General features: G+C 65.8%; 113 protein-coding genes and 2 tRNA genes (2 of these 115 running past the window's edge). 50 read left to right on the top strand and 65 right to left on the bottom strand.

Translation table 11 applies throughout. The features are described 5' to 3' along the window. A protein-coding gene (locus ACOQPH_RS04540; protein ID WP_420623540.1) for a hypothetical protein crosses the window boundary here: on the bottom strand, positions 1 to 20 show its start. The gene continues 160 nt to the left of window position 1, outside the view; 20 of the gene's 180 nt are visible here — the first part of the coding sequence; its start codon is at positions 18 to 20; its stop codon lies beyond the left edge, outside the window. 166 nt (positions 21 to 186) lie between these two features. On the opposite strand from ACOQPH_RS04540, the gene ACOQPH_RS04535 reads away from it, so the two are divergent. Both ACOQPH_RS04535 and ACOQPH_RS04530 read left to right on the top strand, forming a co-directional pair. Beyond that, a complete protein-coding gene (locus ACOQPH_RS04535) occupies positions 187 to 594 on the top strand; it encodes an ester cyclase (RefSeq protein ID WP_420623539.1) in 408 nt (135 codons plus the stop codon). A gap of 70 nt (positions 595 to 664) precedes the next feature. Then, a complete protein-coding gene (locus tag ACOQPH_RS04530) occupies positions 665 to 2674 on the top strand; it encodes a molybdopterin-containing oxidoreductase family protein (RefSeq protein ID WP_420624308.1) in 2010 nt (669 codons plus the stop codon). Here ACOQPH_RS04530 and ACOQPH_RS04525 read toward each other — a convergent pair. Continuing rightward, positions 2663 to 2899, bottom strand: a complete 237-nt coding sequence (locus tag ACOQPH_RS04525) for a hypothetical protein (RefSeq protein ID WP_420623538.1) — start codon at positions 2897 to 2899, stop codon at positions 2663 to 2665. The two genes, ACOQPH_RS04530 and ACOQPH_RS04525, sit on opposite strands and share 12 nt — an antisense overlap. After that, the gene (locus tag ACOQPH_RS04520; RefSeq protein WP_420623537.1) at positions 2896 to 3117 is read right to left on the bottom strand and encodes a type II toxin-antitoxin system HicA family toxin; all 222 of its coding nucleotides are present in this window, start codon (positions 3115 to 3117) and stop codon (positions 2896 to 2898) included. Before ACOQPH_RS04520 ends, ACOQPH_RS04525 begins: the two co-directional genes overlap by 4 nt. 306 nt (positions 3118 to 3423) lie before the next feature. On the opposite strand from ACOQPH_RS04520, the gene ACOQPH_RS04515 reads away from it, so the two are divergent. The 5 genes from ACOQPH_RS04515 to ACOQPH_RS04495 are packed head-to-tail and all read left to right on the top strand — an operon-like array spanning position 3424 to position 7338. Further along, positions 3424 to 4800, top strand: coding sequence for an LLM class flavin-dependent oxidoreductase (locus ACOQPH_RS04515; RefSeq protein ID WP_420623536.1), 1377 nt, complete (start codon positions 3424 to 3426; stop codon positions 4798 to 4800). Continuing rightward, positions 4797 to 5462 (top strand): maleylpyruvate isomerase N-terminal domain-containing protein, encoded by a 666-nt coding sequence (locus tag ACOQPH_RS04510; protein WP_420623535.1) that lies wholly within the window; start codon positions 4797 to 4799, stop codon positions 5460 to 5462. Before ACOQPH_RS04515 ends, ACOQPH_RS04510 begins: the two co-directional genes overlap by 4 nt. Before the next feature lie 44 nt (positions 5463 to 5506). Further along, positions 5507 to 6496, top strand: a complete 990-nt coding sequence (locus tag ACOQPH_RS04505; RefSeq protein WP_420623534.1) for a D-2-hydroxyacid dehydrogenase — start codon at positions 5507 to 5509, stop codon at positions 6494 to 6496. Positions 6497 to 6547: 51 nt separating this feature from the next. Beyond that, entirely contained in the window at positions 6548 to 6796 is a 249-nt protein-coding gene (locus tag ACOQPH_RS04500) for a hypothetical protein (RefSeq protein WP_420623533.1), read from the top strand. A 2-nt stretch (positions 6797 to 6798) separates the two neighbouring features. Next, complete coding sequence (locus ACOQPH_RS04495) at positions 6799 to 7338, top strand: helix-turn-helix transcriptional regulator (RefSeq protein ID WP_420623532.1); 540 nt, start codon at positions 6799 to 6801, stop codon at positions 7336 to 7338. 116 nt (positions 7339 to 7454) lie between these two features. On the opposite strand, the gene udp is transcribed toward ACOQPH_RS04495, so the two are convergent. Continuing rightward, complete coding sequence (gene udp / locus ACOQPH_RS04490) at positions 7455 to 8225, bottom strand: uridine phosphorylase (RefSeq protein WP_420623531.1); 771 nt, start codon at positions 8223 to 8225, stop codon at positions 7455 to 7457. A gap of 345 nt (positions 8226 to 8570) precedes the next feature. Between udp and ACOQPH_RS04485 the strand changes: the two genes are divergently transcribed. The 9 genes from ACOQPH_RS04485 (at position 8571) to ACOQPH_RS04445 (ending at position 17642) form a co-directional block, all read left to right on the top strand. Further along, the gene (locus tag ACOQPH_RS04485) at positions 8571 to 9527 is read left to right on the top strand and encodes a HalD/BesD family halogenase (protein WP_420623530.1); all 957 of its coding nucleotides are present in this window, start codon (positions 8571 to 8573) and stop codon (positions 9525 to 9527) included. Beyond that, on the top strand, positions 9511 to 10680 hold the full coding sequence (locus tag ACOQPH_RS04480) for a mandelate racemase/muconate lactonizing enzyme family protein (RefSeq protein WP_420623529.1): 1170 nt from the start codon (positions 9511 to 9513) through the stop codon (positions 10678 to 10680). Before ACOQPH_RS04485 ends, ACOQPH_RS04480 begins: the two co-directional genes overlap by 17 nt. Positions 10681 to 10746: 66 nt before the next feature. Continuing rightward, complete coding sequence (locus ACOQPH_RS04475; protein ID WP_420623528.1) at positions 10747 to 10908, top strand: hypothetical protein; 162 nt, start codon at positions 10747 to 10749, stop codon at positions 10906 to 10908. A gap of 102 nt (positions 10909 to 11010) precedes the next feature. Next, on the top strand, positions 11011 to 12099 hold the full coding sequence (locus tag ACOQPH_RS04470; RefSeq protein ID WP_420623527.1) for an aromatic ring-hydroxylating oxygenase subunit alpha: 1089 nt from the start codon (positions 11011 to 11013) through the stop codon (positions 12097 to 12099). Then, positions 12096 to 13124 (top strand): hypothetical protein, encoded by a 1029-nt coding sequence (locus ACOQPH_RS04465; protein ID WP_420623526.1) that lies wholly within the window; start codon positions 12096 to 12098, stop codon positions 13122 to 13124. The genes ACOQPH_RS04470 and ACOQPH_RS04465 overlap by 4 nt, the downstream gene beginning before the upstream one ends. Positions 13125 to 13130: 6 nt before the next feature. Continuing rightward, positions 13131 to 13988, top strand: a complete 858-nt coding sequence (locus ACOQPH_RS04460; RefSeq protein WP_420623525.1) for an FAD binding domain-containing protein — start codon at positions 13131 to 13133, stop codon at positions 13986 to 13988. Next, positions 13985 to 14473, top strand: coding sequence for a (2Fe-2S)-binding protein (locus tag ACOQPH_RS04455; protein WP_420623524.1), 489 nt, complete (start codon positions 13985 to 13987; stop codon positions 14471 to 14473). Before ACOQPH_RS04460 ends, ACOQPH_RS04455 begins: the two co-directional genes overlap by 4 nt. Continuing rightward, entirely contained in the window at positions 14470 to 16851 is a 2382-nt protein-coding gene (locus ACOQPH_RS04450) for a xanthine dehydrogenase family protein molybdopterin-binding subunit (protein WP_420623523.1), read from the top strand. The genes ACOQPH_RS04455 and ACOQPH_RS04450 overlap by 4 nt, the downstream gene beginning before the upstream one ends. Then, entirely contained in the window at positions 16848 to 17642 is a 795-nt protein-coding gene (locus ACOQPH_RS04445; protein WP_420623522.1) for an IclR family transcriptional regulator, read from the top strand. Before ACOQPH_RS04450 ends, ACOQPH_RS04445 begins: the two co-directional genes overlap by 4 nt. A gap of 70 nt (positions 17643 to 17712) precedes the next feature. On the opposite strand, the gene ACOQPH_RS04440 is transcribed toward ACOQPH_RS04445, so the two are convergent. After that, positions 17713 to 17796 (bottom strand) — tRNA-Leu (locus ACOQPH_RS04440). 92 nt (positions 17797 to 17888) lie between these two features. Further along, positions 17889 to 18728, bottom strand: a complete 840-nt coding sequence (locus ACOQPH_RS04435; protein WP_420623521.1) for a TIGR03560 family F420-dependent LLM class oxidoreductase — start codon at positions 18726 to 18728, stop codon at positions 17889 to 17891. Between the two features lie 74 nt (positions 18729 to 18802). On the opposite strand from ACOQPH_RS04435, the gene ACOQPH_RS04430 reads away from it, so the two are divergent. After that, positions 18803 to 20269 carry an N-acyl-D-amino-acid deacylase family protein gene (locus tag ACOQPH_RS04430; protein WP_420623520.1) on the top strand — a complete coding sequence of 489 codons (1467 nt, stop codon included), beginning with the start codon at positions 18803 to 18805 and terminating at the stop codon, positions 20267 to 20269. Here ACOQPH_RS04430 and secG read toward each other — a convergent pair. Beyond that, positions 20235 to 20462 (bottom strand): preprotein translocase subunit SecG, encoded by a 228-nt coding sequence (gene secG / locus ACOQPH_RS04425; protein ID WP_420624307.1) that lies wholly within the window; start codon positions 20460 to 20462, stop codon positions 20235 to 20237. The two genes, ACOQPH_RS04430 and secG, sit on opposite strands and share 35 nt — an antisense overlap. Before the next feature lie 237 nt (positions 20463 to 20699). Between secG and ACOQPH_RS04420 the strand changes: the two genes are divergently transcribed. Beyond that, positions 20700 to 21929 carry an ATP-binding protein gene (locus tag ACOQPH_RS04420; protein WP_420623519.1) on the top strand — a complete coding sequence of 410 codons (1230 nt, stop codon included), beginning with the start codon at positions 20700 to 20702 and terminating at the stop codon, positions 21927 to 21929. 55 nt (positions 21930 to 21984) lie between these two features. Here ACOQPH_RS04420 and ACOQPH_RS04415 read toward each other — a convergent pair whose 3' ends face one another. The 6 genes from ACOQPH_RS04415 to uvrC all read right to left on the bottom strand — a co-directional run bounded on the left by ACOQPH_RS04415 (position 21985) and on the right by uvrC (position 29656). Next, positions 21985 to 23583, bottom strand: a complete 1599-nt coding sequence (locus ACOQPH_RS04415; RefSeq protein ID WP_420623518.1) for a thioredoxin family protein — start codon at positions 23581 to 23583, stop codon at positions 21985 to 21987. Positions 23584 to 23670: 87 nt separating this feature from the next. Beyond that, a complete protein-coding gene (gene tpiA, locus ACOQPH_RS04410; RefSeq protein ID WP_420623517.1) occupies positions 23671 to 24438 on the bottom strand; it encodes a triose-phosphate isomerase in 768 nt (255 codons plus the stop codon). 20 nt (positions 24439 to 24458) lie between these two features. Beyond that, complete coding sequence (locus tag ACOQPH_RS04405; protein WP_420624306.1) at positions 24459 to 25616, bottom strand: phosphoglycerate kinase; 1158 nt, start codon at positions 25614 to 25616, stop codon at positions 24459 to 24461. A 14-nt stretch (positions 25617 to 25630) separates the two neighbouring features. After that, a complete protein-coding gene (gap, locus tag ACOQPH_RS04400) occupies positions 25631 to 26635 on the bottom strand; it encodes a type I glyceraldehyde-3-phosphate dehydrogenase (RefSeq protein ID WP_420623516.1) in 1005 nt (334 codons plus the stop codon). A gap of 89 nt (positions 26636 to 26724) precedes the next feature. Continuing rightward, on the bottom strand, positions 26725 to 27639 hold the full coding sequence (gene rapZ / locus ACOQPH_RS04395; RefSeq protein ID WP_420623515.1) for an RNase adapter RapZ: 915 nt from the start codon (positions 27637 to 27639) through the stop codon (positions 26725 to 26727). Positions 27640 to 27781: 142 nt separating this feature from the next. Further along, positions 27782 to 29656 (bottom strand): excinuclease ABC subunit UvrC, encoded by a 1875-nt coding sequence (gene uvrC, locus ACOQPH_RS04390; protein ID WP_420623514.1) that lies wholly within the window; start codon positions 29654 to 29656, stop codon positions 27782 to 27784. Between the two features lie 369 nt (positions 29657 to 30025). Between uvrC and ACOQPH_RS04385 the strand changes: the two genes are divergently transcribed. From ACOQPH_RS04385 to ACOQPH_RS04365, 5 genes are all read left to right on the top strand, one after another. Next, a complete protein-coding gene (locus ACOQPH_RS04385; protein WP_420623513.1) occupies positions 30026 to 30265 on the top strand; it encodes an STAS domain-containing protein in 240 nt (79 codons plus the stop codon). Positions 30266 to 30273: 8 nt separating this feature from the next. After that, a complete protein-coding gene (locus tag ACOQPH_RS04380; RefSeq protein WP_420623512.1) occupies positions 30274 to 31446 on the top strand; it encodes a PP2C family protein-serine/threonine phosphatase in 1173 nt (390 codons plus the stop codon). Positions 31447 to 31531: 85 nt separating this feature from the next. Then, on the top strand, positions 31532 to 31960 hold the full coding sequence (locus ACOQPH_RS04375) for an ATP-binding protein (RefSeq protein ID WP_420623511.1): 429 nt from the start codon (positions 31532 to 31534) through the stop codon (positions 31958 to 31960). After that, positions 31953 to 33269 (top strand): ABC transporter substrate-binding protein, encoded by a 1317-nt coding sequence (locus ACOQPH_RS04370; RefSeq protein ID WP_420623510.1) that lies wholly within the window; start codon positions 31953 to 31955, stop codon positions 33267 to 33269. The genes ACOQPH_RS04375 and ACOQPH_RS04370 overlap by 8 nt, the downstream gene beginning before the upstream one ends. Next, on the top strand, positions 33266 to 35605 hold the full coding sequence (locus ACOQPH_RS04365) for a sensor histidine kinase (protein ID WP_420623509.1): 2340 nt from the start codon (positions 33266 to 33268) through the stop codon (positions 35603 to 35605). Before ACOQPH_RS04370 ends, ACOQPH_RS04365 begins: the two co-directional genes overlap by 4 nt. A 9-nt stretch (positions 35606 to 35614) precedes the next feature. Here the strand turns inward: ACOQPH_RS04365 and ACOQPH_RS04360 are convergent, their stop codons facing one another. Beyond that, the gene (locus tag ACOQPH_RS04360; RefSeq protein ID WP_420623508.1) at positions 35615 to 36193 is read right to left on the bottom strand and encodes a carboxymuconolactone decarboxylase family protein; all 579 of its coding nucleotides are present in this window, start codon (positions 36191 to 36193) and stop codon (positions 35615 to 35617) included. 43 nt (positions 36194 to 36236) lie between these two features. Further along, complete coding sequence (uvrA, locus tag ACOQPH_RS04355) at positions 36237 to 39089, bottom strand: excinuclease ABC subunit UvrA (RefSeq protein WP_420623507.1); 2853 nt, start codon at positions 39087 to 39089, stop codon at positions 36237 to 36239. 224 nt (positions 39090 to 39313) lie between these two features. Between uvrA and ACOQPH_RS04350 the strand changes: the two genes are divergently transcribed. After that, positions 39314 to 40405: an S-(hydroxymethyl)mycothiol dehydrogenase gene (locus ACOQPH_RS04350; protein WP_420623506.1), complete on the top strand. Its 1092-nt coding sequence runs from the start codon at positions 39314 to 39316 to the stop codon at positions 40403 to 40405. Between the two features lie 62 nt (positions 40406 to 40467). Here ACOQPH_RS04350 and ACOQPH_RS04345 read toward each other — a convergent pair whose 3' ends face one another. Then, on the bottom strand, positions 40468 to 41925 hold the full coding sequence (locus ACOQPH_RS04345; RefSeq protein ID WP_420623505.1) for an HNH endonuclease signature motif containing protein: 1458 nt from the start codon (positions 41923 to 41925) through the stop codon (positions 40468 to 40470). A gap of 1149 nt (positions 41926 to 43074) precedes the next feature. Beyond that, entirely contained in the window at positions 43075 to 45189 is a 2115-nt protein-coding gene (gene uvrB / locus ACOQPH_RS04340; RefSeq protein ID WP_420623504.1) for an excinuclease ABC subunit UvrB, read from the bottom strand. A gap of 178 nt (positions 45190 to 45367) precedes the next feature. Here uvrB and ACOQPH_RS04335 point away from each other — a divergent pair, with 178 nt between their 5' ends. Beyond that, entirely contained in the window at positions 45368 to 45877 is a 510-nt protein-coding gene (locus ACOQPH_RS04335; protein WP_420623503.1) for a hypothetical protein, read from the top strand. A gap of 46 nt (positions 45878 to 45923) precedes the next feature. On the opposite strand, the gene coaE is transcribed toward ACOQPH_RS04335, so the two are convergent. The 5 genes from coaE to ACOQPH_RS04310 form a co-directional block, all read right to left on the bottom strand. Then, positions 45924 to 46553 (bottom strand): dephospho-CoA kinase, encoded by a 630-nt coding sequence (gene coaE / locus ACOQPH_RS04330; RefSeq protein ID WP_420623502.1) that lies wholly within the window; start codon positions 46551 to 46553, stop codon positions 45924 to 45926. A gap of 29 nt (positions 46554 to 46582) precedes the next feature. Beyond that, positions 46583 to 47908: a 30S ribosomal protein S1 gene (gene rpsA, locus ACOQPH_RS04325; RefSeq protein ID WP_420624305.1), complete on the bottom strand. Its 1326-nt coding sequence runs from the start codon at positions 47906 to 47908 to the stop codon at positions 46583 to 46585. Positions 47909 to 48142: 234 nt separating this feature from the next. Continuing rightward, the gene (gene polA / locus ACOQPH_RS04320; RefSeq protein ID WP_420623501.1) at positions 48143 to 50863 is read right to left on the bottom strand and encodes a DNA polymerase I; all 2721 of its coding nucleotides are present in this window, start codon (positions 50861 to 50863) and stop codon (positions 48143 to 48145) included. 75 nt (positions 50864 to 50938) lie between these two features. Beyond that, a complete protein-coding gene (locus ACOQPH_RS04315; RefSeq protein ID WP_419552822.1) occupies positions 50939 to 51514 on the bottom strand; it encodes an ANTAR domain-containing response regulator in 576 nt (191 codons plus the stop codon). Positions 51515 to 51769: 255 nt separating this feature from the next. Then, positions 51770 to 51852: transfer RNA gene (locus tag ACOQPH_RS04310), tRNA-Leu, on the bottom strand. Between the two features lie 191 nt (positions 51853 to 52043). On the opposite strand from ACOQPH_RS04310, the gene fabD reads away from it, so the two are divergent. The 5 genes from fabD to ACOQPH_RS04285 all read left to right on the top strand — a co-directional run bounded on the left by fabD (position 52044) and on the right by ACOQPH_RS04285 (position 56497). Continuing rightward, a complete protein-coding gene (gene fabD, locus ACOQPH_RS04305; RefSeq protein WP_420623500.1) occupies positions 52044 to 53183 on the top strand; it encodes an ACP S-malonyltransferase in 1140 nt (379 codons plus the stop codon). 14 nt (positions 53184 to 53197) lie between these two features. Next, positions 53198 to 54163 (top strand): beta-ketoacyl-ACP synthase III, encoded by a 966-nt coding sequence (locus ACOQPH_RS04300; RefSeq protein ID WP_420623499.1) that lies wholly within the window; start codon positions 53198 to 53200, stop codon positions 54161 to 54163. A 52-nt stretch (positions 54164 to 54215) separates the two neighbouring features. Next, entirely contained in the window at positions 54216 to 54950 is a 735-nt protein-coding gene (fabG, locus tag ACOQPH_RS04295; protein WP_420623498.1) for a 3-oxoacyl-ACP reductase FabG, read from the top strand. Positions 54951 to 55057: 107 nt separating this feature from the next. Further along, a complete protein-coding gene (gene acpP, locus ACOQPH_RS04290; protein ID WP_419552816.1) occupies positions 55058 to 55291 on the top strand; it encodes an acyl carrier protein in 234 nt (77 codons plus the stop codon). A gap of 24 nt (positions 55292 to 55315) precedes the next feature. After that, a complete protein-coding gene (locus tag ACOQPH_RS04285; RefSeq protein WP_420623497.1) occupies positions 55316 to 56497 on the top strand; it encodes a beta-ketoacyl-[acyl-carrier-protein] synthase family protein in 1182 nt (393 codons plus the stop codon). Between the two features lie 818 nt (positions 56498 to 57315). Here ACOQPH_RS04285 and ACOQPH_RS04280 read toward each other — a convergent pair. Beyond that, positions 57316 to 58482: a serine hydrolase domain-containing protein gene (locus ACOQPH_RS04280; RefSeq protein WP_420623496.1), complete on the bottom strand. Its 1167-nt coding sequence runs from the start codon at positions 58480 to 58482 to the stop codon at positions 57316 to 57318. Positions 58483 to 58665: 183 nt separating this feature from the next. Here ACOQPH_RS04280 and ACOQPH_RS04275 point away from each other — a divergent pair, with 183 nt between their 5' ends. The 4 genes from ACOQPH_RS04275 to ACOQPH_RS04260 are packed head-to-tail and all read left to right on the top strand — an operon-like array spanning position 58666 to position 61013. Further along, the gene (locus ACOQPH_RS04275) at positions 58666 to 59019 is read left to right on the top strand and encodes a hypothetical protein (protein WP_420623495.1); all 354 of its coding nucleotides are present in this window, start codon (positions 58666 to 58668) and stop codon (positions 59017 to 59019) included. Beyond that, the gene (locus ACOQPH_RS04270; RefSeq protein WP_420623494.1) at positions 58967 to 60262 is read left to right on the top strand and encodes a CapA family protein; all 1296 of its coding nucleotides are present in this window, start codon (positions 58967 to 58969) and stop codon (positions 60260 to 60262) included. The genes ACOQPH_RS04275 and ACOQPH_RS04270 overlap by 53 nt, the downstream gene beginning before the upstream one ends. 34 nt (positions 60263 to 60296) lie before the next feature. After that, entirely contained in the window at positions 60297 to 60599 is a 303-nt protein-coding gene (locus ACOQPH_RS04265) for a type II toxin-antitoxin system Phd/YefM family antitoxin (RefSeq protein ID WP_420623493.1), read from the top strand. A gap of 3 nt (positions 60600 to 60602) precedes the next feature. After that, entirely contained in the window at positions 60603 to 61013 is a 411-nt protein-coding gene (locus ACOQPH_RS04260; protein ID WP_420623492.1) for a type II toxin-antitoxin system VapC family toxin, read from the top strand. Between the two features lie 41 nt (positions 61014 to 61054). Here the strand turns inward: ACOQPH_RS04260 and ACOQPH_RS04255 are convergent, their stop codons facing one another. After that, the gene (locus ACOQPH_RS04255) at positions 61055 to 63550 is read right to left on the bottom strand and encodes a CoA transferase (protein ID WP_420623491.1); all 2496 of its coding nucleotides are present in this window, start codon (positions 63548 to 63550) and stop codon (positions 61055 to 61057) included. A 263-nt stretch (positions 63551 to 63813) separates the two neighbouring features. On the opposite strand from ACOQPH_RS04255, the gene ACOQPH_RS04250 reads away from it, so the two are divergent. Further along, positions 63814 to 64221: a hypothetical protein gene (locus ACOQPH_RS04250; protein ID WP_420623490.1), complete on the top strand. Its 408-nt coding sequence runs from the start codon at positions 63814 to 63816 to the stop codon at positions 64219 to 64221. A gap of 67 nt (positions 64222 to 64288) precedes the next feature. Here ACOQPH_RS04250 and ACOQPH_RS04245 read toward each other — a convergent pair whose 3' ends face one another. The 11 genes from ACOQPH_RS04245 to ACOQPH_RS04195 all read right to left on the bottom strand — a co-directional run bounded on the left by ACOQPH_RS04245 (position 64289) and on the right by ACOQPH_RS04195 (position 72463). Continuing rightward, on the bottom strand, positions 64289 to 64657 hold the full coding sequence (locus ACOQPH_RS04245; protein ID WP_420623489.1) for a PIN domain-containing protein: 369 nt from the start codon (positions 64655 to 64657) through the stop codon (positions 64289 to 64291). Beyond that, the gene (locus ACOQPH_RS04240; RefSeq protein ID WP_420623488.1) at positions 64654 to 64899 is read right to left on the bottom strand and encodes an AbrB/MazE/SpoVT family DNA-binding domain-containing protein; all 246 of its coding nucleotides are present in this window, start codon (positions 64897 to 64899) and stop codon (positions 64654 to 64656) included. Before ACOQPH_RS04240 ends, ACOQPH_RS04245 begins: the two co-directional genes overlap by 4 nt. A gap of 68 nt (positions 64900 to 64967) precedes the next feature. Continuing rightward, complete coding sequence (locus tag ACOQPH_RS04235) at positions 64968 to 65351, bottom strand: MmcQ/YjbR family DNA-binding protein (protein WP_420623487.1); 384 nt, start codon at positions 65349 to 65351, stop codon at positions 64968 to 64970. A 258-nt stretch (positions 65352 to 65609) separates the two neighbouring features. Next, a complete protein-coding gene (locus ACOQPH_RS04230; RefSeq protein ID WP_420623486.1) occupies positions 65610 to 65990 on the bottom strand; it encodes a MaoC family dehydratase in 381 nt (126 codons plus the stop codon). Continuing rightward, positions 65987 to 66436 carry an FAS1-like dehydratase domain-containing protein gene (locus ACOQPH_RS04225; RefSeq protein ID WP_420623485.1) on the bottom strand — a complete coding sequence of 150 codons (450 nt, stop codon included), beginning with the start codon at positions 66434 to 66436 and terminating at the stop codon, positions 65987 to 65989. Before ACOQPH_RS04225 ends, ACOQPH_RS04230 begins: the two co-directional genes overlap by 4 nt. Positions 66437 to 66458: 22 nt before the next feature. Next, entirely contained in the window at positions 66459 to 66749 is a 291-nt protein-coding gene (locus ACOQPH_RS04220) for a hypothetical protein (protein ID WP_420623484.1), read from the bottom strand. 6 nt (positions 66750 to 66755) lie between these two features. After that, entirely contained in the window at positions 66756 to 67493 is a 738-nt protein-coding gene (locus ACOQPH_RS04215; RefSeq protein ID WP_419552800.1) for a Phenylacetic acid catabolic protein, read from the bottom strand. Positions 67494 to 67567: 74 nt separating this feature from the next. Then, positions 67568 to 69454: an ATP-binding cassette domain-containing protein gene (locus ACOQPH_RS04210; RefSeq protein ID WP_420623483.1), complete on the bottom strand. Its 1887-nt coding sequence runs from the start codon at positions 69452 to 69454 to the stop codon at positions 67568 to 67570. Positions 69455 to 69467: 13 nt separating this feature from the next. Continuing rightward, positions 69468 to 70355: a branched-chain amino acid ABC transporter permease gene (locus ACOQPH_RS04205; protein WP_420623482.1), complete on the bottom strand. Its 888-nt coding sequence runs from the start codon at positions 70353 to 70355 to the stop codon at positions 69468 to 69470. Beyond that, positions 70352 to 71125, bottom strand: coding sequence for an ABC transporter ATP-binding protein (locus tag ACOQPH_RS04200; protein ID WP_420623481.1), 774 nt, complete (start codon positions 71123 to 71125; stop codon positions 70352 to 70354). Before ACOQPH_RS04200 ends, ACOQPH_RS04205 begins: the two co-directional genes overlap by 4 nt. A 60-nt stretch (positions 71126 to 71185) precedes the next feature. Continuing rightward, complete coding sequence (locus ACOQPH_RS04195) at positions 71186 to 72463, bottom strand: ABC transporter substrate-binding protein (RefSeq protein ID WP_420623480.1); 1278 nt, start codon at positions 72461 to 72463, stop codon at positions 71186 to 71188. A 124-nt stretch (positions 72464 to 72587) separates the two neighbouring features. Between ACOQPH_RS04195 and ACOQPH_RS04190 the strand changes: the two genes are divergently transcribed. Beyond that, complete coding sequence (locus tag ACOQPH_RS04190; protein ID WP_420623479.1) at positions 72588 to 73871, top strand: glutamine synthetase; 1284 nt, start codon at positions 72588 to 72590, stop codon at positions 73869 to 73871. Positions 73872 to 74041: 170 nt separating this feature from the next. On the opposite strand, the gene ACOQPH_RS04185 is transcribed toward ACOQPH_RS04190, so the two are convergent. Then, positions 74042 to 75379 (bottom strand): glutamine synthetase family protein, encoded by a 1338-nt coding sequence (locus ACOQPH_RS04185; protein ID WP_420623478.1) that lies wholly within the window; start codon positions 75377 to 75379, stop codon positions 74042 to 74044. 52 nt (positions 75380 to 75431) lie between these two features. On the opposite strand from ACOQPH_RS04185, the gene ACOQPH_RS04180 reads away from it, so the two are divergent. From ACOQPH_RS04180 to ACOQPH_RS04170, 3 genes are read left to right on the top strand one after another with little or no spacing between them, the layout of a single operon-like run. Beyond that, positions 75432 to 76715: a cytochrome P450 gene (locus ACOQPH_RS04180; protein ID WP_420623477.1), complete on the top strand. Its 1284-nt coding sequence runs from the start codon at positions 75432 to 75434 to the stop codon at positions 76713 to 76715. Between the two features lie 4 nt (positions 76716 to 76719). Further along, complete coding sequence (locus ACOQPH_RS04175) at positions 76720 to 78012, top strand: cytochrome P450 (RefSeq protein ID WP_420623476.1); 1293 nt, start codon at positions 76720 to 76722, stop codon at positions 78010 to 78012. After that, positions 78009 to 78707, top strand: a complete 699-nt coding sequence (locus ACOQPH_RS04170; RefSeq protein ID WP_420623475.1) for a type 1 glutamine amidotransferase — start codon at positions 78009 to 78011, stop codon at positions 78705 to 78707. Before ACOQPH_RS04175 ends, ACOQPH_RS04170 begins: the two co-directional genes overlap by 4 nt. A 35-nt stretch (positions 78708 to 78742) precedes the next feature. Here the strand turns inward: ACOQPH_RS04170 and ACOQPH_RS04165 are convergent, their stop codons facing one another. Next, positions 78743 to 79627 (bottom strand): alpha/beta hydrolase, encoded by an 885-nt coding sequence (locus ACOQPH_RS04165; protein ID WP_420623474.1) that lies wholly within the window; start codon positions 79625 to 79627, stop codon positions 78743 to 78745. 95 nt (positions 79628 to 79722) lie between these two features. On the opposite strand from ACOQPH_RS04165, the gene ACOQPH_RS04160 reads away from it, so the two are divergent. Continuing rightward, a complete protein-coding gene (locus ACOQPH_RS04160; protein WP_420624304.1) occupies positions 79723 to 80463 on the top strand; it encodes an SDR family NAD(P)-dependent oxidoreductase in 741 nt (246 codons plus the stop codon). Here ACOQPH_RS04160 and fabZ read toward each other — a convergent pair. From fabZ to ACOQPH_RS04110, 10 genes are all read right to left on the bottom strand, one after another. Then, a complete protein-coding gene (fabZ, locus tag ACOQPH_RS04155) occupies positions 80353 to 80805 on the bottom strand; it encodes a 3-hydroxyacyl-ACP dehydratase FabZ (RefSeq protein WP_420623473.1) in 453 nt (150 codons plus the stop codon). The genes ACOQPH_RS04160 and fabZ overlap by 111 nt on opposite strands. 87 nt (positions 80806 to 80892) lie before the next feature. Continuing rightward, complete coding sequence (locus ACOQPH_RS04150; protein ID WP_420623472.1) at positions 80893 to 81288, bottom strand: c-type cytochrome; 396 nt, start codon at positions 81286 to 81288, stop codon at positions 80893 to 80895. Beyond that, positions 81285 to 81698, bottom strand: a complete 414-nt coding sequence (locus ACOQPH_RS04145; protein WP_420623471.1) for a hypothetical protein — start codon at positions 81696 to 81698, stop codon at positions 81285 to 81287. Before ACOQPH_RS04145 ends, ACOQPH_RS04150 begins: the two co-directional genes overlap by 4 nt. A gap of 3 nt (positions 81699 to 81701) precedes the next feature. After that, complete coding sequence (trpA, locus tag ACOQPH_RS04140; protein ID WP_420623470.1) at positions 81702 to 82508, bottom strand: tryptophan synthase subunit alpha; 807 nt, start codon at positions 82506 to 82508, stop codon at positions 81702 to 81704. Then, positions 82505 to 83671 carry a tryptophan synthase subunit beta gene (gene trpB, locus ACOQPH_RS04135; protein ID WP_420624303.1) on the bottom strand — a complete coding sequence of 389 codons (1167 nt, stop codon included), beginning with the start codon at positions 83669 to 83671 and terminating at the stop codon, positions 82505 to 82507. The genes trpA and trpB overlap by 4 nt, the downstream gene beginning before the upstream one ends. A gap of 90 nt (positions 83672 to 83761) precedes the next feature. Beyond that, complete coding sequence (locus ACOQPH_RS04130; protein ID WP_420623469.1) at positions 83762 to 84433, bottom strand: phosphoribosylanthranilate isomerase; 672 nt, start codon at positions 84431 to 84433, stop codon at positions 83762 to 83764. Positions 84434 to 84497: 64 nt separating this feature from the next. Beyond that, entirely contained in the window at positions 84498 to 84812 is a 315-nt protein-coding gene (locus tag ACOQPH_RS04125) for a putative quinol monooxygenase (RefSeq protein WP_419552782.1), read from the bottom strand. Between the two features lie 89 nt (positions 84813 to 84901). Next, positions 84902 to 85783: a YgfZ/GcvT domain-containing protein gene (locus tag ACOQPH_RS04120; RefSeq protein ID WP_420623468.1), complete on the bottom strand. Its 882-nt coding sequence runs from the start codon at positions 85781 to 85783 to the stop codon at positions 84902 to 84904. Beyond that, positions 85780 to 87969, bottom strand: coding sequence for an anthranilate synthase component I (locus ACOQPH_RS04115; protein WP_420623467.1), 2190 nt, complete (start codon positions 87967 to 87969; stop codon positions 85780 to 85782). Before ACOQPH_RS04115 ends, ACOQPH_RS04120 begins: the two co-directional genes overlap by 4 nt. Before the next feature lie 21 nt (positions 87970 to 87990). Further along, on the bottom strand, positions 87991 to 88287 hold the full coding sequence (locus tag ACOQPH_RS04110) for a GroES family chaperonin (RefSeq protein ID WP_420624302.1): 297 nt from the start codon (positions 88285 to 88287) through the stop codon (positions 87991 to 87993). 172 nt (positions 88288 to 88459) lie between these two features. Here ACOQPH_RS04110 and ACOQPH_RS04105 point away from each other — a divergent pair, with 172 nt between their 5' ends. Beyond that, a complete protein-coding gene (locus ACOQPH_RS04105; RefSeq protein ID WP_420623466.1) occupies positions 88460 to 89125 on the top strand; it encodes an alpha/beta hydrolase in 666 nt (221 codons plus the stop codon). A 12-nt stretch (positions 89126 to 89137) separates the two neighbouring features. Here ACOQPH_RS04105 and ACOQPH_RS04100 read toward each other — a convergent pair whose 3' ends face one another. From ACOQPH_RS04100 to hisD, 7 genes are all read right to left on the bottom strand, one after another. After that, positions 89138 to 90694, bottom strand: a complete 1557-nt coding sequence (locus ACOQPH_RS04100) for an acyl-CoA synthetase (RefSeq protein ID WP_420623465.1) — start codon at positions 90692 to 90694, stop codon at positions 89138 to 89140. 78 nt (positions 90695 to 90772) lie between these two features. Next, complete coding sequence (gene hisF, locus ACOQPH_RS04095; RefSeq protein WP_420623464.1) at positions 90773 to 91555, bottom strand: imidazole glycerol phosphate synthase subunit HisF; 783 nt, start codon at positions 91553 to 91555, stop codon at positions 90773 to 90775. A 10-nt stretch (positions 91556 to 91565) separates the two neighbouring features. Next, complete coding sequence (locus ACOQPH_RS04090) at positions 91566 to 92372, bottom strand: HisA/HisF-related TIM barrel protein (RefSeq protein ID WP_420623463.1); 807 nt, start codon at positions 92370 to 92372, stop codon at positions 91566 to 91568. Beyond that, positions 92369 to 93028, bottom strand: coding sequence for an imidazole glycerol phosphate synthase subunit HisH (hisH, locus tag ACOQPH_RS04085; RefSeq protein WP_420623462.1), 660 nt, complete (start codon positions 93026 to 93028; stop codon positions 92369 to 92371). Before hisH ends, ACOQPH_RS04090 begins: the two co-directional genes overlap by 4 nt. A 63-nt stretch (positions 93029 to 93091) precedes the next feature. Further along, complete coding sequence (gene hisB, locus ACOQPH_RS04080; protein ID WP_420623461.1) at positions 93092 to 93700, bottom strand: imidazoleglycerol-phosphate dehydratase HisB; 609 nt, start codon at positions 93698 to 93700, stop codon at positions 93092 to 93094. A 97-nt stretch (positions 93701 to 93797) separates the two neighbouring features. Continuing rightward, positions 93798 to 94871 (bottom strand): histidinol-phosphate transaminase, encoded by a 1074-nt coding sequence (gene hisC / locus ACOQPH_RS04075; protein WP_420623460.1) that lies wholly within the window; start codon positions 94869 to 94871, stop codon positions 93798 to 93800. Next, a complete protein-coding gene (hisD, locus tag ACOQPH_RS04070; RefSeq protein WP_420623459.1) occupies positions 94868 to 96172 on the bottom strand; it encodes a histidinol dehydrogenase in 1305 nt (434 codons plus the stop codon). The genes hisC and hisD overlap by 4 nt, the downstream gene beginning before the upstream one ends. Before the next feature lie 76 nt (positions 96173 to 96248). Between hisD and ACOQPH_RS04065 the strand changes: the two genes are divergently transcribed. Next, positions 96249 to 96437: a hypothetical protein gene (locus ACOQPH_RS04065; RefSeq protein ID WP_420623458.1), complete on the top strand. Its 189-nt coding sequence runs from the start codon at positions 96249 to 96251 to the stop codon at positions 96435 to 96437. A 19-nt stretch (positions 96438 to 96456) separates the two neighbouring features. Here the strand turns inward: ACOQPH_RS04065 and ACOQPH_RS04060 are convergent, their stop codons facing one another. The 4 genes from ACOQPH_RS04060 to mshD are packed head-to-tail and all read right to left on the bottom strand — an operon-like array spanning position 96457 to position 100031. After that, complete coding sequence (locus ACOQPH_RS04060) at positions 96457 to 97374, bottom strand: HpcH/HpaI aldolase/citrate lyase family protein (RefSeq protein WP_420623457.1); 918 nt, start codon at positions 97372 to 97374, stop codon at positions 96457 to 96459. Positions 97375 to 97428: 54 nt separating this feature from the next. Continuing rightward, a complete protein-coding gene (gene nth, locus ACOQPH_RS04055; protein ID WP_420623456.1) occupies positions 97429 to 98070 on the bottom strand; it encodes an endonuclease III in 642 nt (213 codons plus the stop codon). 9 nt (positions 98071 to 98079) lie between these two features. Beyond that, positions 98080 to 99270, bottom strand: coding sequence for a 23S rRNA (adenine(2503)-C(2))-methyltransferase RlmN (rlmN, locus tag ACOQPH_RS04050; RefSeq protein WP_420623455.1), 1191 nt, complete (start codon positions 99268 to 99270; stop codon positions 98080 to 98082). Next, positions 99267 to 100031, bottom strand: a complete 765-nt coding sequence (gene mshD, locus ACOQPH_RS04045) for a mycothiol synthase (RefSeq protein WP_420623454.1) — start codon at positions 100029 to 100031, stop codon at positions 99267 to 99269. Before mshD ends, rlmN begins: the two co-directional genes overlap by 4 nt. Before the next feature lie 105 nt (positions 100032 to 100136). Between mshD and ACOQPH_RS04040 the strand changes: the two genes are divergently transcribed. Continuing rightward, on the top strand, positions 100137 to 100580 hold the full coding sequence (locus tag ACOQPH_RS04040) for a hypothetical protein (protein ID WP_420623453.1): 444 nt from the start codon (positions 100137 to 100139) through the stop codon (positions 100578 to 100580). A gap of 71 nt (positions 100581 to 100651) precedes the next feature. After that, positions 100652 to 101290, top strand: coding sequence for a ubiquinone/menaquinone biosynthesis methyltransferase (locus ACOQPH_RS04035; protein ID WP_420623452.1), 639 nt, complete (start codon positions 100652 to 100654; stop codon positions 101288 to 101290). A gap of 30 nt (positions 101291 to 101320) precedes the next feature. On the opposite strand, the gene ACOQPH_RS04030 is transcribed toward ACOQPH_RS04035, so the two are convergent. From ACOQPH_RS04030 to ACOQPH_RS04015, 4 genes are all read right to left on the bottom strand, one after another. Continuing rightward, complete coding sequence (locus tag ACOQPH_RS04030; protein ID WP_420623451.1) at positions 101321 to 101806, bottom strand: YbaK/EbsC family protein; 486 nt, start codon at positions 101804 to 101806, stop codon at positions 101321 to 101323. A 70-nt stretch (positions 101807 to 101876) separates the two neighbouring features. Continuing rightward, positions 101877 to 102755, bottom strand: coding sequence for a 1,4-dihydroxy-2-naphthoate polyprenyltransferase (locus ACOQPH_RS04025; protein WP_420623450.1), 879 nt, complete (start codon positions 102753 to 102755; stop codon positions 101877 to 101879). Positions 102756 to 102897: 142 nt separating this feature from the next. Then, positions 102898 to 103221: a hypothetical protein gene (locus tag ACOQPH_RS04020; RefSeq protein ID WP_420623449.1), complete on the bottom strand. Its 324-nt coding sequence runs from the start codon at positions 103219 to 103221 to the stop codon at positions 102898 to 102900. Between the two features lie 6 nt (positions 103222 to 103227). After that, positions 103228 to 103494: a hypothetical protein gene (locus tag ACOQPH_RS04015; protein ID WP_420623448.1), complete on the bottom strand. Its 267-nt coding sequence runs from the start codon at positions 103492 to 103494 to the stop codon at positions 103228 to 103230. A gap of 171 nt (positions 103495 to 103665) precedes the next feature. Between ACOQPH_RS04015 and ACOQPH_RS04010 the strand changes: the two genes are divergently transcribed. Then, entirely contained in the window at positions 103666 to 104757 is a 1092-nt protein-coding gene (locus tag ACOQPH_RS04010; RefSeq protein ID WP_420623447.1) for a Zn-dependent alcohol dehydrogenase, read from the top strand. Positions 104758 to 104800: 43 nt separating this feature from the next. Next, positions 104801 to 105925: a DUF418 domain-containing protein gene (locus ACOQPH_RS04005; protein ID WP_420623446.1), complete on the top strand. Its 1125-nt coding sequence runs from the start codon at positions 104801 to 104803 to the stop codon at positions 105923 to 105925. Positions 105926 to 105967: 42 nt separating this feature from the next. On the opposite strand, the gene ACOQPH_RS04000 is transcribed toward ACOQPH_RS04005, so the two are convergent. Continuing rightward, on the bottom strand, positions 105968 to 106879 hold the full coding sequence (locus ACOQPH_RS04000) for an MBL fold metallo-hydrolase (protein ID WP_420623445.1): 912 nt from the start codon (positions 106877 to 106879) through the stop codon (positions 105968 to 105970). On the opposite strand from ACOQPH_RS04000, the gene modA reads away from it, so the two are divergent. From modA to ACOQPH_RS03985, 3 genes are read left to right on the top strand one after another with little or no spacing between them, the layout of a single operon-like run. Continuing rightward, positions 106878 to 107777 carry a molybdate ABC transporter substrate-binding protein gene (gene modA, locus ACOQPH_RS03995; protein ID WP_420623444.1) on the top strand — a complete coding sequence of 300 codons (900 nt, stop codon included), beginning with the start codon at positions 106878 to 106880 and terminating at the stop codon, positions 107775 to 107777. The genes ACOQPH_RS04000 and modA overlap by 2 nt on opposite strands. After that, positions 107774 to 108619, top strand: a complete 846-nt coding sequence (gene modB, locus ACOQPH_RS03990) for a molybdate ABC transporter permease subunit (RefSeq protein WP_419552753.1) — start codon at positions 107774 to 107776, stop codon at positions 108617 to 108619. Before modA ends, modB begins: the two co-directional genes overlap by 4 nt. Beyond that, positions 108616 to 109791 carry an ABC transporter ATP-binding protein gene (locus ACOQPH_RS03985; protein ID WP_420623443.1) on the top strand — a complete coding sequence of 392 codons (1176 nt, stop codon included), beginning with the start codon at positions 108616 to 108618 and terminating at the stop codon, positions 109789 to 109791. The genes modB and ACOQPH_RS03985 overlap by 4 nt, the downstream gene beginning before the upstream one ends. Here ACOQPH_RS03985 and ACOQPH_RS03980 read toward each other — a convergent pair whose 3' ends face one another. Then, positions 109792 to 110946: an epimerase gene (locus ACOQPH_RS03980; RefSeq protein WP_420623442.1), complete on the bottom strand. Its 1155-nt coding sequence runs from the start codon at positions 110944 to 110946 to the stop codon at positions 109792 to 109794. A 220-nt stretch (positions 110947 to 111166) separates the two neighbouring features. Here ACOQPH_RS03980 and ACOQPH_RS03975 point away from each other — a divergent pair, with 220 nt between their 5' ends. Next, on the top strand, positions 111167 to 111853 hold the full coding sequence (locus ACOQPH_RS03975; RefSeq protein WP_420623441.1) for a hypothetical protein: 687 nt from the start codon (positions 111167 to 111169) through the stop codon (positions 111851 to 111853). A 60-nt stretch (positions 111854 to 111913) separates the two neighbouring features. Here the strand turns inward: ACOQPH_RS03975 and ACOQPH_RS03970 are convergent, their stop codons facing one another. Continuing rightward, positions 111914 to 112034, bottom strand: partial view of a N,N-dimethylformamidase beta subunit family domain-containing protein gene (locus tag ACOQPH_RS03970; protein WP_420623440.1) — the end only. It continues 2156 nt past the right edge of the window; only the last 121 of its 2277 coding nucleotides appear in the window; its start codon lies off the right edge, out of view — the gene reads right to left on this strand; it ends in the stop codon at positions 111914 to 111916.

Below are 112034 nucleotides of genomic sequence, written 5' to 3'. Positions count from 1 at the left end.
GTCCACACCCGTCGGGTCATGAGCCCAAGGTACTCGGTGCCTGCGATATCGCCGGGTAGGACGAATCAACCGCTGAGGCGGCTGCGCTCAGCTTGGTCCGTGCTGTCCAGAACAGGGCGACGACGGTCGTAATCTGAGCAAGGAATGAGTCAGCGACTCAACACAGGGAGCCATGCCATGGGACAGATGAACGAAACAGCCGCCGCATTCTTCGACGCGTGCGAGAGCGGACAAGGCTGGGATGGGTGCTCCCAGTACTGCACCGACGATGCGACGTTCTCCGCACAGTCCGAAGCGATCGGCGACCTCACCGACCTCCGCTCCTACACCGAGTGGATGAAGGGCATCCTGACGATTCTCGAAGACGGCTCGTACGACCTGAAGTCGTTCGCGACCGACGAGGAGCGGGGCAGCGTCCTGGCCTATGCGGTGTTCAACGGCACCCACACGGGCGACGGCGGTCCGGTTCCGCCGACCGGGAAGGCAGCCAGCTCGGACTACGTGTACGACATGCGGTTCGAGGGCGACAAGATCGCCCACATGACCAAGATCTGGCACTCCGGCGTCGCCCTGCAACAACTCGGCTGGGCCTAAGCTTCAATTCCAGTCCTACCACCAGATCCGCCGGGGTCGAGGTGTGCCAGGAGACCAGATCGTGACGCCAATGCGGACGAACTGCCCACGTGACTGCTACGACAACTGCGGGATCGTGGTGCGCTCCGGCAAGGGCGGTCGGGTCATCGTCCAAGGCGATCCCGATCATCCAGTCAGCCGAGGAACGCTGTGCGCGAAGTGTGCAACGGCCTACAACGGCGTGTGGCAGGACCCCGAGGCCCGCCTCGCCACTCCGCTCCGCCGGGTCGGCCCGAAGGGCGAAGGCGCATTCGCACCCATCAGCTGGGAAGACGCCCTGGCCGAGACCGCGGAACGCACGCAGCAGGTCGTCGACGAGCGCGGCCCCGCGGCCGTGCTCCACACCCACTACTCGGGAACGATGTCGATGCTGGCGTTCATGTTCCCGCTGCGGTTCTTTCACCGCTTGGGCGCGACCGAAGTAGAGCCGGATTCGATCTGCAATCTGGCCGGACATATCGCGTGGACGTACATGTTCGGCACGTCCGTTGCGGGATTCGACCCGCGCACCGCGGCCGATTCATCGTGCATTCTCGTGTGGGGCGCCAACCCCTCTCACAGCGCCCCGCACATGGACAAGAACTGGCTGGGAGACTTCGACGGGTCCGTCATCGTCGTGGATCCGATACGCACGGCCACCGCGGCTCGGGCCGATCTTCACCTCCAGCCGTACCCCGGCACCGACGCCGCGCTGGCGTTTTCCATAGCGCACGAACTCGGCGCCATGGCGGCCTTCGACACCGAGTTCATCGCTGACCATGTCCAAGGCGTCGCCGAAGTGCTCCCCGCCATCGAGACGTGCACGCCGGAATGGGGTGAGGAACAAACGGGTGTCCCGGCTGGTGACATCAGGCAGGCTGCGCGGCTCTATGCGGCCGGGCCGGCGCTTCTGTGGGCCGGTCAAGGACTCCAACGTCAGCCCACGGGCGCAAATGTCATGCGTGCCGTCGGCTTGCTGCCGGCGCTGACTGGCAACATCGGCAAGCCCGGCGCAGGAATCAGCTACCTCAATGTTGCGGCGGCCATGCTGGGCGCGGACTTCGACGAGCTGTCCGGCACGTCACTGGCCCAAAACGGCGCTCCCAAGGTCAACCACATCGGCCTTGCAGCCAAGCTCGAGAACCCCGAACGATTCGGGGCGTTGTTCAGCTGGAACACGAACCCGGTCGCCTCGGCTGCCGAGCAGGACAGGCTCCGCTCGGCACTGTGCCGTGAGGACCTGTTCACCGTCGTCGCGGACTGCTTTGCGACAGACACGGTCGACTATGCCGACATCGTGCTCCCCGCCGCGAGCTTCCTGGAATTCGACGACCTCACGTTCAGCTATATGTCACCGATCGTGGGAGCGCAGCAAAAAGTCCGAGAGCCAATCGGCGAGGCGCTGTCGAATCAAGAGATCTTCCGCCGGCTCGCTGGGGCGATGGGCCTTGACGAGCCAGAGCTCCACGAGACCGACGACGTGTTGATCCAGCGGCTCCTCGACCAACTCGACCTCGGCCTCTCCTTTGCCGAGCTGGCAGAGCGAGGCCACGTGTACCTGGGCCGTGAGCCAGTCGATTTCTTCGCCGACCGACGATTCCGCACCCCGTCGGGTCGAATCGAGATCGCATCTGACGCTGCAACGGCGGCCGGTTTGGGGCGGGCTCCGGTCCCAACGGCTGACGCCCGTGAAGCCGACGGGATCTTCCGGCTGCTGTCGCCTGCCTCACAGTGGCGGCTCAACGACTCCCACGCCAACGACCGCACCATTGGCCGGCGAGCTGGTCCTGCAACCGTCACGATCCACCCTGCAGACGCGGCCGATCTCGGCATCGCCCACGGCGACCAGGTCCGAATGCGCAACAGCGCAGGCCAACTCGAGGTCGAGGCAAACGTGGAGAACGCTGCACCTCGTGGCGTTCTCATCAGCTACAAGGGACGTTGGCCCAAGCTGGAACCCAGCGGGTGCAACGTCAATGTCCTCCACGAGGCCATATCGTCCGACATCGAGGGCTGCAGCGCAGTGCACGCCACGCGGGTCACGCTCGAACTAGCAAATTGACGCCGTCGGACCGCGCTCGGACGCCTGCCTGACGTCGATATCGATCTCGATGCCGTCGGGCTCGATGTCGAGCAGCTCGGCGACCACCGTTCGCGCAACACGCTCAACATCGCTCCTGCGGCGCGTCTGGCTGACGCCCAGCATGTTGGGAGGCAGACCAGAGGTGATCTCGATCTCCCACCAATCCCCGTTTCGTTCTGCAACGGCTCTATAGGGTGCGCTCACGAGTTCTCTCCCTGCGCCACTCGCTCGAGGTGCGCCTCCAGCTTGCCGAGAATCGTCCGTGCGGTTCCATCTGCAATCACTCGGTGCCTCGGGATCGGGAACCGAAAGCCGGCACACTCCCAGATGTCATGCTTGCCCTGGCGCAGGATGACGGCTGTGCAGCCATGGGCATCGGCGAGCCGCCGGATTCGACGCACCAACTCCGTTCGTTTTGGCACCGTAGTTGTCTACGACACCCCAGACAAGCAACGCAAAGGGATTCGTCAGCAGAACGCCGTGAATCCTCAGAGGCTGAGAACAGCCCGGAGGCCTTCGTCGATGGCGTCCATGAGCGCCCCGGGCAGTTGCCCTGCCGCCTCGGCCAGCCACGAGCGGTCGACAAGCTCCAACCCGAGCGGCACCGCGACAGAGTCCGTCGGCAAATGAGCCATAGGTAGCTACTTTTACTGGTATGAGGTTGGTGGGAATCACGAAGCTGAACAGCCGGCTGGGCGAATACGTCCGGCTCGTGATCGCCTAGACCGATGAGCGGCGGCGAGATGCATCTGAGCGCATTCATCCAGGCATCTCCTAATCATCAGATCAAGGGGATGTGGAAACACCCTGCCGACGAGACGTCGTGGGGGTACCGGACGCTCCGCTGGTGGCAGCAACTCGTGCGCACCCTGGAGAGGGGCTGCTTCGACGGGATCTTCTTCGCAGACGTGTTGGGCACCTACGATGTCTACGGGGCGAGTCGCGAGGCTGGCTTGCGCGGTGCAGTCCAGATTCCCGGCATCGACCCCACCCTGCTGATCCCTGCGCTGGCGGCGTGCACCGAGCACCTCGGTTTCGCAGTGACCATGTCGACCAGCCACCACGCTCCGTACCACACGGCCCGGCTGTTCTCGACTCTCGACCACCTCACGGATGGCCGTGTCGGCTGGAACATCGTGACCTCGTACCTGTCCGATGCCGAACGTCAAGGACTCGGCGAGATCCTGCCCCACGACGCTCGTTACGACCGGGCCGACGAGTACGTCGATGTCTGCCTGAAGCTGTGGGAACGCAGCTGGGAAGACGGCGCGATCGTCCTCGATGCCGAGGCCGACACGTTCACCGACCCGGCCAAGGTGCACGAGATCAACCATTCCGGTGAGTGGTTCACGGTCGAGGGCCCCCACATGGTCGAGCCCTCCCCTCAGCGCACGCCAGTGCTGTATCAGGCGGGAAACTCGGCGCGCGGTGTCGAGTTCGCGGCCAACACGGGAGAGGTCGTGTTCATGTCTGTGCCCGGCAACGACCGGGGTGCCGCTGTTGTGGCATCGCTGCGCGAGCATGCCGTGGCAGCCGGCCGCGATCCCGAGCAGATCAGGGCCCTGCAAGTGGCGCGGGTGGTGGTCGCCGAGACCGATGCGCAAGCCCGGGCGATGCGCGACGAGTGGTCACGTTTGTTCTCCGTCGACGGCTACCTCGCTCTCTACGGTGGCTGGACGGGCATCGACTTGGGCGGTCACCCGCCGGACACGCCGATCGACGACATCGAAGCGAATGCGATCCGCACCCAGGTCGAGCGCTGGAAACTGGAAGATCCCGACAAGACCTGGACCGTCGGCGATGTCGCCCGACGTCTTTCGGAGACTGCCGGCGGGCTGGGGTTTGTGGGTTCACCGGCCACCGTTGCCGATCAGATGGAGGCATTCATGGAGACCACCGGTGTCGACGGGTTCAACGTGACGACGGCTCCTGTCCCGTGGGGGTTCACCCAAGTGGTCGACTCGCTGGTGCCCGAGCTCCAACGGCGTGGTCGATTCCGCACCAGCTACGAGGGCACGACCTTCCGGGAGAACTTCTTCGGCGCCGGCCAACGCCATCTGCACCCCACCTACCCCCGCCTGAAACGAAACGAGATCAGCCCATGACGCCTGCCACCAACCTGTCGATCGACTCAGCCCGCGTCCGTGCCCTCGTCGTCGAAGCCGTCACCAAGTCGGCCGAACTCATCGACACCCCAGCCACAGCCGAGCGATGGGACCAGCCCTCGGCCCTCGAAGGCATGACGGTCGGAGCACTCTGCGCCCACCTGGTACGCGCCGCCGGCGCCACCATCGCCTACCTCGACCGCACCCCACCCGACCGGCGCCCCGACGGCGACCTCCTCACCGCGGTCACCTACTTTCACGCCGCGGTCGACTCCCCCGTCCACGACCAGATCAAGGATGTCTCCGCCGCCGAATCGGCCATCGGTCACCAAGCCACCGTGGACAAGTGCCGCCAACTGGTCGCCGACCTGGACACACGACTGGCTGATGAACCCGCTGGCCGTCTCGTCGCCGCACTGGGGGGCCGCCTGCTCACCCTCGACGACTTCTGCCGCACCCGATTGATCGAGGTGCTCCTCCATCTCGACGACCTCGCCGTCAGCACCGGCCAGACCCGCCCGACCACCGACCCGCTCGGCCCAGCCATCGTCATCGAGATCTGCATCGACATCGCCCGAAACCGCAACGGCGACTGGAACATCCTCTACGCCCTGACCCGAGCAGAACGCTCAAGCGACACCGCCGTCTTCCCCGTCTTCTAATCCCCATCCCACAACGCACCCACCTGCGCAGAGCGACGCCCGATATGAGTTCGACCGCCAAGTTCATGTTGATGGCGCAGCCCTCGGCGCCGGCGATCCCGCACGCCGAGGTGCTCGAGAGGTGGGCGGCCGAGCTCCGCGCCGAGTTCGAGGATCTCGAAGTGGTCATCGCCGTGACCGACGAGGAGATTCTCAAGCAGCTCAGCGATGCCGACGCCGCGTACGGCGTTCTGCCGAAGGGCTGGCACGCGCCGCAGCTTCGCTGGCTTCAGGCCCCGATGGCGAACCCGCCACTCGGCTATTTCACCCCCGAGCTCGCCGCCCATCCCGTGATCGTCACCAATATGCGCGGCGTGTACAACGACCACATCGCCACCCACGTGATGGCGTTCCTGCTCGCCCTCGCCCGAGGGTTGCCGCACTACGCACACGACCAGCGCAACCGGGAGTATCGACGTGGAGTTGCCCCGGTCCTGCACCTCGCACACTCGACCGTGCTGTTTATTGGCGCCGGAGGTGTCGCCCACCAGGCAGCCCGCTACCTGCAGCCATGGGGGCCGAGAATCGTGGCCGTCGACGCCCGCCCCGAGACCACATCGGGCGGGGCGATCGACGCCGTGTTCGGCACCGACAACCTCGAAGCTCAGCTTCCGCTGGCCGACGCAGTCGTGATGACGGTTCCCCATACACCCGACAGCGAGGGGATGCTGGGTCGTCGACAGTTCGCGCTGATGAAGCCCACGGCCGTGTTCATCAACATCGGCCGCGGCATGACCGTCGTGCTCGGCGATCTCGTCGACGCACTGGAAGCCGGCCAGCTCGCGGGCGCGGGCCTCGACGTCTTCGACCAGGAACCGCTGCGGCCGGACCACCGGATCTGGACGCTGCCCAATGTGCTGATCACACCGCACGTGGCGATGGTCGGCCCCGACATCGACCAGCGCCGCTTCGACCTCATCGCCGACAACTGCCGCCGCCTGCTCGCCGGCGAGCCGCTCCAGTACGTAGTCGCCGACAAAATCCTCGGCTTCTGACACGCTGCCAACGCCGTTGACGCGATCCAACATACGTTGTATGGTGTCAACATGCCGAGGGCGCGGCACCCGAAGAAGGCGATCGAAGCCGCATTGGCCGAACTCGAAGCCGCAGGCTGGACCATCGCACCGACAGCATCGGGGCACCGCTGGGGTGTAGCTCGCTGCGCCGATTCCAGCCGATCAGGCTGCCAGGTCTCCATCTGGTCGACACCACGCAGCCCCGACAACCACGCCCGCCAGCTCAGGCGAGCACTGGACCGATGCATCCACATTTCCGAACGAGACAGCGACACCTGACCATGACCACCCACACCTTCACCCTGATCGTCGACGGCCCCGACCTCCAATCAGACGAATTGATCGACGACGTATACGAGGCTGGCTGCGATGACGCCCTGATCGGCCGAGCCGACGGCATCCAGTTCGCCGACTTCGACCGCGAGGCCGACACCTTCCAATACGCCGTGCTGACTGCGGTCGCCGAACTCGAGTGCATCGCGGGCATCACCGTGACTCGACTTGCAGATGCCGGACTGGTGTCCATGGCCGACATCGCAGCCCGCACCGGGCGAACCCGCGAGAGCGTGCGACTCCTCATCACCGGCGAGCGTGGACCCGGCGGATTCCCACCCCCCGTCACCGACCCCCGCGGCCGCTACCGGCTCTGGCGCAGCGACGAAGTCGAGACCTGGCTTCGAGAACACCTCGCCGCGACCCTCGACAACGCAACTGATGATCACATCCGAGCGGCCATCAACGCCTGCCTCGAACTTCGCCATCACCGGGCCCACCTCGACGACACAGAGCGCTCGAAGCTTCGAACCCTCGTCGACATCTGAACAACCCAGTGACCGGCAACTGCCGTCGGCTGTTCGCCGGCGAACCACTCCAGTTCGTCGTCGCCGACTGCGGGGAGTTGGCCGACCACCTCGGCGGCTGAGGGCCCCGCTTTAATTCAGGAGGCGAGCAGGCGCCGGGCCGCCTCGACGACTACCCCGACCGCCTGCTCCTCGGTGGCTGCGATGCGGGCCTCGTCGACAACGGCTTCGGACTCGGTCCGCTGAGCGATTACCCCGGCGACGCACCCGGCCCGCCAGCCGTTGGCCGCGCACATCGTGAACAGCGTTGCCGACTCCATCTCGTAGTTGAGCACGCCGATGCGACGCCACTCGGCCAGGCTCCCCCGCAGCCAACCGACGACATCGCCGGCCACGGTGTCGTAGCGCTCCTGGCCAGGGTAGAACGTGTCGCTCGACGCTGTGATCCCGACCCGGTGGGGAGCGTCGAGGGCGACCGCGGCATCGACCAGGGCCCGGGTGCACTCGAAGGAGGAGGCCGCCGGATACTCCACCGGGGCGAAGTGCCGGCTCGCCCCGTCGAGGCGGACCGCGGCCTGGGTGATGACCAGGTCACCGATGCGCAGATCAGGCTGGATCGACCCGGTGGTGCCGACCCGCAGGAACGTCCGCACGCCGAGCTGGGCCAGTTCCTCGACGGCGACCGAGGTCGACGGCCCGCCGACGCCGGTCGAGCAGACCACCACTGGCTGGCCGTCGATCGACGCTCGATAGCTCGTGAACTCCCGGGTCGAGGCCAAGTGGGTCGGCTCGGCCATCGTCTCGGCGATCCTTGCCACCCGGGCAGGGTCGCCCGGCACGATGGCGAGCGAGGCCCCGCCGAGATCGGCGGCGGTCACACCCAGGTGCATCACGCGCTCATCACTCATCACCCGACCCTATTTCTCAGCCGCCGACTGCCTGGTCGTCGGGGACCTTGCGAGTCCTGAGTAGGTGGCGGCAGTCCGTGCTGAGCTGGCCGGCCACATGGCAACCGCCAAGGTGGCCGACGACAAGCCACCCGCCTTCGTCCCCGGCACCTCGCGCCGAGATGCCCGCCGGTGACGATGGTTTGCGGCAGCTTGACGTCGACACAGAGCGTGACTCTCCCCCAGAACCGGTCAGCTACAACGCGCCCCCTGCGGTCGGCCGTCCCGTACGATCGTACAGACGTTCAGTCTCGGTCAACCACGATCACCCACCTGCGCAACGGCCAATTCTCCTCGGAGGGCGAAATGGATCGGACTACTGCACCTGCACCACTCGGGCAGGGCGAGAATCATGTCCCCGTCGCGTCCCTGAACTCGCTCGTCGACGTCGAGCGATACCCACTCGATCGTCCCGAGTCCGCCAGCTACCGCGAGCTGGTCGCATCGGCTCGAGCACACTTGGACCAGGATGGTCTTGCGGTTGTCCCGGGGTTCGTTCGAGCCGACGTGGTTGCGCAGATGACGGCTGAGATCGACGCCCTGGCCGACCGCCGCGACTACAGCAGGAACCTGCGCAACCCGTACTTCGTCGAGGAAGTCGATCCGACTCTGCCCGAAGATCACCCGCTCAGGTTCTTCCAAGCCCAGTCGAACCACTGGCTGTGCATGGACCGGATCCCCGACGAATCGCTCATGTACCAGCTGTATCGACGCCGCGAAATCCTCGACTTCATCGGCCAGGTCTTACAGCTCGACCCGATCTACTTCTACGAAGATCCGATGGTCGCGATCATCGTGAACATTCAATTGCCCGGCGAGACGCTCCCGTGGCACTTCGACGGCTCGCCGTACGCGACGTCGATCGTCATCAGAGAGCCCGAGCGCGGCGGAGTGTTCGAATACGTGCCCTTCCTGAGGACCGAGACCGATCAACGCTTCGATGCAGTCAAACGAGTGCTGACGACGGGCGAAGGTGTCCTGCGGCTGCCGGGGCGCCCTGGTGACCTGCAGATCTTCGAGGGTTGGTGCTCGATGCACAGAGTGACACCCGTCGAGATCGGCGAGCGCCACTGCCTGATCCTGGCCTATGGGGACGAGCCGGGCCAGACCTCGGATTGGGTCTCGCGCGAGAAGAACTTCGGGCGGCTCCATCCTTACCACCAGATGCTCAAGGACTCGGGAGAACCGGGAGCCCTCGGATCGGCGCTGACATCGAAACCGGCACATCAACGAAGTGAGGAATCACATGCCAGCCGTAGTTGACCTTGAAGCGATAGTGGTGTCAGTTCCTGCTGAAGGAAACGCCTTCACCGAAACCGACACCGAGGACATGCTGCTCGTGCTCGTCACCGACTCCGACGGTCGCATGGGCTTCGGGGAGTGTGCGTGTGCGCCCAGCGTCCTGAAGGAGCTGATTGAGTTCCCGAGCGAGCACTTCTGGGCCAACGGCATCAAAGAGCATGTCATCGGCAAGGACCCGATCGAGGCACTGGCCATCTACGACGTCATCTACCACTCGAGCTTCTACCACGGCCGCAGAGGACTGCTCATCAACGCCCTGTCGGCGGTCGACATCGCCCTCTACGACCTGGCCGGCAAGCAGCTCGACAAGCCCGTTTGGCAGCTGCTGGGAGGTGCCCGCCAGCCGGGAGCGCGTCCGTACGTGACCCTGTATCCGGGCGACACCAGGGGCGAGCCGACCGCCGCGATCCTCGAGAAGATGGAGGTGATCGTCGATCTCGCCCGTCAGTCGGGTTTCACCGCCATGAAGCTGCCCTTCGTCGGGCTCACCGAATTGCCCGACCACCAGGTGGTCGACCTTGTCGGTCAGCTCCGGGCCATGATCGGTGACGACATCGTGCTGGGAACCGACCCCGGGTATCGCTGGACCCATTGGCAGGAGGCACTGTGGGTTCTCAATCGCCTCGATGACCACCGGGTGTACTTCGCCGAGGTGCCGCTGCGTCACGACGACATGGAGGGGTACCGCCAGCTGGCGGCCCGCTGCCCGCTGCTCATCGGCGCGGGCGAATTCTCGACTGGCCGTTGGGAGGCCAAGGAATGGCTCGACAATGCCAAGGTGCCGTTGCTGCACTGCGGCATCAGCCGAGCCGGCGGCTTCACAGAGATCGCCCGGATCTCGGAGATGTGCGAGCTCGCCGGGGCCTTGCTCATGCCCCACAGCTACGCCTCGGCGATCTCCGATTTCTGCAACATCCACATGCAGATCGCGAGCATGCAGATTCCCATGATCGAGTTCCGCACCATCGAACCGGTCGCCTCGATACTGCGCCGCGACCTCGTCCACCCGGCGATGCCCGAGATCGTCGACGGCTGGGTCGCGCCGCCGACCGCACCCGGGCTGGGCCTCGAGCTCAACATGGATCTGGTCAACCAGTTCCGGGTTCAGACTTGACCGAGACCGACCTCACGGCCCGCGATCTGCAGGCCGAGAATCAGTTCCTCGGCAACGCGGCTGGTCATGTCCGCCGTCAACCAACGTCTCGCGCAGATCGCCCTCCTTGCGCGTTACCGCTCATCCACCCCAGAATCGGCCGAATCAGACCTCGGTCCCGATCGCTATCGGCACATGGGGGTCAGTTGTTCCGGCGACGCCATGACGGTCGAGCTGATGCCCTACTAAGTTTCCGATAGCGGCGTGAATTTCGTAATGCGAAACCGTGAGGAATGGAGGGACGTGATGTCAGATTTGTCCGAGGTAGATCCGGCAGGGACCAGGGTCGCGTTGGACCAGGCGACCCATGCGCCGGGCGCGATCTATGCCAGCCCGGAGATCTTCCGTCGCGAGGTGGCCGAATATTTCAAACGCGAGTGGCTCTACGTAGGACGGGTCGAGGAGCTGGCCGATCCGGGTGACTACATGGCGCTGCGCCTGGTTGGCGAGCCCGTACTGCTCTCGCGCGATCGCGACGGTCAGCTACACGCCAGCTACAACATGTGCGTCCACCGAGGTGTCGAGGTTGCGTACGGATCGGGCAATCTCAAGGCATTCAGCTGCCCGTACCACGGTTGGGTATACGGCCTCGACGGCCAGCTGAAGGGGGCCGCCTACATGGCCGAGACCCAGGGATTCGACGTCGCCGATTGCGCCCTGACACCACTGCGGCTCGACGTCTGGCGGGGCAACATCTTCATCAACTTCGATCACGATGCCGGACCGCTGGCTGATGCGATGGCCGGGATCGACGAGGAGTTCTCTTTCCTCGGGTGGGAGAAATGCCGCCTGGGTAACAAGCTCGAAATCGACCTCGCGTGCAACTGGAAGTTCATACACGAGAACTTGATGGACTTCTACCACGTCGGGGTGCTGCACGCGGACAGCTTCGGCGCCAACTTCAAGTTCGAGCCCGACCACGTGAACGTCAAACCCGACGGCGGTCTTTCGATCTTCTACGATGCCGGCCCTCCCACGCCGGGGGCCGAGCCACTGCTCGGCAAGATGCCGTGGCTGGAGGACAGACCGCACAGTTTTGCCTGTACTGCGTTCACTTCGCCCAACCTGACGTTTTTCGGCCGCATCGATTGCATTCGGCCGATGATCGCGTGGCCGATCGACGAGGGCCGCACCCGGGTGGTCATCTACCACCTGTTTCCCGAGGAATTCTTCGACAGGCCGGACTTCGCTGAGACGCTGAAGATCTACCACGACTTTCAGATCCTGGTACTCGAAGAAGACCGAATCATGATCGAGTCGATGCAACAGGCGATGAGTTCACCCGCCTACCGGCCCGGGCGCATGAGCACCCTGGAGAAGGGCGTTCACAACTTCCTCAACGGCTATCTGGACCGCGTGATCGGCGGAGCGACCCCATGACAGCCACTGTTGCCGGCGCAGCGGACGTGCTGATGCGCGACTACATGGCATTGGAGCCGAACGAAACCGTCCTGATCACCGCCGACACCGACAGCGACGAAGTGGTGTGGCAGGCGGTGCTCCAAGCATCTCTGCTCGCCGGTGCCAATGCATCGGTCCTGTTGATCCCGCCGCTTCCGTATCAAGGCCGCCTTGCCGACCCGTACCTCACTCCGGCGGTTTCGGCCGCAGCGTTGGCCGCAGATGTGTGGATCGATCTCACGTTCCCCTACCTCGCCGGCTCGGAGCTTCACGATCAGGCGATGGAGGGCGAGCACATCCGCTATCTGCTAGGTGCCGACCTGAACGCCGGGGGCCTGTTGAGGCTGTTCGGGCGGGTGGATCTCGACCGCTACTTCGCGGTACACCATGCCTTTGACGCGCTGGTGAACGAAGCGGTCGGCAAGACCGTGCGCATCACCGACAACGCCGGCACCGACGTGAGCTTCATTCTCGGGCAGCGTGGATTCGACAAGCCGCGACGAGCCGACAAGCCGGGGACGGTCTTGGTGCCGGGGCAATGCACGTTGTTCCCCGATGTCGAAACGGTGAAGGGGCGCATCGAGGTCGGAGCCATCTTCCACGAGTACTACACACCGCTCGCTGCACCCATGACCCTCGAGATCGATGGCCGCATTCGGGCCATTGCGGGCGGAGGCAATGAGCGATTTGTCGCCGACCGAGCGCTGCGGCGGGCGGGTTCGGACGGCGACTACGGATATGTCATTCACTTCACCCACGGCATCCATCCCACGGCCCGAGTCACCGGCGACTCGTTCATCGAGGACACCCGTGCCCAGGGCAACAACGCCATCGGAATGGGCATGCCGTGGTGGGACCCCGGCGGCGGTGAGAACCACCCCGACGCTGTCTTGTTCTTGCACACGATCGACATCGACGGTCGACGTGTCGTCGAAGACGGTGCCATCGTGGGCCCTGAGCCGTTGGTGGCTCTCGCGGCCGAGCTGCAGCCCGTCATCGGCTGAGTCGCCATGAAACCCGCTCCGTTCTCGTTTGTTGCTCCCGAGTCGCTCAACGCGGTGGTCCGAGCCCTGGCCGAGTACGGCGATGACGCTCGGATTCTCGCAGGCGGCCAGAGCCTGGTTCCGCTCATGAATCTCCGGCTGGCCCGACCCGAGGTGCTCGTGTCGATCAACCGCTGTCAGGAGCTCGACTACATCCGGCTCTCGAACGATCGCCTCGTCGTCGGTGCGCTCGTGCGCCAGATCGACGCCGAGACCGACTCTCTGGTCGAAGCCGAGTGCCCGTTGTTGGCCAAGGCGCTACCCCACGTCGGGCTGCCCGCCACGCGCAACCGTGGCACCGTCTGCGGCAGTCTGGCCCACTGCGACCCGCTCGCCGAGTTGCCGGCCGTTGCGCTCGCGTTGGAGGCCGATCTGGTGCTCACGAGTGCCGCTGGCGAACGTCGGGTTCCGGCCCACGACTTCTTCGTAGCTGACATGACCACCAGCATCGAGCCAGGTGAGGTCGTTTCGGCGGTCACGTTCAAACGCCAGGATCGGGGCGAGCGAAGCGCCCTGGCTGAAGTCTCGAACGGGGGCCACGTATTCCCGGTAGGCGGGGTCGCACTGCGGTGGGCCAGCGTGGACGGCGTCTGCACGATGGCACGCATCGCGGCGTTCGGCGTTGGGTCGGTGGCCCAGCGTTTGATCGACGCCGAGGGCGTGCTGGTCGGCTCCGACCTCGGCCCCGCGGCAATCGCAGCCGCCGTCGCGGCGGCCCGCAGTGCAGTCAATCCGACCGGCGACATCCACGCCGACGCCGAGTACCGACGACACCTTGTCGGCGTCCTTGTTGAACGCGGCCTGCTGGAAGGCGAGGCTCCATGACAGATGAACACCTGGTGAAGCTCACCGTCAACGGGCGAAGCCGAGAATCCCGAGTGGAGGCTCGGCGGTTGCTCGCCGACTACCTGCGACACGATCTCGGCCTGACGGGCACCCACATCGGCTGTGAGCAAGGAGTGTGCGGTGCATGCACGGTGTTGCTCGACGGCCGCACCGCCCGCAGCTGCCTGCACTTCGCCGTGGCGGTTGACGGATCGGACATCCGCACCGTGGAAGACCTCGCAGGCCTCGATGAGCTCCATCCGATCCAAGAGATGTTCCACCAAAAGCATGCCCTCCAGTGCGGTTTCTGCACACCGGGATTCCTCCTCACGGCGGTCGAGCTGCTGGAAAGCAACGCCGACCCCGACGAGGCCACCATCCGGGAGGCACTGATGAACAACGTCTGTCGCTGCACCGGCTACGCCAACATCGTCGATGCGGTAGCTGAGGCCGCGGTGGAGCTGCGACGAGGGAACCGAGCATGAGCAGCGACCGGCAAGGCGCTGTTGGGCACGGCGCTGTTGGCCAAAGCGTCTTGCGTCGAGAGGACGACTACCTCCTTCGAGGCCAGGGCCGCTTCGTCGACGATCTGCCCGCGCCGATCAACACCCTCCACCTTGCCTTCGTGCTGAGCCCCTACGCCCACGCCCGGATCTTGTCGATCGACGTGAGCGAGGCGCGCGCTCTCGACGGCGTGGTCGACGTCCTCACCGGCGAGGATCTGGCAGCCCTGGTGAAGCCGATCGCTGCTCAGATCGAGCTGCCCGGCTACCACCTCAACAGCCGCGACGTGCTGGCTGTCGACGAAGTGCGGTTTGCGGGCGAGGCGGTGGCCGTGGTCGTGGCCGAGAGCCAGTACCTCGCCGAAGACGGCATCGAGCTGGTCCAAGTCGACTACGAGCCGCTTCCTGTGGTCACCAAGATCGAAGAAGCGACCGATCCCGCCGCCCCGCAGGTCAATCCGACAGTGCCGGGCAACGTCTACTACGAGGGTCGATTCACAACCGATGGCGTGGCCGCTGGTTTCGAAGCGGCGGCCCATGTCATCTCCGAAAACTTCCACTCGAACCGTGTGACCGCTGTTCCGATTGAACCCCGAGGGTGTCTTGCTGTGCCCGAGCAGGCGGGCAACCTTGTCTTCTACTCCTCGACCCAGATACACCATCTGCTACGGACTGCCCTGGCCGAGTTCCTCGACGTTTCAGAGTCAACCCTGCGGGTCGTGGTTCCCGACGTCGGCGGCGGATTCGGCATCAAGGCGGCCCTCTACCCCGAAGAGTTCGTCTGCGCCGCGCTCGCCCTGCGTTTGCGCCGGCCCGTGAAGTGGATTCAGGACCGGTACGGAGCCCTGCTCACCGATGTACACGCCCGTGACAACCGCTACCGGGTTGAGGCCGCGGTCGATGATGACGGCATCGTCCTCGCGCTCAAGGCCGAGATTCGAACCAATGGCGGCGCCTACTCAGCGTTGCCCTTCGGCTGCACCCTGGAGACCACTGGTGGCGCCCGCATGATCGTTGGGCCGTACCGGATCACCGAATACTCCTACACGGCCACCGCCGTCGCAACCCACACCGCGCCTGTGTTGGCCTATAGGGGCGTGGCCCAACCGGTTTGCTTCATGGCGATCGAGGGCATCATGGATCGGATTGCCCGCCGGCTCGAGCTCGATCCAGCCGAGGTTCGGCTGAGAAACATGGTGCCCACCTCAGAGCTGCCGTGGACCAACGTCGTCGGGGTCCGCTACGACACCGGCAGTTTCGTCGAGTCGCTCAAGATGGCGATGGAGATGGCGAAGTACGACGAGTTCCGCGCCCGCCAGGCGGCCCAGGGCCGACTCGTCGACGGCAAGTACCGGGGCATCGGCATCTGCAGTTTCACGGAGGTGAGCGGGACGGGAGCCCCAGGCTGGCGTGCCCGCGGGCTGACCCGCCTACCCGGATTCGACAGCGGGACGGTGAAGGTGGAGCCCACCGGCAAGGTGACGGCCTTCGTGAGCCACGCTCATTCGGGACAAGGCCACTTCACGACCTTCGCGCAGGTCGTCGCCGACGAGCTCGGGGCCCGATTGGAGGATGTGACTGTCATCGAGGGCGACACCGCCGCCGGGCCCTACGGCACGAACACCTTCGCCAGCCGCAGCGCGGTCACGGGCGGCGGAGCGCTGGTGCGGGCGTCGGAGAAGGCCAGACTGAAGCTGGCGCGGATCGCCGCGGACATGCTCGAGTCCACGCCCGAAGACATCGTGGTCTCCGACGGCCAGATGCACGTCGCCGGCGTGCCGAGCCGATCGCTCTCATTCCAAGAAGTCGCCGAGACGGCTTACGCGATGAACACATTCGACCTCCCCGAAGGCGAGAGCTTTGGCATCGAGGAGACCGACTTCTACGACCCGCCCCTTGTCACCATGGCCAATGCCACCCACATTGCACAGGTGGCTGTCGATGCCGGAGACGGGACAGTCGACATCGAGGGCTACACCGTCGTACACGACTGCGGTCGCGTCATCAACCCGATGATCGTCGAGGGTCAGGTGATGGGCGGTGTGGCACAAGGCATCGGCGAGGCACTCATGGAAGAGTTTGTGTACGACCCCGACGGCCAGGTCCGCACGGCGACTCTGGTCGACTATCTCCTGCCCAGCTCGGTGGACGTTCCCAGCTTCCAGATCGCTCACATCGAGTCTCCGTCGATCGATGCCGTCGGTGGGTTCAAGGGTGTGGGGGAAGGCGGTGTGATCGGAGCAGTACCCGCGCTCGTCAACGCAGTCGCCGACGCTCTGTTCGATCTCGACGTCAACGTCAACACCAAGCCGCTTCGACCCGCGCTGCTGTCAGGCCTCATTCGAGAGGCCGGAGGGTGACTGCGGCTTCGGCCAGCCAAGGGGTGAAGTCCATCGAGGTTGGTGCCCGGGTGCTGGCCGCCCTCGTCGAGGCTCCCGGTGCCCTCCCCCTCGGCGAGCTTGCGTCGCGGGCTGACATGATGCCGAGCAAGGCGCGCCGATATCTCGTCAGCCTGATCCGCTGCGACCTCGTGCTGCAGGATCCGATCACCGGTCGCTACGATCTCGGCCCCGGCGCGCTGCAGTTGGGCTTGGCCGGTCTGCGGCGGCTTGACGGGGTTCGCTTCGCGACCGACGCGTTGGTCGAGCTCAACCAACGCCTCGATGTAACCACCGCGCTATCGGTGTGGGGCCAGCACGGGCCGGTGATCATTGGCTGGCGCGATGCCAGCGAGGTTGTTCACTGCAACTTGCACATCGGTTCCGTGCTGCCGCTCATCGGAACGGCAACCGGCAGGATCTTCTTGGCCTACCAGCCATGGCGAATGATTGACGAGAGGGTCGCCGAAGAGCTCGAACGGCTGGCGGGTTCTCCTCTTGGTGATCGCTATCGCGATGCTGGCGCGGTGCAGGAGCTGATCGATCAGGTTCGCCGAGACAGGTTGGCCATCTCCCGCGGCGACTATTTGCCCGGGCTCAGCGCCGTCGCCGCACCGGTGTTCGATCATCAAGGTCGACTTGTTGCGTCGACCGCAGTTCTGGGTCGGAGTGGGACGATGGATGGTGTCGGCCCAGATTCCCCCTCAGCGGCTCTTCGCCAGGCGTCGGAGGAGGTCTCCCACAAACTCGGCTATTCCGCCACGTTCGACTGACGGCGCACGGCACCGCTGCGAAGGTCAACCGACCGGCGTGGCTTGCGGTTTGGCGTCGGGAACCTGTTCGTGTCGGAGGGGGGACTTGAACCCCCACACCCTTTCGGGCACTAGATCCTTAATCTAGCGCGTCTGCCAATTCCGCCACTCCGACATGAAAACCCAAAATCGCTGCATCGCAGCCCCCTTGAGGGCCACAGCGGAGCGCATCAGCATAGCGCTGCCGTCTCGGCTGTTCGGCGGCGATCAGGCCTCGTCGATCGCTGTTGCCAAGGCGTCGAGACTCACCGGATCCAGTTCGCCTCGCCACGACCACACGACGATGTCGATTCCGGCGTCGAAGAAGTCCTGCGCCCCTGCCACCGCCTTGTCGATGTCGCCGTCGGCCTCGAAACCGAGATGCACCGACCGGTCGATCTCGGCCTCATCACGGCCCACGCGTTCGCAATGCGCCCGCAGAATCTCGTCCAGCTCCTGCCACGCTGCGACATCGGCCGGGAAGGTCATGTCCCACTGATCGGCGTACTTCGCAGCGGTGCGCAATGTCCGCACCCGGCCCTGCCCGCCGATGACGATCGGGATCCGCTCCTGGATCGGCTTGGGCTCGCACCACGCGTCGGTGAGCTCGAAGAAACGCCCCTTGTGCGTGGTGGTCGTTTCGGTCAGCAGCTTGACGATGACCTCCATGCCCTCTTCGAGCCGATCTGAACGGTCGCGCAGCGGACCGAGATCGATGCCGTAGGCGTCGCTCTCCATGAAGTTCCAGCCGGCGCCCATCCCCAGCTCGAAGCGACCATTCGAGATGTGGTCGAGCGTGGCGGCCATGTTGGCGGTCACTGCCGGATGGCGGTGGTGCATGCCGTTGACCATGGCGCCGAGACGTATTCGCGTCGTCGCCTGTGCAAGCGCCGCCAGCATCGTCCAGCCCTCAAGGTTGGGGCCGTCGTACGGCGGCGCCAAGGGATAGAAGTGGTCCCAGTTCCACGCCGACTCGAAGACCTCGAACTCGTCGGCGGCCTGCCAGATCGCCAGGTACTCCGGCCAGCTGGCGTGGTGCGGAGGGGTCTTGATGGCGTGACGTCCCATGTGGGCTCCTTGTCGCAGACGACCCGAACGATACGTGGTGAACTCGCGACCTTGACTTGGTTGGGAAAGGGCTCATGGCAGAGATCGACAAAGCGGACTTGATCATCCGCGACGCCCGCCTGATCGACGGGACCGGCGCTCCGTCGACCCATGGCGACATCGCCGTCGCCGACGACAGGATCGTCGGGCTGGGCGATCTCGGCCACGCCGAGAGCGCCGTCGAGGTCGATGCGGGCGGCAAGGCGGTGGCACCCGGCTTCATCGACGTGCACACCCATGACGACCGAGCGCTGCTGGTCAACCCGTTGATGGCGCCCAAGGTCAGCCAGGGCGTCACCACGGTCATCACCGGCAACTGCGGGGTCAGCTTGGCGCCGCTGCGGACCACCGGACGGCCGCCGGCACCGCTCGATCTCGTCTGCCCCGACGGCGAAGGCTTCTTCGCGGACTTCGGTGACTACCTCGCGGCTCTTGACAATGACCCGGCGGCTGTCAACGCACTCTGCCTGGTCGGCCACGCCTCTCTGCGGGTCGAGGCCATGGATTCGCTGAACCGTCCGGCGACCGGCGACGAGATCGCGGCCATGCGCAGCCGCCTGGAACGGGCGCTGGAGGCCGGTGCCATCGGTCTCTCGACGGGTCTCTACTACGCCCCGGCCGCAGCCGCGCCGACCGACGAGATCATCGAGCTGGTCACAGCGGTCCGGGCAGCGGGCGGCATCCACACGACGCACATGCGGGACGAAGCCGACCGTGTCAGTGACTCGCTGGAAGAGACCTTCACCATCGGCCGCGAAACGGGCGTGCCGGTGGTGATCTCACATCACAAGTGCTCCGGGCAGGCCAACCACGGCCGCTCAGCCGAGACCCTGGCGCTGATCGAAGCGGCTCGCCAGCGCCAAGAAATCGGCCTCGACGCCTACCCGTACATCGCCAGCTCGACCACATTGGGCTCAACCAAGCTGTCGGACGCCAGCAAAGTGCTGGTGACGTGGTCCAAAGCGCAGCCCGAGGCTGCGGGGCGGGATCTCGCCGAGATCGCAGCCGAGATGGGTCTCGACCCCGAAGCTGCGGTCGAAGCGTTGCTGCCCGCCGGCGGGATCTTCTTCATGATGGACGAGGTGGACGTGCGCCGCATCCTGGCCTACCCGGGCACCATGATCGGCTCCGACGGCCTGCCGCACGACGAATTCCCGCATCCCCGCCTGTGGGGTACCTTCCCACGGGTGCTTGGTCACTATGCGCGCGAGCAAGGCCTCTTCTCTCTGGAAGAAGCAGTGCACAAAATGACGGGACTGCCGGCCCGACGTCTCGGTTTGGCGGATCGGGGCGTGCTGGAGGCCGGTGCGATGGCCGACCTCGTTCTCTTTGACCCAGAAACCGTGATCGACACCGCCACCTTCGAGCAGCCGAAGCAGCCGGCGCGCGGCATCGAGCTCGTCATGGTCAACGGCAGGGCGATCTGGCGGGACGGCGCCAGCACCGGTGCACGGCCGGGCCGGGCAATCAGGCGAGCAACAAGCCCAGAATCAGCGTCGTAAAGCCAAACGAGACGGCAACCACGACCGTGATGCGGCTGAGGTTCTTCTCGGCAACGGTCGAGCCCGCAGCAGCGGTCCCGACGCTGCCGCCGAACATGTCGGACACACCGCCGCCACGGCCGCTGTGCAACAGCACAAGACCAATCAAACCGAAGGCCGACAGCAGGTGAATGCCGCCGACAATCCACGTCATCACGGGCAACGAGGCTACCGGCGCACAGGCGCTGCACCCATGGCGACGAATAGCGGTACCGCACGGGCAATTGCCCTCATGAGACAGCGGGGTCCGTCGTCGGTCAGTTCAACGCTGGATCGGTGGACGAGTTCGGCCCGAGATGCGCCAAACCAGCATCTATGTGTGCGTAATATCGACATCGAGACATGCGCTATTGCGACATTGATTGCTGCGCAATAGCGGTAGGCTTCGCACGTGACTCTCTATCTCGACCGCTTGGTTGATCCTTGGATTGTTGAAATCCTTGGCTCTGCGCCAGCGATCATGATCACGGGAGCCCGCGCCTCAGGCAAGACCACGACTGCGCTACGACATGCAGCCAGCGTCGTGCGCCTCGACTCCGAGCGCGAGGCGGGGCCATTCCGGGCGGACCCCGACGCGGCGTTGCGGGATCGTCCCGAGCCCGTGCTCCTCGACGAGTGGCAGGCCTGCCCCGAGGTGTTGGGTGCTGTCAAGCGTGCCGTCGACACCGAGCGGCGTGCTGGAAGGTTCATCCTGACCGGCTCCACGCGGTCCGATGCCGATCCCGCGCTGTGGCCGGGAACCGGCCGGCTCATCCGGGTTGCCATGCACCCGCTCACGGTACGCGAGCAGCTCTCGCGACCAGGCCGACCGTTCATAGATGCGCTTCTCGCCGGGGACCTGCCCCCGGTGCTCGCCGATCCGCCCGACCTGCGGGGCTATGCGGAGATCGCGCTGCGGGGCGGATTTCCCGAGCCGGCCACCGAACTTGAGGGAAATGTCCGTAGAGGCTGGCTCGACAGCTATATCGAGCAGCTCTTGGTCCACGACCGCGCAGGCTCGGACCAGAGCCCCGACCCAGTGCGTCTTGGCGCGTTCTTCACGGCATACGCCCTGAACTCAGCGGGAATCGTGAACGATGCCACCCTGAACGAAGCGGCTGGGCTGGACCGACGCACGTCCCGCTCCTATACGACGCTGCTGAGCGATCTCGGTATTGTCGCCGAGCTTCCCGCATGGAGCACCAACCGTCTCAAGCGTCTGGCACGCGGGCCGAAGCGGTACATCGCAGACACCGGCCTGTGGGGCGCGGCCGTCGGCGCCGATGTCGCCTTGGTGATGAGCAATGGCGACCTGCTCGGCCGCTTGATCGACACGTTTGTGGCGAACCAGCTCCGCGCTGAAGCAGTTGTGGACCCACATCGACCGACATTGCACCATCTGCGCGGTCGTGACGGACGTCACGAAGTGGACATCCTCGCCGACCTCGGTGCACGCGGTCTCGTAGCGATCGAGATCAAGGCCCACAGCGCTCCGAAGCCTGCCGACGCCCGGCATCTGGCATGGCTGCGCGACGGGCTGGGACCCCAGTTCAGAGCGGGCGTCCTACTGCACACGGGCCCGGCCCGCTATCGCCTCGGCGACCGCATCGAAGCAATTCCGATCTGCACACTGTGGAGCTAGTAGCACTCGACACGAGTGCCGATCCAGGGGCGGGCAGGTCGCTCGGGACGCATCTTCAAGGGCGGATCGGGTGGGTGATCGGAATGCTGCCCTTCGCGCCTGGCACCCAGCCTTCGAGGATGGCGCTGAAGCCGCCCGCTCCCCCGCCGGCACGCACCACCATGGGCGACCACGGGGGCAGCTTGCGCAGGTTCCCGCCCGAGGAGCCTTCGGATGACCCGAACACGAGCCCACCGTCAGCGGACCCGCCCTCATTGCCGGTTCCTGCGATGCCCTTCAGGTGCTGCAGGAACTCGGCGGGAAGGCCTTCTTCGATGCCTCCCGCGTCGCGGGCTGCGAAGTCGAGGTCCATCTGCAGCAGCGGCTCGAGTTCGTCGTAGAAGCGCTGCTTGGTCCAGCCCGAATCGGCGAACGTCGCCATGTGCTCGGGCGTCATCACCAGCATCGCCTCGCCCGGCAGCTTGCGATTTCCGACGCACAAGAGCTGCTGAGCGATCATGCGGATGAGCGAGTCGGGAGTGCGTGAGATCTGGTCGATGCAGCCGATCGGGCCGTGCCCAGCGAACAGCGTCACCGTGTCCTGGCCGGGCTCGAAGCCCCGGGTCACCGACAGCGGCGGCCAGCCGTCGGGCAGGCCCTCCTCGTCCTCGGCGAAGCACCACCCCACTTTCGACGGCGACCCCAGTGCGGAGCGGTCGATGCCGCCGATGCCGGGCTTGCCGCCGCCCACGTTGCGGATCACCAACTGCAGCGCTCGCCCGATGGTGGAGTTGGCGCGATTGCCCTGGCCGAGCGCGTTCTTGTCGGTGTTCATGCCGATGCGGCGCCGGATCGGGCCGTTCACGATCACGATCGGTCCCGAGAACCATAGCGTGCACAGCAGGCCGTGCATATTGAACGTGTCAGTACACGCAGCCTCGACGGCCGCAAGTACCACCGGCAAGTACGCGGGCTTGCAGCCGGCCATGACGGCATTTACGGCCACCTTCTCCACCGTGCACTCGGCCAGCGTCGGCGGCACCACGGCCACGATCTCGTCAGGCGCCCGAGTGGTCCCGGCCAGCATGGCGGCCACCCGTGCCTCGGTCGGCGGCACCACCGGCAGCCCGTCGGACCAGCCGCGGTCATAGGCAGCCTCGACTGGATCCTCAGCAGAGGCCAGCTCCACACGGCGGCTCGTGAACGAGGTCGCCCCAAAGCGCAACGCCAGCTCGTCGGCCCGCAGCGGATCGACCGACATCGAGCCGCAGCCAGGCCGCATCTCGGCCAGCTCCAAGCCGAGGTCGTCGGCGCCACTCAGCGCCTCCCAGCTGCGACGATCCCACCCCACCGTGCGGGCCATCTCACGGCCGTCCATCACCGCCATGAGCGTGGGCACCGTGGAGATCTCGTGATGCCACGACACGGAGAGGTCGGCATCGTGAACAACATCCGCCGACGATCCCGTCAGACCCACTGGAAAGGCGGGGTCGTCCTGGGTGAACACGGTGAGTCGGATTCCGCTGCGTGCCGCATGGTCGACGAGCTCGGCGAGCACCGGCTCGATATCGCGGCACGTCGGGCAGTCGCGTTTCACGAATGCCACGAGGCCGTCCGAAAGGGACGGGCGCCCACCACCGGAGTCAGCGGCTGGAAACTGGCTTTCAGGAGACACGCCGTGACTCTAGGTTCGGCCCCCTGACCGCCGCTGCCGGCGCCACACACGCCTCATTTCGTTTGCGAACCGCGCGCCGTGCAGGCGCTATCTGGCCGCGTTGACGATTCGGGCGAATTGGGTGGCGTCAAGGGAGGCGCCGCCGACGAGGGCGCCGTCGACATCTGGCTGGCCGAGCAACTCTGGGGCGTTGACGGGCTTGACCGATCCGCCGTATTGGACTCGCACCAGCGAGCCGGTGCCGGGGCGCATCTCGTCGATGACACGACGCGCACTGGCGCACATGTCCTGGGCATCCACGGGTGACGCATTGCGGCCCGTACCGATTGCCCACACTGGCTCGTAGGCCACCACCAGCGTTTCGAATTGCGCCCGCGTGAGCTTGGCGAGGCTGCCCCGGAGCTGCGTGGTCACGACGTTGGTGGCGCGGCCGGCTTCGCGTTCTTCGAGCGTCTCGCCGACGCAGACAATCGGGGTCATGCCTTGCTTAGCCACTGCTGCGGCTTTGGCTGCGACGATCTCGTCGGTCTCGCCGAAGAGGGCTCGCCGCTCGCTGTGGCCGACGATGACATAGGTCACGTCGAGCTTGGCCAGCATGGTTGGCGAGACCTCGCCGGTGAATGCGCCCTGATTCTGGTCGTGGCAGTTCTGTGCGCCGAGCTTGAACTCGAGGCGGTCGACGTCAATGACGGTCTGGCATGATCGCAGGTCCACAAATGGCGGATGGAGGCTCACCTCGACCTGGTCATAACGGTGCCGGGCCAACTCGTAGCTCAGCTTCTGGCAGAGCTGGATGGCCTCGAGGTGGTTGAGGTGCATCTTCCAATTGCCCGAGATCAGTGGCGTTCGACTCATCGTCCCTCTCCCCGACTGGCTCACCGCTGTGGCGAGTCTCGCAGCGCCGCTAGGCCGGGCAGGTCGCCGTGCTCGATGAGTTCGAGGCCTGCGCCTCCCCCGGTCGAGATGTGATCCATGTACGGCACCAGGCCGAATTGGGCCACGGCGGCCGCGCTGTCACCGCCCCCGACCACAGTGAAGGCCCGGGAGTCGGCCATCGACTGGGCGACCGCACGGGTTCCAGCGGCGAACCGGTCGTCTTCGAACAGCCCCATCGGGCCATTCCAGAACACCGTCCGGGCTCCAGCGATCACGTCGTCGAATTCCGCCGCCGAACCGGGTCCGATGTCGAGGCCGCGGCAGCCGTCGGGCAGGCTGCGCCCCATCTGGCGGACGGTGCCGCCGGGATCCAGTGCCGTGATGTCGCTGGGCAGCACGATGCTGGCGCCGCCCGCGAGCAGGCGCTCGCAGGTCTCGATGAAGTCGGGTTCGCAGAGCGAGTCGCCGATGGGGTGGCCCATTGCGGCCAGGAACGTGAAGCACATGCCCCCGCCGATGACCAGCGTGTCCACCACCGAGAGCAGCGCTTCGACCGCGCCGAGCTTGTCGCTCACCTTGGCTCCGCCCAGCACGGCCACGAACGGCCGCTTGGCGTCGGTGCGCAGGCCGCCCAGTACTTCGGCTTCCCGGTGCAGCAAGCGGCCAGCTGCGCTCGGCAGGTACTGCGGCGGACCGACGATGGAAGCGTGCGCCCGGTGGCTGACGCCGAAGGCGTCGTTCACGTAGCCATCGAAGGGGGCGGGGCTGCCAGCGCCGAATGGGGCAGTGACTGCGCCGCCTACCAGAGCGTCGACGAACGCGGGGTCGTTGGCGGTCTCGCCGAGGCGGAAGCGGAGATTCTCCGCCAAGGCAATGCTGGGCGCCAGCTCTAAGAGACGCTCGGCGACCGGGGCCAGCGAGAAACGCTCGTCGGGTGCGCCGCCGGGGCGGCCCAGGTGCGAGCATGCCGTGACGGCAGCGCCCCGCTCGATCAGCCAGCGCAGGGTCGGCAGCGCCGCACGGATGCGCAGATCGTCAGCAATCTCAGGCGTGCCGTCGGGTCCGTCGCGCAGCGGAAAGTTGAAGTCGCAACGCACGAGGATCCGCCGGCCGTCGAGGCCACCGAGCCGTTGCTCGAGATCCTCGAGCAACGGCAGCGTGCCGACTTCGCTCATCGGCTGCAGATGATGTCCACGAGATCCACCAGCCGGTTCGAGTAGCCCCACTCGTTGTCGTACCAGCCGAGGACCTTGACCATGCTGCCCATCGCCATGGTCAGGCCGGAATCGAACACGCAGCTGGCCGGGTTGCCCACGATGTCGCTGCTCACGAGCGGGTCCTCGGAGTAGTCGAGCACTCCTGCCAAGGGTCCGCTGCCAGCGGCGGCGGCGAAGGCCTCGTTCACCTCCTCGACGCTCGGGCTGGCGTCGAGGGTCGCTGTGAAGTCGGTGATCGAACCGTCGGGAATCGGAACACGCAGCGAGGTTCCGTCCAGCCTGCCCGCCATCGACTGCAGCACCAGCCCAGTCGCACGGGCGGCACCAGTCGAGGTCGGGATGATGTTCACCGCTGAGGCGCGGGCCCGGCGCAAGTCGGAGTGCGGTCCGTCCACCAGCGACTGGTCGCCTGTGTAGGCGTGGATGGTCGTCATGAGGCCCTGCTGCACGCCGAATGCCTGGTCGAGCACCTGCACCATCGGGACGAAGCAATTCGTGGTGCAGCTCGCGTTCGAGACCACCTTGTGCGCTGCGGGGTCGAACTCAGCGTCGTTCACGCCCACGACGAATGTGGCGTCGGCGCCCGACGCAGGGGCCGACACGACCACGAGCGGGGCACCAGCGTCGAGGTGCATGGCCGCCTTGTCGCGGGAGGTGAAGATGCCTGTGGATTCCACCACCACATCCACCCCGTAGTCGGCCCACGGCAGATCGGCAGGGTTTCGCTCCGACAGCACCGGCAGCACCTTGCCATCGATCGAGATGCCGCCGTCGGTGGCGGCGATGTCGTGCGACAGGTTGCCCAGCACTGAGTCGTACTTCAGCAGGTGGGCCATCGTCGCCGTGTTTCCGAGGTCGTTCACCGCCACGATCTCGATGTCGCAGTCGGGGCGGTCGGCCGCCCGGTAGAAGTTGCGCCCGATCCGGCCGAAGCCGTTGACGCCCACGCGCACGCTCATCTGCTGCTGTCCCCTTCGCTCCACGAACCTCGCGGGCTGCCTTCGCCCGGGCCCGATCTACCGTTAGCTGTCTAGCGGGCTGGCGGCGCTTAGCGGGCGATGTCGCGGTGGCGGCAGTGGAGATCGTGGCCCTGCTCCGCCAACAGGCGAGTCACTTCTTCGGCAATGGCGACGCTGCGGTGCCGACCGCCTGTGCAGCCCAGCGCGATCGTCAGGTACGACTTGCCCTCGGCGCGATAGGACGGCAACAGTGCATCGAGCAGCGGCATGAGGTGCTCCAAGAAGGCGTCAGTAGCCGGCTGGACGAGCACCCACTCCCGTACCCCGGGATGGAGCCCGGTGTGCGGCCTCAGCTCGGCCACCCAGTGCGGGTTCGGCAGGAAGCGACAGTCGAACACCAGGTCAGCTTCCCGCGGCACACCGTGCTTGTAGCCGAAGGACATGATCGCAGTTCGCATCTGAGGCTCGTCGCCGGATGCGCTGAACTCGTCACGCACTCGGTCGCGCAGCTCGTGGACGTTGAGATCACCCGTGTCGATGACCACATCGGCGGTCTCGCGCACATCGGCGAGCAACTCCCGCTCGAGCTCGATGGCGTCGATGACCGAGTCGGCCACCGGCTCGGCGCCAGACGGTTCCTCTGGAGGGTCTACCGCGGGCAGATCGCCGGTGTGCAGGGGATGGCGGCGCCGAGTGTCGTCGTAGCGCCGCACCAGCACGTCCGTGGGTGCATCCAGGTACACGACCCGCACCGACGCGTTGCGCTCGCGTAGCTGCGTTATGGCCGTTACCAAGTCCTCTCGGTATTCCCGGGTCCCTGCCACCAGCGCCACGCGGCGCAGCCGGGCACCGGGCCGGGCCACCATGTCGGCCACGTCCCCGATGAGATGCGGCGGCAGGTTGTCGATGACGAACCAGCCGACGTCCTCGAGCGCATTCGCCGCCGTGGAGCGGCCTGCTCCCGACAGGCCAGCCACGATCACGAACTCTGGCCCCTCAGCCACGATGCCGATCGTATTGGGCCGATCGTATTGGGCCGATCGTATTGGGCCGATCGTATTGGGCCGATCGTATTGGGCCGATCGTATTGGGCCGATCGTATTGGGCCGATCGTATTGGGCCGCGGGTACGGGTACGCCGCGGGCCTCAGGAGCCTGCCAGCGCCTCGGCAGGGTGCGTAGCGGCGTACACCGCCTCCGCAACAGCGTCCGGCAGCCAGCTCAAGGCCCGCAACTCCTCCAGCGTGGCCGCCTTCACTGCGCCGACACTGCCGAACTCACGCACCAGGCGTGCCCGTCGCTTGTCCCCTAGGCCCGTGATCCCGTCGAGCACCCCGCGCTTCATCGCCTTGCCCCGCAGCCGCCGGTGGCACGACACGGCGAACCGGTGGCTCTCGTCGCGCACCCGCTGCAGCAGGTACAGCGCCTCAGACTGGCGAGGGATCCGCAACGCCTCGGACCGGCCCGGCACGAACACCTCCTCGAATTGCTTTGCCAACGCACACACCGGGATCTGCTCTCGCAACCCCAATTCGTCGAGAACCGCCGCCGCAACGCCGAGCTGCCCCTTGCCGCCGTCCACCACGAGCAACTGGGGCGGGTACGCGAACCGCCCCTGTTCGGATGCCGGCAATTCCCGTTCGGTCAAGTAGTTCCGCAACCGGCGGCGCAGCACCTCGTCCATGGCGGCATAGTCGTCATTGCCCGGGACGTTGCGAACGCGGAAGTGGCGGTACTCGCTTCTGCGAGGCAGGCCGTCTTCCAGCACCACCATCGAGCCGACGTAGTTGGTGCCCTGCAGGTGGCTCATGTCGTAGCACTCGATGCGCAGCGGCGGCCGCGGCAGCTCCAAGTGCTCCGCCAGCTCGTTCAGTGCACGGGCACGGCTGTTGTGGTCGGTTCCACGGCGCAAGCGGTGCCGCGCGAGCGACTCACGTGCGTTGTGCCGCGCTGTTTCCATAAGCGCTCGCTTGTCGCCGCGTTGCGGGATGCGCAGCGTCACCCGAGATCCGCGCTGCCCGCTCAGCCATTCCTCGTAGAGACCCGCCTCCGCGGGGGCCTCAGGCACCAGCACCAGCTTCGGCCAACCGAGCGGATTCTCGTCGTGGTAGAGCTGCTCCAGAACACGTGCCACCAACTGTGGGCCGTCGAGCTCCTCGACTTTGTCCACGATGAACCCCCGCTGGCCCATCACCCGGCCCTTGCGGACGAAGAACAGCTGGACGGCTGCCTCGAGCTCGTCGTCGCTCATGCCGATGACGTCGAAGTCTTCGTTGCGGGTTCCGGCGAGCTGCTGCTTCTCGATCGCCCGACGAACGCTGGCGAGACGGTCTCTCAGCCGGGCGGCGAGCTCGAATTCGAGTTCCGTCGAGGCGTCGGCCATGCGCTGTTCAAGGTCGTTGACGATGGTGTCTGTGTCGCCTTCGAGGAAGCGAACCAACTCCCGGACAAGCCGGTCGTATTCGTTCCGCCCGATTTCGCCCACACACGGTCCGGCGCACTGCTCGATGTGGTAGAGCAGGCAAGGGCGGCCGAGCCGCTGATGGGTTGCCAGCTTGCTGTCACTGCACGTGCGGATCGGGAAGGTTCGCAAGAGCAAGTCGAGTGTTTCCCGGATGGCGTACGCATGGCCATACGGTCCGAAGTACCGATTGCCTCGCTTGCGACGCCCGCGCATGACCATCGCGCGCGGCCACTCGTCGAGCAGTGTCACCGCCAGGAATGGATACGACTTGTCGTCCCGCAGCCGGACGTTGAACCTTGGTTGATGCCGCTGGATGAGGCTGTACTCGAGCATGAGCGCCTCGACCTCGGTGGAAACCTCGATCCACTCGACCGAAGCAGCCGTGGCGACCATCTGGGCGGTGCGATGGTGCATCCCCGCGGGATCGCCGAAATAGCTGTTCAGGCGCGAGCGCAGGCTCTTGGCCTTGCCTACGTAGATGATCCGTCCGTCCGCGTCCAAGAACTGGTAGCTCCCCGGCGTATCCGGTACCGATCCCCCCTCAGGACGCAGGCCCACACCCGCAGGCTAAGAGACGGGAGGCGCATGCAGCGAATCCCCGGTGAGAAGCGGCCCGCTCCGTTCTGTGTGCAGAAATGCCGCCATAGGCGGCAAAATTGCACAGAGAAGACGTGGCACACCCGTGCAGCCACGCATAGGTGGATACCGCGGGGGCGTGTAGTAAGTTGCGCCGACGTAAGGCCGAGTCTCGGCGCGCCTGCCTTGGCGTGCCCAGGGGGTTGGCATGGTGCGGTCATTCCGCATCACGTAGCTGCGCAGGAGGCTGCAAAATATGGAACTCGCACAGGAGCGGGACGCAGGCACGAACGTGATCAGTCCCGCGGGCCGGGTGGATGGATCGAATTCGCCGAATTCCACGAGGCGCTGATGGCAGCTCTCTCGGGCGATGACAGCCGCGTCGTCCTCGACATGGGCGGCATCGACTACATCAGCAGTGCCGGCCTGCGTGTGCTGCTGCTGATCGCCCAGCATCTCGGCAGCAGTTCGATGCCATTCGCCGTCTGCTCCCTTGCAGCCTCGGTCGACGAAGTGTTCCGGATCAGCGGTTTCAATCAGATCATCACGGTGTACGGGACGCTCGACGAGGCGAAGGCACAACTGGCGTAGTCGCGCCCATGTCCCAGCCCTGGCGCATCCTCGTCGTCGACGACGAGCCTGATCTCGAGCCGCTCGTCCTGCAGCGGATGAGAAGGCACATCCGCAGCGGCAAGTACGAGTTTGTGTTCGCGGGCAACGGCCTGGAGGCGCTGGAGAAGCTGCGGGCGGACGACACCATCGACCTGGTGTTGTCGGACATCAACATGCCGCAGATGGACGGGCTGACCCTGCTGTCGCAACTCGGCTCGCTCGATCACGACCTGCGAGCAGTGATCATCTCCGCCTATGGCGATATGGCAAACATCCGCACCGCGATGAACCGCGGTGCCTTCGACTTCGTCACGAAGCCCGTCGACTTCGACGACCTGCAAATCACGATCGAGCGCACCGTCGAACACCTCAGGCAGTGGCGAGAAGCCACCGCATCACGCGACAAGCTCGTCACGCTCCAGAACGAGCTCGACATTGCTTCTAACGTGCAGCAATCGATCCTGCCCGACGATTTCCCTGCGACGTCGGCATATGAGATCAACGCCAACATGGTGCCGGCTCGCAACATCGGCGGCGACTTCTACGACTACGTCGCAGTGCCGAACGACCGGATGTTCGCAACGGTTGCCGACGTGTCCGACAAGGGCATCCCTGCAGCGCTGTTCATGATGTCGAGCAGGACAGCGCTCAAGGGCGCTGCCATCGGCACCGGCTCGCCACGAGAAGCACTGATCGAAGCGAACCGTGTCCTGCAAGCGGACAACCCCACCTTCATGTTCGTGACCGTGATCATGGCGGTATACGACCCCAACAATGGCGAGGTGGTATACGCCAGTGCGGGGCACGACCCGCCAGTCGTCGTCCATGCTGACGGCAGTGCGCAGCAGATGCCCGCAACCGGCGGCATCGCCTTGGGCATCGCCCCCGAAGCGGTCTTTACGAAGAACCTGACAGAGAACAAGATGACACTGGCCCCCGGCGAAACCCTGGTCCTGTACACCGACGGCGTCAGCGAGGCGATGAACGTTGACCAAGAAGAGTTCGGCACCCAACGACTCCTGCAGATTTTCAACGGCAGACCGCCCCAGAACGCCAAGGAAGCAATGACCGCGATCTTCGACGCGGTAGCGGAGTTTGCCGGCGAGGCTCCCGCCTCGGACGACATCACCTGCCTGGCCTTGCACCGGAGCGCGTCGTGAAGCACGCGAACCAAACGACCGAAGATTCGACTGTCATGCCCCGAGGCGCCCCGCGCCGGGGAGCCGCCACCACGGAGCATTACTCATGCGACGTTCGTTGAACATCACCCCCGTGCCGGGCGCTGCGGCGGCCGAGGCGCTTCCACGAATCGTCGCGTTCGTGGAGGAAATGGCCGAGCTGGACGATTGGGCGCCGGATCTCGTCTTGAGGTCGAATCTCATCCTCGAGGAACTCATCCTGAACACGCTCACGCACGGGCGCACCAGCGGGCTCAGCGATATCGAGATCACATTGGAGAGTGGCGTGAAATCGGTCACAATCACCATCGTCGACGACGGCGCGGCGTTCGATCCGTTGACCGACGAGCCATCACCGGATACCGAGTTGCCCCTGCAGGAGCGGTCGATCGGCGGGCTGGGCCTGCACCTGGTTCGCACCATGGCAGAAGATCTCGCGTACAAGAATGCCGATGGCAAGAACCACCTGACGCTGGTCGCCCGGGCTGGTGCCTGACAGAGCGCCGCCGCGCCTGCTCCTGTCATCGCAGCGGCGTGCCGGCGCCTCGGCTGCGGTCCTTGCAATCTTCGCCGCCGCGCTGCTGGGCGCATGCAATGGATCGGAACCAGGCGCCCCAGATGACGGCGGGGGTTCCGGCGACGTGACTGCGACGCTGGCTCGCCCAACCGTTCCGGAGACGCTGAACATCGAGACCGGTGTGTACGACGATCGGGTGGTGTTCGGCCAATCGGCCGCGCTGAGCGGACCTGCCCAAGCACTTGGCCGTGGAATGGAACTCGGGATTCTGGCGGCGTTCAACGAGGTCAACCGGGCTGGCGGCGTGAACGGGCGCCTCCTCGAACTCGTGTCACTCGACGACGCCTACGAGCCCGAAGCAGCCGTCGCCAACACACGCGAGCTCATCGAACGCGAGGGAGTGTTCGCCCTGATCGGCGCCGTAGGGACGCCGACGTCCCGTTCAGCAACCCCTGTGGCTGCTGGGGCCGATGTGCCGTATGTGGCGCCGTTCACTGGGGCCGGATTCCTGCGGAACGACGACTGGACGAACATCATCAACCTCCGTGCCTCCTACGCCCAGGAGACCGAGGAGATGGTGGAGCGGCTGACGGTGGATCTGGGCATCGAACGCATCGCCGTGCTCTTCCAGGACGACTCGTTCGGTCGGGCTGGTTACTTCGGCGCGCTCGCCGCCTTGGACCGGCGTGACATGGAGCCCGTAGCGATCGGCTTCTACCCCAGAAACACCATGGCCATCAAGTCGGCTCTGCTGGACTTGAGGTCAGGCAGCCCCGAGGCCGTCATCATGGTCGGCGCATACGAGCCGGTGGGCACGCTCATTTCGTGGGCACGCAATACAGACTTTGACCCCGTCTTCATCACGCTGTCGTTCGTCGGTGCAAACGCGCTCGCAAACCAACTGGGCGCCGAAGGCGAGGGCGTGCTGGTCACCCAGGTGGTGCCGTTCCCGTTCGATGACTCCACACCGATGGTGGCCGCCTATCAGGCCGCCTTGCGCGAGGTCGATCCCGGGGCGGAACCAGGCTTCGTCTCGCTCGAGGGCTACATCGCAGGCAGGCTCGCGATCGCAGGCTTGGAGCAATGCGGCAACTCGGTGACGCGAGACTGCTTCCTGAACGCCATCTTGGGGGCTGACGAACTTGACATCGACGGCTTCACGATGAACTTCGGCGACGGCGAGAGCATCCTCGAGGACAACCAGGGCTCCGATGCTGTCTTCGTTACCCAGATCGGCCCCGATGGCGCCTACCGCTCCCTCGACACGCTGACGAGCACAGATCAATGACCGACGCAGCGACCACCGACGAGACACCGACAGGCAACGGCGACATCGTCGAGCCCGATCCGGCTGCCGAGAGCGACGGATCGGCCGGCGAGAACGCCGAGGGTGCGCAAGCTCCCACCGCTTCCGGCTCGGGAGCGCCCAGCCCCAACGGCGTGCACGACTACCGCAAGCCCTCGATTCATCACCGGATCTCGACCCAGATGTATGCGGGCATCGCCGCCCCGTTGCTCCTGACGCTGGCAGCCAGCCTCGTCGCCTGGATCTCCTTCACCCGTGTCGGCGAGGCAGAAAGGGAGGTCAACGAGGGCGCCATCCCCGAGCTGAGCGCTGCGTTCGGCGTCGCCGAGTCCAGCAACCGACTGGTGGCCGGCGGGCCCGGGCTCGTGTCCTCCACCCCGGAGGACTTCGACATGGTCGTGGCAGGCATCGCAGCTGCGCGATCGGAATTCGAGTCGCAGCTGGAGTTGCTGTGGAACCGCGGCACCGGTTCGGTGTGGCTCGGCGAGATGCGCGGGTACGCCGCTCAGCTCAACTCGAACATTTCCGCCATCGAGACCGAGATGCCGGAGTATTTCGCACTCGGGGATCAGGCCGACGAGCTCAGGGCCAAGGTGGACGCGGCGGTGAGTGAACTCGAATCCCAAATCGTGCCGGCGCTCGACGACCAGCTCTTCTACCTCGTTGCGGGCCAGCGCGATCTCGAGACGCTGCCGGTGCCCGAAATCGTCCACCGATCCGACGAACAAGTGCGGCTGTACCGCCACTGGTCGGCTTTGGGCGGCGACGTGACGCGGACCGCGGAGCTGCTGGCCAACGCATTCAGCGCGTCGGAGTCGGCATTGATCGAGCCCCTGCGCGAGAGCTTCGAATCGGCGAGGGATCGCATCGAGATCAGCGTCGCCACGCTCGACGACGCAGCAAGCGAAGACCTGAGACCTGCCGTCGACGTCCTGTTCGCACTGGGACTCGATGAGGGGAGCGTCTTCGACGTCATGCAGCGACGCCTGCAGATCGAAGAGTCTCAGCGCTTGCTGCTCGCCGAGAACCAGGACCTGGGAGTGGCGCTGGTCGGCGAGATCGAATCGCTCGTCGGCGCCGTGGAAACCGATGTGGATTCGGCCACCGAAGCCTCGGCTCAAGCCGTCAGCACGGGGCGCCTGCTGCTGGTCGTCATCAGCGTCGTCGGCATCATCGGCGCGCTGGCAATCAGCTGGCTGTTCGTCGGCAAGCGGATCCTGCGACGCGTCGGCCAGCTGTCCAACCGCATGCGGGCCCTGGCGGGCGGCGACCTCGAGACCCCCGTCGACACGAGGGGCAGGGACGAAGTGGCCGATATGGCCGACGCGCTCGAGCAGTTCCGCAAGGCGGCACTCGAGGTGCAGCGGCTCAACCTCGTGGAAGAGCTCGCCAACCAGCTCAGCGAGCGCAACGAGCAGCTGTCCCAGACACTCGCCGACCTGGACCGTGCGCAAGACCAGATCGTGGCGAACGAGAAGCTCGCGGCTCTCGGCGAGGTGACGGCTGGCGTCGCCCACGAGATCCGGAATCCGCTGAACTTTGTGAAGAACTTCGCCGAGTCGTCAGACGAGCTCCTCGAGGAACTGCTCGAGGCAATTGCAGACCCCGAACCGCCCGACGACCAAGCCGACTACGTCGCCGAGATCACCGGCGACCTCAAGCAGAACCTGACTCGCATCCGCGGCCACGGCGACCGAGCCAATCGCATTGTGGAAAGCATGCTGATGATGGGTCGGGGCGGCGGCGAGTCTCGCCCTGTGGAGATCAACGCGCTGCTCGACGAGCACGCCATGCTCTCCTACCACAGCGCACGAGCGCAGGATGCCGACTTCAACGTGACCATCGAGCGGGACTTCGACCCTGACGTCGGCGAGCTGCAGGTCATACCGCAGGACATGGGCCGGGTGTTCCTCAACTTGGTCACCAATGCCGGCTATGCGGCCAACCAGCGCTGGCGGGAGCTCGGCGGCGAGCCGGGCAAGATGATCGCGCTCGGCGACGGCGACGACACGCCCTATTTCCCGACCATCTGGCTGAGCACCCAACGAACCGACGAGTCGGCGGTGATCAAGGTGCGCGACAACGGCACCGGCATCCCGCCCGATGTCGCCCAGCGGATCTTCGAGCCGTTCTTCACGACCAAACCCACCAACGAGGGCACTGGGCTGGGCTTGGCGATGTCAAACGACATCGTGCGAGGTCACGGCGGTCAAATCACGGTGGACAGCGAGCCCAACGAGTACACCGAATTCACCGTGGAGCTGCCACTTGTGCCCGCCGCCTCGCCCGAGGCCAACGAGGCGACCGCAGCAACCTGAGCCGGTAGGTCAGGTTCCGTCCGGGAAGGGATCCTCCCAATCGGGCGGCAGCGGGATCTCGAACGCATTCAGCGTCAGCGAGATCAAGCAGTAGTAGCCCACCGTGGTGACGAGCTCGATGACGCCTTCCGTACCGAACTCAGCGACCGCGTCGGCGTAGGTCTCGTCGCTCATGCCGTGGGATTCGAGCAACTCGGCGGCGACCCGGTACGCAATGGCTTCCTCGCCCGTGAACTCCGCCGGCAGGCCGTCCCGGAGCGCGTCGAGGTGACGCTGTTCGATGCCCGCCATCTGAGCCAGGCGCTCGTGCGCAGCAAACTCGAACTTCGACCGGTAGTGCGCCCCAACCGTGCAGATCGCTGCTTCCTTGACCGGCTCGGGGAGATCGCCCGCGAACCGGACCGCGGCACCCAGTGCCTGGGTCGGTCCCCCGATGGCGGGTGCCCGGACCCAGACGCCGTAGGGACCCACGATGCTCTTGACTGCCAGATTGGCCGTTGCCGCGCTGCGCGGTCCGCTGCGCAATGCGTCGTACACCTCGCGCCCGCCGCCGGTCAGCTCCTCGGGGGTGATCTCGGGCAGTCTCATCTGATCGCTCCTTCGCTCAAGCGCGCTCGTTCAACCGGACAGTTCAGCCGACCAGGGGCGCCAGATACCGACCGGTGTGAGATTCCGCTGCCGCGGCCACCTGTTCGGGGGTTCCCGCTGCCACGACGGTGCCGCCGCCGATGCCTCCTTCGGGCCCCATGTCGATGATCCAGTCGGCGGTCTTGATGACGTCGAGGTTGTGCTCGATGACCACGACGGTGTTTCCGCCGATGACCAACCGATCGAGCACGCCCAGCAGCCGCCGGATGTCCTCGAAATGCAGGCCGGTGGTGGGCTCGTCAAGGATGTAGATGGTGTGACCTGTGGAGCGCTTCGACAGCTCGCTGGCCAGCTTGACCCGCTGTGCTTCGCCGCCCGACAGCGTGGTTGCGGGCTGACCCAACCGGATGTAGCCGAGGCCCACGTCGACGATCGTCTGCATGTGACGCCGGATCGGCGGCTGCGCTGAGAAGAACTCGAGGGCGTCTTCGCACGGCATGTTCAACACGTCGGCAATCGTCATGCCCTTGAACCGGATCTCGAGCGTTTCTCGGTTGTAGCGAGCGCCCTTGCACACCTCGCACGGCACGTACACATCGGGCAGGAAGTGCATCTCGATCTTGAGGTTCCCGTCACCCGAGCAGGCCTCGCAGCGCCCGCCCTTGACGTTGAAGCTGAACCGACCCGGCAGGTAGCCCCGCACCTTCGCCTCGTTCGTGGCGGCATACAGCTTGCGGATGTGGTCAAAAACGCCGGTGTAGGTGGCGGGATTGGACCGAGGTGTGCGCCCGATCGGCGACTGGTCGATGTCGATGACTTTGTCGAGGGCTTCCACGCCTTCGATTGAGGTATGCAGGCCTGGTACCTGCCGGGACGAATAGATCCGCTGCATCAGCGACTTGTAGAGGATCTCGTTCACCAGCGTGCTCTTGCCCGAACCCGACACACCGGTGACGCAGACGAAGCAGCCCAGCGGGAACTCCACGTCGATCTTGCGCAGGTTGTGTTCCCGTGCGCCGCGAACGAGCAAGCGGTCCTCACCGCGGCGCCGGCGTTGCGACGGCATCGGGATCTCCCGGATGCCTGAGAGATACTCCCCTGTCACCGAACCGGGCGCGCTGGCGAGGCCGTCCACCGGCCCGCTGTAGACAATCTCGCCCCCGTGCTCGCCGGCCCCGGGGCCGATGTCGACCACCCAGTCCGCCACCGAGATCGTCTCGAGATCGTGCTCCACGACCAGCACCGTGTTGCCGAGGTCGCGCAGATGCAGCAGCGTGTCGATCAGCCTGCGGTTGTCGCGCTGGTGCAGCCCGATCGACGGTTCGTCCAGGACGTAGAGCACGCCTTCGAGTCCGCTGCCGATCTGGCTCGCGAGCCGGATGCGCTGCGCCTCGCCCCCGGCCAGCGTCGCCGCCGAACGGTTGAGCGTGAGGTAATCGAGGCCCACATCCAGCAGGAAGTTCAGCCGGGCGTCGATTTCCTTGATGATCGGTGCAGCGATCATGCGCTGGCGATCGGTGAGTTCGAGGCCGTCAATGATCTTCGCTGCTTCGCCGATGGAGGCTGAGCACAGCTCGAAGACGTTGCGACCGGCGACGCGTACCGCCAGCGACACCTCGTTGAGTCGAGCACCATCGCAGGTTCCGCATGGAACCTCGCGCATGTATCCCTCGATGCGGTTGCGCGACCAATCGCTTTCGGTATCGGCGTGGCGGCGGCGCAGGAACGGGATGACGCCCTCGTAGCGAGTCGTGTAACTGCGCGAACGGCCATACCGGTTGCGATAGCGAACTGTGATCTGCTCGCCGGGCGGTGCACCTTCAAGCAGCAGCTTGCGCTGACCCGCTTCGAGCTGGGACCACGGCACGTCAAGGGGGATGCTGTGCTGTTCGCCGACCGCCTCGAGCAGCCGGATGAACCACTTGCCGGTGGCGCCAGCCCACGGGGCAAGCGCTCCGGCGGCAACCGACAGCTCGTTGTTCGGAACGACCAGCTCGGGATCGACTTCATATCGAGTGCCGAGGCCATCGCACGTGTCACAGGCGCCGTACGGGGAGTTGAACGAGAAATTGCGCGGCGCCAGTTCCTCGAACGAGCGGCCGGAGGTCGGCGAGTACAGGTGCTGGCTGAAGGTCAGGATCTCCGATTCGGCTGTTTCGCCGTTTCGGGGCGGGACCATGTGGATCCACACGTGACCGTCAGCCAGGCCCAGCGCAGCCTCCACAGACTCCGTCAGGCGCTGCTCAATCTCGCTGCGCATCACGAGCCTGTCGACGATGACCTCGATGTCGTGGTTGACATAGCGGTCTAGGCGCTCGATCTCGTCGGCGTTGCCAAGGTCCAGCACTCCGCCGTCCACCCGTACCCGTGCGTAACCCCGCCGTGCAAAGTCGCCCAGCTGCGTGTGGTAGTCGCCCTTGCGCCCGCGCACAACCGGAGCAAGCACCTCGAAACGGCTGCCGGGGGCCAACTCCATGATCCGGTCCACGATCTGCTGCGCCGTCTGGCGCTCGACGATCTCGCCCGTCTGCGGATCGTGCTGGATGCCGATGCGGGCGTACAGCAGCCGCAGGTAGTCGTACACCTCGGTGATCGTGCCCACCGTCGAACGCGGGTTGCGGCTGGCGCTCTTCTGATCGATGGAGATTGCCGGCGAGAGACCCTCGAGGAAGTCCACGTCGGGCTTGTCCATCTGCCCAAGGAACTGTCGCGCGTAGGCCGACAGCGACTCGACATAGCGCCGCTGGCCCTCGGCGTAGATGGTGTCGAAGGCGAGCGACGACTTTCCGCTGCCCGACAATCCGGTGAAGACGATCATGCGGTCGCGGGGCAACTCCACGTCCACATTGCGCAGGTTGTGCTCCCGCGCGCCGCGGACGATCAGTCGCTCACCCATGCAGGGCGATCCTACCCGTGCCCCCTGTTGTCTCCCCGGACACAAACATAAGTTCGTCGGACGCCACGCACACGCCTTGAACGTTGCCTCAATCGGCAGAACTAGGGTCGCGATCGCGAACGCACGCAGGGTGCTGGCGGCCACGAGGCGCCGCCGGAGACCTGACACCAATCACCCGGGACAACCATCCGAGACAACCATCCGAGAACGAACTGGGGGCGGTCATGTCATACGAAGTACGAGGAGTCGTGGCGAAGGCTGTAGGCGAGCCGGTCAGTGTCGAGACCATCACGGTTCCCGACCCCGGACCTGGCGAAGTGATCGTCGACGTGCAGGCGTGCGGTGTGTGCCACACAGACCTGCACTACCGCGAGGGCGCCATCAATGACGAGTTCCCGTTCCTGCTCGGGCACGAGGCGGCAGGCGTCATCTCGGAGGTGGGTGACGGTGTCACCAACGTCGCCGTCGGCGATTTCGTGGTCCTCAATTGGCGAGCGGTCTGCGGCAATTGCCGGTCGTGCGAACGGGGCCGCCCCTGGTACTGCTTCGCAACGCACAACGCATCGCAGAAGATGACGCTCGACGGCGTCGAACTCTCGCCGGCGCTGGGCATTGGAGCATTCGCTGAGAAGACCCTGGTGGCAGCAGGACAGGCCACCAAGGTGAACCCTGCCGCCCCGCCCGAGGTGGCCGGCCTGATCGGCTGCGGGGTGATGGCCGGCTTGGGCGCAGCGATGAACACCGGCGGCGTCGGTCGCGGCGACAGCGTGGCCGTCTTCGGCTGCGGCGGCGTCGGCGACGCAGCCATCTGCGGTGCACGGCTCGCCGGAGCGCACACGATCATCGGCATCGACATCGACGACCGCAAGCTGGAATGGGCCAGCGAGTTCGGCGCCACCCACACCATCAACTCTTCGGGCATGAGCAACGACGAAGTCGTCGAAGCGATCCGCGAGCTGACCGACGGCAACGGCGTGGATGTTGCCATCGAGGCAATCGGACTGCCGCAGACCTATGAGCAGGCCTTCTATGCCCGCGACCTGGCGGGGACCGTCGTGCTGGTCGGTGTGCCGAATCCCACCATGAAGATCGAACTGCCGATGATCGAGGTCTTCGGCCGGGGAGGCCAGCTGAAAAGCTCGTGGTACGGCGACTGCCTGCCGAGCCGAGACTTCCCGATGCTCATCGACCTGCACCTGCAAGATCGGCTGCCGCTCGATCGGTTCGTCAGCGAGACGATCGGCATCGAGGGTGTCGAGGAGGCCTTCGAGAAAATGGAGCGCGGCGAGGTCCTGCGCTCTGTTGTTGTCTTGTAGCCCGTCCTGCTGTCACCCGTTGTGGAGGTCGGAGGCGTGCAGTGGCCAGCCCGGGGGTGGGGCTATGGGCTGCGGGCGGTGGCTGGTTCCCGGGCGGGCGGCCCGTTGCTGTTTGGAGCGGGTGGCAGCAGGCGGGGGTGGCCGTCGGATGGGGTTTGGATTTTCCGGTTGTGCCGGTGGAGGTCTGTGTGGCAGTCCCAGCACATCGATGCCAAGTTCGGAACTTCGGTGAGACCGCCGTTCTCGAAATAGTCGATGTGGTGGGCTTGGGTGTGCTCAGAGGTGAGCTCGCAGCCGATGCAGCCCCCGTCGCGTGCGGCGAGGATGAGCCGCTGAGCATCGCTGGCGTTGCGGGTACGCCCCAGGGCCAGGTCGGACCAGTCGGCCTTGAACACCGCGGGCAGCACCTTGGCGTCGATGGCGTACTCGGCGAGCATCTGCGCTGATAGCGGCGTGCCGTCGTCGAGACGAGGGTTGACGAGCCGGTCGTTCACGACGTCGTAGTCCGCGATGATCATCAGGCTGGTGGTCGCCCGCCGCGCTGTGGATGTGCCGGCGATGAGGTCGCTGATCGCATCGGCAGTGAGCTGCGTCTGCGTGGGCTCGACATCACCGCTCACGTTGCCGTCGACATCGATGCCCACACGGCCTCCGCTGCCGCCATTGCTGCCGCTGCCGCCATTGTTGCTGTTGTCCTGGGCGCGGCGGCGCGCCGATCGCACGGCCGCTTGGATCGCGCTGTTGAGGTGGCGGCCGGTCATGAAGTCGAACGTGGCAAACAGATGCCACATACCGTCGCTGCCCTGCCGCATCGACCCCGACCGCTCTGCGCGTTGCAACTCAAGCTCCGCGTCGATCGGGCCGAGCCCCTTCGCGGCGGCCTCTGCCTCAATGTCGGCGTACACCTGCTGGCTCACATAGGCGAACGGGTGACGCGCCACCGTGTCAGAGGGATACGCCCGGCACAACTCCAAGAAATCTTCTTCGCTGCGACGATGCTTCTTGGGTGCCTCGCGGGCGATCACCTTCGCATGAGACGCCAGGATCTCTCCGGACTTGAGCGCATCGAGCGTGGCGGTCATCTCGTGGGAGACGAGGCTCTCGGCCAGCCGGGACTCCGACCGTGCCTGGGCTGAGTTCATGCGGGTCAGTTCCCGCAGCTGATGCGCCGCCGCCTGAGCGCCGACTCGCGACGTCATCTCGCCCAAAGCAGCCAGATACTCCCCCTCGACACGAGCACGCTCACCGGCCAACGTCATCACCCGGTCCTTCAGGTCCCGATAACTCAGTTCACCGAGTTCGACATCGACAGCCGCAGCTTGACGCTGCAATGGCTGAACGTCCGGATCCTGATGGCTGAGCCCGCCGAATTCGGCATCGGCCGCGCTGTCGTGCCGGGCGTCAACCTCACGAGAAGAGCAAGCGCCATGCCGCCCGACGTCTGTTTCATCGACAAAACCGGCCGTACCGGCTGCCGATGTTGCGCCGCAATTGCGGCGTGCAGACGGGTCGATGAACATAAAGAAAGCATACACTCGTACGCCAGCGATTGCAACCATTCGCGCGCACCAATTTCAGGGAATTTCCGAGAACCACGGCGAGATTTCTGGATATAACAGATTGCCAGAACTCAGCTGCTTCATGCGTCGAAGTACGGGTCTCAAAACGTTTGACAGTGCTCTAGCGAACGCCGACAATGGCGCATGACTGCAGGTCATTCGCTTACGCGATCAGTGGGAGGTCGCGAATGGCGGGACGTGATGGCGACAACCGTGACAGTGACAACTCACTACACCCCCCAACATCCGAACCGCATATGAATTCGCCAGCGAGTCGCCGCGACTCAGAGCCGAATTGCTATAAACCAGCTCAACGTTTTGCTCTGAAGCTTAGAATGGCTCAGACCCGCTGCCCCTCATTACGTATAAGTCAGGGCGGCGGGTCGTTCGGAGCGTAGCTGTATGAAGAAGTTAGTTACTGACGCCAGCATACTATTCCGGCTAACCACCAGCCTTCAGGACAAGCGAGTCTGTTCCTCAACTCAGTGAATTCTCCAAGACTCATATCAGAGCACTTACCGAACTCTATAGAGAAATCACAGCCATAGAACTCGGACTTCATTTGCTCCAGAGCCCGAGTGTCTTCGGGATCATCACATTCTCTGTAATCAGAATTTGTAGTGTCATGCCAGCCATATTCTTCCGTAAACTGAACTGACGCAGCACCGTGCGCAATATATGCTGGGGATGCCGCTATGGACTCCTCCTCCTCGGTCACGGTCTCTTCTTCAGAGCCGGTCTCCTCGGGTTGAGTGGTAGTCGGTACAGCGCTGGTTGTCGGCACCATCTCGACCGCCTCGGAAGTGTCCGTCTCGACCTGCTCGCTTGACGGAGTCGCTGCGTCGGTTGTCGGCGCCGGCTGGGGCACGGTCGTCGCTGAGGGCCGCTTCGACCGATTCCTGCGCATCCTGTCCCCCGCCGCTCTGGCCTGTGATCACTGGCCTGTGATCACTGGCACAGCCGGGGCGGCGTGGCCAGCATGTTCAGATGAGCGAGCCTATTCGCGAGGTGCGACAGCCAACCGGACTTCGATTGCGATCGGACCATCTGCGGTAGTTCTCAATCCAAGCAGTCAGCGGTGGCAGCGGCGAATTGCAGCAGCCGTCGTGCTCAGGCGCTGGCGTCTCTGAGGTCTCGGCGGAGTTCGCGTAGCTCGTCGCGCAGGCGGGCTGCGTACTCGAATCGGAGGTCGGCGGCCGCCTCGGCCATCTCCTCCTCCAGCGAGGCGACGAGGCGGGTGAGATCGTCGGGCGGGAGGTCGCCGTAGGCGGCTCGCATCCGCTCGGCGTTGACGCGCCCTGACGCCAGCTTCTCGGGCACAGGAGCGGTCTGGGCAGGGCCCCGCAACACCTCCAGGATGTCGGTGACGGCTTTGCGAATGGTCTGCGGATCGATGCCGTGCTCGGCGTTGTACGCCTGCTGCAGACCGCGGCGGCGATTGGTCTCGGACACGGCACGCTGCATCGAGGGAGTGAACTGGTCGGCGTACATCACGACCTGCCCGTCGACGTTGCGTGCGGCTCGGCCAATGGTCTGGATAAGCGACGTCTGGCTGCGCAGAAAGCCTTCCTTGTCTGCGTCGAGAATTGCCACCAGGCTCACCTCGGGCAGGTCGAGGCCCTCTCGCAGCAGGTTGATGCCCACCAGCACATCGAATTGCCCAAGCCGCAGGTCCCGGAGAATCTCGATCCGCTCGATGGTGTCGATCTCGCTGTGCAGGTAGCGAACCCTCACACCCAACTCCAGCAAGTAGTCGGTGAGGTCTTCCGCCATCTTCTTTGTGAGCGTGGTCACGAGCACCCGCTGGCTCTGCGCAGTGACCCGCTCGATCTCGCCCATCAGGTCGTCGATCTGGCCCTTGGTCGGACGCACGACAATCTCGGGGTCGACCAAGCCGGTGGGCCGGACGATCTGTTCGACCACTTGGGAGCTCGTGCGCAGCTCGTAGTCCCCCGGCGTGGCCGACAGGAAGACGACCTGGTTCAGCCGGTCCATCACCTCGTCGAAGCGCAACGGCCGATTGTCCCGGGCCGAGGGCAGCCGGAAGCCATGTTCGACAAGAGTGTCCTTGCGCTTCCGGTCGCCGGCGAACTGCCCGTGCAGCTGGGGCACCGCGACATGACTCTCGTCGATGACCATCAAGAAGTCATCGGGGAAGAAATCCAGCAATGTGTACGGCGGCTCGTCGTAGGTCCGCCCGTCCAGGTGCATCGAGTAGTTCTCGACACCGTTGCAATAGCCCAGCTCGCCCATCATCTCGAGGTCGTACTCGGTGCGCATGCGCAGACGTTGTGCCTCGAGCAGCTGGTTGTTCTTCTCGAAGAACTGCAATTGCTCTGCGAGCTCGGCCTCGATCTTGCCGATCGCGACCCGCAGCTTGTCCTCGCCGGTGACGTAGTGCGACGCAGGGAACACGGTGACCTCTTCGAGTTCGCCCAGACGCTCACCGGTCAGCGGGTCGATTCGGCTGATGCGGTCGATCTCGTCGCCGAACAGCTCCACCCGCACCAGGAACTCCTCGTAGGCGGGATGGATTTCGAGCGTGTCGCCGCGCACCCGGAACCGGCCTCGAACAAGGTTCATGTCGTTGCGCTCGTACTGCATGTCGACCAGACGACGCAGCACTGCACGCTGTTCGACCACCTCGCCCACACGCAGGTACAGCATCTGGCGCAGGTATTCGGAGGGCGCGCCGAGCCCGTAAATGGCCGAAACCGATGCCACCACGATGACGTCCCGACGGGTCAGCAGCGCCGCCGTGGCCGAGTGGCGCAGGCGGTCGATCTCGTCGTTGACGCTGGAGTCTTTCTCGATGTAGGTGTCCGAGGCCGGCATGTAGGCCTCAGGCTGGTAGTAGTCGTAGTAGGAGACGAAGTACTCCACACGATTGTCGGGAAAGAATTCACGGAACTCGTTCGCAAGCTGCGCCGCCAAGGACTTGTTCGGAGCGAGCACCAGCGTCGGACGCTGCGTGCGTTCGATTGCCCACGCGATCGTGGCGCTCTTGCCCGAGCCGGTGATGCCCAACAGCGTCTGGAACCGGTCCCCGCGGCTGACGCCGTCTGCCAACTCTGCCACCGCGCGCGGCTGGTCTCCGGCGGGCTCGAAGCCCGCCTCGACCCGGAACGGATAAGCGGCGGTTGGCTTCGGCAACCAGGGACGGGTTTGGCCGGTCTCGTCCCATCCTGGATCCCCGTGTGTCGGGGCCGTCGAAACCGATGCCATGATTCCGAGGCTAGGGCCGGGACGCGTCGCCATCCCGCCAGCGCCAGCTCTTCCGAAGGGGGACACTGTTGCGGCGACCCGCGCCGTGGTGGCCCCCTGCGGCCAGCCGGTGTGGTTATCCTGCCGCGCTGACTGCCGACCTAATGAAACTCGACCTCACCACCGCACGAGACCGCCCATGAGCCGCGACGAATCCGACGCCCCTGCGCCACCCGAAGACGCGCTCGACGACGCCTCGATCGACGACGTCATGCTCGACGACGACATCGAGCCGATGGAGGAGGATCTCGAGGCCGAAGAGCTGGGGGTCGGGGATCCCGACGATGACCTGGCCGACGACGTCGACAACTTGGATGTCGATGAGACGACCCCTGACGAAAAGGACTCGAAGTCGAGCCGCGAGGTGCCCGATGGTGTGCGCCCGACCGAGGACGAAGACGACGACGATGACGACGAGGAACTTGAAGCCGACCTCGGAGAGATCCTCAAGGAACGACTCGCGTCCGAAGACGACGACGAGGACGACGAGGACGACGAGATCGGCATCGTCACCGGCTCGCGTTCGTCCTCCAAGCAGGAAGACGAGATCCTCTGCGAGGGCTGCTTCCTGCTCGTCAAGCCGTCGCAATACGACACGCGGTCGCCGGAACCCAGCTGTCCGCACTGCGGAACACCGCTCGCCTACTGAGTTGACGCGAGGGCCGGCCGACCGGGGAGGGCCCTCGTCGAGTGGTTCAGGCCGCAGGTTCGCTGTGCGGCAGTGCGCTCGCCCATGCGAAGGCCGCGTCGATTGCGGTCTCCAGCTCGGCCAGATCACCTGAGTTGTCGATGACCCAGTCGGCGATGGCGAGGCGCTCTTCCCGAGGCAATTGCGCGGCGATGCGCGCACGTGCGTCGTCGGCAGAGAACCCCCGAGAGCTCACGAGACGCTCGACCGCGACGTCGGTCGGTGTGTCGACGACCAGGATCCCGCTCGTGCGATAGCGGGGCCGTTGCCCCTTCGCCAATCCCTCTCCGAGCAGCGGGATATCGAGCACGACCAACCGGTCCGTCCCGTCCAGCTCGCTGAGCCGGCGACGAATCTCACGACCGACCGGCGGATGGGTGATCGCATTCAGGTCAGCGAGCGCGCCAGGGTCAGAGAACACGATTGACGCGACTGTGCCGCGGTCCAGCGTGCCATCGGGAGCCACGATGTGGTCCCCGAAGCGCGCCACCATCTCAGCGAAGACCTCGCCCTCGGGATCTTGCTGCTCGCGGACAATTGCGTCTGCATCGATCAGCGCAGCCCCGCGCAGCACAAACCCTGTCGCGACAGTGCTCTTGCCACTGCCGATGCCGCCGGTCAGTCCGACTGCGATCATCAGACCGCGTTCGCAGGGGTGCGGACGGGCTAGCCGTCACCCTCAGGGACGGCCGCGGCGGGCTCACCGTCGGGACCCTGAGTCTCATAGTGCGCGAGGGCCTGGCGGTAGGCCTCTTCGCCATGTTCCTCGTAGTACTCGCGCCACGCCCGCTCAGCTTCTGATTCCTCGCCTGCGGCCGGCGTCTCATAGCTGAACTCGCCGATGAAGTTGCCTTCCTCGTCGTAGGCATGATCGCCGAACGCTTCGCGGTATTCCTCCGCAACCACGCCGCCCTCAGCCGCTTGCTTGATCGACAGGCTGATGCGCCGGCGCTGCAGGTCCAGATCGATGATCTTCACCCACAGCTCCTCACCAGGGGTGACGACCTGCTCAGGAAGCTCGACGTGGTGCGCGGACATCTCGGAGATGTGCACCAGGCCCTCGATGCCGTCGCCGACCTGCACGAATGCGCCGAAGGGCACCAGCTTCGTGACGCGGCCATAGACCAACTCTTCCACCCGGTGGCTGCCGGCAAAAGCTTCCCAGGGATCCTGCTGTGTCGCCTTGAGCGAGAGCGAAATGCGCTCGCGGTCGCGGTCGATCTCGAGTACCTCCACCGTCACCTCGTCGCCGATGCTGACGACCGAGCTCGGGTGATCGACGTGCTTCCACGACAGCTCCGACACGTGGATGAGGCCGTCCATGCCGCCGAGGTCCACGAATGCGCCGAAGCTGACCACCGAAGAGACACGACCGGTGCGTCGCTCGCCTCGCTTGAGGTCGCGCAGGAAACCCTCTCGCTCCTCCTTGAGGCTCTCTTCGAGCCATGCACGCCGGCTGAGCACCACGTTGTTGCGGTTCTTGTCGAGCTCGATGATCTTCGCTTCGAGTTCGCGGCCTACATAAGGGGCCAGATCGCGGACTCTCCGGAGCTCGACCAGCGACGCCGGCAGGAAACCCCGCAAGCCGATGTCGACGATCAGTCCGCCCTTCACGACTTCAATAACAGGACCCTTGACAACACCGTTGGACTCGCGGATTTCCTCGATGCGGCCCCACGCTCGCTCGTACTGAGCCCGCTTCTTGGACAGCACCAAGCGGCCGTCGGGGTCTTCCTTCTGGAGGACGAGCGCTTCGATCTGGTCGCCGACATCGACGACCTCGGACGGGTCGATGTCGTGTCGGATGGACAGCTCCCGTGACGGGATGACGCCCTCGGACTTGAAGCCGATATCCAGCAGCACCTCATCGCGGTCGACACGCACGACGGTGCCGGCCACGATGTCGCCGTCGTCGAACTCGACGATGGTCTGCGCGACGGCGTCCTCGAAGGAGATGTCAACCAGGTCGTCGAGAGTGACGGTTCGCGGCACGTACTCGCCTGCATCGGTAAAGGTGCCGAAGTCGCTCTTCGAAGCACCGTTGGCCCCTTCGTCGCTTGCACCGTCACCGCCCGGCCCCTCCGGTGGGGCCTCGGCAGAATCTTCGAGTTCGGGAGCGGGGGCAAGTGCGTCGGTCACGGAGGGAATGCTCAGGTCGGCAATACGGGCGCAGGCGGCCGAGCGAGCCGCACACAGCGCACGGGAAGGCTACCGGTTTGGTGCTGTTCAGCCCTTGGCGTCTGCCCAAGTGGAGCCCATCGCGATGTGGACTTCCAGCGGAACCGCCAGATCGGCGGCATGCCGCATTGTCTCAACCGTCAGCTCGGTCACTTCGGCGGCCTCAGCGGGGTGCACTTCCAGAATCACCTCGTCGTGCACTTGGAGCACCAACCGGCTCGCTGGGGATAGGTCCCCCAAGGCCGCATCAAGCCGGACCAGCGCGACCTTGAAGATGTCCGCGGCGAGTCCTTGGATCGGAGCATTCATTGCCTGACGCTCAGCAGCCTGGCGTACGCGGAAGTTGCGAGAGCTCAACTCGGGAAGCGGGCGGCGACGTCCGAAGGCCGTCTCGGTGTAGCCCCGATCACGACTCTGCTTCACCACCCCGTCCATGAACGAGCGCACCTTCGGGAATGCTTCGAAGTACGCGTTCAGTATTCCTGCCGCCTCGTCCGTGGGCACGCCGAGGCGCTGGGAGAGGCCGTACGCCTCCATCCCGTAGGCCAGCCCGTAGCTCACCATCTTCGCCACCGACCGCTGCTGCGGGTTGACGTCGCCCGCGCTGATGCCGAACAGCGAGGCGGCCGTTGCGCTGTGGATGTCTTGTCCTGCCTCAAAGGCTCCCACGAGGCCCGGATCGCCGGACAGGTGGGCAATCACGCGCAGCTCGATCTGGTTGTAGTCGGCGATGAGAAGCTCGAATCCATCGGCAGGCACGAAAGCACGCCGGAACAACCGGCCCTGTTCGGTCCGCACCGGGATGTTGTGCAGATTCGGGTCTTCGGAACTGAGCCTGCCGGTGCGAGCGACCGTCTGGTTGAACGTGGCGTGGATGCGATCATCCGGGGCGACGCACTCGAGCAAGCTGACGCCGTAGGTGGATCGCAGCTTCTCCACTTCCCGGAAAGCCAGCAGTCGGTCTACGATCAGGTGCTCCTCTCGTAGCGACTCCAACGCTGCTGCGCTCGTGGAGAACCCGGTCTTCGTCTTGCGCTGTGGCGTCAGCCCTAGGTCCTCAAAGAGCACCTCAGCCAACTGCTTGGGCGAATTGACGTTGAGATCGTCCCGGCCGGCCAACTGTCGCACTTCGGCTTCCAGCGCGAGCACTTCGCCGGTGAGATGATCACGCAACGACTCCAGCTCGCCGCGGTCGACGCCGATCCCGACGGTCTCCATGCGAGCCAGGACCGAGATGAGCGGATGCTCGATGTCCTGATACAGGTCGGACATTCCCAGGTCTGCGAGTTGCCGGTCGAGCATCGGCGCCAGCATCGCCACGGCGAGTGCGTCGCGACCAGCCACCGCGCCCCCAGATGGCCCGCCGGCGTCGAGATCGTCGAAGCCCAACTGGCCCTGGGTGTCCCCGTCGCCGAGCTCGGTGCCGCAATGTCGAGCGAGGAGCGTGCCCAGCTCGTCGCGTCCCTCGGATGGCTGGATGAGGTAGGCGGCGATCGCGGTGTCCACGGCGAGCCCCGCGAGCGTCGCTCCGGCATCGAGATCGCCCGCAAGGCGTGCGAGTGCGCGCATCAGCGACTTCGCCTGGTGAACGTGGACGCCTGGTCCATCGCTCCCGACCAGATGCGCTACTGCCCGAGCAACGTCCGGCAGCACGAGATGCTCGGAACCGAGAGCGAGCACGGTCCCCTGCGAGGGGTCGATGGCGACCGCAAGCACACCCAACGTGCCAACACCCTCGATGGCGAACCCGAGTGCGACAGGTTCGTCTCGTTGGGCCAGTTCGCTCAGCAGTGCTGTGGCGTCGGCGCTTGAGGCGATCGGCAGCAACTTCGCGTCCGCAAGCCGAGCCGTGTCGGGCGAGCTCGTGTCCGGCGTCAGCAGGCCGTCCAGCGGTGTGCCGACCAGGGCGTCCCGGAGTCGGGTCTGCAGGCTGCCGAACTCCAAGAATTCGAACGTGCGCGTGACGAGCTCGGCGTCGAAGCTGTCCCATTGGAGATCTGCTGATGTCACTTCGATCGGCGCATCCATCCGCAAGGTCATGAGGTCGATGTTGCGCCGCACGACATCGTTGTGCGCCGCAAGGTTCTCGGCCAGCTTCGGGGTCTGCTCGGCGGCCGCGGACAGCAACGCCTCGACGCTGCCGTACTTGTTGAGGAGCTTGGCGGCAGTCTTCTCTCCGACCCCAGGCACCCCTGGCAAGTTGTCGGACGGATCGCCACGAAGTGCGGCGTACTGCACGTACAGATCCGGGGTGACGCCGGTGCGTTCGGCGATGCCCGCTTCGTCGTAGAGCGCATAGTCAGTGACGCCACGCCGGTTGTACAGCACCCGGATGCTGGGATCGTGCACAAGTTGGTACACATCGCGGTCCCCGCTGACGATCAGCACATCGTCGCCGCGTTGTTCGGCCTCAGACGCCAGGGTGGCCAGCAGGTCGTCGGCCTCGAAGCCGGAGCAGTCGACGGCCGAGATGTTGAGCGACTCGAGAACTTGCCGCACCAGACCCATCTGGTCGATGAGCGTCGAGGGGGTTTCATCGCGGTGCGCCTTGTACTGCGGCTCCGCGATGTGGCGGAACGTCGGCTCGCGACGGTCGAAGCACACCGCTATGGCGTCGGGACGGTGATCCCGTACCAGGTTGATGAGCATGGACGTGAACCCGAAGACGGCGCCGGTGGGCTGTCCCGAGCGGGTGGCCATGTCCTCGGGGACGGCGAAGAACGCCCGGTAGGTGAGGGAGTTCCCGTCGAGCAACAGGAGCTTCGACATCGGAAATCTCCCAACGGGGTCGGTGGCGGTGGCCTCAGGCTGGCAGATCCGGCCGGCAGCTTCAGACTGGCAGCTTCAGGGGGTCAGCAACCCATCGACGATCTGTTGAGCGATGTCCCGCATCTTCGCGCGGTTGGCCATCGCCGTACTCCGGATGAACTCGAACGCGTCCTGCTCGGAGAGCTGGAAATCGTCCATGAGCAAGCCTTTCGCACGTTCCACGGCTTTGCGCGTCTCCAGCTTCTCCTCGAGGCTCTCGACCGTGTCTTCGAGCTCTCTCATTTCCGTGAAGCGACCCCATGCCACCTCGATGGCCGAGACCAGCTCTTCACGCTGAAACGGCTTCACCAGGTACGAGAGCACGCCGGCGTCTCGGGCTTCGGAGATGAGATCGCGCTTGCTGAACGCGGTCAGGATGAGCACAGCGGAGGTGCGGTCGCCCGCCACCTCCCGCGCTGCGTCCAGGCCGTCGCGACCGGGCATCTGGATGTCGAAGATGCACACCTCAGGCTGATGTTGGCGGGCCAATTCCACTGCCTCGTCACCGCGACCCGTCTCCGCCACGACCACGTAGCCCTCGTCTTCGAGCATCTCGCGCAGATCGAGCCGGATGATGGCCTCGTCCTCTGCGATCACGACACGCTTGGACACTCGGCTCCCCTGGCGGAAGAAGGTCGCACCGGCGGGCGGTTCCCGCCGGGCTGCTGCGGATCGGCCAGCCTACCGCTGCGCCTCGGCGGCCTCCCCGAAAATCCTGCCGAAGGGGGCTCTTGGGCTCGCATAGGCTAGGAATGCGCGCACTGGTGAGACGGCGCCGGACTTGGCAGACACCGCTCGGGTGAACCGGCACCGTCTCGCAGCGCACCCTAGAGATGCGCGCGAGATGTACCCGCTATTTTTTTCGAGTGCCCGGGGCGGGATTCGAACCCGCACGCCCGCGAGGGCAGAGGATTTTGAGTCCCCCGTGTCTGCCGTTTCACCACCCGGGCTACGGGTTGCCCAGCGTACTCAGCGACGCGGTCGCCCTTGCGCCGGATCGCCACCTACCCTTTGCGCTGAACCCCGATGAATGTTCACCGCGTCGTTGCCCGGGCACGCGCCCGTCTCGCTGCACCGGCGTTCCCGAGGAGGCCGAGTGCTCGCATTCACATTTCCGGGTCAGGGCTCTCAGCAGCCCGGCATGGGTGAGCCCTGGACTTCGCACGAGTCGTGGGAGCTAGTCGAAGAATCATCTGACGCCTGCGGACGCGACGTCGCGGCGCTGTTGTGCGAGGCCGACGCCGACGAGCTGCGCCATACCCGCAATTCGCAGCTCTCCACCTTCGTGCTGTCCATGGTCGTGCTCGATGCAGTCGAGCGCACCGGTGCGACTTTGTCGTTCGCCGCAGGGCACTCGCTCGGCGAGTACAGCGCGCTGACGGCAACCGGCGCTTTGGCCTATGACGATGCCGTGCGGCTCGTCGCCGAACGCGGCGAGGCCATGCAGGTTGCCGCCGATGAGCAGGAAGGAACGATGGCGGCGGTGCTCGGTCTCGACGACAACCTGGTGGCGGAGGCGTGCGAGGCAACCCCGGGCGACGTCTGGGTCGCGAACTACAACGCTCCGGGACAAGTCGTCATCGCAGGCTCTCCTGACGCCGTCGCCGTCGCTGGCGACGAAGCGAAATCGTCGGGGGCGAAGCGCCTCATGCAGCTGCCCGTCGGCGGCGCATTCCACACACCGTTCATGCAGCCCGCCCGAGACCGGCTGCGCAAAGCGCTGGCCGAGGTCGAGATCCGCGCTCCGAGCGTGCCGGTCGTGGCCAACGTCGATGCGCGCCCGCGTTCGGATGCCGACGAGTGGCGCACGGTGCTGGCCCAGCAGCTCACGAGCCCGGTGCTGTGGCGGGCCAGCCTCCATGCGTTGGCCGATTTAGGAGTCACGACGTTCGTGGAACTCGGTCCCGGCAAGGTGCTGACCGGCATGACCAAGCGCACGCACAAGGGTGCGAGCGTGCTGTCGGTCAGTGCCCCCGCCGAGATCGACGCCTTCATGGAAGCCCTGGCGACTGATGCCCCCGCGGCGCCCACAGTCATGGGGGGCGAGAACCTCTACGTCACCGAGCGACTGATCGTGAGCCCGTGCGCAGGGCTCTTCACTCTTGGCGCTGGTGTGAGCGACGGCCAGCAGATCCGCGTCGGCGATGTGATCGGGCACGTGGCCGAGGAGGAAGTTCGCTCTGCATTCGCGGGTACTGTCATGGGAATCATGGCCGTCGAAGGTGAGCGAGTCACCGCACGGCAACCCGTCGCGTGGCTGCGAACGGCAGACGGCACCTGAAGGGGAGGCCACAGATGACGCTCACCGCGGGCAGTGCCTCGAGCGCGCGCATCGTCGGCATCGGTACGGCGCTCGGAGAGCGCGTCATGACCAACGACGACCTAGCAGAGATGGTCGACACTTCCAATGAGTGGATCCTCGAGCGCACCGGCATCAAACAACGGAACATCGGCGGCACCACTGCCGGGTTGGCGGCACGGGCGGGAGCAGCGGCGATGGAGGTCGCCGGAGTCGATCCTTCCGGCATCGACATGCTCATACTTGCGACCACCACGCCGGACCGCTGCGTTCCCGCTTCGTCGTCGAGAGTGCAGGAAGCCCTCGGTCTCGACTGCGGCGCAATGGACGTCAACGCCGCGTGCTCTGGCTTCGTGTACTCGCTGGTTGCGGGTCACGGCATGATTGCCATGGGTCACGAGCGTGTGCTGGTCATCGGTGCTGAAGTGCTCTCCCGGATCATCGACTGGACTGACCGGGCCACCTGCATTCTCTTCGCCGACGGTTCTGGAGCTGCAGTGCTCGAGCGCAGCGAAGAGGGCTCCGATCTCCTCGGCTGGCATGTCTCCAGCGACGGCTCCATGGAGGAACATCTCTACTGCGAGCACGACGGCTACATCCAGATGGCCGGCCAAGCCGTCTTCAAGAAGGCCGTCCTCGTGATGGAGGAGTCGGCACGCCAGTCGATGAAGCAGGCCGGACTGACGCCCGACGAGATCGACGTGGTCGTTCCGCACCAGGCAAACATCCGCATCGTCGAGACCGCCTGCAAGCGGCTGGGCATTCCCTTTGACAAGGCTGCGATGGTCATCGGGCACACCGGCAACACCTCGTCAGCGTCGATCCCCCTGGCGCTCGATGACGCCGTGCGCGGCGGGCGCATCAGCAAGGGCGACCACGTACTGCTGGTCGGATTCGGGGCTGGCATGACCTCTGCCTCGGCGTTGCTGCGCTGGTCGGGTGCTCCGGCCCAGGCTTCGTGAGCCGGAAGATTCCCGCCCGACCCGGCGACCAGCATCACTTACTCGGCACACGATGAACGCCTCAACTACGCGCCCCTCAACAGCACGCACGGTGCTCGTCACCGGCGGCAGCCGCGGCATCGGCTTGGCGACAGCGCGGCTGTTCGCCGACGCTGGCCACCATGTCGCTGTCACGAGCCGCACCGAGGCGCCTGACGACGAGCGACTGCTGTGGGTGGCGTGCGACCAGGCCGACAGCGATGCGGTCGACGCCGCCTACCGTGACATCGAAGCAGAGCTGGGACCGGTCGAGATCTTGGTCGCGAACGCCGGCATTACGCGTGACCAGCTCGTGCTCCGCATGTCCGACGAGGACTTTGCCGCTGTTGTCGACACGAATCTCATAGGCGCGTACAGGATGGCCAAGCGGGCAGCGCGGCCGATGCTGCGGGCGCGTTGGGGACGGCTGATCTTCGTGTCCTCGGTAGTCGGGCTGCTGGGGTCTGCGGGACAGGTCAACTACGCCGCATCCAAGGCTGGCCTCGTGGGGATGGCCCGATCGCTGGCGCGCGAACTCGGTTCACGTGGCATTACCGCGAATGTCGTTGCCCCCGGGCCGGTCGCCACCGAGATGTTCGGTGCCTTGAACGACGAGCAGCAGGCCGCGATCACCGAGGCTGTTCCGCTGGGCCGAGTGGCAAAGCCGTCCGAGATCGCCGCTGCAGTGGCGTTTCTGGCGTCCGACGACGGCGCTTACATCACCGGGGCCGTAATACCCGTCGACGGCGGCCTGGGGATGGGTCACTGAACGATGCAGTATGCGAGCAGGACGTTGACCGTCCGCGATCTACACTTCGCACTCGCACGGCCGTCGCGGGATCGTGCGGGTGAGAACCCACACATGAGGGGATCAGCATGAGTGACACGTTGGATCGATTCCGGGACTGCGCCGTCGAGGTGCTGGCCGTGGATCCCGAGCAAGTCACGCCCGAGGCCAGCTTCGCTGACGATCTCGACGCCGACAGCCTGGATCTCGTCGAGTTGGTGATGGCCCTCGAAGAAGAGTTCGACATCAACGTGGACGAGGAAGAGCTGGAAGGCGTGACCACCGTCGCCCACGCGATCCAGCTGGTCGAATCCAAGCTGTGAGCGTCGCCCTGTGAGCTGCACCCAGTGAGCGACAGCCGTCGTGTAGCTGTCGTCGGCCTCGGCGTCATTTCGTGCGCCGGGACCGGCGTGGACGACTTCTGGCAGGGGTTGAACTCCGAACCGCCAGAGGGCGAACGTCGCGTCACCGACTTCGACCCCGCGATGTACTACGACAACCCCAAGGAGGCGCGGCGGGCTGATCGGTCTACTCAGCTCGCCATGGCATCGGCTGCGCAGGCCATCGCCGACGCAGGCGACTTGGCGTCCGATCCGGCGCGTTGTGGCGTGATCTACGGAACGGGTGTCGGCGGACTGCAAACCTTCGAAGACCAGGTTCTCGTGCTTGACCGCAAGGGTGCACGCCGGGTGTCGCCGTTCATGGTCCCGATGATGATGCCCAACGCTCCCGGTGCAGCAATTTCGATGCGGTATGGCCTGGCTGGCCCCTGTGAGGTTCTGACCACAGCCTGCGCAGCAGGGACTCACGCGGTCGGGTACGCAACGCGGCTGATCCGCGCCGGAGCCGCCGACGTGATCGTGGCCGGCGGCTGCGAGTCGGTGATGACTCCCGTGGGCACAGCGGGCTTTGTCAACATGACCGCGCTGTCGACGAGCGGCGTCTCGATGCCGTTCGACAAGGAACGCGACGGCTTCATGATGGCCGAGGGCGCCGCCACTCTGATCCTCGAGGACTGGGACTCGGCGGTCTCGAGGGGCGCAACCATCCACGGGGAAGTCCTCGGCACCGCTTCGAACGCCGACGCCCACCACATCACTGCACCGGCACCCGGTGGCGTGGGTGCGTTGCGCTGCATGCAGCTCGCCATCGAAGATGCCGGATTGACACCTGCCGACATCACCCATGTGAATGCTCACGGAACGTCCACCCCACTGAACGACGCTGCAGAAGCCGAGGCGCTCAACAAGCTGTTTGGCCCGGGCGGGCCGCTGGTGACCTCAACCAAGGGCGTCACCGGCCACGCGCTCGGGGCCGCAGGAGCGTTCGAGGCCGTGGCGGTGCTGATGTCGATGCGACATCGCAAGATCCCGCCGACTGCCGGCTGGACCACACCCGATCCCGAGCTCGCGGAGTTCCGCCTGGTGACCGGTCAGGCTGCCGACTGGGAGCCGGGCCCCTCGCTCAGCAACTCGTTCGGTTTCGGCGGCCACAACGGCTGCCTGGTGCTGGGCCCCGCGACCGCCTGAGCCGCAGCGCGGATAGGTGGTGGCTCGGAAAGTTGCTGTCACGCCTTCTGTGCGCAGATTTGCCGTCTGTGGCGGCATTTCTGCGCAAAGTCCAAGCCGTCGGGGCTGCCGGGCATCGCCGCCTATCCGCTAAGGCTTCTATCTGATGGACGAGTCCACCACCGCCATACTTCAACAGAGCGGCGCGCCGGCCATGGGCATCGGGATGGTACGACACGGCCAGCCGACGAAGTTCCAGGTGCTCGGCAATTGCGTCCGAAACGCCGCCGAAGATGTCGCCGTTTCGGACAGTTGGCATCTCGGTTCGTGCACCAAGCTCTTCACCGTCGCACTCTGGGCACGGCGCTCGATTCCGGCTTGGATCCATCGCTCTCGGCCGAAGTCCTCGAAGGCTCCCCGACGACATGTACAGCGACAACCCCCGGGTCTATTCGTCAGCAGGGACGATGCACATGAACCTTCCTGATCTGACCACATTTGTTTCGACTCTCCTCGATTCCGAGCAGAACTTATTGGGAATGGAATCGCGAAATCGGGTGTTGGAACTCGTGTGCTCGCACGAGCCGGCGCCACCCGTCAGCGCTGCGACGCCAGCAAGGAACTCGACACAGACGAAGCGACGAACCGGTCACTACGAGATCGTCGGTTCGAACACTCTGTGGGCATCAGCAGTAGCCATCGATGGGACGCTTCGGCGGGCATCTGTCGTAGTAGCGAACGACGGGCGAGCCCGAGTCGTCGCCGCGGTTTCGCTGCTTGCGCGGCAACTCCTGCAAGGGACACGCCACGCCAGCTGACGTCGGTGCTGAATTCGTCGGCTACAAGCTGTCGTAGGTGGCGGTTTCGATGTCTTCGTACAGCTGGTACGAACGTGCATCCGCGAACGGCACGACCTGGCTGATGTAGCAGCCGGCCAGCTGGTTCTGCAGATCGATCCAGAAGAACGAGTTGGCCAGCCCGGCCCACATGAGACCGCCCGCCGGGCGACCAGTCGGCGCTGGCTCCTCATTGATCTGGAAGGTGAGTCCCCAGGACTTCTCGAGTCCAGGGAAGAACTCGGCATCGTTGGAATACGGCGGGATCGCGGTGTGCAGCATCGTGACCCGCAGGTCGCCCATGGCGTTGGAAACCATCTGCTGGTGCGTGTCAGCCGAGACGATCTCGCGGCCGTCGAGGCTGCCGCCGCTCAGCATCATCGCCAGGAAGCGGCAGTAGTCGTCGATCGTGGAGTACAAGCCGCCCCCGCCCATTTCCATCTCGGGATCCTGGGGGATCTCGAATGGCATCTCGACCAGCGAGCCGTCCTCCATCCGGGCATGCATGGCCGAGAGTCGCGACCGCATGTCGTCGCTGATTCGAAACGCCGTGTCGGACATGCCAAGCGGTCCGGTGATGTTCTCGGCGAAGTACTCCCCCAGCGACATTCCTGACACTGTCTCGACCATTTGGCCGGCGTAGTCGATGCCTGTTCCGTACATCCAGCGTTCGCCCGGATCGAAGAGCAGCGGAATGCTGAGCGTCGACTTCTGGCACTCGGTGATGCCGGGCGTGCCCGTGGCTTCCTGGTACTGCCCGAGCTCTGCGCTCCAGATGTCGTAGCCCATGCCGGCGGTGTGGGTCAGCAGCTGTCGCAGCGTGATGTCGCCATCGCGGGCCCGAGTGACGGGTGCACCGCTGTCGTCGAACCCGGAGAGCACATCGAGCTCGTCCAGCAGCGGCAACGTTTCCCCCGCGGGGCCGTCGAGCGAGAGCTTGCCCTGCTCGACGAGCTGCATTGCCGCGGTGCCGGTCAACGCCTTGGTCATCGAGGCGATCCAGCAGACGGTGTCGTTGGTCATCGCCACATCGCTGTCGGCGCCGCGTGTGCCGGCTGACCCGGAACAGATCTCGCCGTCTGGTCCGACGATCTTTGCCACTGCGCCGACGACATCGCCGTCGGCAACTCCCCGGTCGAGAATCCCCTGAACTGTGTCTGCAAGTGCCATGAGCGTCTCCTTGTCCGCAGCCAGACGTGGCCCGGCGCCGGGCGGCCCAGCGTGCGCGACGCTAGTTCGCGCTCCGGACTGCGTGACACCGACGTGACCTCATCTGGCGGCTGAGCGAGACGCGACCGCGCTGAACGCTGCGCGAGACTCGGCCTCACGCAATCGGACCCAAGGGGACGTCTCATGGCAGAACCACAGCAGCTTCCGCTTACGCAGACCCACATCGTCCATTCCGACCTCATGGACTTCGATTTCGAGATCACCACGCAAGGCCCGCCGATCGACTGGCCCGAACCGCTGCCGGTCGTGTACCAGACCGATGCCAACTTCGGCATCGGCTTCGCCGCCGACGTCGGCGATTCGATGGGTGGGCTGTTCGGCTGCTACACGCTGTTCAACCACGGCGGTTTCTTCAACCGCTATGTCATCGGCAGCCCGTGGATCTGCTGGCATCATCTGCTGGTGTTCGACTACGAGGCGGCGTATGCCGACGCCAACGACGACCTCGATGCGGTCGTGTACCTGGCTGCAGGCTGAGGCGCTGCTGAACTCGACCGCGGACCGGAGGCGGTGCCGAGCGGACGTCTTGGAACGCGCATGGGTGCTCGTAGCGGGCGCTGCTGTGCTGGCCGCAGCCTGCAGCGCCAGCACCGTGCAGGTGGCCCCGACGCCGACAACGGCCACGGTGGCACCGGCCCCAGCGACGAACGACGCCATGGATGCAGCCGCGAGTCACGGGCAGCCGGCCGCGTCGCCTGTGGCCACGACGATTTCGTCGCCCGCTGGTGAAGCGGCGCCTGCTGCGACAACCACCGCAACACCGTCGACGACTGAGCCCGATCTGAGATGGACCCTGCTGGCAGGCGGCGATGTGCTGATGGATCGCAGCGAGGCCGCCGACATCGATCCGTTCGCCGGCATCGAGCCATCGCTGGACACAGCCGACATTGCTGTCGTGAACGTGGAGATGGCCATCAGCGAGCGTGGCGAGCCCGCCGACAAGGAGTTCGTCTTCCGGGCGCCACCGTCCGCCGCCGAGCACATCGCTGGCGCTGGCGTGGACGTTGCCAACTTGGCGAACAACCATGCCGGCGACTACGGGCCTGATGCGCTCGTCGACACGGTTGAGCTGCTCGAGGCCGAGGGGGTGATCGCGCTCGGGGCGGGAGCCACCAGCCCCGACGCCTACCGGCATCGGATCATCGAGGTGCGACCAGGCGTTCGCGTCGCGTTCGTCGGGGCCTCGATGGTGGTGCCGCTCGACTTTCCGGCCACCCGGACGCGCGCAGGCATCGCGTCGGCCTATCAGCGCGACCGAGTACTCGCGAACGTCCGGGTGGCTGCGGGGGACGCCGATGTGGTGATCGCGGTCGTGCACTGGGGCGTCGAGCGGATGACCTGTCCCGATGGACGGCAGCGCGACTTCGCCTTCGAGCTGTTGCGCAACGGCGCTGATGCGGTGATCGGCCAACACTCTCATGTGCTGCAGCCCGTCGTATTCGGCGACGGGAAGCTGGTGGCCTACTCGCTCGGCAACTTCGTGTGGCACTACCGGTCCGGCATCACCGGTGAGACCGGTGTGCTGCAGATCGACTTCGACGGCGATGAGATCGCGGGTTGGTCGTTCCACCCGCACCTACTCGACATCAGCGGTGCTCCCGTTCCCGCCGCCGAGGGCGGCCGAGTGGACCGGATCAACGACATCATCTCGGGCGACTGCGCCCGCCACCAGCCTCCTCCCATCACCACTCCCCCAACGCCAGTCAGCGGCGCTGGATGAGGAGTGGGATCTCCTGCGGGTAATGTACTTCTCGATGTACATTTCTGAGTTTGCGATAACGGATCACCAATCCATCGCCGAGGCACGGCGCAATCTGTCGACGCTGGTCCGCGAGGCAGAGAGCGGCAAAGCAGTCCAATTGACCCGCAGGGGTGAGCCCGTGGCAGTCCTGATCAGCTGCCGGGCTTTCGAACGGCTCGCTGCCAGCCATCGGAGTTTTGACGAGGCGTATCGGGAATTCGCCGACAGCGCCAGACTCACCGAGCTGGAACTCGACCCTGACGAGCTCTTCGGAGATCTGCGCAACGATGTACCCGGCCGCGACGTGTCGCTGTAGCCGATGCAGTACCTCCTCGACACGAACATCGTCTCAGAACCGTTGCGGCCGCAGCCGAATGCGGAGGTGCTGCGCAGTCTTCGTGAACATGACGGTGAAATCGCGATACCGGCACTGGTCTGGCACGAACTGCGCTTTGGGTGCTGTCGACTTCCCCAATCGCGGCGACGCGAGGTGATCGAGCGCTATGTCGAGGAAGTCGTGCTGGAACGCTTCGAAGTGGTGGATTACGACCGCAGGGCGGCTGACTGGCACGCTCGGGAGCGCGCACGACTGGCTGCTGTCGGCACGACACCGCCCTTTGTCGACGGTCAGATCGCGGCCATCGCAGCGGTCAACGGGTTGATCCTCGTGACCGCCAACACGTCGGACTTCGCAGTCTTCGATGACTTAGACATCGAACACTGGATGTGAAACCGCCGCCCCAATGTCAGCGATGCGCTCCACTCGCGCGCTCAGCCAAGCACTTCGGCTGCCGCGAGATCGGCGATGCGGTCGGCGTCATAGCCCAAGAACTCGGTGAGCACCTCGAAGTTGTCCTCGCCCAAGCACGGCCCGCCGCGCCATACGACCGGAGGCGTACGTGACATGCGCGTCCGGCAGTTCTGGGTCCACATGGTCCCACGATGGCTCTGGGGAACATTGATGTGGTGTTCGCGAGATGTGAGCTGCGGGTCGTCGCAGCAGCCCTGCGCGTTGTTGACCGGGTAGGCGTCGATGCCGTGGGTCTGGAACGCCTCGGCGGCCTCGACGTTGCTGCACTCGGAGGTCCACGCCGAGATCGCCTCGTCGATCACCGCAGCACGCTCGCGCCGTACGGCCTGGTCCCAGCCAGCGGCCCCGTCAATGTCCAGCCCCACTGCGCCGGCGAGTGCCGGCCACCGGTCGTCGGTACAGGCGATCGCCACCCACTGGTCGTCGCCGGCGCTCGGGTAAACGCCGTGCGGGCTCATGTGCGGGTCCTCGTTGCCGCAGCGCTCGGGATCCCGGCCGTTGACCGAGGCATCCAAGATGGCCGGAGCCAGGTAGTGCAGGGCTGCCTCGGTCTGCGACACGTCGATGTAGCAGCCGTCGCCGGTGCGGTCCCGGCGCTCGAGGGCGGCCATCAGCGATGCAACGATGACTCGTGGCGCCAAGAAGTCCGTGTAGGGGCCATACGGTCCGGCGGGGCCGCGATCGGGCCATCCGGTGATCTCGTAGAAACCGGCAATGGCCGCTGCCATGAATCCGTAGCCGGCGAGACTCGAATAGGGCCCGCTCTGGCCCAGAAGTGAGCTCGACAGCACGATGATCCGGGGATTGATCGCCGACAGATCCTCGTAGCCGTAACCCATGCGCGCTGCCGCACCCGGCGCCCAGGATTCCGTGGCAATGTCGGCCCAGCGGATCAGGTCGGTGACCACCTGGCGAGACTCGGGTTTGCTGAGATCGAGGCTGAGGCTGCGCTTGCCTGCGTTGTACACGCCGTAGCCGACGCTGTTGTCGGGGTGTGGGTCCTCGTCGACGAACGGGTTGACCGTGCGCATGGTGTCGGGCCGGCCCTCGGTCTCGACCTTCACCACGGTGGCGCCGTAGTCGGCCAGAATGCGCACCGCCGAGGGCGTGGCGATGACCCATGAGAACTCCACCACCTTCAGGCCCGCGAGCGGCAGCACGGCGCCATCCAAGGCGGCGCCATTTGGCTCAGCGTCGCCCGAGGCAGAGCCGCTGGTCGCAGGGGCTCCGGCGGCGACCACGGTTGCCGCATGGGGTTGCCGTTCGGTGTCGATCGCGTCGTCGTGAGCTCCGAGCTGTGGCACGACCGGCGTGCGCTCGGGCGCTTCGTCGCTGAAGTGCACCAGCGGGCCGCAGAAGCGAGCAACTCGCCCATCGTCCAACTCGGAGTCTCGCCAGAAGTCGCGACTGGCGAAGTGCACATTCGTGAGGAGATCGCTGACCAGTGCCGATGGCGTGATCAGCAGATTCCGGTCGAATGCCGCAGCCCACAATTCCTCGGTCGTCTTGGTCGCGAGAAAGCGGGCGTGAGTCGCGAACGACTTGCCGATGATCTCGGGCGAGCGCTGGCCGCTGAGAACCTCGACTGCGATGGTTTCCCAGTCCACCGCTTGGAGCTCCTCGTCAGCGAAGCCCTCGGACGCCTCCCACTCCACGAGCCGTCGCGTGAAGGGCGCAAATGCCACGCCCATGAGCGCGACGCAGATGGTGTTGCCGTCGGCGCACGGGAACATCATCGGGATGTCGATGCCGCCGAGGCTGAGGCCGCCGGCGATGCGGTCGATGGGGTTGGCATTGACCCGTGGCGACATGTTCTGCGGCTGGCCGTGGGTCATGGATTCCATCGCAGAGATGTCGACGTGCTGGCCGAGACCGCTGCGCTGGGCCTCACGGAGTGCAATGAGCGTCGCCGCAGCGGCGTCGCCGGCGGCCTGCAGGAAGCTCTGGGGTACGCCCGAGACTCGCACCGGCGAGCGGTCCTTGTCACCGCTGGCGTGAAGGAACCCGCTGCCGGCAACGGCCGTGAGATCCGAGCCTGCCCAGGTGCTGAGCGGACCGGTCGAGCCGAACGGCGTCACGGACGCATGGACGATGGCAGGATTGACGGCGGCGAGCTCGTCATAGCCGAGACCCAGTGCAGACATGTGGCCGACCGGCGCGTCCTCGATGAGCGAGTCCGCGCCCCTCACGAGCTCCAGCAGTCGCTGCCGACCCTCCGCAGTGCTCAGGTCGGCTGTGACGCTGCGCTTGCCCTGGTTGTAGGCCCAGTGGCCCAGCGAGCGTTCCAGGTCCGGCTCGTCGTCGACAAATGGACCCAGATGGCGGCTGCGCACGCCGCCGGGCGGCTCGACAGCAATCACCTCAGCTCCCAGGCTGGCAAGCAGATAGCCCGCGAACTGGCTGATTCCCTCGCAGAGATCCAAAACCCGGTAGTGCTGCAACATCGTGTGATTCACCCCTCGTCTGCGCCGGCACGAAGCGCGGCCCGATGCCGATTCTTCCCTGTTCGGGCGATTCATGCGAACCCCCGGCAATCCGAACCGCCCAACGGTGTGCCGAACGGCAAGACTGCCAGGCTGCGATGACTCGCCAGGGCAAGGTGCTGCTGCGCTTACGCATCGAGTCATGGGGGCCCATCTCGAAGGGCGGCTTCCCAGCTCGACTCGTCGAAGGCCAATAGCCCTTTAGCCACTGTCGAACGGGCGGTACCGTCGAGGCGATGGCACTTGCCGACAACGACGCGCCGGTGGGACGGCGGCTGTTGAAGGACTTCGCCTTGCGACTGCGTGGGTGCGACGACGAGATGCGGTTGCGAATCGTGCTCCATGAATTCGGATTGGTGTGGGAGGACACGCCGCTCGTCGCCCGCCTGAGACTCGTAGCCAACGAGCCGGGACCGGTAGATGCGCGTTGGGACGCATTCTTGGCCGCTTATGTGGAGCATCGCTGCATGCATGAGGGGATCACCGCCCCTGCATGGGTCTACGACGACGCCCGCGATCTCGACCAGTTTTGGTTTCCCGGCCCCGATCTCGATTTCTTTCACGTCGAAGCCATCGTCCATTGCCCTGCAGCGTTTGAAGCTCGGCGCGTCTTCCTGCCCGCTCGCGAACTGCTTGTGGTCTGAGATGTCACCTCCTCCACCAGCAGCAATGCTGCCCAGCATTGGGCCATCTGCTCGACGAGGTAGCGGCCTACCGGACTTGGACGACACGGCCTGCAGACCCCCAGGCCCCATCAGCAGTGAGGACGGGCAGTTCGAGACGCTCCCCGAGAGCCATGCAGAGCCGATCCGCGAGCGACAGACCCTCGCCGTGCTGGTAGCGATGCGCGGCCCATTCAGCATCTGCTGCAGTCACGGGCTCGATCCGCAGGTCGTAGCTGAGCAAGAGCGCTCTCGCCAGATCCCAGTCGCCACATGCGGCGATGATCCGTTGCGCAACTTCGGACCAGTTGGCCGCACCGCAGCAGGGTTCATCGCTCAGCGCGGCGTCGACGGCCTCGGCGCCGTCCTCCCCCTGCATGAACGCCAGCACCGCCGATGCGTCCAGCACAGCGCTCACGCTGCGTCCTCGCGTGCTGCGGAATGCCGACGTCCCGACAGCAGTTCGGTGACGAGATCCAGCCCGGCCAGATTCCGTCGAACGCGCTCTTTGAGCTGGCCCCGGGTCAGCAGCACCAACCCGTCCTCAGACTCGACCAACACCATGGGGGTGCCCTCGGCGAGACCGGCACGGCGCCGCACCTCCGACGGCACGACGATGCGTCCCCGGTCGCCCATCAGGACAGTGTGTGTGCCACTCATGGGATTAACATACCACTTAACTATCAATAGTGGGACAGCGATTTATGGGACCCACGGCGGCCGTGTCGTCAGAGGCCGTCGTTGTTGTCGACGTCGAGCTGCCGAATCAGTGTCGGAGGCGCTCGGTGCCGGTAGCTGTCCTCGAGCCAGTCGGCCAAGTCGTCGAGATCGACGTCGGCCATCCGGACGAGCACCGCGCCGTAGCCGTCGTAGTGCGGGACCGTGAACAGCACGTCGGGATGGTTCTCCAGCAGGACCGACTTCATCTCCAGCTCGCAGAACACCACCAGCACCTCGGTGTCGTGCACCGAGTCGCGGTTGTATTCACGCTCGCTCCACATCCGGCACACCAGCTTCTTGCGGACCTTGAGCGCCGGCGTCCCGTACGAGGTTGATTCGACCACTTCGGGCAGCTCCATCCCGAGCCGCCGCACATCATCAAACGTCGCCATGGCTTCTGATGCCTCTACGACCGCTCGATGCGCACGCCGAACTGTTTCAGGGCGTCGGTGACGCTCACTGCTACGGATGTCACGAAGGTGATGCTCCGCACACTGAGATCGTCGTGGATGTAGTGGATACGCACCGCGATTCCGTGATAACGACGTCGCCGTTCGACCGGTGCTTGAACCTTGTTCGGGACCTAGATCGGGATTCGGGCGCCGCTGCTCACCCCTTGACCGAGGCATTCAGCTTGCCACTGTGGGATGTCACGACTCGTCGGGGTCGCCGCGCAGGATGACGATGCCGGTTGCCACGACATCACTCCGCTGGTTGCGCACCTCCACGCCTCGATCGTGCTCCCCGAAACTCACCGGCGACACCGTCAGGTCATCGCCAGGAAAGACCGGTCCGCGCAGCCGAACGTCGAGATTCAGAATCGCATCGGCACCGAACTGCGCGGCCAGCGCATCGAGCGCGATCGCCGTGGTGTGGGAAGCCTGCACCACCACGTCGGGCAGCCCGGCCTTGGCTGCAAACTCCGGGTCGGTATGCACCGGATTCGCGTCCTGCACCCCGTCGACGAAGCTGCGCATCGCCTCGCGGGTGACCGTCGGAGCGGCCGCCGGGGTGAACTCGAAGTCAGTCACGTGCTCGCCGCCCCCGCCGAGCGCTCGTCAACGGCCGCGTCGGAGTCCTCGGAGGAATCCGCCGGCTTGCGTTCGACGAAGACCGTTCGCTGGCGCTGTATCAGCTCCCCGTCGGCGTCGCGGTACTCCGACAGCACAGTGGCGAGGTGCAGCGTTCCCTTGTCGATGATGTCCTCCACCGACACCACCACGGACACTCGCTCGCCCAGACGGAACGAACGGTGCCACTCGAACGACTGGCCGCCGGCCAGGCCTCGCTCCAGGCTGAGGCCGATGGGCCCCACCACCGAATCGCTGCCACCCACGGTCGGACCGAAGAAGGGCAGCCGCAGCGCTACCTCGCCTGCGGTGGGCGTTCCAAGCGCATCGACCAGCAGCGCCACGGATTCGGGTTCGACGACCACCTCGGTCTCCACCAGCACTTGGCCCAGCGTCTCGAGATTCACGCCGCTACCTCGCTCCGCACGCTCAGTTCGAACTCAGCAGTTGCCACACCTGCACCAACAGGTCCTCATCGTCGCCAGCAGACGGCGGATCAGAAGCCGGCTGCATGTCCCATCCGTACGGCTTGTTGATGACCTGGACGCGAGGCTCCGGCGATGACTTGTCGCCGCGGTCGAAGGCTCCCACGACGAGCGTGTGGTCGCCCTCGGCAATCCAGAAGCACTCCCAGTGCACCGACGACGATGTCTCGATGATCGCGACCTCGGGTGCCGGCCGTGAGACCTTGACCGCGAGCCCTGTAGCTCCAGGATCCATGGCCAGCTAGAGGAACCGGCGGTTCAGCCGATTCGGCGGCACCTCGATCCCCAGCTCTTCAAGCAGCGGCCTCGTGTCAGCGATGTACTGCCTGCGGAGGTCCGCGTTGTTCTTCTTCCGCAGGCCCCACCGCACGTAGGCGTCGCCGAAATCGGAATCAGACCGTCCGAACATGTCCAACGCCGCCGGCCACCAGACCCCGATCCGCTCGTTCGCCTCCTCCAGGCCCTCGGGCGTCGAGCAGACGAGGCGCAAATTGCGCAGTCCGAGCGTGCAATGAAACAGTTCTTCCTTATGCACGCGTGTGGCGATGTCTGCCAGCGGCTTGTAGGGCACGCCGTCCCATGTTTCGCCGATGTACACGCCGACCCGGTCGATCAGCGCATGGAAGTACGACAGGTCGCAGAACGTGTCCATCGGCAGCCGGAACGCGTACTGCTCGATCGGGCGGTCAACCTTGTCGACTCCCAGTCCGGCCAGGATGTGAGCGTTGATGATCCCGTGCTCGACCTCTTGCTGCATCAGCTTGACCAGGAGCCCTTTGGTCGCTTCGTCGGGCGCGAACCGCAGGCAGCGATCCCACAGTTTGGTCAGCAGGTCGGTGTAATGAGGATTGGTGCTGTTCTCGACGTGGTAGCTCAGCATCCGCACGAGCAGATCAGCGAACTCGGCCGGCATGTCGGGGTCGCCCTCGTCCCAGATTCGCTGCGGCTCGTCTGTTCGTTCCAGCGTTGCCGTGCTCATGTCACTCCCACGTCGTCATGATCTCGGTGGCACATTTCCAGCAGCATCCCAGCAGCATCCGAGAGTACTCAGCCTCAGGTCTGCGCGCCGGTCTCAGTGCCGAGGTACGCGGCACGCACGGCTGGGTCGGACTGCACCTCGTCGGGGGTGCCGATGCTGATCACCTGGCCCTGATCGAGCACGTATATCCGATCGCTGATGCCGGTGATGAAGTTGAGATCGTGGTCGATCACCAAGACGCCCGCGTCGACTGCCGCAGCCATGTGGCGAATCCGCCGGATCATTTCGGTTGACTCGGCATCGCTCATGCCGCTCGTGGGCTCGTCCAACAGCAGGAATGCCGGCGCCATGGCTGCTGCGCGGGCTAATTCCAGCCGACGGGCGCTGCCGTAGTCGAGTTCGCGGGCGCGGCGAGCCCTCACCTCCCACAGGCCAGCCTCGGCGAGGAGCGCTTCCACCGGCGGATGGGTCCCCGGCCGGTGCCGGGCTGCCACACGGCTGGCCAGCTCCACGTTCTGGCGCACGGTCAGCGCTCCGAAGAGCCGCAGGTTCTGGAACGTACGCAGGAGACCTGCACGAGCGATCTCATGGCTCGGCTCGGCATTCAGCTCGCGCTCGCCCACCCTGAACCAGCCTTCAGCAGGAACAACTATCCCGGTGATCACGTTGACCAGCGTCGTCTTGCCGGCCCCGTTGGGGCCGATCAATCCGACGACCTCGTCGGGCGCGACGGTGAGGCCTGCACCATCGAGGGCTCGAAAGCCGCCGAAGTTGACAACGAGATCTCCCACCTCGAGGGCTGCACCCTCATGGGCCACCTCGGCGTGCAAGCCCACTGGCGCTACTTCGGCCAGCGGTTCGGGTCGAACCTCGGGCTTACGGCGCTGCCACCGACGCCACAGCGAGGCATCCAGCTCCCAGTCCCCGAGGAGGCCGTCAGGCCTGAAGATCATGAAGCCGAGCATTGCCAGGCCCAAGAAGACCGTCTGAAGGTTTTCTCGGAAGATCCAATCCAGCGGTCCAGCGTCGAGGCTGAGTCCGAACACCTCGAAGCCGTCCTGTCCCAAACGCCGGGCCAACTCGCGCCCGACGGTCATCACCGCCACTCCAACGAGCGCTCCGGTGACGCTGTTGCGGCCGCCGACTATGAGCATGGCCAGCGTGAGCAACGTATAGCTGAAGAAGAAATCGTCGGGAAGGATCGAGCCGTTCTGGTACACCCGCAGCGACGACCCGACGCTGACGATCATGACGGAAATGAGCAGCGCCGCTGTCTGCTGCACGAGCGGGTTCACGCCCATGGCGCGTGCAGCCAAGTTGTCTTCGCGGGCCGCCACCGCGAGCTTGCCGCTGCGGCTCTGCCCATAGAGCCGAGCGATGATCAACGCCGCTAGCAGGCAGAGATAGATCGGCAGCTTGCTGTCGAGCGCCGCCCCGACCTTGAACGTGAGACCTGCACGGTTGCCACCAGTCAGGTCAGGCCAGTTGCGAGCCACCTCATGGGTGACGAACAGCAGAGCCAAGGTGATCACCGTGGCCGCGACAGCACCCGATTCCGCGCCCGAGCGCGCCAATCCGATGCCCACGACGAGCGCTACCACCACGGTCACCCCGATGGCCACGGCACCGGCCAGCAACGGGTTCAGCAGAACTTCCTGCAATCCGAATGGAGAATCTGGAATGCGCTTGAGCTTCTCCTCGGGACTGATGGCAAAGATCGCGAAGGCGTAGCCGGCGATCGCGCCGAAGCCGATGTGGCCGAACGACAGCACACCGGTGTTGCCGACGTAGATCTGGATGCCGAGCACGATGATGGCGTCGATCAGCATGACCGTCACCAGACGTTCGGCGGCTCGGGCTTGCAGACTCTGGTAGATGAGGCCACCCGCCACAAACACGGCGAAGAGCACGGCGCATCCCGCGATGGGGAAGCCGATGTCGCGTCCGAAGCGAGGAAACATCAGACCCGCCCAATCAAACCCGCACAGCGTGTGCCACCCGAACGAGGCCCTGCGGTCTGAAGATGAATAGCAGGGCGATCAACAGGAACACCACGCCTTCGGTGAGGCTGGCGATGCTGTCGGGCAGGCGCGAACGAAGGATCACTTCAGCCAAGCCCAGGACCAATCCCCCGATGACGGCCCCACGCAGACTGCCCAAACCGCCGATCAGTGCGGCCAAGACGCCCTTGAGCATCGGAGTGATGCCAGCGCTGGGGTTGATGCTGCCGGCTCGCATCAGCCAGAAGACCCCGGCAATGCCGGCCAGCAGACCCGACAGGGCGAATGCGCCCCGGATGACGGTGTCAGAACGCACGCCCATCAGCCGGGCAGTGTCGAAGTCGGCTGCGGCGGCACGCAGCGACAGCCCGAACATGGTTCGCTGCAGCAGCAGGGTCGTGCCGATCAGCGTCAGCACGGTCACAACTATGACGACGGTGTCGTACACCTCGATCCGCAGCGGCCCGACCGAGTAGGTGTTCGTCACCCACGAGGGCCTGCGGAACGGCTTGACCGACGCCGACACGTACAGCAAGAAGATCGCGGAGATGACGAAGTGCACGCCGAAGGAGGTGAGCAGCAGCGTGAAGTCTGAGCTTCCCCGCACCCGTGAGAAAGCGACCCGCTCAATCACCAACGAGGTCAACACCGCTCCCACCACGATCAGCGGGGCCACCACGTACCACGACCCGTCGCGTCCCAGGGTCCAGAGCGCGATGTAGCCCCCGACGGTGATGAGTTCACCGTGGGCGAAATTCAGCAGGTGCATGACGCCGAAGACGACGGCAACGCCCAGCGCCAGCAGTGCGTAAATGCTGCCCCGGCCAAGGCCGTCGATGAGGTTCTGCGCCAGCTCGGTCACCCCGTGGGACCCCCGGCACTGCGAGATTCATGCGCGCCTGAGGCGGGCAGCCCCTCATTCGCAGGCATGACATGGCCTACGAAAGTGTCGAACAAATCGTCTTGTTGACTCAGCTCAGCACCGGTGCCCGAGGCCACTACCTCGCCGCTGCGAAGCACATACGCGCGGTCAGCCACAGCGAGCATCCGTGCTGCGTTTTGCTCCACGACGAGCAGCGTGCGTCCCTGTTCACGAAGCGTGCCAATGAGCTCAAATACCAGGTCGACCAGCAAAGGCGCGAGCCCCAGCGAGGGTTCGTCCATCATCAGCAAACGGGGAGCCGACATCAGCGCTCGCCCAATGGCCAGTTGCTGAGCCTCACCCCCCGACAGATAGCCGGCCGAGACATCCCACTTCTCCCTCAGCACCGGAAACCGGTCTGCCATTTCATCCAGCAGTTCTGCGCGCTTCGCCGCTGGCACCGTCACGCCGCCGATTCTCAGGTTCTCCTCCACGGTGAGGTCGGCGAAGATGCGTCGGTGCTCTGGCACGAGCGCCACGCCCGAACGCAGCAGCTTCTCTGGCGAGTGGCCAGTGATGTCGTGTCCCTCGAAGGTGACGCAGCCCTCTGCCGGGGACATCAGCCCGGAGATGGTCGACAGCAAGGTGGTCTTGCCCGCGCCGTTGGGCCCGATGAGGCCGACGACTTCACCGGACCCGACGCTCAGGGACGCGCCGCGCAATGCAGCTATCGAGCCGTACCGTGCGGTGAGGCCTTCGACTTCGAGCATTGGAGATCGCGAGGACGCCGCGTCCGGCGTTGTGCCCGCTCCTGCGGCGCCGAGACGGACCTATTCGATTGTGGCGACGAGTACATCCTCGCCGTTCACAATGCGATTGATCGGCACCGCCTTTGGCGGGATGCCGTTCGTGCCCTCGTAGGTGATCTCACCCGACAGTCCCTGGAATCCAGAGATCTGCTTGACGGCCTCGCCGATCTCGGCAGTGTCGTCGCAGCCGCAGTCGAGCATCCCCTGGATGCCGATGAACATCGAGTCGACATAGAGCGCCATGAAGCCACGACTGTCGAGCGCCTCGCCTTTGGCGGCCTCGAACGCGGCGAGCATCGAATCGATCCGGTCGCCCGCAGTGATACTCGTATGCGGCGTATGGGCGATGCCCTCGTTGTTCGCCTCGACCTGGATGCCGGTGGCGTCCAAGGCGTCGGTGCCGATGTAGGTGAGACCGTCGAGACCTTGGCCTTCGAGCTGGCCACGCAGGGCAGTCACCTGGAAGCCCAATGCGGCCGAGAAGACAGCCTCGTTGTTCTCTGAGATCTGAGCGATCTCATTCACCTGGGACGAGAAGTCAGTGTCGACGAACCACACGTAGGTCTGAACACTCACCACCTCGCCGCCGCCAGCTTCGAAGGCGGCGATGAACGCATCGGGGTTGACGCCGGTGTAGGGGATGCCCTCGCCCTCGGTGAACACGATCGCCCGGGTGATGCCCTGGTCGAGCGCCCACGTGGCCGCCGCACCCGACATCTGGTGGTCGTCGAAGGTGACCAGGTACGAGTTGTTGGAGGCGTCTGCCAAAGTCGGCTCGGTCGATGCCGCTACGAACAGCGGAACATTGCCGCCCGTGGTCTGCAGGATCGGCAGCGCGAAGTCAGCGAACGGCGGACCGATGAGGAAGTGTGCGCCCCAGTCCAGCAGGTCTTCGGTAGCGAGCGCAGCGTCGGTGCCGACTTCGGCTACACGTACTTCCACCGGCCGGCCGTTGAAGCCGCCGCGACAGTTGGCGAGTTCCGCGACGTACGGCACCACCTTGGAGCCCGGGATGTCGACGAAGCCGACCACATCGCTGAAGTCCATTGCCATGCCGACCCGGATCGCGTCGCCAGTCGGCGTTTCTTCGCAGTTCGCCAGATCGGCGCTCAGAATGTGGTCGATATCGATGCTGCTCATCGTGACGGCGGCCGCCGGTGCTTCCGTGGCTGCCGGCGCTTCGGTGGCAGCCGGTGCCTCAGTGGCGGCTGGCTCGCTTTCCGTGGTGTCGTCGTCGCTGCTGCACGCAGCTCCGAACAGCGCCAAGACGGCCAGCAAAGCCAAGATGCGTCGTTTCATGTTGGGCCCTTCCCCTAGATCAGATCGATGCTAGCCCTCTACTGATTAGGGCTCGTATAGCTTCTGCTGATCGTTACCCCCAATGCAGCAATGAGGAACAGCGATGGCCAATGACCGTGTTCGCATGCTGTGGCCTGACCATCTCGGTCTCGCTCGGGGGAAGTACGTTCCGGCGGCGCTGGCGCACGAGGGCACCGGACACGCTGCAGCCGTCTACAGCCTCGCCTACGACCGCTCATTCATCGCAGCGCCCGGATCGGGCGTGCTCGACGGCTTTCCCGACATGCATGCCACCTTCGACGAGTCCGATCTGCGGCCAGGCTGGGAGGACGATCGAACCCAGGTAGCCGTGTGTGACCTGTCACAGGGCGGCGAGCCCTTCCGATACTCGGCCAGGTATGCACTGCGAAAAGCGATCGCCGACTGGGAGGCCTTGGGTTACCGCCCCATGGTCGGTATCGAGTTCGAGGCCTACGTGCTGGAATTCACTGATGGGGACGGCTGGCAGCGCTGGCACACGCCCGAGTCGTTCGTCTACGGCACCGGCCGCTCCGTCGACCCCATCGGCTTGATCGACGAGATCGTCGATCTCGCAGACGGCAGCGAGATCATGCTCGAGTCGGTCAACGCAGAGTTCGATTCGGGCCAATTCGAGCTGACGCTCCGCTACGCCGACGCGCTTCGGGCCGCCGATGACGCATTCCTGTTCAAAGTGCTCGCCCGCGAGTGCGCCATGCGCCACCGCCGGCGGCTCACGTTCTTGGGCAAGCCGTACGCGGAGTTGGAGGGAAACGGCGTACATGTCAACTTCTCGCTGGTTGACGCGAACGGAGAAAACGCTCTTGTCGACACCGGCACCGAAGACGGGCTTTCCGAGTTGGCGAAGTCATGCTTGGCCGGACTGTGCGCCCATCACCAGGGACTCACACCGCTGTGCGCCCCAACGGTGAACGCGTACCGGCGTCTGAAACCCTTCACGTTCAGCGGGCGGCGTGCCAACTGGGGCTACGACCACCGCGTGGTCGGCACTCGGGTGCCGCCCGAACGAGGCGAGCGCACGCGCATCGAATCTCGCCTCGCAGATGGCACCTGCAACGTCCACACGGCCATCGCCGCCGTGCTGCAGGCTGCGCGTCTCGGTGTCGTCGACGAGCTGGACTGCCCGGAGCCTGAGACCAACGACGGCATGGAAGCGTGGAATACCGAGGTCACCTCGGCGCTCAATCTGGCGGACGCGCTCGGGCACTTGCGAGCAGACGCCGCGCTCGCGGAGGCTGTGAGCAGCGACCTTGTCGACAATTTCTTGGCCATCAAGGACGCCGAATGGGAGCGCTATATGGCAGCCGTCGGCGAGCCCTCGGAGAGCATCAGCGAGTGGGAGATCAGCGAGTACCTGCCGTACCATTAGTGCCCGCGTTGATTACCCGAGGCGGGGCGCGTGACCGTCAATGCTTCTGTGTGCAAAAAAGCCGTCTGAGGCGGCATTCCTGCGCACAGAACTTCCTTGCAGGATTCTGTGTGCAAAAAAGCCGTCTAGAGCGGCATTTCTGCGCAGAGAATTGAGGCCGGCGGGGCCAATCAGGTGAATTCCAGATAGCGGTCGCGCTCCCAATCGGAAACATCGTCGCCAGCGGGGTCGCAGCCAGCTTCGAGGAACTTCTCCAACTCTGCGTTGGCCATGAGCAAGAAATTCGTCGAGAACTCCTCCCCCAGCGCGGCCGAGAGCGCACTGCCCTCGTACGCCGCGATGCCGTCGGCGGAGTTGGCCGGCAGCGGGGTCGCGCCGCCGGGGTCGTCGTACATGTCGCCCTCGCTCATCGGCCCAGGATCAGCACCCCGCTCGAGCCCGTCGGCTCCCGCCGCGAGCAATCCCGCGATCATCAGGTAGGGGTTGGCGTCGGCGCCTGGTGCCCGATACTCGACCCGGTTCGCATTCCCCGCACCCACGGTGCACCGACACATCACCGAACGGTTGTCGAGCCCCCAGTGCACATGGGTGGGCGCGAACGTGTAGGGGCGCACTCGCTTGTAGCCGTTGGGCACGGGGCTGCCGAGCAGCGAGAGCGCGCCGGCGTTGTCGAGCTGGCCGCCCAGCCACTGCGACATCACGTCATTCGGCGCATCCTGGGAGGAGCCGAACACGTTCTGGCCGCCAGCCGACAGGCTTGTATGCACGTGCATGCCGCTACCCGACGGCTCGGTCCACGGCTTGGGCATGAATGTGGCCTTCAGCCCTGCTGATGCTGCGATCTCCTTGACGATGCTCTTGTAGAGCGCCGTGTTGTCGGCCGTGGTCATGGCATCGGCGTGGGCCACGTTGATTTCGATCTGACCCGGTCCGTACTCGGGGTTCGACGACTCGACCGGTATCCCTGCGTCGATCATTGCGAGACGCATGGCGAGCAGCACGGTTTCGATATCGCCCCGGTCGGTCAGCGACGAATACTGGATGTGACTCTGCACGTGCGACCAGTCCGCCTCGCAGAGGTAGAATTCCATCTCGGTGGCCACCTCAGGGCTGTAGCCGAGCGCCTCGCATCGCTCGATCTGGCGAGCCAGCACGGTGCGCGGCGCTATCGGGTGCAATTGGTGCGTCGGATCGAGGCTGTCGGAGAACACCAGCGCGTAACCGTGGCGGTGCCCGAACAGGCGCAGCGTGCCGAGATCGGGAACAAGATGGGTGTCCAGGAAACCCTTGGCCATGTTGATGTAGGGGCTGTCGACGAGATCGTTGTGCAAGTCGAAGATGTAGATGGCATCCGCAAGATGGCAGCCGTTCTCCGCTACGGACCGAAGGAAGTGGTCCGCGGGAAAGCGCTTGCCGCGCAGGTGTCCGTAGGTGTCGACGATGGCGACCTCGACGGTGTGCACGTCAGCCAACCGCAGAGTGCTCTCGAATTCGGCGAGGGTTGTCACAGGTTTGCCTCCTCAGTCCACCGAAACGTCTGCACAGACTTACCATTCACCCATGACATTGGGGGCCGATCCGGCCACAGAGATCGACGTCGCCGATGCTCGCCGGTATGCGGATGGCGTCCCCTGGGACGATTTCCGCACGCTGCGCCAGCGTCCCGGGCTGCACTGGAACCCCTACGAGGACCACGGATTCTGGGCCGCGACGCGCCACGCCGACGTGTGCGAGGTGTCCCGCCACCCAGAACGCTTCTCGTCGGCGATCGGCCACGTGAACCTGTGGGACCTCGAAGCCGACGCGCTCGAGGCGCGCCGTTCGATCCTCGAACACGACCCGCCCGCGCACACTCGCCTGCGCCGGGTGGTCAGCAAGGCGTTCACACCCCGCCAGATGCGCCGCTACGAAGAACGCACGCGTGCCATCGCCGATGAACTGCTCGACACCGTGGTTCGCGAGGGCGGGGGCGACTGGGTCGATCTGGTGGCAGCGCCACTGCCGATCAGGGTGATCATCGCCATCTTGGGAGTGCCACCCGAAGACGCTGGCTACATGGTGGAGCTGTCGAATCACTTGGTGGAAGGCACCACAGAGGCCCAGTCGTTGCCGCCCGACGCGTACGGCAACACCACACCGCTGGGCTTGCTGCCATTCGGCAGCCCGGCTGCATGGGGTCTCTACGAGTACGGGGCGAAGCTCGGTAACCAGCGCCTGGACCGTCCCACTGAGGACCTCGTGAGCCTTCTCGTGCATGCCGAGGTCGGCGGCGACCGGCTGACCGCAGCCGAGTTCCGCAACTTCTTCCAGGTGCTGGTGTTCGGCGGCAACGAGACGACGCGCACGGCGATCACCCACGGGACGATCGCGTTCGCTGAGCATCCTGACCAGTGGGATCGGCTGGTGGCCGATCGCGAACTCGTGCCCAACGCAGTCGAAGAGGTCATTCGCTGGGCCTCGCCGATCCTGCACATGCGCCGGACCGCCGCCGTCGACACCGAGTTGGCGGGCACCCAGATCTCGGCGGGCGACAAGGTCGTCATGTGGTACCCGTCCGCCAATCGGGACGAGCAGGTGTTCGAGCATCCTGACGAATTCGACATCGGCAGGGCCGACAATGAGCAGATCGCCTTCGGAGGCGGCGGGCCGCACTTCTGCCTGGGTGCCTATCTGGCGCGGATGGAGCTGACGGCGCTGCTCGAGGCCATGCTGGACCGTGGTATCCGGCCCGCCAACGCTGCCAACCTGGAGCGCATCCCGTCGAATTTCGTTCACGGCGTTGCATCGGTTGACGTCTCAGTCGCCGATTCGTCTGCACCTGCGACCGCCCCTGTGCGAGCCTGAGGCCATGAGCACCTGGGCCGAGCCGTACCTCGACGACCTCGGACCCGACGACGCCAACATCTCCGACCACGACGTCTGGACCCAAGGCGTCCCCCATGCGACGTTCGCGCGGATGCGACGCAATGAGCCGGTGGCGTGGATTGACGAGATCGACGGACGGGGCTACTGGGCCGTCACCAAGTACGACGACGCGTTCCGCATCAGCCGGGACACCCAGACGTTCACCTCGTCGCAGGGCGTCCGCCTCGAGGACATGGCGCCCGACGAGCTGGAAGCCCGCACGACGATGATGGAGATGGACCCTCCCTCCCACACCCGCTACCGCCGGTTGGTGAGCCGGGGATTCACGCCACGAGTCGTCAACACCTACGAGGCAGCCATCCGCGGGCTCGCGTGCGAAGTGCTGGACCGGGCGCTGCCACAAGGCCGATTCGACTTCGTCACCGAAGTTGCGACGGAGCTGCCCATGCGGATGCTGGGACGCATGCTCGGCACCAGCGACGAAGACGGCCACCAGCTCGTGGAGTGGGGCGACGCTCTGCTCGGCAACACCGATCCGGACTTCACCGACTATCCCGTCGGGCTCGTCGACACCGACGAGTTCCGCTTCATGCCGTTTCGCAGTCCCGCCACAGTTGAGATCTTCGAATACGCCTCCGAGCAGGCCACCAAGCGCCGCGAGTGCCCGGCATCCGACGTGATCAGCCAGCTACTGGCCCCCACCACCGACGGCACACCGCTGACAGACCTGGAGTTCAAGAACTTCTTCACGCTGCTCATCGCGGCGGGCAACGACACGACTCGGTACACGATGACGCACGGACTGTGGGTGCTTATGGCTCACCCCCATGTATTCGACGCGTGGCGCGCCGCGGTTCTGGCCGGCGACGAGGCTCTGACCGCCACCGCCAGCGAGGAAGTGCTGCGCGCCAGCTCGGTCACGACGCACTTCCGGCGGACAGCAACCACCGACACCGAGATTCGAGGCACCAAGGTGCGGGCGGGCGACAAGGTGGTCCTGTACTACGTCAGCGCAGACCACGACGAGGATCGTTTCGCCCACCCGTACAGGTTTGACTTGGCGCGTCAGGACAACGAGCACATGGCCTTCGGTCGGAACGGACCTCACCTGTGCCTGGGTGCATGGCTGGCGCGCACCGAGATCAGGGTGGTGTTCGAGGAGCTGCTGCGGCGAGTGGTCAGAATCGAACAGGACGGTCCGATCGAGTGGCTGCGGTCCAACTTCATCTCTGGCATCAAGCACCTGCCGGTGTCGGTCGTCGAGCGCGCCCCATGAAGGCGCTCATCGTTTCGCACGAGGCCGGAACCAAGCCCGGTTTCGTCGGCGATCGCCTCACCGAGCGCGGCGTGGAATGCGACCTGCACGTCATGGTGCCCGACACCTCCGATCCCGAGCGCTTCGAGCCGCTTCCGGCCGACGGCTTCGACCTCTTGGTGATCATGGGCTCGTACTGGTCCGTGTACGAGGACGCGATCAGCGCCTGGATCGGCGACGAACTGGTCCTCATTCGCCGCTCACACGAGAGCGGCACGCCGGTGCTGGGCATCTGCTTTGGGGGTCAGGCTCTTGCTGCCGCGCTCGGCGGAACGGTCGAGCGATCACCCGAGACTGAGATCGGCTGGTACGAGATCACGCCCGCCAACGGAGTGAGACTGCCGATCTCAACTGGGCCATGGATGGAATGGCACCACGATCGCTTCGCGCTGCCGCCGGGCGCCGAGCTGCTGGCCAGCACCGAGGCCTGTCCACAACTGTTTCGCGTGGGCCGCAGCGTGGGCACCCAGTTCCATCCCGAGATCAGCGTGGAGCTGGCCACTGACTGGATGCGCGAGTCGAGCGACAGCTACCTCGACTCCTGCGGTGTGACCCGCGAAGGCATTCTCGCCAACGTCAGCCACAACGAGCCCGCGAACCGGCGCAACTGCTTCGACCTGGTCGATTGGTTCCTCGACGACGTCGCGAAGTCCTAGACCCGTCCTAGGCGAACCCGGGCGGGCCCAGCGGCCTAGTCGCCGAGGTGTTCGCCGAGGTACTCGGCCACCCGTGCGATGCCCTCGTCGGCCTCAGGGAACAAGCCCGCCATCGAATGCCAGACGTGGATCATCTCGGGCCAGACCTCGAGGGTCACATCGACGCCCGAAGCACGAGCCTTGTGGGCAAGCCGCTCGCTGTCCGACAGCAGGACCTCGTCGTCGCCGCAGTGAATCAGCAACGGCGGCAGTCCCGCGAGATCGCCTTCCAGCGGTGCCGCATACGGATCTGCAACATCGCCGTCTGCGCCAAGGAAGACACCGGCGATCCGGCTCAGATCGTCAGCGCTCACCATCGGGTCGCGGTCCGAGCGGGTGACGGCGCTCTCCCCGGTGCCCGACATGTCAACCCACGGCGATATGGGCACCGCTGCTGCGGGCAGTGGCAAGCCCAGGTCCCGCAGCTTCATCAGCGTCGACATGGTCAGACCGCCGCCGGCGGAATCGCCCGCGATGGCGATCCGGTCTGCCGAATAGCCCCGCTCGAGCAGCCAACGATAGACCGCCACGGAGTCCTCGACGGGAGCGGGGTGCGGATGCTCGGGTGCGAGGCGGTAGTCGACCGAGAGTACCGGGCAACCCAGCTTCAGGGCCAGGTTCCCGGTCAGGTTCCGGTGCGAGCCGATCGATCCGGCGACGTAGCCGCCGCCGTGCACGTACTGCACAATTGCGTCGCTGCTGTGGGCGTCGGGCGTCTGCAGCTCGCAGGAAACGCCATTGGCATCCACCATCTCGCCGCTGACTCCTGCCGGCAACGGCCGTGCAGTGAGCTCTATGCCCTTGCGCATGGCTTCGATGTCGGCTGGCATCTGCTGCGACGCGATGATCTCGCGGATTCTGTAGAACTCTGCGCTCGCCATCGAGCCCTCCCCTGCTTCGGCCCGCATCGGGTTGATCCAGATCAGCCGCCACAACGTAGTCAGGCACTGCGCCGTAGTGTCGATGCGCCGTGTCGATGCGGCCCGAGCCGGACGATGTCGAGGCCATGGTGGACGCGGCGATCAAGCGCTGGGGCGGGCTCGACGTGCTGTTCAACAAAGCCGGCACGTTGCGGCCCGGCACCGCGGTGGAGCTTGAGCCCAACGACTGGGACCTCGTCATGAATGTCAACGTGCGATCGGTGTACCTGGGCGCCAAGTACGCGGTCCCGGTGATGGAAGCCCGCGGCCACGGCTCGATCATCAACACCGCTTCCGTCAGCGGGCTACACGGTGACGGCGGCTCCGTGGTCTACGCCGCCTCAAAAGCGGCCGTGATCAATCTCACCCGCGCACTGTCGACTGATCACGCCCCCGCCGGCGTGCGCGTCAACGCCATCTGCCCCGGCACCATCGAGACACCTCCGGTGCAGCGGATGATGAGTGACCCAGTCATCCTCGAACGCAACATCAACGCGCACGCGCTGCGGCGTCTCGGCCATCCCGACGAAATCGCGAGCGTCGCAGCATGGCTGGCCAGCGAGGAATCCTCGTTTGTCACCGGTGAGGCCATCGTGGTGGACGGCGGCCTGCGAGCGCAATCGCCACTGGGCCGCCTTGCCGATCCCCGCCCCGCCCACCTGCGCCGAGAGGGGCGCCGGGACTGTTCAGGCGCCTGCGCCAGCTTCTGCGTCGGCGAAGAGGAACATCATCGAGGCTTCGCAGACCACCTGACCGTTCACGCTCGCCGTGCCCCTTGCACGGCCGCCCCTAGTTGACAAGCGATCGATCGTGGCTTCGAGCCGCAGCGTGTCGCCCGGAATCACCTGGCGGCGGAATCGGGCCTTGTCGATGCCACCGAACAGCGCGAGCTTGCCTTTCAAAGACGAGGCCGAGGCAGCTGCGAGACCCGCCGTCTGTGCAATGGATTCGACCATGAGCACCCCGGGCAGAGTCGGCCTACCGGGAAAGTGACCGTTGAAGAACGCCTCGTCGCCGCTGAGGTGCCAGAGCCCCACGCAACGCTCACCGGGCTCGAGTTCGACGATCTCATCGACGAGCAGGAACGGCGCTCGGTGCGGCAGCAACTCCTTGGGGTGCGGGAAGTCAGACTCGCTCACCGTGGCGAAGCTACCGCCTGTCCGCGCCGAGGGGCCGAACGGTCCGTGAGCGCAGCCAACAGGAGCCCCGAACCGCGTACCGGCTGTTCACTCTGTGCCGAAAGTGCTGCGCTGGTAGGCCACGACGGCGGCAATCTCAGCATCGGTGAGAAGCCCGCCGAACGGCGGCATTGAGCCGCGGCCGTTCCACACCACCGACAGGTGGTCGCCAACGGTGAGCCGTTCGCTGACGCCGCCGAGCGCCGCACCCACCCCCCCAGTGCCATCGCTGCCGTGGCACACCGAGCAACTGTCGCCGAAGACCTCGTTACCGAGCTCCACATCGGCGTTGTTGAACGCCAGCTCCAGTCGCTCCAAGTCGGCCTCGGTCGCATCGCCCCCACCACAGCTCGCGAGCCCGATCGCGATCGCTAGCGCAAGCGTTGGTACCCGCCACCTGCGGCACTTCACTTCGCCACGACTCGGCGTGAATTGCGTACTCATCGGGTCACCCGGGTCGTGCCGACGCCGGTGTAGCGGCTCGGTGGCTCGTTCCAGCGGCGGGACATCCAGTCGGCATCCCGGTAGTGGGCGTGGAAATGGTCCGGTATCTGGCGCATCACCTGGTCCACGATTCCGCCGTTGGGTCCGAAGCGTTGCTCGCCTGCATCGGTCAAGCAAGCCAGCATCGCATCTAACTCCGGGGCGGGCGGTTCGGTTCCGTGCCGATTCCACACCACCATCGGCGTGGCGCACACCTCGCAGTCCGCCACCCAGCAGAGCTCATCTTCGAAGTACCAGTGCGTGAAGCGTGCCGCCTCGCACAGTTCGCAGTCGGGATCGAGCTCGGGCGGATCCGGCGGCGCGTCATCACAAGGTGCCGGTGCAGCAGCGTCAGGTTCGGCCGGAGTCACCGCTCAGCCGCGATCGAGCGCCGTCCGATACGAGGCCACGAGCTCGCCAACCGCCTCGGGACCGTCGGACATCAGCGTCCGGACGACTGCGGAGCCGATGATGGCGCCGTCGGACACCTCGCAGGCCTCGACGGCTTGAGACGGCGAACCGATGCCGACGCCGGTGAGCACGGGTCGATCGGTGACGGCCAGGCACCGTGCGGCAATCTCGGTGGCTGTGCGGGCAAGTGATGCCCGCTCGCCGGTCACGCCGAGCAGGCCGACTGCATAGACGAACCCCCGCGACGCTCCGCACAGTTCCGCAAGCCGGTGGTCTGGCGTGGTGGGCGCTGCCAGCAGGATCACCTCGATGCCGGCCTCGGTGGCGTCGTCGAGCCACGGCCCAGCCTCGATGTACGGCAGGTCGGGCAGGATCGCCCCTGACATGCCCGCCTCGACAAGCGCTGCGGCGAAGCGCTCGTGGCCTTGGTGGTGGCAGATGTTGTAGTAGGTCATCACCGCGTGAGGTACACCGGTGTCGAGCTCCCGGGCTTCTTCCAGTACTGATGCTGGTGTTGCGCCCTCGTCCAGCGCAGCAGTGGAGGCCTGCTGGATGACCGGTCCGTCGATCACCGGGTCCGAGAAGGGAATGCCGATCTCGATGGCATCAGCCCCGGCCGCCGCGGCCGCCTCTACAGCACGCTGCCAGCCCTTGTAGCCACCGGTGACGTACGGGATCAGCAGCTTCGCGCCGCTGTCGCGCCGAGCCCGCAACCGTGTCTCGAGCGTCCCGAATGCTGGGGTCTGCACGTCGCCGGATGCGCCGTTCACGAGACGGTTCCCTGCATGCCGAGCACATCCATCATCTGGTCGACGTCCTTGTCGCCGCGGCCCGAAAGGTTCATGAGCACGGTCTGTCCCTGCATCTGGTGCGCCTCGCGCACGATCCACGCAAGCGCGTGGGCGCACTCCAGCGCCGGGATGATGCCTTCGGCCCGGCTCATCAGTGTGAACGCCTCGACCACCTCGTCGTCGGTCACGCTCGGGTACTCGGCACGGCCGATCGCCGCCAAGTACGCGTGCTCTGGCCCGACGCCGGGGTAGTCGAGCCCGGCCGAAATCGACTCGGCTTCGAGCACCTGGCCCACTTCGTCCTGCATGAGGTAGCTCGTCATGCCATGGACCACTCCAGGCACGCCCCGCCCGACGGCTGCTCCGCCGGCGGGCTCGACACCCACAAGGCGGGCATCACCGTCAGCGAAGCCCGAGAAGATGCCCGCGGCGTTGCTGCCGCCGCCCACGCATGCCACCACGACATCGGGACTGCCGCCCATCAGGTCCTTGCACTGGGCTGCAGCCTCGTCGCCGATCACATGGTGAAAGGTGCGCACCATCCACGGGTATGGATGCGGGCCCATCACCGAACCGAGGCAGTAGTGCGTGTTCTCCACCGTGGCCACCCAGTCCCGCAGCGCCTCGTTGACGGCGTCCTTCAGCGTGCGGCTGCCTGACAGCACAGCCTCCACCTCGGATCCCAGCAACTGCATGCGGAACACGTTCAGGGCCTGACGGTCGACGTCAACGGCACCCATGTAGACCTTGCACTCCATCCCCAGCAGTGCGGCCGCAGTGGCGGCAGCAACGCCATGCTGGCCGGCCCCCGTCTCGGCGACGAGCCGGGTCTTGCCCATGCGCTGGGCCAGCAGTGCCTGACCGATCACGTTGTTGATCTTGTGGGAACCGGTGTGGTTGAGGTCTTCCCGCTTGGCCAGCAAGCGAATGCCGAGCTGGCGGGACAGATTGCTGCACTCGGTGAGCGGTGAGGGGCGGCCCCCGTAGTCGCGCAGCGTGGCCTCGAACTCGGCGATGAAGGCCGGGTCCGCCCAAGCCTCGCGAAACGCTGCTTCGAGTTCCTCGCACGCCGCGACCAGGGTCTCGGGAACGAATCGGCCTCCGAAGTCGCCGAAGCGGCCATCGGGTGTGGGCTCGCCCATGACCGACCTGATATTCGTCGTGGGCTCGCCTGTGACCGGCCTCGTGCCCGGCGTGGGCTCGCCCATTGCTGCTGCCATGTGGTCCCTCGCTCAGTCGTCACGCCAGTCGTACGGCGCCGAACCCGGCATCTGCACCTCGTCAGTGTCGTCGTACAACGCCCCTGCGTCATTGGCGTTCGCAATGAATTCGCGCATCTTGAGTACGTCCTTGCGGCCCGGCTCTGACTCGACGCCCGAGGCCGCATCGACTCCCCAGGGACGCACGATCTCGATGGCTTGGGCCACGTTGGAGGGGCGCAGCCCGCCAGCCAGCAGCAGCCTGATGCCGCGATCGCGACCCTCGAGTTGACGCCAGTCGAAGACGCGTCCACTGCCAGGTTCGGAGCCGTCCAGCATGAGCACCGAGGCGCCGTAGTCGCGCACTCGCTCCACGTTGGGATCGCCTGCCACGAACGCCTTGATGAGTCCCGGCACGCGCTCGGCGATCCAGCGGCTGTCGGCGGCGGTCTCGTTGCCGTGTAGCTGTGCCAAGCGCAGGCCGGCTCCGTCCATCACCTGCACGACGCGCTCCGCCAGCTCATTGCGGAAGACGCCGACCGTGACGATCCCGCCGGGCAACCGGCGCACGATGTCACGCGCGAGTCGCGGAGAGATCTGGCGAGGCGAGCCCGGCACGAAGTTGAAGCCGACTGCGTCTGCGCCCATGCCCACGGCTACCAGCGCGTCCTCCTCGTTGGTGACACCGCAGATCTTTACGAACACGTCAGGTGACCTCTCGCCGCTTGGGGGCCCTGGGTCATCGGGCGCTGGTGCATCGGGCCCAGCGTCAGAAGTCGACGCCTTTGGCGACGATCGGGTCCAGGAAGATGAGCTCGGGCCGGCCCGCCATGTAATCGCGCATTGCCCGTCCGAAGACCTTCATCTCCTCCGAACCGCCATGCGATTCAAGCGCGGATTGGTCGGTGTACAGCTCGTAGAACCACACGACATCGGCATCGTTCTGGTCCTTGTGCGCGGCATAGACCTCGGTGCCCGGTTCTCCGGCAGCGTTGCTCATGCCGATGTCGGCAATCACGGCGAGCAGATCGTCGCGCTTTCCTGGTTGGGCGGTCAGCTTGGCCAGCAGTGCGGTCTTTGCCATGTCGAAACTCCCTGCGATCCAGTCGTGTCAGCGACAGCCTGCGAGCGTACCGGTGAGGGCCTCTGAGCGGGCCGATCAACAGGGCTCCGTCAGAACAGCTCAGCGAGCAGGACCGGTTCGCCTGCGGTCGTGTATGCCGTGTTGCCGGCATCCCGGCGCGCCAGCGCGAACCCCACCACGGCGTCACCGAGCGCTGCCGCATTCCGCACGGTGGCGATCGCAGTGCCAGTGCCGTCGTGCAAGTGATCGTTGGGCGCGAGCGGAACGGAAGCCCGGAGCCGGCACACGCTGCGGCGTCCACCCGTCCGCGAGTCGATCCGCTCAACCAATTCCTGGCCGCGGTAACAGCCCTTGGTGAACGACGCTGCGCGATCCACGAGTCCGGTCTCGTTGGGAATGTCGCCAGGCAGGATCTCTATGCCCATCGCCGGCAAGCCGAATGCCATGCGCAATAGGTCGTACTCGTCTGCGGAGATGACCTCCACCGCCGCGAAGTCGGGCCTCTCCGCACTCTGCGCCGGTGCCAGGACGTCGAACCCGGCTGCAAGCGGCCAATTCGAACGCCGCACAACGAGCGACGACGATGCCGTTGCGTCGTTCACGGCGTCTTGCAGTGCGTCGACGGCTGAGGCGGGACCTCGAAGCGAGTGCATCTGCCACTGCTGGGGAGTGAACTCGACTCGGGTGCGCAGCTTGAAGCGCTCCAGTGACGTGGCCATGGCCTCACCGAAGCCGGGCTCGGTGTCGGCGACGTAGGTGTCGGGTCCGGTACGGCAGATGGCGAAGAGCGCTTCAACGCGCCCCCGCGGTTCCAGCAAGAAGGACAGGGTGCTCTCGCCCGGGTCCAGCGCTGTCACGTCGGCAGAGATCTGACCGTGGAGATACACGGTCGCCTCTGGTCCGGACACCGCCACGACGTCGCGCGGGATGGTCGCCACAACAAGCCGATCAAGCTGAGGCTGCGGGGTCATCCGTTCCTCCAGCCGGGCAGCAGCCGATCCACTGCATTGCGAATCAGCGCTAGCCCGACACCGTCGTCGAGCGACATGATCGACTCGGGGTGGAACTGCACCGCCGCGACGGGCAGTTCACGATGCTCCACGGCCATCACGATGTCGTCGTCGAGGCTCACTGCGGTCACTTCCAGTTCGTCGGGCACCTCAGCACGATGGGCGAACAGCGAGTGATAGCGGCCCGCCCGGAACTCCTTCGGCAAACCGTCGAGCAACTGCCCGCCGAGGGTGCGGATGGCAGAGGGCTTGCCGTGCATCGGCGTGGACAGCTGCCCGAGTTCGCCCCCGAAGTACTCCACGATCCCCTGCAGGCCCAAACAGACACCGAAGAGCGGCAGGCCGGCATCGATCGTGGCGCGCACCACAGGGCCGATGCCGAAGTCGTCGGGGCGGCCCGGACCCGGCGACAGCACCACGAGGTCGAACTCGTCGGCACTGATCTCCGCTGCCGGGAATCCAGCCCTGCGCGTCAGCACAGTGGCACCGGTCTGGCGCAGGTAGTTCGCGAGCGTGTGCACGAACGAGTCCATGTGGTCGACGAGCAGAACGCGCCGATGTCTCTGCTGGACTGCAACAGCCCCCGCGGCCGGTGCCGAGCGCGGCCGCCGGATCGCGTCGAGGAATGCGGATGCCTTCAGCTCGGTCTCGGACTCCTCATCGTCGGGAACTGAGTCCCACAACAACGTGGCGCCGACCCGCACCTCAGCGTGGCCGTCCGTCACCCGGATAGTGCGCAGCGTGAGCCCCGTATTCAGGCTGCCGTCGAATCCGACCTTGCCGACCGCGCCGCCGTACCAAGCCCGGGCGGTGCGCTCGTGTTGCTCGAGGAACATCATCGCCGCCGTCTTGGGTGCACCGGTCACCGTCACCGCCCACGTATGGGACAGGAAGGCGTCCAGCGCATCGAATTCGGGGCGCAGGCGGCCTTCCACATGGTCGACGGTGTGGATGAGGCGCGAGTACATCTCGATCTGGCGGCGACCGATCACCCTCACCGAGCCGGGCACGCAGATGCGGCTCTTGTCGTTGCGATCCACGTCGGTGCACATCGTCAGCTCGGACTCATCCTTCGCCGAGTTGAGCAACGCCAAGATCTGCGAGGCATCGTCGATGGGATCCTGACCGCGAGCGATGGTGCCCGAGATGGGGCAGGTTTCGACGCGGTCGCCCTCGACACGCACGTACATCTCCGGGGAGGCTCCCACCAGCCACTCGCCGGATTTGCCAGCACTACCCAGGTTGATGAGAAATCCGTATGGCGATGGGTTTTGCTCCTTAAGACGGCGAAACAGCTCCGAGGGCGGTTCGACGCACGGCTCAGAGAACATCTGGCTGCTGACAACCTCGAACAGGTCGCCCCGGGCGAAGTACTCGCGTGCAGCCCGCACGCCGGCCGAATAGCCGCCCGGCTCGTGGTCCCGGCGCGCTTCGAGGTCGAGATCAGGCTCGTACGGGACGCGCTGGCCGCCACCCGCGAGCCCGGCAGTGCTGCGACCAGCCGCGGCGAACTCGTAACGCAGTCGCTGCGCAATTCCGCCTTGGTGATCCACGATGAGCAGGTCGTCTGGCAGGTACAGCACCAGATCGCGCTGGTGGGGCGGGCGCGGCAGCGTCAGGGGAATGGGCTCAAACTGGAAGGCGAGGTCGTAGCCGAATGCGCCGTAGAGGCCCAGGTGCGGGTCGTCGCAGCTGAACAGGTCGACCAAGGACCGCACGACCGTGAACGTGGACGGCTGGCGGCTGCGCTCCTCTTCCGCAAAACGCCGGTCCGGACGCTCAATCGTGCAGGCCACTTCGCCGCCACGCTTGCTCAGGTCGTGTCGCAAGTCGACGACCCCCGCAGCTGCTCCCAGCGCCGCCAGCGCCTTATGGATCGGCTCGAGCAGCACTGTGCCCCGTTCATTCAACGCCCGCACCGATACGTCCTGGGCCCGGCTGGTGATGACCAGCGGCGGATCGGTGAAACCCATGTCCCAGCGGGTATAGCGACCGGGATACTCGTAGCTCGACGAGAGCAGCACGCCCCGGGCCTCGTCCAGCCGGTCCACGAGATCTTCGACCTCAGCAATGCCGTCCACGGTGGTCGTAGCCAGCGAGATCGTGATGCCCCCGACGGTGCGAAATTGCGTGTCGGCGGTGGTCATAGGTCCAGGGTCACCGTTTGGTCACAAGTACAGGCCGGTGCTGCCTGGCTCGATCCGGGGCGCCGCGATGGCGTGAACATCCCGCTCACGCAGGATCAGGAAGTCGTCCCCGTGTACCTCGACCTCATGGCGGTCCTCGGGGCTGAACAGCACCCGGTCGCCCTCCTGGGCGCTGCGGACGTTCGGCCCCGCACCGACGACCTCGGCCCACACGAGGCGCCTATTCTGCTGCGCCGTCGCCGGGATGAGAATCCCGCCGCTGGTGCGCCGCTCCGATCCATCGTTGGGGAGTCGCACCAACAGGCGGTCGTGCAGCATCTTGATCGGCCGCCGCTCGTCGTCGTCGTGGTCGACCGCAACGGGCGTCTTGGCCTTGCGAGCACCGGTCTTCGGACTCTTTGAGGGTCGGGCGGCCTTGGTCGCCGATCCGGTCCCGTGCTCATTGTTTGTCTCAGGAGCACTCACCGCCCGCACGGTACCGTTCACCAGCGTGAATGACGCAGCGAATTCAGCGGTCGCACCCCAGCCAATCGCCGTGGCGGCGTCCGATGGCACCGAGCTCGAAGCCGAGCTGGCTTGGCCATCCGCAGCCACCGCTGTGGTTGTGCTGTCGCACCCGCACCCGCTGTACGGCGGGGACATGTGGAACCCGCTCATCGATCATCTCTTCAGAGCTCTGCCCGCGGCCGGCGTCGCAGCGCTTCGCTACAACTTCCGCGGCGCCGGCAGTTCCGGCGGCAGTCACGACGATGGAAAGGCGGAGCAGCTCGACGCGGCAGCAGCGTTCGACGCGGCAGCGCGCCTGGCAACGGAGCAACCGGGCAGCGATCCCCCGCCGCCGGTTGTGTCAGCAGGCTGCTCCTTCGGCGGCGACGTCTCCCTCGCGGCCCATCACGACCATCTGGCGGCGTGGATCGGAATTGCGGCGCCTCTGAGGATTGTGGACCCGGCCACAATGTCGTCCCCGACCGACCCGCGTCCCAAGCTGCTCCTGGTGCCCCAGCACGATCAGTTCCGGTGCCCCGCTGAGGCAGCCGAGATCACCGAGAGCTGGACCAATACCCAGCTCGAGGTGATCGCGGGCGGCGATCATTTCCTGATGGGTCATGCCCGGGCGGTCACCGAAGATATCACTTCGTTCGTTGCCGGCCTGTAGCAACGCCGGGGCCTACACGATGCGGGAGGACCGGTCGCCCCAGTACTCGTCTCGCAGGATGCGCTTGTAGAGCTTGCCAGTGGGAAGGCGGGGCAGCTCGTCCCGGAAGTCAACCGAACGCGGCATCTTGTAGCCCGAGATGTGCTCGCGGCAATACGCCAGCAGCTCGGACGCCAAAGCATCGCTCGCCTCGACACCTGCGATCGGCTGCACGACGGCCTTCACCTCTTCGCCGAAGTCGTCGTTGGGCACACCGAACACCGCCACGTCGGCAACCTTGGGGTGCAGTACCAGGCAGTCCTCGATCTCTTGGGGGTAGATGTTGACCCCGCCCGAGATGATCATGAAGGCCTTGCGGTCGGTCAGGTAGAGATAGCCGTCTTCATCGACGCGTCCGACATCGCCCAGCGTTGACCACAGCTGGTGTTCAGCGTGGCGGGAATCAGCGGTCTTGGCTGGATCGTTGTGGTATTCGAACGCCGGTACCTCCCGCTCGAAGTAGATGGTGCCTGACTCGCCAACTGGCAGCTCGCTGCCCTCGTCGTCGCAGATGTGAATGACCCCGATGAGCGGCTTGCCCACCGTGCCTGGGCGCTCGAGCCATTCTGGCGAGTTCACGTAGCAGAAGCCGTTCAGCTCAGTGCCGGCGTAGTACTCGTGCAGGATCGGCCCCCACCATTCGATCATCTGACGCTTGACCTCGACCGGGCAGGGCGCTGCGGCATGCACGGCGACCTCATGGCTCGACAGGTCGTGGCGGGTACGGGCGTCGGGGGGCAGCTTCAGCATCCGGCTGAACATGGTCGGCACCCACTGGCTGTGCGTGACGCCGTACTGCTCGATGTACGAGAGCGCCTCGACGGCATCGAACCGATCCATGACCACCGCCGTGCCACCCATCGACTGGGTGCCGGTCGTGAACGACAACGGCGCCGAGTGGTACAGCGGCGCGGGCGACAGGTAAACGCTTCGGTCGCCGATGCCGAAAATGCCCCCGACGAGCCCGACACCGATGAGATCAGGATCGGTGATCGACGTTCCGTCGAGCGGCCGCATGATGCCCTTCGGCCGACCGGTGGTGCCCGAGCTGTAGAGCATTGCCGAACCGCGTGGCTGGGAGGCGAGCGGCTCGGCAGGGTGGGCTGCGATCGCATCGGTGAACGAGTCGAAGCCGTCGGCGGCCCCGTCCAGCATGAGCCGAACGTCGCAGTCGCCGATGAGCGGGAGCATCTCGGTTGCAGCCTCAGCAACCGCCGGCGACGCCACCAGAACCCGAGCGCCGCAGTCGTTGACGATGTACGCCGCCTCTTCCGCAGTCAGGTACCGGTTGACCGTCGTGAAGTACAGACCGCTGCGCATAGCGCCCCAGTAGGCGTCGAAGTAGCCGATGTTGTTGTCGGCGAAGACCGCCACATGGTCGCCAGGGCGCAGACCCGCTGCCCACATGAGCTGGGCAAACTGTGAGCTGCGGGCTTCGAGCTCGCCGAAGGTCCGTACCTGACCGTCGCGGGCCATGATCACGGCGGGACGGTCAGGATCGGTCTTCGAGAACGTGCCGGGATAGCTCATAGTGCCGAAGCTACTTCGGCGCCTTCAAGTACAGACTGAAGCTATCCGGCGTCCTCGCACTCCGGCCTGAAGCGAAGGTCAGTCAGACGGAGGGCGAACGGCGACGCCTCCATCCAGGAGGGCCCGTTTGGCGTCGGTGATGGTGTGCTCACCGAAGTGGAAGATCGACGCAGCCAGAACAGCATCGGCACCGGCAATCACAGCGCCGTCCACCAAGTGCTGGAGCGTGCCGACGCCGCCGCTGGCCACGACAGGGATACCGACGGCGTCGACGACCGCCCGGGTGAGCTCCAGGTCGAAGCCCGCCTTGGTGCCGTCGGCGTCCATAGAGGTCAGCAGGATCTCACCGGCCCCCAAGTCGGCTACTCGACGTACCCATTCCAGCGCGTCGATGCCAGTGTCCTCGCGCCCGCCCTTGACGTAGACATTCCACGTTGTGTTCCCGTTTGCATCGGCAGGGTTCGACTTGGCGTCCACGGCCACCACGGCGCACTGGCTGCCGAACTCGTCGGCAATCTCGCGCACCAATTCGGGGCGGGCCACGGCAGCCGAATTGACCGACACCTTGTCAGCGCCCACCCGCAGCAGGGCCCGGGCATCGTCGACGGTACGGATGCCGCCACCAATCGTGAAGGGAATGAACACCTCCTCGGCGGCGTGGCGGGCGAGCTCGATGATGGTGTCGCGGTCGTGAGCGGAAGCGGTGATGTCGAGAAAGACAATCTCGTCGGCGCCTTGGCGGTCGTAGGCGGCCGCCAGCTCGACTGGATCCCCTGCGTCTCGCAGGCCGACGAAGTTGACGCCCTTGACCACCCGCCCGTCGTCCACATCCAAGCAGGGAATGACCCGCACGGTCTTCATGAGAAAGCCTTCACGATTGGCCGGCCTCGGGGATCGGCTCGTCGTGGGCTGCGCTCCCGCGTGCCACCACCACGGCGGCGCCGGGCGAGATCGCGCCATCGTGGAGCGCTTTGCCGACGATGGCCCCAGCGAGCGTGTGGCCATTCGCCGAACGCAGGTCTCGCAGGTCGGCAATGTCGGCGAGACAGCCGACCCCACCGCTGGCAATCACCGACATGGCCGGCGGGCGCTGAGGCGCGTCCAGCACGTTCCGCAGGCCAGACAGGTCGCTCCCGCCGCCCATGCCATCGCGGGCGATCTGGGTGACGACAACCGCCTCGGCACCGCTGCCAGCCAGCCGGGACAGCGCCTCGGACAGGCTCACACCGCTGCGATGCTCCCAGCCGCGCGTGGCGACTTCGCTTCCCCGCACGTCAAGGCCGACGGCGACGCGGTGCCCCGCAGAACTCAGCTCCCCCACAAGGTCCGGGTTCTCGACTGCCGCAGTTCCCACCACGCAGCGCGTGATCCCTGCGTCGAAGAGCGCTTCGGCGCTGGCGCGGCCGCGTACGCCTCCGCCGCATTGCACGCGAACGCCAGCATCGCCGATGGCGGCAACGACCGACCGGATCACATCCCGGTTGGTGCTGTCGACAACGCCCGATCGGGCTGCGTCAAGGTCGACCATGTGAATCCAGCGCGCGCCTGCCTTCGCGAGTTCGTGCGCTACGTCGACCGGGTCGGCGTCGTAGCGCACTTCGCGGTCGTAGTCGCCCTGCAGGAGGCGCACGCAACGGCCCTCGCGCAGGTCGATCGCCGGATACAGCTCGAAGCTCATCGGCTGCACCGGTCTGCCGCCACTGCTGCCAGGAAGTTCTGCGCCAGCAGCTTGCCGGCGTCGCCGGATTTCTCGGGATGGAATTGCGTGGCCCAAGTGCGGCCGCTCTGGGTGACCGCCGTGATCGGTGTCGGATAGTCGCAGGTCGCGACCACCAGGCCGGCCTCGGTGTCGGGCGCGTAGCTGTGGACGAAGTACATCCAGGCGCCGTCTTCCAGACCTGCCAGCAGCGGGCAGCCCGGCCGCTGTACGTCGAGGCGGTTCCACTGCATTTGCGGGCGCACCATGCCGTCCGGCAAGAGCCGCACTGTCCCAGGCATGACGCCCAATCCGGGTATTCCTGGGGCCTCTTGCGAGGCTTCGAACAGCATCTGCATGCCGACACAGATGCCCAGGAAGGGCAGTCCGCTCTCGATGGCCTGGAGAGCCGGCTGTTCCAAGCCGGTCACACGAAGTTGCCTCATGCAGGTGCCGAAATGCCCGACGCCTGGCAGCACGACCCCATCGGCTTCGCTGATGAGTCCGGGATCGGCCGTGAGGCGGGCGTCGGCGCCCACTCGTTCGAGTGCCTTTTGGGCCGAGCGCAGGTTGCCAATGCCGTAGTCGAGCACGGCGACCAACGGTCGGCCTGAAGCCGTTTCGTTTGATTCGGTCACTGTGCGGTTGCCTTGAGATCTACTTGACGCGGGCTTGGCGGTGCGCCGGTCACCGGGTGCCCGTCATAGGACGCCCTTCGTGGAGGGCAGCACGTCATCGGCAATTCGGATGGCGTCATAGAACGCCCTCGCAGCACCCTTGAAGCTGGCCTCGATGATGTGGTGGGTGTTACGTCCCCGCAGCATCACCAAGTGCAACGTGATGCCCGCAGACATCACGAGCCCCCGCCAGAACTCCTCGCACAACTGCGGGTCGAAGGGCGGGTCGCCCAGGATCTTCTCGCCCGGGGGATCGATGTCGTAGTGCAGGAACGGGCGGCCTGAGAGGTCGAGCACAACCTCGACTGCGGCCTCGTCGAGCGGCACCGTGTACGACGAGAATCGGCGCACGCCAGCCTTGTCTCCCCACGCCTGCTTCATGGCCTCGCCAAGCGCGATTCCAGTGTCCTCGACGGTGTGGTGGGCATCGATCTCGAGGTCACCGACCGTGCGCAGCTGCAGGTCGAAACGGGCGTGCTTGGCCAGCTGGGCGAGCATGTGGTCGAAGAACGGCAGGCCCGTCGAAACGTCGTTCTGGCCGGTGCCGTCGAGATCCAGGGTCAGGTCGATCTGGGTCTCCTTGGTGTGGCGCTGCACAGCGGCGTTACGAGAGGTGTCAGGGCGAGCAGTCATGAGGAGTTCACTGTTTCGATTGAGGCCGGGTCGATCGACATCGGTCGCATCAGCCTGCGACCTGAGCGGAGGTTTCGCACCCCAAGGCAAAGCGGCTTCATGCGAGCACCTCCGACAGGGTTTCGAGAAATCGGTCGTTCTCCGCCGGCGTGCCGACCGTCACCCGCAGGCAGTCGGCCAGCCGCGGCCAGCCAGAGCAGTTGCGCACCAGCACCGAGTGATCGACCAGCCGCTGCCAAACGTCGTCGCCGCCCATCCCGCTCGGCGTCGTGCGGAACAGGATGAAATTGGACTGCGAGGGCCAGATGTCGAGGCCCAGCCGGCCCAGGGTCGTCTCGATCCGCTCGCGCTCGGACACGATCGCAGCCACACGCTGCTCCATCTGGTCCGCGAACCGCAGGGCGACGCGTCCGGCAATCTGTTTGAACGTGTCGACGTGGTACGGCAGCACGACCTTGTCGAACTCAGCAGCCATTCCTGCGGGTATCACCGCATAGCCCAGCCGCGCCCCTGCCATCGCCCACGTCTTCGAGTACGTGCGGGCGACGACGAGATTGGAGGGCCCTCCTGCGTCGTTGCAGAGGTCGATCGCGCTCCAGTCGGCGAATTGGCCGTAGGCCTCGTCGACCACTACGAGGCCCGGCGCAATCTCCAGTGCTCGTTCGAGCACCTCAAATCGCTCGGGCGTGCCGGTGGGATTATTGGGCGAGCACAGGAACACGATCGAGGGCTGGTGCCGCTCGATGACGCGCTCCAACTCGAAGACGCTTACGCTGCCGTCCGCGTGCCGCTCGCCTTCGACCACGGCGCTCTGGGTGCTGCGCGCGATCTGGCCGTACATCGCATAGGTGGGCTCAAAGGTGGCAACGCTTCGACCAGTTCCGCCGTAGGTCAAACAGACGGTCTGCAGCACCTCGTTCGAGCCGTTGGCCACGAAGATGCGCTCAGGCTCGATGTCGTGCAGCTTCGCCAAGTCGGCCCGTAGCCCGCTTGCCGTGCGATCAGGGTAGCGATGCCACTCGACGTTGCGCAGTTCCGCCGCGAGTGCCTCAGAGAACTCTGGCGGCGGTCCCACGGGTGCCTCGTTCGTGTTGAGGCGCACCTTGACGTCGATCTGCGGCGAGTGATACCCCTCAAGCAGGCGCAGGTCGTCACGGACTGGCGGCTTCACGGCCGAATCCCCGATGTGGACCATTCCTTGCGGCGCGAGACAGAAGCGGCGTGTGCCCACAGCCCCTCGGCTTCCGCCAGCTCAGCCACTGCCGGCGCGAGTCGATCGAAGCCGGCTTCAGTGACATCGACCACATGCATCCGCTTGGTGAAGTCGTCGGTGGTGAGCGCTCCCGCAAATCGGGCCGTTCCAGCAGTGGGCAGCACGTGCGATGGCCCGGCCACGTAGTCACCGACAGATGCCGGTGCCCATGGCCCGACAAACACTGCACCGGCGTGACGGATCTTGCCCACCAGTTCTTCGGCGCCGTCGCACATGAGCTGGAGATGTTCGGGCGCAACGAAGTTGGCGACCTCGGCAGCCTGAGCGGGGCCGTCAACAAGGCACACGAATCCGTCGGCATCCAGGGTGGCCAGCGTTTCGTCGCGCCGTGGCGACAGGTCGACGATCTGACCGATCGCGTCGCAGACGGCGTCCGCGTAGGCAAGGTCCCAGGTGACAAGCCAAGCCTGGCCGCCGGGGCCGTGCTCGGCCTGGAGCACTACATCGGTGGCTGCAGCGGCTGGCGGGCACGTCCCGTCGGCAATCACGACGATCTCCGAAGGCCCCGCGAACGCAGACGCAACGCCCACGTCTCCCGCAACGAGCTGCTTGGCGGTGGCGACCCAGGCATTGCCGGGTCCGGCCACAACATCAGCGGGACGGATGGTCTCGGTGCCGTAGGCCAGAGCCGCAACAGCCTGCACGCCGCCGACCCGGTGGACCTCAGTGACACCGCAAAGGTGCGCCGCAGCCATCACCGATGGCGCCAGGTTGCCGCCGGGACCTGGCGGGGAGCAGAGCACGATGTCGTCCACCCCGGCCGCTTGAGCGACCAGCACGGTCATGAGCACAGTGGACGGGTAGGCGGCCAACCCGCCCGGCACGTACACGCCGGCCCGGTCCACCGGCTGGCTGATCGAGCGCACTGAGACGCCGTCGCGCTCATAGGTATGCCCAACAGCGGCTTCTGTGCGATGGAACTCCAGGATGCGCTGGTGAGCGGTCTCCATGGCGGAACGTAAGGAGGGAGACAGCGACTTCCACGCAGCTCGGAGATCGCTCTCCGGGACCAGCGCGTCGGGCACATCGACGCCGTCGAAGCGGTGAGTGAGCTCCCGGACAGCCGGATCGCCGCCGGTTCGGACATGATCGATCAGCTCGCGAACGGCTGTGGAAGACACCGCAGCATCCATTTCGGGGCGCGGCAGCAGTTCGGCTATTTGATCGCTCCGACCCCGCAGGTCCAGCCGCTTCAACACCGCGCCGAGGGTACCTGCGACCCTCTGCGCCACTGCCTCGAATTTGAGTAGCGCAGTCGTCGCTAGCGTGCCGCGGGTGATCAGCGCTGCGGAGCTCTCGTCGATCGAGACCGCTGTCGAGGAGCTCGGAGCCCGCGTTGCCCGAGCCGCCGATGAGCTGATGGGCACAACCCACGAGGACGTCGGCGTCGAGCTCTACGAGGTGGAGCGCTCGCTGCGGATGGCACGGCGCCGGTTGGCCCAGGCCACCGACGCCCTGCGCTGAACGCCAGCTGGGTTGGCGATCACGAACGCTCGGAGATGGCCTCGGCGGTGGCGACGATCTTGCGGGCGCGGGTCAGGTGCGGAACGTCCACCATCGGGCCTTTGTGGGCGAACGCCATCAGGCCCGCAGCCTCGGCTTCGGTAAACGCTTCGAGCAGTTCACGAGCGTCAGCCAATTCCTCAGCGCTGGGTGTGAACGCGGCGTTGACAATGTCGATTTGTGCGGGGTGGATAGTGATCTTGCCCGTGAATCCCATGGCCGCAGAGGTCGCGCATTCGGCAGCCAACCCCTCGTCGTCGCGGAAGTCCACGAACACCGTGTCGAGCGGTTGCTTGCCCCACGCCGTGGCGCCCACCAAGCACATGACCCGGGCGTACTCGAACACTGGGAGGTAGGCGCCTTCCGCATCCCGGTTGGCCTTCGAACCCATCGCTGCGGACAGATCCTCGGCACCCCAGCTCAGCGCGTCCACACGGTCGTGGCGTGCCAGCTCGCCGATGTTGATCAGGCCCTGCGGTGTCTCAGTGCCCAGCACCAGCAGCACTACGCCTCCGGGCGGGTGGCCGTGCTCGAGTTCCCAGCGAGTGATCATCTCGTCGAGCTGGACAACCTCTGCCGCATTGTTCACCTTCGGCACCAGATAGGCGTCGGGCGGGCAGACCATCGTCTCGGCAATGTCCGCTGTGCACCACGGGCTGTCGAGCGGGTTGATTCGCACCACCCGCTCCTTGGCGCCAAAGTCGACATCGGCCAGCCAACCCGCCAGGGTGGCGCGGGCACTGTCCTTGTTGTCGGGCGTGACGGCGTCCTCGAGGTCGAGCACGAGGCTGTCCGCATCGGTAGCAAGTGATTTGTTCAGCATGCGCTCGTTGGCGCCGGGCACGAAGTGCGACGACCGCCGCACTGTTCCGTTGCCAGCATTCGGGGACTCCGTCATTCGGTCAACTCTCCTGGATCTCGCGGTGTCGTTGCGGCCGGGGTCGGCTCGGGATCAGGCCGCGAAGGCGCTCGGGCAGAAGTCGTTCAACACGCAATCGTCGCAAGCCGGCTTGCGAGACGAGCAGACCCGGCGCCCGTGCAGGATCAGCCGCAGGCTGAAGTCGCCCCGCTCGTATTGCGGGATCATCGGATTCAGCGCCAACTCCACCTTGACCGGGTCTTCCTCGTCGGTGATGCCGAGACGTCGTACCAAACGGCCGACATGGGTGTCCACCGGCAGCCCAGGCAAGTCGAATGCCACCGAGCGGATGACGTTGGCCGTCTTGCGGCCCACACCGGACAGCTTGACCAGGTCCTTCAGGCTTGTCGGCACCTCGCCGCCGTGGTCAGCCAGCAGCTGTCGGGCCATCCCCTGCAGATTGCGCGCTTTGCTGCGAAAGAAGCCGGTCGGATGCACCAATTCCTCAAGTTCGGCGAGATCGGCCGATGCCAGTGCCTCGACGTCGGGATACTTCGCGAACACAGCGGGAACGGTGGCGTTGACACGCACGTCCGTGCACTGCGCCGACAGGATCGTCGCCACCAGCAACTCGAACGGATTGCGGTGCTCGAGTTCGCACACGGCCTCGTACTCGTCCTTGAGTCGTTCGTGGGTCCGCTGTGCGCGCCCTCTCGGCGATCGAGGCCTAGCCATGGCGAGTTTCTAGCGCTCTTGCTGAGCGCGTGCCCCGCGGCGGGCTCGGGCGCCCCGCTGGATCGAGACCAGCTTGTCGGCACGCAGCTGCCCGCACGCCGCATCGATGGAGGTGCCCCGGTTGACGCGCACGGTGGCGTTCACTCCGTAGGACGCCAACTCTGACGTGAAATGCTCGATGCGCCCCGATGGCGATGGCGCGTGGCCGTAACCCGGCGTTGGATTCAGCGGAATGAGGTTGACATGCGCCGCAAGCGGTCGTGCATATGCAGCCAGTTCGGCAGCGTCACGGTCGCGGTCGTTGACGCCGTCGATCATCGCCCACTCGAGGCTGATACGGCGCCGCTTGGCACGGCGGTAGTCGGCCAGTGCGCTCGCAAGTTCGCGCAGGGGGTACGTGCGATTGATCGGTGCGATGCGATTCCGCAGGCGGTCGTTCGCGGCGTGCAGCGAGACTGCCAGATTGACCGGCAGGCTGGCAGCTGCCAGACGCACAATGCCCGGAATGACACCCACAGTGGACACCGTGATGTGCCGGGCACCGATGCCCATGTCGCCATGGAAACGCTCCACTGCTGCCCACACGGCGTCGTAGTTTGCGAGTGGCTCGCCCATGCCCATGAACACAATGTTGATGGCTCCGCCGCGGGCGGCTCCGCTGTTGACGGCTCCGCCGCGGGCGGCTCCGCTGTTGACGGCTCCGCCGCGGGCGGCTCCGCTGTTGACGGCTCCGCCCGCCGAGCTGCTGTGGCTGGTCGACGGCTGCTGCAGCGTGCCGAGCACCTGCTCGACGATTTCCCCGACACTCAGATTCCGGTCGAATCCCACCTGACCCGTGGCGCAGAAACTGCACGCCATGGCACAGCCAGCCTGGCTGCTGATGCACAGCGTGGTCCGATTGCGGTAGCCCATGAGCACGGTCTCGACCAGGTGTCCATCACGCAGCGACCACAAGTGCTTGCGGGTCTTGCCGCGATCCGCTGTCTGGGTACGCACCAGCTTCAACGCTGGTGGCAGCAGTTCGCCGATGGCCTGTCGCAGGCCTTTGGGAACGTTGGTGAGCTCGGCCAGCGGGCGGCGCTGTCCGTACAGGCCATCCCACACCTGGTCCAGCCGGTATGAGGGCTCGCCATCGAGCAGCTCACCTAGCTCCGCCCGGCTGAGGTCCGCGAGTGCGGGATCGGCGACGGAGGCTGTCACGACCGGCCAGTGCCGTAAGACGCGAGCGGTCCGATGCCCGTGAACAGCCGCCGCACAACGGCAACCTCGAGGCCGAGATCCCCGTAGAGCGTGACGGCCGGCGCGTTGTCGGCGTCGACGTAGAGCATGGCCCGAGTCAGGCCAACGTCGGAGAGATGCTCGTAGCCGGCCAGCGTGAGGGCTCGGCCGAGTCCCCGTCCGTGATACTGGGGATCCACCGCGATGACGTACACCTCACCGACCGGCGGGTCCTCATCGTTGTGCACCTTCGTCCAGCAGTAGGCAACGATCTGCCCGTCGATGTCGTACACCCGAAAGCCGTCGGCGTCGAACCACGGTTCGGCTTGACGCTCAGCGACCTGAGGAAGCGTCCATCCACCCTGCTCGCGGTGCCACGAGAACGCCCGGTTGTTGACCTCCACCCATGCCTGCTCATCTTGGCCGACCACGAACGAACGCGTCTCGATTCCGCTGGGCTGATCCATCGGCAGGGACCGCTCCATCCGGTACAGATCGCGCTCGAACGTCAGGCCCAACGAGGTCAGCTCACGCCCGAGGGCAGTCTCCGAAGGCGCCACATCGCTGCCCGCCGCCTCGGCGTGATCAGGATGGTCGATCCAGACCGACAGCGGGCCGGCAACGTCGTCGAGTTGCCGCCCTAACGCTGCAGCCAGCGCTCCCGCCGGCCACTGTGCGGCGTTGGCCTCCACGAGAGGGCCATGCTGATCAGCACCGATCGAGATGACGGGATCGGCACTCACTGCCAGAAGGCTAATGCTGCGCGGTTGAGGCCCCCAGGCCGTACCAGCCGGCCGCATGCGCCGCGCCGAAGGGGATCGTGCGGGCGCAGGTGCCACACTTGCCCGGTGAACCAGATGCGGTGGCTGAACCGCAGCCAGCCTCAGACGCTCTACAGCGCCGTGCTGCTGTGCTACTTCTCCGCTGTCCTGCTGCTATTCGGAAACCGCATCGACTGGCAACTCGCAGTCGACGTCTTCGAGGGCATCGTCTCGCTGTTCGCCAGCGAACGCACAGCCATCGAGCTCAGCGACAGCGTCGTGCCGCTGGCCGTGACCGTGCTGCTCGGCGGCTCACTCGTCGCGGGCGGCTTGGGAACCGCCAACGAGCGGCGGTGGGGCCACTGGCTGTGCTCCGCAGCCGCGGTCTACTCGGCGGTCGCGACGCTGTGGTGGGGTGCCCGCACCAGCTTCCAGCTCGGAATATTCATGCGGCTCCTGTTCGACGCTCTGCTTCTGGTGCTGCTCTTCCACCCGATCAGCCGCAGTCATCGACGCGTCTGGTTCCGGTGAGTCTGCGTCTGCGTCGACGGAGACGGTCCGAACTGCCCAGTCCGCAGGACAAGGCAGACACCGTCGAGCAGATGTTTGACGAGATCGCCCCGCGCTATGACCTGCTGAACCGCCTGCTGACGTTTCGGCTCGACACCCTGTGGCGACGGCGTGCGGTGGTAGCACTGGGCCTGCAGCCGGGCGAGACAGTGATTGATCTGGCCTGCGGCACCGGCGACCTGTGCAACGAACTCGAGGCGGCGGGCTTGTTCGCCGTCGGAGTCGATTTCTCCGCCGGAATGCTTCAAGCCGCGACAACTCGTGCTCCGCTGGTGCGTTCCGATGCGCTGAACCTCGGCGTGCGCGAGGGCTGGCTCGCCGGTGCGACCTGCGGCTTCGCGCTGCGAAATTTCGCCGACCTCGATCGCTTCTTCGCCGAGTTGGCTCGGGTGCTCCGGCCCGGCGCTCGGGCGGCGATGCTCGAAGTCGCCGAACCTGCCAATCCGGTGCTGCGTGCGGGACACAAGCTGTACTTCGGCAAGGTCGTCCCCGCCGTCGGCAGCCTGCTTTCGAGCCGGTCGGCCTACCGCTACCTGCCCGAATCAGTAGCGTACCTGCCCGCGGTGCCCGAACTGCTCTCCCGGATCGCCGAGGCGGGATTCCACGATGTCCAGCGGGACGCGCTCAGCGGAGGCATCGCTCAGCTCATCACGGCAACGCGAGACGCCTGAACAGCGCCCGCAGGCGGAGTCCGTTTAGGTCTACGGCACTGTCTTGGCGAGATCGGAGACAACCTCGGCTGTAGGAAGTTCAGCGAGCGAGGCCGGCGGGCACAGGATCTTGCAGTCACGCGAGCCACCGCCCACGATGATCGCATCGCAGTCCATGACCCTGCTGTCGATCCACACGGGAATGTCGTCGGGCAATCCGAACGGTGTCACGCCGCCGATCATCATGCCGGTGCGCTCCATGGTCTCAGGGGCATCCGCGAACGATGCCTTGCGAGTACCCAGCCTGCGCCGCACGATGCCGTTCACATCGAGCCGGGTCGTGGCAAGCACCACGCAGCACGCCATCGGCCGCTCGGCCGACTTGCCCACCACGCAGATGGCGTTGGCCGACGCGTCCATCGAGTAGCCGTATCGCTCGCAGAACTGCGCCGTGTCGGCGAAGTCGGGATCGCATTCCACCAACTCGTATGCCACGCCGAGCGCGGCGAGATGATCCAGGACTGCCTCGGAGCTCATCGCGACATCTTGGCGGATCGCGGCCGAGATGCCGCAGGACGCACAGCTTCCGACATTGGGTAGACGCGGTTCATGCGCCCAAGGCCAATCCGACCGTGAGCAGCGCGCCCACGACGAGCTGGAGCCGCCCGGTCCCCACCAGCACTGCCACCAGTGCTGCGCCCGTGGCACCGCGCAGCACCGTACGCACGGGTGAGATAGCCACTACGACCGAGGCGAGCCCGAGGATCGCCCAAGGCCGCAGAAGCGACAGGTACAGCGGCGAGATCACCACGATGAACACGACGGCCACGTACATCGCCCTGGTCGGCCTATCGCCCACGCGCACGGCCAGCGTGCGCTTGCCGGCGCGCTCGTCGGTAGGCAAGTCCCGCAGGTTGTTCGAGATCAGCAGTGCTACTGAGCCCAGCCCGACGGGCACCGACGCGGCGAGGCCCACCATGGTCAGGCGGGCGTCTTGCACGAATGCCGACCCTGCAGTCGCTACCAGACCGAAGAAGACGAACACGAACAGCTCGCCGAGGCCGCGGTAGCCGTACGGCCGCCGGCCGCCGGTGTAGTACCACGCGGCCAGCATCGACGCCGCTCCCGCCACAATGAGCCACCACGAAACGGCTGCTGCGACGACCATGCCGACCGCCGCCGCCACCCCGAACGCAGCGAACGCAGCATTGCGCACGGCGTTCGGCGAAGCTGCGCCCGACGCCACGAGGCGTTGGGGGCCCACCCGGGTGACATCGGTGCCTCGCACGCCGTCGCTGTAGTCGTTGGCGTAGTTCACTGCAATCTGGATGAACAACGACACGACCAGCGCGCAGACAGCCCGCCACCACACGATCGCACCCTCTGCCGCGGCATCCGAGGCTGCGGTGCCCACGAACGGCGGCACCAGCGATGCGGGCCAGGTACGGGGTCGTGCCCCTGCGAGCCAGGTTCGAACGCCGGTCATTCCTGCAGCGCATCCTGCGGAGCGGCGTCGTCGGGAGACAGGGCTGGGTCCGCCACGGTTTCGAAAGCTAGGCGCGAATGGCGGAATGGAGCGCACTGACGAAGATCATGCTCCTAGTCAGCTTCGACGTCTGTGTCGCTGCTCAGCCCGCAGCGGCCGCCCACGGAACTGATTGACCCGCCTGGTAGTGGTCGGGCCGGATGCCGAAAGCCTCGATCATCCGGTGCCATCCACTCGCGGTAGCAAGCAGCGCACCGAGGCGCAGAATCTGCTGCTCGTTGAAGTGATCGTTCAGCCGCTCATACATCTCGGGCGGGATCACGCCCGAGTGCTCGAAGCCCGACAGCCAGTCGCACAGCGCCAGTGCGGCCTTCCACGACTCGGGCAGCTCCGATGCCTCGTAGTCGGTCAGTTGTGCGACGACTTCGTTCGTGAGTCCGGTGCGCACCAACGATGCGCTGCGCACGAGGCTTCAGTGGAAGCACTCGTTCCGGATGGCCATCCGGATGCGGCACAGCTCGATCATGTGCCGATCCAGCGCACCGCGATCCTCGTCGGGATGGCCGCCGTACACGGCACCGACCCAGCCGAGGAACAGGTCAATGGTGGTCTCGTCCGCCGCGAGCGTCCGAAACAGGTTGTCGTCGGTGTAGGCCTTCGCGTACCACGTGTCCAAGCGCCGTTGCTGCTTGTCGTCCAGCTCGGTCACCTTCGGCAAGTAGCCGTGCTCGTTGGCCATGACTCCCCCTCGGCGCGGATTGCTCGCTGCCAACGACGCTACCGCAGCAGCCACAAGTGCACCGCTGTGCCCACCGGACTTTCCAGGCACATGCGTTCGGACTCGCGCCTAGTCTCGGCCTGAACCAATTGCGGCCAACTCGGACGGCCGACCAACGCGAGGGGGCGTGACATGAAGGCTGCTGTGCTCTGCGAACAGCCCGGGGACCTGGTAATCGAGGATCTGCGCATTGACGCACCCGGGCCGAACGAGGTGCTGATCCGCACCGTCGGTGCCGGTCTGTGCCACAGCGATCTGCATTTCATGGAGGGGCTGTTCCGGACGCCGCTCCCCCTGGTGATGGGCCACGAGTCCGCCGGCGTGGTCGAAGCGATCGGTTCCGACGTCAACTACGTCTCTCCCGGCGACCATGTCGTGGCCTGCCTGTCGATCTTCTGCGGCCAGTGTCACCGCTGCCTATCGGGCAATCCTCATCGCTGCACCAATGTCCGGGCAACATCCCGCCCGAAGGACGCAGCCGCCCGGCTCAGCCGGGACGACGGCACCGAAGTCGGCCAGATGGCCCGCCTCGGGGGATTCGCCGAGGCGATGCTGGTGCACCAGAACGCGTTGGTGAAAATCCGTCCTGACATGCCGCTCGATCGGGCGTGCCTCATTGGCTGCGGAGTGACTACCGGGTTCGGTGCGGCCGTCAACACCGCCGGTGTCGGCGTCGGCAGCGTGGTCTGCGTGATCGGCTGCGGTGGCATCGGGCTCTCGGCCGTGCAGGGCGCAAGGGTCGCCGGGGCGGGCCGCATCATCGCCGTCGACATGACCGATGAGAAGCTTGAGACAGCCCGCCAGCTGGGCGCTACCGACACGGTCAATGCCGGTGAGGTGGACGACGTCGTCACCGCCGTCAAGGACATGACCGGCGGCGGCGTGGAGTACAGCTTCGAAGCCATCGGCTTGGCCCAGACCGTGCAACAAGCCTTCGGGATGCTCGACATCGGCGGCACCGCAACCGTGATCGGCATGGTTCCCTCCAAGACCAGGGTCGAGCTGCGCGGCATCGACTTCCTGTCAGAAAAGAAGCTGCAGGGCTCGATGATGGGCTCGAACCAGTTCCGCAGCGACATCCCGATGATGGTCGAGCTCTACCTCGACGGGCGCCTCATGCTGGACGAGATGATCTCGGGACGCATCGGCCTCGAACAGGTCAACGAGGGCTACTCCTGGATGAAGGCCGGCACCTCAAACCGAACCGTCATCACCTTCGACTGACCCCGAAGTCGACCTGCAGCGCCCAAGACTTCGACTGACTCCGATGCCGTCGGAGGCCTTGCCAACGCCGTCAAGTGAGCGGAATTCCACCCTCGATGCGGTGCGTGGCGTGGCGGTGCTCGGCATCTTGGTCATGAACGCCGTGTCGTTCGGCCTGCCCGCTGCGGCGTACACCAATCTCGACGCAGCCGGATCGCGCACGCTGCTGGACTGGCTCATCGGCGGTGCCGGAGAGATCTTTGCCGATCAGAAACTCATGGGTTTATTCTCCATGCTGTTCGGCGCAGGCATCGTGCTGTTCGCTGAGCGCGCCGCTGCGAAGGGTCGGCGCAGTGTGCTGCTGAGCCTGTGGCGCAACGCACTGCTGCTCGTCATGGGCGTGGTGCATCTGCTCGTATGGGACGGCGACGTGCTCACGGTGTACGCCTTGTGCGCCCCGGTCGTGCTTGCGCTGCGGCGACTGCCGCCCAAAGTGCTCTTCGCGTTGGGCGGTGCGTTCTACGCAGCGGTGGCAGTCATCTCTTGGAGCGTGCAATCGTCTCTGCGAAGCTTCTCCAGCGTCCTCATCGACTTCTGGCACTACGGCGACTACTACGACGTCGTAGAGACGTGGTTTCTCGCGGATTACTTCGGGCGAGCCTTGGGCGCCATGCTCATCGGCGTGGCGCTGTACCGGACGGGCGTCATCGGCGGCAACAAGGCGCCGTCGTTCTACCGCCGCATGGCGGCATGGGGCCTGGGCATCGGGCTGCCGCTGTCGGGTGCAGGTCTCGCGCTGATGGTGGGAACCGATTTCGACATCGACTGGGCCATCGCAGGAACCATCCCGAACACCGTCGCCACCGTGCCCATCTGTATGGCTTACCTGAGCTTGATCGTGCTGTGGAATCGCCGAAGCAATTCGCCGGCGCGGCGGCGCATCCGAGCCGCAGGACAGATGGCGCTTACGAACTACCTCACGCAGACTGCGGTGGGCATGGTGGTGCTTCGATGGCTGCTCGGTGACGTTTCGCTCACCCGCAGCAGCATCGCCATATTCGTGGTGAGCGTGTGGGCGCTGCAGCTCTGGTGGTCACAGGCGTGGCTTGCGCGATTCGGGTTCGGGCCCCTTGAATGGCTGTGGCGTAGTGCGACCTACCGTCGCTGGCAGCCTCTGCGCGCTCGCTAGCCACAGAGCGACGAGAGCCTGAGCGGGTGCCGTTGGGCTCGGCTACGACAGGATCTGCGTGGCCTCCATGTAGCCGGGCTCGAGGAACTCGACGCCGGGCGTGACGCGAGCCAGTTCGTCCGCGATGCTGGATGTGTCCGTGGGCACTGAGAACCCCGGCAGCCAGTTGTCGTGGTGACCGAGGATGATCTTGCGGGGCCGGAGTAGGTCGGCTTGACGGCCGATGAATTGGGCCAGCGAGCCCTGGATGGGCTCGCCGTCGATGTTTCCCCGGCCAGCCGCCGCGAGGATCGCCACATCAGGGCGAAGATCGTGCATCACCCCTGACCAGTGCCCCGAGGTGTCCTGGAACAGCACTGAGCCGTCGGGTGCCTCGATCAGGAACAGCAGCGCTCCCCCGTCGCCCCGATTGCTGTGACCGACTGCTGATGCCGCGATGTGCTCGCTCGTCGCTGGATCGACCTCGCTGGCCAGGTACTTCATCAACTGGGCGAAGCGCTCCTGCTGTTCCTGCCAGGTGACGCCCAGGTCACCGAGGCACACCTCGCCAGGTTGGTGCATCTGGGTGTGCGACCACACGCAGGAGTGCTGGCTCGGGTACACCGACACGCGTACACCGTTCCCCCGGTCCCCCCGGCTCAAGTCGACCGTCTCTCCACCGGCTACGCAGATCATCCGGTCTGCCGGGATGCCGGCTTCGGCCATGAGCCGCACTGACTCGTACGAAGCAACCAGCGTGGCGTCGGTGTTGGCAACGATCCGCTCAGCGCCATAGAGGTGGTCGAAGTGGGAATGGCCCACGAGTACCCAGTCAGCCTCGGTGACATCGTCTGCCCGCAGGCCGGGTCCAACGGCGTTTTGTGCCCGGTCGATATAGGCATCCAGAAAGATGGTGAGACCTGCGGTGCGCAGCCGGAATGTCGCGCACCCGTACCAATCGAGCGTCGTGGCCATGGCCGGAACCATACGCCCGGGCTCAATCGCTCCGCGGGCCGGGCACACTGGCGCGACTATGGGTGGCTGCCGCAGCGAGAAACGCCGGGCTTCTACCCGCGTCGGTGCTGCGCTGGCGTTGCTGACCATGGCGACGCTGCCGTTCGTGGCCGGATGCATGTCGAGTCGTGACAGCGAATCGGCCAGATCCCCAGACGCGGCACTCGACGGCAGCCTGCATGTCCTCGTTGCCGCCTCATTGCTGCCGGTTGCCGAGATGCTCGCCGGCGACTTCGAACAGCTCCACCCAGGCGTGGACGTGCTGATCGCGGGGGCAGGAAGTTCAGCGCTGCGCGAACAGGTACTCGCCGGCGCACCGGCCGACGTGTTCATCCCCGCTGACCCTGTCCATCTCGACACCATCCGCGACGAAGTCGGGTTGGCGAGCGCACCCGTCGTGGTGGCCCGAAACTCGCTGGTGCTGGCAGTACCGGCGGGCAACGACGCCGGTGTGACGTCGCTCACCGACCTGGCCCGGCCCGAGCTGCTGATCGGGCTGTGCGCGGCCGAGGTTCCCTGCGGCGCTCTGGCCCGAACAGGCTTGGCTCAGGCCGGGATCGAACCGGTCCCGGACACCGATGAGCCGAACGTACGCGCCCTGATCACCAAGCTGGCCGCCGGTGAACTCGACGCCGCCGTGGTGTATGCCAGCGACACTGCCCCGAACGCGGGAGTTGGCTCGCAGAACGGTTCCATCGTGAGTCTGGGCTGGACCGCCGGTACAGCGCCTCGAACGTCATACGCTGCCGCAGTGCTGGCCGATGCGCCAAATCGTGCAGCGGCCGAAGCGTTTGTGAAGCACCTGCGGACGAGTTCGGCGCGTGGTGCGTTTTCTGACCACGGATTCGGCGCGCCATGACCGACGGAACGACTCCTGTGAGTAGTGGCCGCTCCGACGGACGAGTGATGCGCCGGACGCAGCGGGACCTGCCGCCGTGGCCCGTGGCAATTCTGGCGACCGTCGGCGTCGTGCTGTTCGCCCTGCCCGTTGTTGGGTTGGCAGCGCGCACACCGTGGACCGGGCTCTGGACGCACCTGTCGAGCCGCTTCGTGGTGGACGCCGCAGTGCTCTCGGTGGTGTCGTCTGTTGCCGCCGCGATCGTCGCAGCCGCGGTCGGCGTTCCCTTGGCGTGGGTGTTGGCGCGGGTGTCCTTCCGGGGCCGCTCGGTGGTTCGAGCACTCGTGACGCTGCCGATGGTGCTGCCACCGGTCGTCGGCGGCGCAGCGTTGCTGTTCGCGCTCGGACGCCGGGGCGTCGTCGGCGGACCACTGCACGACGCCACCGGGTTGCTGCTGCCGTACTCGATCTGGGGTGTCATCCTGGCGAATGCGTTCGTCGCCACACCGCTCGTGATCCTCACCGTCGAAGGGGCGCTGCGGAATCTCGACCGGCGCTATGAGGCCGCTTCTGCCACGCTCGGAGCGTCGCGGCTGCGCACGCTGTGGCGGGTCACGCTGCCGATGATCGGACCGGCACTGGGTGTTGCTGTCGTGGTGGCGTGGGCTCGGGCCCTCGGTGAGTTCGGTGCGACGGTGACATTTGCGGGCAATCTGGGGGGACGCACCCAGACGCTGCCGCTCGCCGTGTTCGTGGCGCTCGAAGCGGACCGTGACGCCGCCGTTGCCATCAGCTTGGTGCTGGTTGCCCTGTCGCTGGGTTTGCTGATCGCCCTGCGGGACCGTTGGTGGCCGAGCCGATGACTCCCGCAGCACGCAACACAGCCGACGGCGCTCTCGATGCCGACATCGGGCTGCGGCGGGGTGATTTCGAGCTGGATGTCTCGCTGCGCGTCGAAGTCGGCGAGACGGCGGCGCTGCTGGGACCGAACGGCGCCGGCAAATCCACGATTGTGGCGGCGCTCGCCGGACTGCTACCGCTCGAAGGCGGCGGCATCCACCTCGCCGGCCGCGTCCTCGACGACCCGGCGGCCGACGTCTTCGTCCCGCCCGAACAACGTCACATTGGCGTCGTGTTCCAAGACCAAGTCCTGTTCCGACATCTCAGCGCGCTCGACAACGTCGCCTTCGGCTTGACCGCTCGCGGGATGCGCCGGGCCGAGGCGCGCGAACAGGCACAAGCGTGGCTCGGTGCAATGGACCTCGGCGACCTTGCCCACCGCCGGCCCAAAGCGCTGTCGGGCGGCCAGCGCCAGCGGGTCGCACTGGCCCGAGCGCTCGCATGCCAACCCGACCTGCTGCTTGCGGACGAGCCGCTCGGATCGCTGGACGTCACCGCACGCAATCGCCTCCGGCGCAATCTGGCAGCACACCTCAGCAGCGGTCGCAACGGCGGCAGCGTGACACCGGTACCGCTGCAAGGCGCCGGGAACGTGCCCCGATTGCTCATCACTCACGACCCCACCGATGCATTTGTCCTGGCCGACCGGGTGCACATCCTTGAGGACGGTCGCCTCACCCAGTCGGGCACGCCCGAAGAGTTGCGACGGGCACCTGCGACGCCATACGCGGCCGACCTGTCAGGCATCAACCTGGTGCGAGGCACGGCGCAGGGCGGGGAGGTCACCGTGACGCCCGATGACCCCTCGACGGCGGGTCAGAGCCGCAGGCCAGCCACCGTGCTGCACGCCGCCGACACAACAGCGAACGGGCCGGTCCTGGCAACGATTCACCCGCGGGCGATCGCACTGCATCGCGAGCGACCCAGCGGCAGCCCGCGCAACGTGTGGCGCACGACCGCGGACGCCGTCGAGCCGCTGGGAGACATCACCCGCGTGTTGCTCGGAGCGCCGCTGCCGCTCACCGCCGACATCACGCCCGGCGCGGCCCACGAACTGCTGATCCGGCCCGGCACCGCCCTGTGGGTCTCGGTCAAAGCCACCGAGGTCGAACTGGCGCCCGACAGCCGCGACTAGTCAGCCGGAGCGGCTGACGGAAGTCCACCCCTTGTCGGCGCCGGGGCGATCGTCGAAGGCGGCGCTATAGCGGTCGACGAACCCGGGGTCGGCAGCTGCGGCGACGGTCGCCATGTCGGCATCGGTCATCGCAGACTGCCATGCCTCAATGAGTTGGTCTTCGGCCCCGTAGTCGAACCGATCGCCGATCGAACGTTCCATGGCACTGCCCGGCGCAGGGTGGTTGGCCTCGTCGGACAACCAGCGCGCAGTCTCAGCGAGACCTTCGACTGGGTCGATGACGTCGCGGTAACCGAGCTGATACATCGCCTTGTCGCACCCGATCATCCGATGATGCGGGGTGCTGCGCAACGTCAGATGATGGCCGACGGCTGCATATTCCCAGGGAATCGACACGATCTCAAAGGTGTGATCCAGCGCGGCAGCGAGAATCTCCACCCATTGGATGAGCGTGGGCGTCCATTCGTCGGCAACGTTGTACGCCTCGCCAGCCGAACGCGCTCCGCCGTCAACGGTGGCTAACAGCATCGCTGCGGCATTGCGCGCGTGCGCCTGTCCTTGCAGGGTCGTGCCGCCATCGGGCAGCACGATGTGCTCCCGCCCGTCGAGAACGCGCCGCACGATCTTCCACTCGCGCGGGCTGATCTGTCCGGGCCCGTAGATCCAGGGGTACCGCAGGTGCGAGGCGGTGGGATGCTGCGCGAACACGACCTGCTCGGTCACGGCGATCTGGCGGACCTTGCGATTCACGCGGAACTCAGGCGGCTCGTCGGAAACCAGCCGATCATGCTCGCGGGTGGGAGCGCGCATCCCGGCAGGCCAGAGCGCATCGGCATCGCCCCAGCCCGAGTACACGGGGAACCCGCCGACGCTGACGAACTTGCTCACGCGCCCCGCCAGCACCTTGGCGATCTCCCGCAATCGCCCGTACATGACCGCGGCCAAGTCGTACTCCGCTGCACCCAGTGCGCCGGCGAATTGATCGGCGTCGAACGGGTCGGTATGGATGTGCTCGACAAGGTCGGTGATCTCGTCGACCTCGTGACGACCCGTGTGCAAGATCGTGACCCGGTAGTCACGTTCGAGCAAGCCCTTCACCACGTGCGGTCCGGTGGGACCGGTGCCGCCGACCACCAACGCCGTTCGTTCGCTCACGCCTTGACCTCCGTCTCACCCGTCGCCCGGCACCCGGACCGTGAGACGGCCCCACAGTCGATGTCGCTCGGGAAATGCCAATGTCCTGGCGACATTACGGCCCTGCCTGCGCAGCTCGCACCGAGACGCCCGCTGCGTCAATCGTGACGTTCCGTGATGCTCGCACCGTTCGCCGGTACGCTCCCGCAACGATGAACGCGAGTGTCAGCGGAACCGGGTCATGATCGAGTACAGGCGCGGTACTCGGGTAGTAGTGACCGAGGACATCTCGGGCGTCCCCGAAGGCACTGCAGGCAAATGCGGACGCGGTATCGGCTTCGCCATCAAGCGTTACCGCGTGCGCTTCGACAATGACGTCGAGGCCATATCTGTTGCGCACAGCAAGCTCGTGCCCGAGGGCGAATGGTCACAGTTCCTCGCCAAGCGGGCGCGTGCAGAGATCGAAGCAGCAACCGAGCGCGCCCGGATTGCCGAGGCCCGTGCCGAGGCCGCCGAATCGCGCGGACTGCCCGCCCCAAGCGCAGAAGCACCGGCCACAGAGACTGCCCCCGAACCAGCACCCGCTGCAGAAGCCTCCGGGAGCGACGAAGCCGGAGATCCCCGCTTGGCGGCTCTGCTCTCCCGTTCCAAGTCGGCACGTGCTGAAACCGGCGTCCCCGCTCCGGAGAGTCCAGCGCCTGCAGCCTCGGAACCGGCAGCCGCCCAGCCGGCTCCCGCACCGGTCGCCGAGGGTTCACCAGAGCCCGCCACAACTGCGCCTGCCCAGCGAGCTCGCACCGCAGCTCCGTCAGGCCCCGAACGCGCCGAGATTCCCGAATTCGTGCCTGGCCCCGAGGTCGATGCCGACTACACGCCTGCCGCGAACCGAGTCAGCGAGCTGCTGGGGCAAGTCCGCAAAGACGACTGAGCGGCAAACAGGCCCACACACACGAGGACCTGAACGCCCCAAGCGGCACAGCGAGAAACTTCAGTCAACGCCTGGCAGCGGGAACGGCTCGGGGTCTGCGAACCGTCGCACAACGTTGGCCGTGATGCGCGCGATGTCGTTGTCGTATCCGTCGCGCGCCAGCGCGCCGAACCACGAGATC

The organism is Candidatus Poriferisodalis sp. (assembly GCF_965221945.1).
Classification (GTDB): domain Bacteria; phylum Actinomycetota; class Acidimicrobiia; order Acidimicrobiales; family Poriferisodalaceae; genus Poriferisodalis.
This window is presented reverse-complemented; position numbering and strand designations above follow the sequence as displayed.

Coding starts and splice junctions, on each gene's coding strand:
- ACOQPH_RS04535 (WP_420623539.1), top strand. CDS start 187: ATGAACGAAACAGCCGCCGCATTCTTCGACGCGTGCGAGAGCGGACAA.
- ACOQPH_RS04530 (WP_420624308.1), top strand. CDS start 665: ATGCGGACGAACTGCCCACGTGACTGCTACGACAACTGCGGGATCGTG.
- ACOQPH_RS04515 (WP_420623536.1), top strand. CDS start 3,424: ATGAGCGGCGGCGAGATGCATCTGAGCGCATTCATCCAGGCATCTCCT.
- ACOQPH_RS04510 (WP_420623535.1), top strand. CDS start 4,797: ATGACGCCTGCCACCAACCTGTCGATCGACTCAGCCCGCGTCCGTGCC.
- ACOQPH_RS04505 (WP_420623534.1), top strand. CDS start 5,507: ATGAGTTCGACCGCCAAGTTCATGTTGATGGCGCAGCCCTCGGCGCCG.
- ACOQPH_RS04500 (WP_420623533.1), top strand. CDS start 6,548: ATGCCGAGGGCGCGGCACCCGAAGAAGGCGATCGAAGCCGCATTGGCC.
- ACOQPH_RS04495 (WP_420623532.1), top strand. CDS start 6,799: ATGACCACCCACACCTTCACCCTGATCGTCGACGGCCCCGACCTCCAA.
- udp (WP_420623531.1), bottom strand. CDS start 8,225: ATGAGTGATGAGCGCGTGATGCACCTGGGTGTGACCGCCGCCGATCTC.
- ACOQPH_RS04485 (WP_420623530.1), top strand. CDS start 8,571: ATGGATCGGACTACTGCACCTGCACCACTCGGGCAGGGCGAGAATCAT.
- ACOQPH_RS04480 (WP_420623529.1), top strand. CDS start 9,511: ATGCCAGCCGTAGTTGACCTTGAAGCGATAGTGGTGTCAGTTCCTGCT.
- ACOQPH_RS04475 (WP_420623528.1), top strand. CDS start 10,747: ATGTCCGCCGTCAACCAACGTCTCGCGCAGATCGCCCTCCTTGCGCGT.
- ACOQPH_RS04465 (WP_420623526.1), top strand. CDS start 12,096: ATGACAGCCACTGTTGCCGGCGCAGCGGACGTGCTGATGCGCGACTAC.
- ACOQPH_RS04460 (WP_420623525.1), top strand. CDS start 13,131: ATGAAACCCGCTCCGTTCTCGTTTGTTGCTCCCGAGTCGCTCAACGCG.
- ACOQPH_RS04455 (WP_420623524.1), top strand. CDS start 13,985: ATGACAGATGAACACCTGGTGAAGCTCACCGTCAACGGGCGAAGCCGA.
- ACOQPH_RS04450 (WP_420623523.1), top strand. CDS start 14,470: ATGAGCAGCGACCGGCAAGGCGCTGTTGGGCACGGCGCTGTTGGCCAA.
- ACOQPH_RS04435 (WP_420623521.1), bottom strand. CDS start 18,728: ATGGGACGTCACGCCATCAAGACCCCTCCGCACCACGCCAGCTGGCCG.
- ACOQPH_RS04430 (WP_420623520.1), top strand. CDS start 18,803: ATGGCAGAGATCGACAAAGCGGACTTGATCATCCGCGACGCCCGCCTG.
- secG (WP_420624307.1), bottom strand. CDS start 20,462: ATGACGTGGATTGTCGGCGGCATTCACCTGCTGTCGGCCTTCGGTTTG.
- tpiA (WP_420623517.1), bottom strand. CDS start 24,438: ATGAGTCGAACGCCACTGATCTCGGGCAATTGGAAGATGCACCTCAAC.
- gap (WP_420623516.1), bottom strand. CDS start 26,635: ATGAGCGTGCGCGTGGGCGTCAACGGCTTCGGCCGGATCGGGCGCAAC.
- ACOQPH_RS04385 (WP_420623513.1), top strand. CDS start 30,026: ATGGCAGCTCTCTCGGGCGATGACAGCCGCGTCGTCCTCGACATGGGC.
- ACOQPH_RS04380 (WP_420623512.1), top strand. CDS start 30,274: ATGTCCCAGCCCTGGCGCATCCTCGTCGTCGACGACGAGCCTGATCTC.
- ACOQPH_RS04375 (WP_420623511.1), top strand. CDS start 31,532: ATGCGACGTTCGTTGAACATCACCCCCGTGCCGGGCGCTGCGGCGGCC.
- ACOQPH_RS04365 (WP_420623509.1), top strand. CDS start 33,266: ATGACCGACGCAGCGACCACCGACGAGACACCGACAGGCAACGGCGAC.
- ACOQPH_RS04360 (WP_420623508.1), bottom strand. CDS start 36,193: ATGAGACTGCCCGAGATCACCCCCGAGGAGCTGACCGGCGGCGGGCGC.
- uvrA (WP_420623507.1), bottom strand. CDS start 39,089: ATGGGTGAGCGACTGATCGTCCGCGGCGCGCGGGAGCACAACCTGCGC.
- ACOQPH_RS04350 (WP_420623506.1), top strand. CDS start 39,314: ATGTCATACGAAGTACGAGGAGTCGTGGCGAAGGCTGTAGGCGAGCCG.
- ACOQPH_RS04345 (WP_420623505.1), bottom strand. CDS start 41,925: ATGTTCATCGACCCGTCTGCACGCCGCAATTGCGGCGCAACATCGGCA.
- uvrB (WP_420623504.1), bottom strand. CDS start 45,189: ATGGCATCGGTTTCGACGGCCCCGACACACGGGGATCCAGGATGGGAC.
- ACOQPH_RS04335 (WP_420623503.1), top strand. CDS start 45,368: ATGAGCCGCGACGAATCCGACGCCCCTGCGCCACCCGAAGACGCGCTC.
- coaE (WP_420623502.1), bottom strand. CDS start 46,553: ATGATCGCAGTCGGACTGACCGGCGGCATCGGCAGTGGCAAGAGCACT.
- polA (WP_420623501.1), bottom strand. CDS start 50,863: ATGTCGAAGCTCCTGTTGCTCGACGGGAACTCCCTCACCTACCGGGCG.
- fabD (WP_420623500.1), top strand. CDS start 52,044: ATGGGTGAGCCCTGGACTTCGCACGAGTCGTGGGAGCTAGTCGAAGAA.
- ACOQPH_RS04300 (WP_420623499.1), top strand. CDS start 53,198: ATGACGCTCACCGCGGGCAGTGCCTCGAGCGCGCGCATCGTCGGCATC.
- fabG (WP_420623498.1), top strand. CDS start 54,216: ATGAACGCCTCAACTACGCGCCCCTCAACAGCACGCACGGTGCTCGTC.
- acpP (WP_419552816.1), top strand. CDS start 55,058: ATGAGTGACACGTTGGATCGATTCCGGGACTGCGCCGTCGAGGTGCTG.
- ACOQPH_RS04280 (WP_420623496.1), bottom strand. CDS start 58,482: ATGGCACTTGCAGACACAGTTCAGGGGATTCTCGACCGGGGAGTTGCC.
- ACOQPH_RS04275 (WP_420623495.1), top strand. CDS start 58,666: ATGGCAGAACCACAGCAGCTTCCGCTTACGCAGACCCACATCGTCCAT.
- ACOQPH_RS04270 (WP_420623494.1), top strand. CDS start 58,967: ATGCCGACGCCAACGACGACCTCGATGCGGTCGTGTACCTGGCTGCAG.
- ACOQPH_RS04265 (WP_420623493.1), top strand. CDS start 60,297: ATGTACATTTCTGAGTTTGCGATAACGGATCACCAATCCATCGCCGAG.
- ACOQPH_RS04260 (WP_420623492.1), top strand. CDS start 60,603: ATGCAGTACCTCCTCGACACGAACATCGTCTCAGAACCGTTGCGGCCG.
- ACOQPH_RS04250 (WP_420623490.1), top strand. CDS start 63,814: ATGGCACTTGCCGACAACGACGCGCCGGTGGGACGGCGGCTGTTGAAG.
- ACOQPH_RS04240 (WP_420623488.1), bottom strand. CDS start 64,899: ATGAGTGGCACACACACTGTCCTGATGGGCGACCGGGGACGCATCGTC.
- ACOQPH_RS04235 (WP_420623487.1), bottom strand. CDS start 65,351: ATGGCGACGTTTGATGATGTGCGGCGGCTCGGGATGGAGCTGCCCGAA.
- ACOQPH_RS04220 (WP_420623484.1), bottom strand. CDS start 66,749: ATGGATCCTGGAGCTACAGGGCTCGCGGTCAAGGTCTCACGGCCGGCA.
- ACOQPH_RS04215 (WP_419552800.1), bottom strand. CDS start 67,493: ATGAGCACGGCAACGCTGGAACGAACAGACGAGCCGCAGCGAATCTGG.
- ACOQPH_RS04210 (WP_420623483.1), bottom strand. CDS start 69,454: ATGTTTCCTCGCTTCGGACGCGACATCGGCTTCCCCATCGCGGGATGC.
- ACOQPH_RS04200 (WP_420623481.1), bottom strand. CDS start 71,125: ATGCTCGAAGTCGAAGGCCTCACCGCACGGTACGGCTCGATAGCTGCA.
- ACOQPH_RS04195 (WP_420623480.1), bottom strand. CDS start 72,463: ATGAAACGACGCATCTTGGCTTTGCTGGCCGTCTTGGCGCTGTTCGGA.
- ACOQPH_RS04190 (WP_420623479.1), top strand. CDS start 72,588: ATGCTGTGGCCTGACCATCTCGGTCTCGCTCGGGGGAAGTACGTTCCG.
- ACOQPH_RS04180 (WP_420623477.1), top strand. CDS start 75,432: ATGACATTGGGGGCCGATCCGGCCACAGAGATCGACGTCGCCGATGCT.
- ACOQPH_RS04175 (WP_420623476.1), top strand. CDS start 76,720: ATGAGCACCTGGGCCGAGCCGTACCTCGACGACCTCGGACCCGACGAC.
- ACOQPH_RS04170 (WP_420623475.1), top strand. CDS start 78,009: ATGAAGGCGCTCATCGTTTCGCACGAGGCCGGAACCAAGCCCGGTTTC.
- ACOQPH_RS04165 (WP_420623474.1), bottom strand. CDS start 79,627: ATGGCGAGCGCAGAGTTCTACAGAATCCGCGAGATCATCGCGTCGCAG.
- ACOQPH_RS04160 (WP_420624304.1), top strand. CDS start 79,723: ATGCGGCCCGAGCCGGACGATGTCGAGGCCATGGTGGACGCGGCGATC.
- ACOQPH_RS04150 (WP_420623472.1), bottom strand. CDS start 81,288: ATGAGTACGCAATTCACGCCGAGTCGTGGCGAAGTGAAGTGCCGCAGG.
- trpB (WP_420624303.1), bottom strand. CDS start 83,671: ATGGGCGAGCCCACACCCGATGGCCGCTTCGGCGACTTCGGAGGCCGA.
- ACOQPH_RS04125 (WP_419552782.1), bottom strand. CDS start 84,812: ATGGCAAAGACCGCACTGCTGGCCAAGCTGACCGCCCAACCAGGAAAG.
- ACOQPH_RS04120 (WP_420623468.1), bottom strand. CDS start 85,783: ATGACCCCGCAGCCTCAGCTTGATCGGCTTGTTGTGGCGACCATCCCG.
- ACOQPH_RS04115 (WP_420623467.1), bottom strand. CDS start 87,969: ATGACCACCGCCGACACGCAATTTCGCACCGTCGGGGGCATCACGATC.
- ACOQPH_RS04110 (WP_420624302.1), bottom strand. CDS start 88,287: ATGCTGCACGACCGCCTGTTGGTGCGACTCCCCAACGATGGATCGGAG.
- ACOQPH_RS04100 (WP_420623465.1), bottom strand. CDS start 90,694: ATGAGCTATCCCGGCACGTTCTCGAAGACCGATCCTGACCGTCCCGCC.
- hisF (WP_420623464.1), bottom strand. CDS start 91,555: ATGAAGACCGTGCGGGTCATTCCCTGCTTGGATGTGGACGACGGGCGG.
- ACOQPH_RS04090 (WP_420623463.1), bottom strand. CDS start 92,372: ATGAGCTTCGAGCTGTATCCGGCGATCGACCTGCGCGAGGGCCGTTGC.
- hisB (WP_420623461.1), bottom strand. CDS start 93,700: ATGACTGCTCGCCCTGACACCTCTCGTAACGCCGCTGTGCAGCGCCAC.
- ACOQPH_RS04060 (WP_420623457.1), bottom strand. CDS start 97,374: ATGACGGAGTCCCCGAATGCTGGCAACGGAACAGTGCGGCGGTCGTCG.
- nth (WP_420623456.1), bottom strand. CDS start 98,070: ATGGCTAGGCCTCGATCGCCGAGAGGGCGCGCACAGCGGACCCACGAA.
- ACOQPH_RS04035 (WP_420623452.1), top strand. CDS start 100,652: ATGTTTGACGAGATCGCCCCGCGCTATGACCTGCTGAACCGCCTGCTG.
- ACOQPH_RS04030 (WP_420623451.1), bottom strand. CDS start 101,806: ATGAGCTCCGAGGCAGTCCTGGATCATCTCGCCGCGCTCGGCGTGGCA.
- ACOQPH_RS04025 (WP_420623450.1), bottom strand. CDS start 102,755: ATGACCGGCGTTCGAACCTGGCTCGCAGGGGCACGACCCCGTACCTGG.
- ACOQPH_RS04015 (WP_420623448.1), bottom strand. CDS start 103,494: ATGGCCAACGAGCACGGCTACTTGCCGAAGGTGACCGAGCTGGACGAC.
- ACOQPH_RS04010 (WP_420623447.1), top strand. CDS start 103,666: ATGAAGGCTGCTGTGCTCTGCGAACAGCCCGGGGACCTGGTAATCGAG.
- ACOQPH_RS04005 (WP_420623446.1), top strand. CDS start 104,801: ATGCCGTCGGAGGCCTTGCCAACGCCGTCAAGTGAGCGGAATTCCACC.
- modA (WP_420623444.1), top strand. CDS start 106,878: ATGGCCGGAACCATACGCCCGGGCTCAATCGCTCCGCGGGCCGGGCAC.
- ACOQPH_RS04000 (WP_420623445.1), bottom strand. CDS start 106,879: ATGGCCACGACGCTCGATTGGTACGGGTGCGCGACATTCCGGCTGCGC.
- modB (WP_419552753.1), top strand. CDS start 107,774: ATGACCGACGGAACGACTCCTGTGAGTAGTGGCCGCTCCGACGGACGA.
- ACOQPH_RS03985 (WP_420623443.1), top strand. CDS start 108,616: ATGACTCCCGCAGCACGCAACACAGCCGACGGCGCTCTCGATGCCGAC.
- ACOQPH_RS03975 (WP_420623441.1), top strand. CDS start 111,167: ATGATCGAGTACAGGCGCGGTACTCGGGTAGTAGTGACCGAGGACATC.